Origin of the sequence: Glaciihabitans arcticus, assembly GCF_004310685.1 — a bacterium.
GTDB lineage: Bacteria > Actinomycetota > Actinomycetes > Actinomycetales > Microbacteriaceae > Conyzicola > Conyzicola arctica.
Genome location: NZ_SISG01000001.1, coordinates 1,918,597 through 2,026,768, shown reverse-complemented (window position 1 = coordinate 2,026,768; position 108,172 = coordinate 1,918,597). Strand labels below are relative to the sequence as shown.

The window sequence follows — 108,172 nt, the reverse complement described above, 5'->3', positions numbered from 1 at the left end:
CGAGCGTCGGGAAGTTGCCGAGGCCGCGACCACGGTGAGTCGTTGCCGTGAAGCCCTCGGGCTCGCGGTGCTCGACCATGCCGATGAAGACGCCGCGATAGCGGCCGATCCAGACGGCGGACTTGACCGCGTCAGTCTCGGTCCACTCGACGTCGGTGGTGGTGGGTGCGGTGATCGTGGTGCTCATGATGGGGTCCTTATCGCTTGTAGAAGGGCAGGTCAGGCGACGTTCGCGCCGCCCCGGCGGTAGGCCGGGCGCGTGATTCGGGAGATGAGGGAGAGGGGTCCGGACAGAACGCCGGTTCGGTTGTCGATCGGCGTTCCGGCCGCGAGCGCGAGCTTGGCGAGTGGGATGCTCGTGGCGGTTCCGACCGCGCGGCCGGTGGCGTCGGTCACGACGAAGCGCCCGTCGGCGAACTCGATCATGCCGGCGTAGTCACCTTGGGTTGAGGCGACCCAGAGTCCGGCATCGGGGCTCGACCACACGACGGCTTGCGAGCCTCGGGTGGGAGCTGCGGGGGTGATCATGCTGTCCTGTTCGTTAGCTGAACTATTAGTTAGTTTGTCTAGTATTAATGTACAGAAATTGTTTTTCCTCGCAATTGGTTGACTTTTTGCGAAGCCGGGATATAACCGTCAATTCGCCAAACAACTTGTTAGTTGAACTAGCATTGCGAAATGGCCGAACCGGAACAGCACGTCGAAACGCGCTACTGGTTTCCCGAGAACTCGGAAAAACAGCGCAGTGTCGCGGTTCTCGACGCGATGCGCACCTATCGTGCGGCCGAGACGGCCATGCAGCGTCGCACCCAGACCTCGATGGGCATGGGAGAGAACGACCTCCTCGCCCTCCGCTACGTGATCATGGCGCAGCGCGACGGCAGGTCGATCGGCCCGAAGGAACTGACGCGCTATCTTGGCATCTCCAGCGCTTCGACCACTGTGCTGCTCGACCGACTCGAGCGCAGCGGACAGATGCGTCGCGAGAACAGCCCCTTCGATCGTCGGGCTCTCATCCTCGTTCCCACCGCGACCACGGACGCCGAGGTGCAGGCCGCCCTCGGGGAGGTTCCCGAGCGCATGGTCGAGGTGGCGAATACGCTCAGCCACGAGCAGGCGCTGACCGTCATCCAGTTTCTCGAGAACATGCGTTCGGCGGTAGACGAAATCGACTCGCACGTCGTCACCGGGAGCAGTGCTCCGCAGGCGTGACGCCTTTTCGTGCGCTCACGGGTGATCCGGCGGACGTCATCCACGCTCTGCTGAACTACCGTGCAGCCGAGGAATCGATGCGCCTGCGCGCCGGCGTCGCCATGGGCATAGGCGCGACGGACCTGCGCGCGCTGCGATTCCTGCTCAGGGCGCAGAATGACGCCCGTTCTGTGTCGGGCCGCGAGCTCGGCGACCACCTCAGCATGAGCTCGGCCTCGGTCACCTCGCTGCTTGACCGGCTCACGAAGAGCGGACACGTGCTGCGCACCCAGGATCCCGCCGATCGTCGCAGCAACCTGGTCACCGCGACGGCCGACTCAGACGACGAGGTGCGCGGCACACTTGGTGCGATGCATGCGCGCATGATCGCGGTCGCCCGCAGCCTGAGTGACGAGGATGCCGCCCTCGTGACCGGCTTCCTCGCGTCGATGACCGCCGCGGTGGACGTCGTCGACCTCGCCGCCCCCGCGGTCTGAGCGCTGACGCGGATCGGCCCGCGCCGGGGGATAACGACAACACACACGGTGGGCCCCGCGGGGCTCGAACCCGCGACCCGCGGATTAAAAGTCCGATGCTCTACCAACTGAGCTAGAGGCCCGCGCATTAAATGTAGCGTGTACTGATGACCGATGAGTTCCATAAGCCGACGCAGTACTCCGGCGACAAGTTCGACACCTTCGAAGGTGGCGAGGATCCCGCGGTCATCATGCGCATCGCGCATGACTCCGCGCACGCGCTCGTCGACCGCGCGCGCGACACCGACGATCCCGCCGTCGTCGAGCGCCTGGTCGCCTACACCGACCAGCACGGCGTCGACGCGCTCGCCGAGCTGTGGGCACGGTCGAGCCCCAAGAGCCTCCCCGGCGCGCTCTGGCGCATCTACTTGATCCGTGTTCTCATTCGACAGGACCCGGATGCAACGAGCTACCTGTTCCAACGGGGCTCCGAGGTGCTCGCCACCATCGATGCCGCTGTTGCGGGTGCCCCGATGCCCACCGGACCCGAGGAGATCACGGCTCTCGCGGACCAGATCCTCAGGGGACTCTTCACGGGCGACTTCGCCGTGGCGCTCGATCGGGCCGCGGCGTTCAGCCGGGTGATGTCCGCCGGGGCCACGAGCATTGCGGATGACGCCGACGTCACCACACCGCAGCGTGGATCCGAGCTGACGACGAGGGCCCTGCGCTTCACCGAGATGGGCGAGGACCTCACGGCTGCCGCGCGGCTGCATCGGGCCGGGTCGCTCGAGTAGGGACATCCCGAACAATCAGCGCTCAGCGAACCTGAGGGTGCGGGCCGCACGGGTATGTAAAATAAACGAGCCGGGCCGCAGTAACCCCGGGCTCCACTAATAGCCGCTTCGAGCGGCCTTGCGCCGAGAGGCGTTCTGCGGCCCGGCATTTCTGCACCCGGGCGCGAATGAACAAGGCGCCGAATGTAACGGTTGCCAGAAAAGATTGCCGACTAGAGCAATCCTTAACGGGGAGTGCCCCGAACTACTGACATGCTTAAGCTCGTGACTCGCGAGACCGACAGCAACCCGGACATCTTCGAAGGTGCTGCAACGCCAGATCAACTTTTGGCGCGCGTGGCGACTGGTGACCAGGCTGCGTTCGGCCTGCTGTACGACCAGATGGCTCCGCGGGTACTGGGACTCGTGAAGCGGCTACTGCGTGACCATGCGCAGTCTGAGGAAGTGACGCAAGAGATCTTCCTCGAGATCTGGCAGTCGGCAACGCGATACGACTCGAGCAAGGGCGCCGCAGTCGGATGGATCATGACGATGGCGCACCGCAGGGCGGTCGACCGCGTGAGGGCTTCACAGTCCTCTCGTGATCGGGACGTCAAGATCGGTATCAGGGATTTCAATCCTGTCTATGACAACGTGTCGCAGACAGTCGAAACGCGCATCGAGCACGAGAGGGTGGAAAAAGCCATGTTGCGACTCACTGAATTACAACGCCAGGCGGTCTCCCTCGCGTACTACGGCGGATACAGCCACAGCGAGGTAGCCGAGCTGCTGAGCGTGCCCATCGGCACGGTCAAGACCCGCGTACGAGACGGCATGATCCGCCTGCGCGATGAACTGGGGGTGGCGTCATGAGCAAGCACTCGAACGACGACAACTTCACACCCGATGTCACTGACATCTCGGGTGCCTACGCACTCAATGCGGTCAACCCCGCTGAGCGTGACGCCTTCGAGGCGACCCTCCCGAACGCCCAGTCGACTCTCAATGAGGTCACCGAACTGAAGGACACCGCCGTGTTGCTCGGTCTCGCCGTTGATCCAGTGGTTCCGTCCGCTGGGCTCAAGCTCAACCTGATGGCCCAGATTGCCCAGACTCCGCAGCTGTCGCCCGTGGTTGCGCCCGTTGCATCCATTCGACCGGATGTCACGCGCTTCAGTACCCCGACCGAGACAAAGGCCCAGTCCCGCTGGTTCTCCCGCACGGTGCTCACGATGACGTCGGTGGCTGCAGCCGCAGCGCTGCTCATCGGGGGAGGCGTGCTCGTCAACTCGGTCGTCGTGCCGGCCCAGCAGCAGGCTGCGGCCGAGCAGGAGCTCAACGCCATCAAGGCGGCCGAGGACTCGCAGCAGGCTGTCGCCGAGGTCGCCGGTGGTGGCACCGCGACGCTCGTCTGGTCCAACCAGCAGGCATCCGCTGCGCTTATCGTGGACGGCCTCGCGCCGCTTCCCGACGACAAGGTCTACGAGCTCTGGTACATCGGCGAGAGCGGCCCGCGCGCTGCGGGAACGTTCACCGTCGACGAGTCGGGCGAGACCTGGCGTGTGCTCGAGGGCGACATGCAGGCCGGCGACCTCGTCGGTGTGACCATCGAACCCAAGGGCGGCTCCGAGCAGCCCACGACCGACCCGATCGTCGGTATCCAGGCGTAAGAGGTTCCCGGGCTGAGATCCTCAGCCAGACAGCAAAGAAGGCGCATCCGGGGGGATGCGCCTTCTTTGTGTATGTCTTGGTGCGGACTATCCGAACTTCCCCGAAACGTAATCCTCGGTCGCCTGGACGGAGGGCTTCGAGAACATGGTCGCAGTGTCGTCGTACTCGATGAGCTTGCCCGGCTTGCCGGTTCCCGCGATGTTGAAGAAGGCGGTGCGGTCGGAAACGCGCGAGGCCTGCTGCATGTTGTGGGTCACGATGACGATCGTGTAGTCCTTCTTGAGCTCCTCGATGAGGTCCTCGATGGCGAGCGTCGAGATCGGGTCGAGGGCCGAGCACGGCTCGTCCATGAGGATGACCTCGGGCGAGACCGCGATGGTGCGCGCGATGCAGAGACGCTGCTGCTGTCCACCGGAGAGTCCGGAGCCGGGCAGGTTCAGGCGGTCCTTCACCTCGTTCCACAGGTTTGCGCCCTGCAGCGACTGCTCAACCAGGTCATCGGCCTCGGTCTTGGTGATGCGCTTGTTGTTGAGGCGCACACCGGCGAGAACGTTCTCGCGGATCGACATCGTGGGGAACGGGTTGGGACGCTGGAATACCATCCCGACCTGGCGACGCACGAGCACGGGGTCGACGCCGGGTCCATAGAGGTCATTGCCGTCGATCAGAACCTCACCCTCGACGCGCGCGCCGGGGATGACCTCGTGCATACGGTTCAGCGTGCGGAGGAACGTCGACTTGCCGCAACCGCTGGGGCCGATGAAGGCCGTGACGGTGCGGGGCTCGATCGTGAGGGTGACCTCTTCCACAGCCTTGAACTTGCTGTAGTAGACGTTGAGGTCGTTGACTTCAATGCGCTTGGACACGGGTTTCCTTTACGTTGCAGGTCGCTTAGCGGCCGAGCTTGGGGGAGAAGATCTTGGCGATGAGTCGCGCGATGAGGTTGAGCGCCATCACGATGAGGATCAGTGTGAGTGCAGCCGCCCAGGAGCGCTCGATGTAGGGGGCGACGACCACACCGGGGTTCTGGAACTGCGTGTAGAGGAACACCGGCAGCGACATCATCTGATTCTTGAACAGGTCGTAGTTCATGCTGGCCGTGAAGCCGGCGATGATGAGCAGCGGGGCCGTTTCGCCGATGACGCGCGAGATGGCGAGCGTGACGCCCGTGGTGATTCCGGCAATCGAGGTCGGGATGACGATCTTCAGAATGGTCAGCCATTTGGGCACGCCGAGTGCGTACGACGCCTCGCGCAGCTCGTTGGGAACCAGCTTGAGCATCTCCTCGCTCGAGCGCACCACGACCGGGATCATGAGGAGCGACAACGCGACGGCGCCACCGAATCCGAAACGGATGGCCGGGTTGTCGAGAACCAGCGAGAAGAACGCGAAGGCGAACAGGCCGGCAACGATCGACGGGATGCCCGTCATCACGTCCACGAAGAAGGTGATTGCGCGGGCCAGGGCGCCGCGTCCGTACTCGACGAGGTAGATCGCGGTGAGGAGCCCGATGGGCACCGAGATCAGCGTCGCCATTCCCGTGATGAGCAGGGTTCCGGTGATGGCGTGCAGGCCACCGCCTCCCTCGCCGACGACGTTGCGCATGGACTCGGAGAAGAACTGGATGTCGAAGCGCGGCAGGCCGTTGATGACCACCGTGTAGAGCAGGGAGACGAGCGGCAGCAGGGCGACGATGAAGGCCGTGGCGACGAGCGAGGTGACCAGGCGGTTGGTGGCCTGTCGCGATCCCTCGACGAGGCGCGCTACGACGTAGAGGATCACGTCGAAGAAGATCGTTCCGACGAAGATGGCGAGCACCGGGTTGAACTCGCTGCCGTCGGCGGCGGCGACCATCGCGAAGATGATGCCGAACACGACCCAGCTCGCTCCGAGCAGGGCCCAGGGCACCCACTTGGGAAGGCGCCCCGTGGTGAGCGAGTTGACGATTCCGGTTTCGGCGACGGCGGTCATCAGTTAGCTCCCGAGAAAGCCTTGCGGCGGTTGATGACGAAGCGCGCTATCGAGTTGATGATGAGCGTGATCACAAAGAGGATCAAGCCCGTCGCGATGAGGGCGTTGACGCCGAGGCCGTGTGCCTCAGGGAAGTTGAGGGCGATGTTGCCCGCGATGGTGGGGGAGTTCTCGGGGCCGGTCAGCACGAAGGTGATGAGCACACCCGGTGAGAGCACCATGGCGACGACCATCGTCTCGCCGAGGGCTCGGCCGAGGCCGAGCATGGCGGCCGAGATGATGCCGGGGCGACCGAAGGGCAGCACGGCGATCTTGATCATCTCCCAGCGTGTGGCTCCGAGGGCCAGTGCGGCCTCTTCGTGCAGCACGGGGGTCTGCAGGAAGACCTCGCGGGTGACGGCGGTGATGATCGGCAGGATCATCACGGCGAGCACGATGGCCACGGTGAGGATGGTCTTGCCGGTGCCCGAGACGGGCGGAGCGAACAGCGGGAACCAGCCGACGTTCTCGACGAGCCACTGGTAGAGCGGTGTGATCGCGGGGGCCAGGACACCGATGCCCCAGAGGCCGAAGACGACCGAGGGAACGGCAGCCAGCAGGTCGATGATGTAGCCGAGGCCCTGGGCGATGCGGCGCGGCGCGTAGTGCGAGATGAAGAGCGCGATACCGAGGGCGACCGGGAGGGCCATCAGGAGGGCGAGGAACGCCGACCAGACGGTTCCGAAGGCGAGGGGACCGACGAATTCCCAGAAGCTGCTGGGCGAGCCCTTGAGATCGGCCGGGTCTGCCACGAGGGCGGGGATGCTCTGCGCGAGCAGGAAGATTGCAACGGCGGCCAGGGCGGCGAGAATGACGATCCCGGCCGTGAGGGTGCTGCCGGTGAAGATCCTGTCGCCAAGTCGGAGCTTGGCTCGCGGCGACGCTTGTGCAGTCGTCATTCCTGGTCCTGGGGCCCGTCTGTCAGGGGAGGGTGGGGGTGGAACTCAGTCTGTCGGGCCGCGAGCCGCTGTGCAATCACAGCGGCCGCGACCCGACAGGCCAGAGGGTGTTACTTGATGGCTTCGAGAGCCGTTGCAACCTTGGCCGAGTAGTCAGCCGAGAGCGGTGCAGCGCCGGCAGCGGACGCGGCGACTGCCTGGCCCTCTTCGCCGGTGATGTAGCTCAGGTACGCCTTGACCAGTTCGCCGGTTCCCTCTTCGGTGTACTCGCCGCACGCGATTGCGTAGGAGACGAGGACGAGCGGGTACTGGCTCGGGTCATCCGTGTTGCGGTCGAGCTTGATCGCGAGGTCGGTCGCGTCGCGGCCCTCGACGAGGGGCGAGCCCTCGACGACTGCGGCAGCGGCCTCAGCGGTGTAGGCGACGAACTCGTCGCCAACCTTGATCGATGCGACACCGAGGTCGCCGGCAGCCGAAGCGTCCGCGTAACCGATGGTGTTCACGCCGTTGGTGACTGCGGAGACGACTCCGGCGGTCTTGGCAGCAGCCTCGCCACCGTAGGGGAACGCGTCAGCGGCCTCTTCGGTCCAGACCTCGGGAGCAACCTTGCCGAGGTAGTCGGCGAAGTTCTTGGTGGTACCCGAGTCGTCCGAGCGGTGCACGGCGGTGATCGTGGCGGAGGGCAGTTCAGCGTCCTCGTTGAGCGCAACGATGGCTGCGTCATCCCACTTCGTGATGTCGCCCTTGAAGATCTTGGCGAGCGTCGCGGCGTCGAGGTTGAGGGTGTCGAGGCCCTCTACGTTGAAGATAACCGCGATGGGGGAGATGTAGACGGGGACCTCTACGTAGCCGGCCTCGGGAACGCAACCGGCGAAGCCGCCCGCGATCTCCTCGTCGCTGAGCGACGAGTCGGTGCCTGCGAAGCCGATGCCGCCGGCGATGAACGCCTCGCGGCCGGCGCCCGAACCCTCGGGTGCGTAGTTGATGGTGACGCCGGTGTTGGCGGTCTGGAAGCCCTGAGCCCAGGCCTCCTGTGCTGCGCCCTGCGACGATGCGCCGACGCCGTTGATGGTGCCGGTGAGGTCGGAGACGGGAGCCTCGGGGTCAGCGGTCTCGTTTGCTGCGCACGAGGAGAGGAGCATGGAGCCTGCAATGGCGAGGACAGCGATGCTGCCGAAACGCCCGAACTTCGATGAAGCCGTGTTCACGTTGGGGAACCCTTCGAATGTGATTTCAGGATGTGGGCCGGTGCCGACCCAGAAAGCACGCTACGTCCGCGGGTTAACCAGCGTCGTCCCGAAAGGTGAACGGCAGGTAAACGAGGCCCCAACTGCTGGGGTTTTGGCTACCCGTGGGTCTCGATTGCCACTATGCCGCTTGATGACGGGTTCTCCCGCGAGATGTGCAGCACCGTGTAGCCGCCGGTATCGAGCATCGTGGAGTGCTCGAGGTCGCGATCCCAGAGCGTATTGGTCTGTTTCGCGATTTCGGCGATGATCTCGGGAAGCACCGGTCCGTGACTGCAGAGCACCGTCGTCTTCTGCTTGCGGATGCGCTTTCCGACCACTGTGCCGACAGCAGACGTGCCGCTCTCGAAGGCGTCCTGGCTGATCTCATCGGTCGCAATGACGCCCAGCCCGGTATGGCCGGCGAGCGGGGCGATGGTGGACAGGCAGCGCACGGCTGTGCTGCTCACGAGCTTCTCGGGCGCGAACGCGGCGAGCCCCGTGGCCAGGGACTGCGCCTGCTCGGTGCCGCGCTGCAGCAGGGGGCGGGTGGCGTCCGGGCCATCCCAGCTCGACGGGGAGACCGTCTTGCCGTGGCGCAGCGCGACGATCGCGAAGGTGCGCGCGCGACCGGCCTTGAGGCGCTCGGCGAAACGATCGATCACGTCGATGTCGTGCGCGTAGGTCAGTTTCTTGCGCGCCTTGCCGAGGGTCGCCCACTCGAGTGCGGCGATCTCGCTGTTCGGGGTGAACTTCGCGAGCTGCAGGGCGTGATCGTCGACCTCGCACGACCAGTAGTAGACGATCTTCTCGCGACCGCTCGGCAGCGTGTACTCGACGGTTCCGAGCGGGGCGCCAAGACTCACGCCCAGGCCCGTTTCCTCGAGGATCTCGCGCACGGCGGTCTGCGGGAGTGTCTCGCCCGGGTCGAGTTTGCCCTTAGGCAGCGAGACGTCCGCGTGGCCCGCTCGATGCACGAGCAGAATTCTCGCCTTGCCGTCGACGAGTCGCCAGCACACGGCGCCGGCCGCGAGCACGGGCTGCGTGCCCAGAGTCACCGGTTGTTGCCCTGACGCTTTCGCTGCGAGATGCGCTTCATAAGCACATTCTGCATGTCCTGCAGCGGCTCGCCGGACTCCGCGACGGAGTGCCGTGTCCATTCACCCGATTCGTCGAGCCACCAGGAGGAGGTCTCGTCGGAGAGCGCGAGCTCGAACAGGCTGTCGATGTGCGCGAGCTGCTCGGGCGCGGTGAGCCGCACGAGGGCCTCGACGCGACGGTCGAGGTTGCGATGCATCATGTCGGCGCTGCCGATGAAGGTCTGCGGGTCGCCCGCGTTGACGAAGGAGAAGACGCGCGCGTGCTCGAGATAACGACCGAGGATCGACCGCACGCGGATGTTCTCGCTCAGGCCCGGCTGCCCCGGCTTGATGGCGCAGATGCCGCGCACCACGAGGTCGATCGGAACGCCCGCGTTGCTCGCCCGGTAGAGCGCGTCGATGATGGCCTCATCCACAATCGAGTTCAGTTTGATGCGGATGCCCGACTCGAGTCCGGCCCTCGCATTCTCCGTCTCCTGGTTGATGCGCTTGAGCAGTCCTTTGCGCAGGTGGAGGGGGGCGACCAGCAGCCGCTTGAACTTCTTCTCGATCGCGTAGCCCGAGAGCTCGTTGAACAGGCGGGTGAGGTCCTTGCCGACGGTGTCGCTCGCGGTGAGCAGCCCGAGGTCTTCGTAGATGCGGCTCGTCTTGGGGTTGTAGTTGCCGGTGCCGATGTGGCTGTAGTGCTTCAGTACACCGCGCTCCTGGCGCACCACGAGGGCGAGCTTGCAGTGCGTCTTGAGTCCGACGAGTCCGTAGACGACGTGCACGCCGGCCTTCTCGAGCTTGCGCGCCCAGGAGATGTTGGCGGTTTCGTCGAAGCGCGCCTTGATCTCGACGAGCGCGAGCACGGCCTTGCCAGCCTGTGCGGCGGCGATGAGGGCCTCGACAATGGGGCTGTCTCCGCTCGTGCGGTACAGGGTCTGCTTGATGGCGAGTACGTTCGGGTCGGCGGCGGCCTGCTCGAGGAAGGTCTGCACGCTCGTCGAGAACGATTCGTAAGGGTGGTGCAGCAGGATGTCCTGGCGCGAGATCGAGTCGAAGATGTTCGGCGGCGTGTTCGGCTCGACCGGCAGCAGGTTCACGCTCGTGGTGGGCACGTGCTTGGGGTAGCTGAGACCGGGGCGGTCGATGCGGGTGAGCTGGAACAGTCCACCCATGTCGAGCGGGGCGGGGAGGCGGTAGACCTCCTGCTCGGTGATGTCGAGTTCGCTCATGAGCAGCCCGAGGGTGACCTGGTCCATGTCGTCCGTGATCTCGAGGCGGATGGGCGGGCCGAACCGGCGGCTCAGCAGCTGCTTCTCGAGCGCCTGGATCAGGTTCTCCGACTCGTCCTCCTCGACGTCGAGGTCCTCGTTGCGGGTGACGCGGAACTCGTGGTGCTCGAGGATCTCCATCCCGGGAAAGAGCTCTTCGAGGTGGTTCGAGATCAGGTCTTCGATCGGGATGAACCGGAGTCGGCCCGATCCGTCATTCGGAAGCTGCACAAAACGAGGCAGCACGGTCGGCACCTTGAGGCGGGCGAACTCGACCTTGCTGGTCTTGGGATTACGCACCCGGATCGACAGGTTGAGCGAGAGTCCGGAGATGTAGGGGAACGGGTGCGCCGGGTCGACGGCGAGCGGCATGAGCACGGGGAAGATCTGGTTCGAGAAGATCTCGTCGACGCGCGAGCGGTCGCTCTCCTCGAGGTCTGCCCACGTCTCGATGTGGATATTCGCCTCGTCGAGATCGGGCTTCACGAGGTCGCGGAAGGCCGCGGCATGACGGTTCTGCAACTCGTGCGCCTTGGCGCTCACGAGGGCGAGCACCTCGCCGGGAGGAGTTCCGACGTTGGTCGGCACGGCGAGCCCGGTCTCGATGCGGCGCTTGAGGCCGGCGACGCGCACCATGAAGAACTCGTCGAGGTTGCTCGCGAAGATGGCGAGGAAGTTGGCACGTTCGAGCAGCGGCGTCGCGGGGTCCTCGGCCAGTTCGAGCACCCGCTGGTTGAAGGCGAGCCAGCTCAGCTCGCGGTCGAGGAAGCGGTCGAGGGGCAGCGTGCCGTCATCGATGCTCGACGACTCATCGAGGTCGTACTCGTCGAGGGTGTCCGTCGAGTCCGAGCCGCCGCCGAGAAGGTTGTCACTGTCCATTCGCCAATCCTGCCACCGATCGGTGAACGAGCGATTAACGCGGCAGGGTTTGGCGGATCAGCCCCGCGTCGCGCAGGTACAGCTCGGCATGCGCGGCCGCGTCTGCATTGTGCTCGGGATGTGCCAGCGTCCACGCGGCCAGATCCTCGAGGCGCAGCACGACCTGCGCGAGCAGGTGCTCCCGGTCGAACTCGGCCCCGTACTGCTCGAGGAGCCGGTCGAGTCGGGCGTCCGCTTCCGCTCGTGGCCCGCCCGGCTCGGAGCTGAGCGGCACAAGCCGGTAGGCCAGGTAGGCGAGGTCCCACGCGCGGGCGCCGGGGCTCGCCATGTCCCAGTCGATGACCCCGGTCATCCTCTCGCCCTCGAAAGCGAAGTTGTACGGCGCGAAGTCGTTGTGGCAGATGACCTCGGCGGGCTCGTGGCTCGGCTGGCGCCAGACGGCGTCGGTGCGGTCAAAGTCGACGGTGGCGTCGTGGAAGTTGCGGAGCATCCACGCGGAGGTGTCGAGGGTCTGCTCGGACCAGACGTGCTCGGGCAGCGGATAGTTCGGTACGTCCCCGGGGAGGAAGCCGAGAATCTCCTGTTCGCCCTCCGAGCCGCGCGGCTCGGGAACCCAGTCGATGCCGCGGTCGCGCACATGTTCGAGCAGTCGGTGGATCGTGGGCGTCCACGGGCCGGACCCGCGGAGGACGGTATCGCCACGCCGGGTCACCGGGGTGGAGTTGCCGCCGATGAGGGGCGTGTCAGGGAGCGCTGACGGGAGCGGGAAATCGCTCATTCTCGTCTTCGTACACGTTGAAGCGGTATCCGACGTTGCGCACCGTGCCGATGAGCGACTCGAGGTCGCCGAGCTTCGCGCGCAGGCGGCGCACGTGCACGTCGACCGTGCGGGTGCCGCCGAAGTAGTCGTAGCCCCAGACCTCGCTGAGCAGCTGTTCGCGGGTGAAGACGCGCGACGGGTGGGTGGCGAGGAAGCGCAGGAGCTCGAATTCCTTGAAGGTCAGGTCGAGCGGCTTGCCGTGAACCTTCGCCGAATAGCTGGCCTCGTCGATGACGACGCCCGAGGCGTGGATCTTGCTGCTGGACTTGTCCTGCGCCTGGCGGCCGATCGCGAGCCGGATGCGGGCGTCTGCTTCAGCGGGGCCGGCGTTCTCGAGGAGAACGTCATCCACACCCCAATCGGCACTGACAGCGGTCAGGCCGCCCTCGGTGAGTACCAGGATGATCGGCACGGTGACACCGGTGGTATGCAGGATCTTGCACAGCGACTTGGCGCTCGCGAGGTCGAATCGCGCGTCGACGAAGATGAGGTCGCACGCGGGCGCGGTGATGAGCGATGCCGGCTCGGCGGGAATCTGCCTCGTTTTATGGCTGAGTAGCCCCAATGCGGGAAGGACTTCGCTGTCACCCGCAGAGGTCAGGATGAGCAGCTGCGCCACGGGTCCTCCAAAGTGCGTTCTGACAGTCTACCGAGTGTCACGTACGCCCCCGGTAACATTGGCCCGTGACCCTCAAGCTCGCCAGCGTGATCCCGGTGTGGATCCTCGCCATCATCGGCGCCATTCTGGTGGCCACTCTCGCCGATCGCACCTCGCACGCGAACGGCTTCTTCGCGGGCGCCGGCGGGTATCTCGACTGGCTCGGGATCGTGTTCGCGATTCTCGTCATCCTCACCTTCGTGGTGCAGCTGCTCATCCAGCGCTCGGAGGGTTTCGTATCGCGGGTGGTTGCCAGCATCGTGGGCTCGCTGCTCATCCTCGCGGTCGCGACCGCGTTTCTCGTCTTTCTTCCCCACTGATTGCCCGGCGGCGAGCGGTTCGAGCGGTTAGGCTGGAGTCATGATTCTCGCCCTGGAACTCTTCTTCACCGGACTGCTCATCCTGGCGAGCCTGGCGATCGCGTACACGTCGGTCGTGGTGCTCTACAACCTCTTCCGCGGCCAGCGCTGAGCGCACCCCGGCGCAGCCGACAATGATTGATCTTCCCGCCCACCTGCCCTCTGAGCTGGTGCCCCTGTCCTGGCTCATCGGACTGTGGGAGGGAACCGGCGTCGTCCACTACAAGGTGGGGGATGAGATCGTCGAACGCGAGTTCGGCCACCGCCTGAGCTTTTCGCACGACGGTCTTCCGTACCTCAACTACACCTCGTACACGTGGTCGCTCGATGAAGAACTCACCCCGCATGCGACCGAGAGCGGCTACTGGCGTCTCGCCCGTCCCGCCGAGGACGGCGACCAGGGCCCCGGCATGTTGCCTGGCGTCGGCCCGCGGCCGTACAACACCGCCGAATCCGTCGAGACGCTGCGCAACGCGGCGGGCGGTTTCGACATCGAGGTCTCGATCGTCCACCCGCGCGGTGTCAGTGAGCTCTACCTCGGCCAGGTCAAGGGTCCGCGCATCGACCTCGCGACCGATGCGGTTATGCGCACCGCGACCGCCAAGGAGTACACGGCAGCCACCCGGCTGTACGGCCTCGTCGAGGGAAAGCTGCTCTGGGCCTGGGACATCGCGGCCCTCGGTCAGGACCTCCGCACCCACTCGTCAGGAACCCTCTCCCGTGTCGAATGAATTCGAGACCCTCCCCGGAGCCGTCGGTTCCCCGCCGCAGCATTACGGCAACCCGCTCGGCGAGCAGAAGGCTCTCGCTGCAGGCACCGCGGTCGTCGACCTGTCGCACCGCGCCGTCATCAGCCTCACCGGTCCCGACCGCCTGAGCTGGCTTGACTCGCTGACCTCGCAGTCGGTCGCACGCCTCGCGGCCGGTGAGTCGAGCGAGACCCTGCAGCTCGACCCGAACGGTCACGTCGAGTTCGCCGTGCGCCTGCTCGATGACGGGGATGCCGCGTGGCTCCTGGTCGACGCCGAAGAGGCCGAACCGTTGCTCACCTGGCTCACGCGCATGAGGTTCATGAAGCAGGTCGAGATCGCCGACCGGTCTGCGGAGTTCGCGACCATCGGATCACTCGGGACTCCGGCGCTAGCACCCGCCGTCTCGCACGGTGTGCCTCTCGTCTGGCGCGACCCGTGGGCGGCCGTCGTCGCCGGAGGGCACCAGTACGCCCTCACCGCCGCGCACCCTGCCGCCGACTGGACCTACAGTGAGATGCTCATCGAGCGTTCCCGTTTGGCCGAGGCCGCCGCGCTTCCCGTCGCCGGCCTGCTCGCCCTCGAAGCGCTGCGCATCGCCGCGTGGCGTCCGCGCTTCGCGACCGAGGTGGACGAGAAGACGATCCCGCACGAACTGGACTGGCTGCGCTCCGCTGTGCACCTGTCGAAGGGCTGCTACCGCGGCCAGGAGACGGTCGCCAAGGTGCACAACCTCGGTCACCCTCCGCGTCGGCTTGTACTGCTGCACCTCGACGGCTCCGACGGTGTGCTGCCCGTCGCGGGTGACATCGTCGCGACGCCCGAGAAGGACGTCGGGCACGTGACGAGTGCCGCCCTGCACTACGAGTTGGGGCCGATCGCGCTTGCCGTGGTGAAGCGCTCGGTCGACCCCGCCGCCCCGCTCGCCGTCTCCACGGACGGCATCCGCATCTCCGCGGCGCAGGAGACCATCGTTCCCACGGATGCCGGCGCCGAGGCCGACATTCCCCGCCTGCCCCGCCTCGGCGCAGTTCCCCGCACCCGCTGATCATGGCCGAGGGCACGCAGGCCGCGCGGCTGCGGAAACTCGAGCGCAACATCCGCCGCCGTCTCGATGCGCGGGTCGCGCTTCGCCGCGCCTGGGCTTCGGCTCCTGCCGCCCTGCAGATCGTCGTGGCCGCTACCGCCGCCTATGCCGTCGCCCACTACGGTCTGGGCCACGCGGTGCCGCTCGTTGCGGTGACGGTGACGATCTCGGCGCTGGGCTTTGCCCGGGATGCCCGTCCGCGCCGGGTGCTGGAGTCGGTGATCGGCATCCTCGTCGGCATCGCACTGGCCGAGGTGCTGCTGCTCGTCGTCGGCCAGGGCATCTGGCAGACCTCGCTCGTGCTGCTCGCGACCCTGCTCGTTGCGCGACTCGTGTCGCCGAGCAATGCGTTCGCTGTCGCCGCGGGCGTGCAGTCGATGCTCGTGATGCTGCTGCCGGCGCCCGACGGGGGCGTGTTCGTGCGCAGCCTCGACGGGCTGATCGGCGGGGTGATGGCGCTCGTGGTGACGGCGCTGATCCCGCGGGATCCCCGTCGCATCGCCCTCGCCGACAGCCGCACCCTGCACTCGATTCTGAATGAGTCGCTCGCCACGGTCGTGACGGCTCTCGAGCGGGCGGACGAACCGGCCGCCTCTCTGGCGCTGGAGCGCCTACGTCGCACCCAGGCGGTCATCGACGAGTCGGGGGCCTCGCTCGAGACGGCGATCGCCGTGAGTCGCATCTCCCCGTTCCTGCGACGGCACCTGCCCGCGCTGCGCCAGCAGGAGCGCGTGAACACGGGGCTCGACCTCGCCGCCCGCCATCTAAGGGTGATCACCCGACGCATCGATTTCCTGGTTCGGGATGGCGTTCCCCGCCCCGAGCTCGCGTCGCTGGTGCGCCGCGTCGGGGAGGGGCTCGCCGGGCTGCCGCACTCCCGGGATGTGCTCACCGATCTCGCCCGTGAGCTGGATCCCGACGTCTGCCTCCCCGGTGCGGACATGACGGACACGATCGTTGTACACCTGCTGCGGCCGCTTGTCGTGGATCTGCTGGTCGCCGCCGGACTCACGCTGGATGAGGCGCGGGCGATGCTGCCGCGGGTCTAACTCCAGGCGAACCCTCGCGGCGCGACCGCATCCCACGCGACGGTGAGCTCGCCGAGGCGCGAGCGAGCGCGGGAGGAGAGCACGGGCCATCCCGAAGCCTTCAGGGTCTCGACCGTGGCGATCCAGCGCTGCGACGGGCCGTAGACGCCGAGTGGCGCGTGCACCTGCCACGCCCGGTCGAGCGCGAGCATCAACTCGTGCACCGGTTCGCCGGGCACGTTGCGGTGGATGAGCACCTTCGGCAGCCGCTCCGCGACGATGGACGGCTTCTCCACGCTGGCGAGGTGCAGGGCGATGGTCAGGCTCGCGGGGCCGGCGGACGTGACATCCACCCAGCTGGCGACGCGGCCGACTTCGCTGCAGGTCCCCTCGACGAGCAGGCCGCCGGGCTGCAGGCGGTCGACCATGCGGTGCCAATTGTCGAGCACCTGCGACTCGTCGTACTGCCGCAGCACGTTCAGGGCCCGGATGACGGCTGCCTTCCGCCCGTTCGCCAACGGAACCTCGAACCCGCCCAGCCGAAAACTGACTCCCGGCTTGGCACTGCGTGAGGCGAGGGCGACACGCGCCGGGTCGATCTCGATACCCACCACTTCGACGTCGGGGCGCACCTTCGCGAGGCGGTCGAACAGTTCGAGGCTGGTGGTGGCGGATGCCCCGTAGCCGAGATCCACCACGAGCGGGTCGTCGGCTCGCCTGAGCGCGGGGGATGCCGCGATCCAGCGGTCGACGCGACGCAACCGGTTGGTGCCGGTGGTTCCACGGGTGATCTCGCCGATGGGCATGGATCAAGTATCGGTGATCGAGCGCAGTCGAGATCGGGCCGAGCGGAGCCGAGGCCTAAACTATTTGCATGACGTACACGCTGATCCTCCTCCGCCATGGCAACTCCGACTGGAACCAGAAGAACCTCTTCACCGGATGGGTGGACGTGCGTCTCAGCGACCAGGGCGTCACCGAGGCGAAGCGTGCGGGCGAGCTGCTCGCGGCGTCGGGCCTCAAGCCGACGATCCTCTATACGAGCGTGCTGACCCGCGCGATCCAGACCGCGAACCTCGCGCTCGAGACCGCCGACCGCCTGTGGATCCCGGTCAAGCGCTCCTGGCGCCTCAACGAGCGCCACTACGGCTCGCTGCAGGGCCTCGACAAGGCGGAGACCCTCGCCACCTACGGCGAGGAGAAGTTCATGACCTGGCGTCGCAGCTTCGACGTGCCGCCGCCCGAGCTCGAGGACGACGCCGAGTACAGCCAGGTGCACGACGAGCGCTACGCGGGCATCGACGGCGAGATCCCCCGCACCGAGAGCCTCAAGATCGTTATCGACCGCATGCTTCCCTATTGGGAGAGCGACATCATCCCGTCGCTGAAGAACGGCGACACCGTGCTCGTGACCGCGCACGGCAACTCGCTGCGCGCCCTCATCAAGCACCTTGACGGCATTTCGGATGACGCCATTGCTGAACTCAACGTCCCCACCGGAATCCCGCTCGTCTACGAGCTCGACGACAACTTCGTGCCGACCAAGCCGGCCGTGTACCTCGACCCCGAGGCTGCGGCAGCGGGCGCGGCTGCGGTCGCCGCGCAGGGTAAAAAGTAACCCCTAGGGAAGAGGGTTTAGCGCGTCGTACTCGCGGAACGAACGGTTCACGGCGACGATCAGCAGCACGAGGCTCATGATCACGAGCCCTCCGAGCAGCGAGGGCAGCCAGAGCAGGGTCGTCGCGGCGATGAGTCCGACCCAGGCGTCACCGACGCGCGGGCCGCCCGTGACGACGACGATAAAGACGCCCTGCATGCGTCCGCGCATCGCATCCGGAACAGCCGACTGCAGCATCGAGGTGCGGAATACCGCACTGATGTTGTCCGCACCGCCCGCGCCGGCGAGGGCGAGGGAAGCGAAGATCAACGCGGGCAGGTTCGCGGATGCGAAAGAGTCGGTGATCGATCCTGACGCGGAGGAGCCGAGCGGCAGCAGTACAAGACCGAACAGCGCCATGAACCCGCCGTAGGCGACGACCGCATTCCGGATGGCGCGTCCGTGCCAGCGCACCTGGCCGAGGCGCCCAGAGAAGACCGAGCTCAAAAACGCACCGACTGCGAACGACGCCGTCAGCACGGCTACCGTGATCGCGCCGCCGCCGATGACCAGGGCGCCGACCGCCGGGAAGATGACCCGGGGCATCCCGAACGTCATGGCGACGATGTCGATGAGGAACGACGACCGGATGTTCGGCGCGCGCCTCAGGAACGTGAAGCCCTGCAGCACGGCCGAGAAGCCGGGGCGCTGAGTGCCGCCCTCCGGAAGGATTGCGGGGAGGGTGATCAGCCCCACGAAGGCGGCGAGGAAGAGGACTGCGTCGACGGTGTACGTCCACTGCACGCCGACGGTGGAGACGAGCGCCCCCGCGAGGGCCGGGCCGAGGGCGATCGCGGCGCCGAATCCGATGCCGTTGAGTGCGGAAGCCGCGGGCAGCAGGCGCGCATCGATGAGTCGCGGCACGATCGCCGAACGGGTGGTGCCGACGATGGTCGTCGCGACGGCGTTGATCGTGGTGAGGGCGTAGTACATCCAAAGGGTGTCGACGTGCAGCCAGGCGAGCGTCGCGAGACCGATGACCGAGAGCCAGGCAGCGGTCTCGGCAATGAGTGCAACGATGCGTCGGTCGAAGCTGTCGGCCAGGAGGCCGCCATAGATGCCGGCGAGGATCATCGGCAGAAGTCCGACCACGCCGACGAGGGCCACGGCCGAGGTCGAGCTGGTGAGCTGGAACACGTGCAGACCGACCGCGACGACGGTCATCTGCCCGCCGATGTTGGCGATGTTCGTGCCGAGCCACAGTCGGAAGAATGCGGGACTCTCGCGGAACGGGGTCAGGTCGACGAAGTGGCTGCGGCGGGGGACGACGACGGGCTCGGTGGGTGGAGTACTCATGCGGTGATCCAGCCTACGCGCGCGGCGGTCAGGCTCGTACAGCTCCGCAGGAGATCTCGTCGGACGTCTTCCCGAAAATCCTGCGGAACTGCTCAGTCCGCCGCATCTCCCGCGGAGCGGCTGCGTTTCTCAGGAGATTGGAGCCGGGAGGGTCAGCTCACACCGGGGTCAACCGATCGCTCGACCCCACCCTCGGTGAGTTCATCGTTCGCCTCGACGGCCGACGCGCCGCCCAGTTCTTCAGGGACGGGGTCGACGGGCGTCGGAGCGTCCGGGGGAGTGGGGTCCTCGTGCGCCGGCGCTATCGAGGGGGCCTCGTCGGGGCTGGGGGTGAAACCGGGAGCCTGGGGATCGGACATGGGATTTCCTTTCGTCCCTGCCCAGCCAACGCCTGTATCGCTCCGAATTCAAGGCGGTTCAGCGAGTGTGGAGCTTAGGAGGGGGCGACTACCCAGTCACCGGTCGCGAGGTACTGCACCTTCTTGGCGATCGAGACCGCGTGGTCGGCGAAGCGCTCGTGGTAGCGCGAGGCGAGGGTCGAGTCGACGGTGTCGATCGCCGCACCCTTCCAGGTCTCGCCGAGCACCTTGTCGAAGACGCTGAGGTGCAGTTCGTCGATGCGGTCGTCGTCGTTGCGGATCTCCTCGGCGAGGCGCACGTCCTCCGTCTTGAGCAGTTCGACCAGCTTGTTGGCGATGGCGACGTCGAGCGCGCCCAGCTCCTGGAAGGTTCCGCGGAGGCTCTTCGGAACGACCTTGTCGGGGAAGCGGTAGCGCGCGAGCTGCGCGATGTGCTCCGACATGTCGCCCATGCGCTCGAGGGACGCGCTGATGCGCAGGGCCGAGACGACGATGCGCAGGTCGCGGGCGACCGGCTGCTGGCGGGCGAGGATGTTGATGGCGAGCTCGTCGAGCTCGAGGGCCGCGAGGTCGATCTTGTCGTCGTCGGCGATGACGGTCTCGGCGAGCGAGACGTTCGACTCGTTGAAGGCCTGGGTGGCGTTCTGGATGGATACAGCGACGAGAGTTGCAATCTCTACGAGGCGCTCCTGCACCTCGGCCAGTTCCTGCTGAAACACTTCGCGCATGTTCGAATCCTTATATTTTCTGCGGATCTGATTCCGCGTGGTTGCCTCTGCAGTCCGGGTTCACACTGCCCCGCCGAGGTTAACAAAGGGTGTTGGGCACCTGAACAGTCCGCAACGTGACGCGGCTGTTTACCCTCGGCAGTGAGGCCGTCTCTCAAGTTGAAACTAATCTAGTCGCTATGGACTCCACTTGGCTGGTGCCGCTGTCGCTGGCCTTTGGCCTCTTCGTCGGCGCCGGTACCGTCATCATTACCGTTGTGGCGGCTCGTCGTGGACAGCGTGCGGTGGATGTCGTCAGCTCGAGTGTCCCGGACGGAATCGACCAGGTGCTCGACGCCCTCGAGTCGGCGGGCGTGGTGCTCGACCCCTCGAACAACGTCATCAAGGCCAGCCCCGGAGCGCTCGCTTTCGGCCTTGTGTACAACGGATCGCTGGTTCATCCCGAACTCATCAAGCTCGTCGACAAGGTGCGCCGCAAGGGCAAGACCATCGTCGAGGAGCTGCACCTCGCGCGCGGTCCCTTCGGTGATGCCAACATCTACCTCTTTGTGCGGGTGGCCCGACTGGGCGCGCGGTACGTGCTCGTACTCGCCGAGGACCGCACCGAGTCGTATCGGCTCGACGAGGTGCGCCGCGACTTCGTCGCCAACATCAGCCACGAACTCAAGACCCCGATCGGCGCGGTGAGCCTGCTCGCCGAGGCAATGGCCGAGGCCTCCGATGACGCCGTGCAGGTGCGCAAATTCGCGAAGCGTCTCACCAAGGAGTCGGAGCGGCTTACCCGCATCACGCGCGAGATCATCGAGCTGTCGCGCCTGCAGGCAGCCGACGTGCTCACCAAGCCCGACCTCGTCGATATCGACCACGTCGTCGCGATAGCCATCGACCAGAACCGGGTTGCCGCCGATTCGCGCCGCGTCAACCTCGTGAGCGGCGGGGACGCGGGCGCCGAGGTCTACGGCGACGAACCGCTGCTCGCCGTCGCGCTGCACAACCTCGTCGCCAACGCGATCCAGTACTCGGCGAAGGGGTCACGCGTCGGCGTCGGCGTGAGCCACGAAGACGGCATCGTCGAGATCGCGGTCACCGACCAGGGGGTCGGCATCCCCGAAGAGGATCTGGACCGCGTCTTCGAGCGTTTCTATCGGATCGACCCCGCGCGCAGCCGCCACACCGGCGGTTCGGGGCTCGGCCTGAGCATCGTCAAGCACGTCGTGCAGAATCACGGCGGCGACGTTCGTGTTTGGTCGCAGCCGGGAAGCGGCTCGACGTTCACCATCCGCCTGCCGGAGGCCTCCTCCGCAAGCGCAGCCAGTCTGGGAGAAGAACAGTGACCCGCATTCTCATCGTCGAAGACGAGGCCTCGCTGAGCGAGCCTCTTGCCTACTTGCTCGGTCGGGAGGGCTACGAGACCACGATTGCCGCGGACGGCCTCACCGCCGTCGCTGAGTTCGACAAGAACGGTGCCGACCTGGTGCTGCTCGACCTCATGCTTCCCGGGCTGCCGGGCACCGAGGTGTGCCGTGAGATCCGCACGCGGTCGAGTGTGCCGATCATCATGCTGACGGCCAAGGACAGCGAAGTGGATGTCGTTGTGGGGCTCGAGCTCGGCGCCGACGACTACGTCACGAAGCCGTACTCGACCCGCGAGCTCCTCGCCCGCATCCGCGCCGTGCTGCGTCGTCGCTTCGAGCCGGAGGGCGACGACGAGTCGATCCTCGAGGCCGGAAGCGTGCGCATGGACGTCGAGAAGCACTCGGTCACCGTCGACGGTGAGATCACCGCGATGCCGCTCAAGGAGTTCGAGCTTCTCGAGTTCCTGCTGCGCAACGCGGGACGTGTGCTCACGCGCGGCCAGCTGATCGACCGCGTCTGGGGCTCCGACTACTTCGGCGACACCAAGACCCTCGACGTGCACATCAAGCGCATCCGCTCGCGTATCGAGTCGGTTCCGTCGGAGCCGACGATGCTCGTGACGGTGCGCGGCCTCGGCTACCGCTTCGAGGCGTAGGCGTAGGCGCTTCGAGCCGTAGGCGCTTCGGCGTCGGCCGGGCCTGACGGCGCTACGGCGCCGGCGTCTCGGTCGGGATCGGGGTGCCGGTCGGCTCGGGCGTCGGCATCTCGCCGGGCGCGAGGTCGCTGTACTCGAAGGTGGGCTCGAGGATCGGCACCTTGAGCGACAGGCCCTCTTCGCTGCCGTACTGCAGGTAGACGTCGTACAGGCCGCCGAGCGTGGTGTCCACGTCGCGCAGCACGAGCTGCTCGTCGCCGTCGCCACCGAGGTGAACCGTGGTGCCGGCCGCGATGCCGATGGTCACCGTGGTCTTCTTGCCGTCCGCCGTCGCGTACTGCAGCTTCACGTTGATGTTCTCGTCGCTGTTATTGACGAAGTTGCCAAGGAGGGACACCGACGTGCCGTCCTCGGAGATGCCGAGGAGGTTGAGCACCTTGACGTCGCCGACCGTTCCCTGCACGCCGTCGCTCGGGGCGTACTCGATCAGCGTCGCCTGCGTTGCGAAGAACGTGCATCCGCTCGTTCCGAGCATCAGGGCCGCGGCGATGGACAGGGCTGCTGCACGGCGTGCAATCACTGGAGCCTCCAGAAAGTAAGAGAACGGCCACGAATAGGCGGTCGAAACCGCTGGAGCCTGCTCCCGATTCTAGCCTGAGACGGCAGGACGGCTGGGCAGCCGACCCGGGCTGCCGTGAGGGCCCTGTGATAAACTGGGTTCCTTCGAAAGGACCCGCATTCATGTTGTTTGAGGTCGGCGAGACGGTCGTTTATCCCCACCACGGTGCAGCAACAATCACCGAAGTGAAGACGCGGATGATCAAGGGCGAAGAGAAGCTGTACCTCAAGCTCAACGTCACCCAGGGGGACCTCGTCATCGAAGTTCCCGCAGAGAATGTCGACCTCGTCGGTGTGCGCGACGTAATCGGACAGGACGGCCTGGACCGCGTCTTCGATGTGCTGCGCGCGCCGTTCACCGAAGAACCCACCAACTGGAGCCGCCGCTACAAGGCCAACCTCGAGAAGCTCGCTTCGGGAGACGTGATCAAGGTCTCCGAGGTGGTTCGCGATCTCTGGCGCCGCGACCAGGACCGCGGCCTGTCCGCCGGAGAGAAGCGCATGCTCGCCAAGGCCCGCCAGATCCTCACCTCAGAGCTCGCGCTCGCCGAGAAGACCGACGAGGAGAAGGCAGCCAGCCTCCTCGACGAAGTGCTCGCGTCCTAAGCGCACTCGGTGACACTCGGAAGCACAACCCCATCCCCGTCCGTCCTTTCGGTGGCGATCATCATCGTCGCCGCAGGCAGTGGAACCCGGCTCGGCGCGACGGAGCCCAAGGCCTTCGTCGACGTCGCGGGGCGCACGATCCTGGAGCGCGCGCTGCGCTCCGCCCTGTCCATCGCCGAGCCCGCGCAAATCGTCGTCGTGGCACCGGCCGAGCGACTCGAGCAGGCGAACACGATCGTCGCGCGGGCGGCGGGGGCGGCATCCTCTTCTCTCACCGTGGTGAGCGGCGGGGACACCCGGCAGCAGTCCGTGGCCGCGGGGCTCGCCGTGCTGGGCGACGGCATCGAGATCGTGCTCGTGCACGATTCGGCACGATCGCTCACGCCGCCGACTCTTATCGAGGCGGTCATCGCCGGGGTGCGGTCGAGTGGCAATGGCGTCATCCCGGGCCTGCCGGTGGCTGACACGATCAAACAGGTCGACTGGATGGGCTCGGTCGAACGCACCGTCGACCGTGCACCCCTGGTCGCCGTGCAGACGCCTCAGGGCTTTCCGCGTGCGGCACTGGTCGACGCCTACAAGACTGCGAGCGATGATTTCACGGATGACGCGGCGCTCGTCGCAGCGGCTGGACTCGCGGTGACCGTGATCGACGGCGACCCCCTCGCATTCAAGATCACCACCCCGTGGGACCTGGCGCGCGCGGAATCGCTTGTGGCAGCGTCACCGGCGGCGCCGAGCTGGCGCACGGGTGTCGGCATCGACGTGCACTCCTTCGACGCGGATGCCCCGCTCTGGCTGGGCGGCCTGCACTGGCCCGGGGAGCCCGGTCTCGCCGGACACAGCGACGGCGACGCCCTCGCGCACGCGGTCTGCGATTCGCTGCTCTCCGCTGCCGGGCTCGGCGACATCGGCGCAACGTTCGGCACCGACGACCCGCGCTTCGAGAACGCCCATGGCGACGTGTTCCTCACCGCAACGGTCGAGCTGGTGCGCGCCGCGGGATTCGAGATCGGCAACGTCTCGGTTCAGCTGGTCGGCAACCGCCCCAAGGTCGCCCCCCGTCGCGCCGAGATGGAGGCGCACCTCAGCGAGGTGCTCGGTGCTCCGGTGAGCGTGTCCGCGACCACCACCGATGGGCTCGGATTCACCGGGCGCGGTGAGGGTATCAGCGCCGTAGCGACAGCACTGGTGTATAAACCGTAAACTTGCCCGGTGACTGTTCGGCTCTATGACACCAGAACGCAGGCCATCGCCGACTTCGCACCCCTCGTGCCCGGCCAGGTGGGCCTGTACGTCTGTGGTCCCACGGTGCAGTCGAGCCCGCACATCGGGCACCTGCGCTCCGCTCTCGTCTACGACCTCTGGCGTCGCTGGTTGACCTACCGCGGGCTCACCGTGACCCTCGTGCGCAACGTCACCGACATCGACGACAAGATTCTGGCCAACGCTTCCGACTCGGAGGAGTGGTGGGCTCTCGCCTACCGCTATGAGCTCGAGTTCAGCGACAGTTACCGGCGCCTCGGCATCCTGCCGCCGACCTACGAGCCGCGCGCGACGGCGAGCGTGACCCAGATGCAGGACATCATCCAGCGCCTCATCGACCGCGGTCACGCGTACCAGGCCGAAGACGGTTCCGGCGACGTCTACTTCGACACGGCCTCCTGGCCCAGCTACGGCGAGCTCACCAACCAGAAGCCCGCCGACATGGTCGCAGCGGGAGACGCCGACCCGCGCGGCAAACGCGCCCCGCAGGACTTCGCGCTCTGGAAGGGTTACAAGTCGACCGAGCCGGTCTCGGCAAAGTGGGAATCCCCGTGGGGCGATGGGCGACCCGGCTGGCACATCGAGTGCTCGGCCATGAGCTCGCGCTACCTCGGCCCGCACTTCGACATCCACGGCGGCGGACTGGACCTGCGCTTCCCGCACCACGAGAACGAGCTCGCCCAGTCCAGTGCTGCGGGTGACGGTTTCGCCAACTACTGGGTGCACAACGGACTCGTGAACGTCAACGGCCAGAAGATGTCGAAGTCGCTCGGCAACTCCATCTACGCTGCCGAGTTCCTCGACCTCGCCCGCCCGCTCGTGGTGCGTTACTACCTGGGCTCCGCTCACTACCGCTCCACCATCGACTACCACGACGGCGCGCTGGTCGAGGCAGAGGCAGCACTGGAGCGCATCGAGACCTTCCTCGACCGGGCGGCCCGCCGCCTCGAGGGAACACGTTTCCTGGCCGAGGGTGCGCAGGTCATCCCGAACGAATTCGGCGAAGCGATGGATGACGACCTTGCCGTGCCGCAGGCGATCGCCGTGCTGCACGACCGGGTGCGCGCGGGCAACGCGGCGCTCGACAATGAAGATCTGGGAGCCGCGGCCAGCATCCGCGGTGAAGTGCTCGCCATGACCGAGATTCTCGGTATCAATCCGGATGCGCCCGAGTGGCGCCCTGCCGGCTCAGACTCGGCGGAACGCGCGCTCGGCGCGCTCGTCGAAAAACTCATCGAAGACCGGGCGACGGCGCGGGCGGAACGCGATTTCGCTGCAGCCGACCGAATTCGTGACGAACTAGCGGCCGCAGGCATTACGGTCGAAGACACCCCCACCGGGGCACATTGGAGTATCAACTCGTGAAGAATCCAGGCAACAAGCCACGCGCCGGCGCAGTGCGCAAGGGACGCAAAGGCCCGCAGGTAGGTTCCGGCGGCCAGGGTCGCCAGGCGCTCGAGGGCAAGAAGCCCACGCCGAAGGCCGTCGACCGCCCATACCACCCGGCAGGCAAGCGCAAGGCTGCGGCCGACCGTTTCGAGGCATCGGGCGGACGCCGCAAGGTCGGCCAGCCCGACGGCGCACCCCTGCCCCCGCGCCAGCAGCAGCGCAAGGCGAAGTCGAGCGACGAGGTCGAGGTCGTGACCGGCCGCAACTCGGTGCTCGAGGCCCTGCGCGCCAAGATCCCGGCGACCACCCTCTACGTGGCGACGCGCATCGAGTACGACGACCGCGTGAAGGAGGTCATGAAGCTCGCGACGAGCCGTGGCATCCCGATTCTCGAAGTGATGCGCCCCGAGCTCGACCGCCTCGCCGGATTCGACTCGGTGCACCAGGGCCTCGCTCTCAAGGTTCCGCCGTACGAGTACGCGCACCCGATGGAGCTGCTCGAGAAGGTCATCTCGCAGGGCAAGGTTCCGCTGCTGGTGGCCCTCGACGGCATCACCGACCCGCGCAACCTCGGTGCGATCATCCGCTCGGTCGCCGCGTTCGGTGGCCAGGGTGTCATCGTTCCGCAGCGTCGCTCGGTCGGACTCACCGCATCGGCGTGGAAGACCTCGGCCGGTGCCGCGGCCCGCACGCCCGTCGCCATGGCCTCGAACCTGAACCAGACGATCAAGGCCTACAAGGATGCCGGCGTCTTCGTGCTCGGCCTCGACGGCGGCGGGGACGTCTCGCTGCCCGAGATCCAGCTCGCGAAGCGCCCCGTGCTCATCGTCGTCGGCAGCGAGGGCAAGGGGCTGTCGCGCCTCGTCACCGAGAACTGCGACGCGATCGTGTCGATCCCGATCAACGCCTCGACGGAGTCGCTCAACGCTGGCATCGCCGCCTCGGTGACGCTGTACCAGATCGCGACACTGCGGGCCGCGAAGAAGTAGTTTTCACGTCTGAGCCGGTTTCGGCGGAATGAGCTCGCCATGGCGGACTCGAACCGCCGAAACCGGCTCTTTCTCGTTACGGCGCGACGAGCTCGCGTGCGTCGAGAGCCACCGGGCTGGCCGCCTCGAGGGCGTCGAGCAGGTCCTCGTAGAGGTCATCCACGTGCTCGAGCCCGATCGAGAGCCGCACGATGCCGGCACCGGGCCGCGCCGACGCCTCAACCGGCCGGTGGGTGAGCGACGCGGGGTGCTGCACGAGCGAGTCGATGCCGCCGAGCGAGACCGCGTGCGTGATGAGCGAGCATGCTTCGGTGAACCGGGCAGCGGCCTCGTATCCACCCAGGTCGAGGGCGATGAGCGAGCCCGCCCCCTCCGTCTGGCGTCCGATGAGCCCCGACGGATCCTGCCCGGGCAGCCCCGGGTAGAGCACGCGCGCGATCGCCGGGTGGCCGACAAGGCGTGAGGCGAGCAGCCCCGCCGTCGCCTGTTGCGCCCGAACCCGAAGTGGCAGGGTGCGCAGCCCGCGGTGCAGGAGATAGGCGGCCATGGGATGCAACAGCCCGCCGGTCAGCGCGCGCACCTGTCGAAGGCGCACCACCCATTCCGCGTTCGTCGCCACAACCCCGCCCATCACGTCACCGTGGCCTCCGAGGTACTTGGTCGCGCTGTGCAGCGAGATGGCCGCGCCCAGCTCGAGTGGGCGCTGCAGCACGGGAGTCGCGAAAGTGTTGTCGACCAGCACGGGCACGGAGCCCGCGGCATCCACCACAGCACGGATGTCGGTCAGTTCGAGCGTCGGGTTCGCGGGCGACTCGAGAATGACGAGCCCGGTGTCGTCTCGAATAGCGGATGCCACCTGTTCGGCCGTCACCCAGGTCACCGAGGTGCCCATGAGCCCCGTGGCGAGCACGTGGTCGGAACCGCCGTACAGCGGACGCAGCGCGACGACGTGCGGCTTGCCCGCCGTGACCGAGGCGAGCAGGCACGCGGTCAGCGCGGCCATGCCGGTGGAGAACGCGACGGACCCCTCTGAGCCCTCCAGCTCGGACATCGCGTCTTCGAACCGCGCAACGCCCGGCTGCCAGAGCCGCTGGTACACGGCGGAATCGCCGGGCACGAGGTCGCCGCCCATCGCCAGGTTCTCGTAGGAGTCGCCGCCCGACTCGACGCCACCGAGCGGACTCGTCGCCGAGAAGTCGATCGGCGGCACATGAAGCCCGGCTGCGCGCAGCCCCTTCATTCCGGCATGCACGGCTCGGGTTTCGATGCGGGCGTCGTTGATCATGGGGCTACCGAACCAGAATCCGCGACCGAGCTCAATTGATCTTCAAGAAAGTATCGAAATCAATGCTGAAATCGTAGAATCTGCGTATGGATGAGATTGATAAGGCTTTGCTCAAGGCGGTCGTCGCGAACGCCCGGATCTCGGGCTCCGCGCTCGCCGCCTCGATCGGGATCGCCGAGTCGACGGTCTCGCTGCGACTCAAACGCCTCACCGAGGCCGGCTACATCCGCGGCTACCACGCCGACCTCGACGTCGCCGCGATCGGCTCCACCATCCAGGCCCTCATCGCCGTGCGGCTCGGTCGGCTGGTGCGCGAGGACGCCGAGGCGTTCCGCCGCACAGCCGTGGGCTGGCCCGGAGTACTCGCGCTGTTCCACATGGGCGGTGCCGACGACTACCTACTGCACGTCGCGGCCCGCAACGCACCCGACCTGCGCGACTTCGTGCTGCGCTACCTGGCGGCGCATCCCGCCGTCGCGCACACCGAGACCAACATCATCTTCGAGCACGTGCCGGGGGAGGGCCTCGGCCACCTGCTGGCTTAGACCTTTGTGCGCCAGTCCTCTTCGTCGACGATCTCGTTCTGCGTGGTGATCGCACCGGTCGCCGGATCGATGACGGTTCGCTCGTCGCGGCGGTGGCGCAGCACGTTCTCGACGTAGCTGCTCACGGCCTCGGCGAGGGGCACATCCCGTTTCTCGTTCTGCGACATGTACCAGCGGTGGTCGAGCAACTGGTGGAACACCTCGGCCGGCTCGAGCTTGCCCTTCAGTTCGTTCGGGATGGCCCGGCTCACCGGCTCGAACACGCGGGCAACCCACTCGTGGGCCACCACCTCTTCATCGAGGCTCTTCTTGTCAAACGTGGCGATGTAGGAGTCGAGGTCGTTCAGCAGGCGGCGAGCCTGGTTCTCCTGCGCGTCGAGGCCGGTGAGGCGGAGCAGGCGACGCGAGTGGTGACCGGCATCCACCACCTTCGGTTGGATGCGCACCTTGGTGCCTGTTTCGTCGGTCTTGATGGCGAGTTCCTCGATGTCGAAGCCGAGCGAGTTGAGGCGCATGACCCGCTCGTTGATGCGCCAGCGCTCGCTCTGGTCGAACTGCTCGGAGCCGGTGAGCTCCTTCCAGAGCATGCGGTACTGGGCGACGATGCCGTCGGCGATGGCCACGGAGTCGACGTCTTCGGCGAAGCGCCCGCCGGACTGCAGGTCGAGCAGCTCGCCGGCGATGTTGACGCGGGCGATCTCGAGGTCGTTCTCGCGCTGTCCGTTCGAGAGGCCGTCGTAGAGCTGGCCGGTCTCCGCGTCGACGAGGTAGGCGGCGAAGGATCCCGCGTCGCGGCGGAACAGAGTGTTGGAGAGCGAGACGTCGCCCCAGAAGAAGCCGGCGATGTGCAGGCGCACGAGAAGCACGGCGAGGGCGTCGACGAGACGGGTCGCGGTGTCGGGGCGAAGGGCCTGGGAGAAGAGCGCGCGATACGGCAGGGAGAACTTGAGGTGACGCGTGACCAGCACGGACTCGAGCGCCTCGGCGTCATCGGCCGTCCTGTTCGTGATGACCGCGACCGGGTCGACGCAGGGGATGTCGAGCCGCTGAAGAGTGCGCAGGAGGTCGTACTCGCGCTTGGCGAGCTCGGCGGAGGTCTCCTTGATGGCGACGACATAGCCGCTGAGGTTCACGAAGCGCACGAGGTGGCGCGAGATGCCCTTGGGCAGCGCCGCGATGACCTCGTCGGGCCAGACCTCGAGGGGCAGGTTCCACGGCAGGTCGAGAAGGTTGGGGTCGACCGTCGCCGCCGTGATGTTCAGTGAGCCGCTCATGCAATCATTCTTTCGTTAACGCGAGAGTGGGCGGCGCGAAATGCGCCGCCCACTCCGGTACAGCGTGAATTAGGCGGAGATGGCCTTCTTGGTCAGGCGCAGGCCCGACTCGGTGTCGAACACGTGCACGTGGTTCGGCTCCGGGAGGATGAAGACCTTGTCGCCGGCGTTCGGGTGCGCGCGGCCGTCGACGCGGGCGACGATGTCGACGCGGTTGCCGTCGATGTCGGTGTGGCCGTAGAGGTAACCGTCGGCGCCGAGTTCTTCGACGAGGTCGACGTCGACGGGGAGGCCCTCGCCGGTGGTCGAGACCTTGACGTCTTCGGGGCGGATTCCGATGGTGACCTTGCTGCTCGATGCGCCGCCGAGGGTCTCGCGGTCGACGGCCGCGGTGGCGGTGCCGAACTTGAGGCCACCGTCGACGACGTCAGCGTCGAACAGGTTCATGGCCGGGCTGCCGATGAAGCCGGCGACGAACACGTTCTGCGGTGCCTCGTACAGGTCGCGGGGCGTTCCGACCTGCTGCAGCACGCCATCCTTGAGCACGGCGATGCGGTCACCCATGGTGAGCGCCTCGGTCTGGTCGTGGGTGACGTAGACGGTGGTGACACCGAGACGACGCTGCAGCGATGCGATCTGCGTACGCGTCTGCACGCGCAGCTTGGCGTCGAGGTTGGAGAGCGGCTCGTCCATGAGGAAGACCTGGGGCTGGCGAACGATCGCGCGACCCATGGCAACGCGCTGGCGCTGGCCACCGGAGAGCGCCTTCGGCTTGCGGCCGAGGTAAGGCTCCAGGTCGAGCAGCTTGGCAGCCTCGAGCACGCGGGTGGCGCGCTCGTCCTTGTTGATGCCGGCGATCTTGAGCGCGAAGCCCATGTTCTCGGCGACCGTCATGTGCGGGTACAGCGCGTAGTTCTGGAAGACCATGGCGATGTCACGGTCCTTCGGGGGAACGTCGGTGACGTTGCGGTCGCCGATCAGGATGTTGCCCTCGTTGACCTCTTCGAGGCCGGCGAGCATACGCAGGGAGGTGGACTTGCCACAACCGGAGGGGCCGACGAGGACGAGGAATTCGCCGTCTGCGACCTGCAGGTCGAGGGCGTCGACTGCGGGGCGGGTGGAACCCGGGTAGAGACGGGTTGCCTTGTCAAAAGTGACTGATGCCATGACTATTAATGCTCCTTCACCGGCAGGTACGTGCCGGACGATCCGTAGTGAATGGAATGGCGGCGGTAAACCGCCACGGTCATTATGTCACCTAGTCTTGTTCAGCGGCAGTGTAGGAGTCTCCCAGACTGCCCTCGTACTCTTACTGAGGCGCTGTCTCGATTCGCGCCGACACCCGAAACGACTTTCCAGTGAGGTTCCATGACCTACGGCATTCCAGGCCGTGACAGCCTGAGCAAGAACGAGCGCCGCGAGGCCGCACGCGAAAAGGCGAAGGCACTGCGCGACTCACAGCGCAAGAAGGACAAGCGCACCCGGCTGTTCATCCAGGGCGGCGTTCTCATCGCTCTGGTCGCCGTCGTCGCAGCGGTCGCCATCGTGCTCATGGTCACGATCAACAAGCCCGCGAGCCCCGGTCCCCGAAACATGCTGAGCGATGGGATCCTCATCGGCGAGGACTTCGTCGCCAAGCCGACCGCAGGTCTGCAGCCCGGACAGACCCCCGAGCCGAACGAGCGGGACGAGACATCCGAAGTCATCTCCATCCAGCTCTACATCGATTACTTCTGCCCCGTCTGCGGTGCGTTCGAGAAGGCCAACGGCGAGCAGATCTCGGCCTGGGTCGAGTCGGGTGCTGCCACCGTCGAGATCTTCCCGTACGCGATCACCGACAGCGTCTCGCAGGGCACCAAGTACGCCACACGCTCGGCGAACGCCGCGGCCTGTGTTGCCGACGAATCGCCCGACCAGTACTTCGCCTTCCACCAGGTGTTGTACGACGACCGCCCCGATGAGGGAACCCCCGGCCTGACCGACGAGCAACTGATCAAGCTGACGAAGGATGCCGGGGTCAAGAACGAGAAGAAGGTCGCCAGCTGCATCCAGGGCCAGACCTTCTCGAGCTGGGTCGCCGACGCGCGCACGCGCCACCGCAACGGCCCGATCCCCGGGGCGAACATCGACTTCATCGAGGGCACCCCGACGGCGATCGTGAACGGTGTTAAATACACCGGACCCCTGAATGACGCCGAGGCGTTCTCCGCGTTCGTGCTGCAGATGGCGAACACGAGCTTCAACGAGAACTCGACGTCGACGCCGACCCCGACCCCCACGCCGACCGTCAAGGAGTAGGCTACGGCAGATCCACGGTCGCGCCGAGGGCGCCTGTTCGGTCGTCAACCCTCAGGTTCGGCCGCGCGGCACGAGGCAGGATAGAACCATGCGAGCAACCCTGATCTACGGCGCCGGAGACGTGCGCATCGAGAATGTCCCTGACTCCGTCATCCAGCAGCCGACCGACGCCGTGGTGCGTGTGTTGGCCGCCTGCATCTGCGGCAGCGACCTGCACCCGTACCACTCGATGAAGCCCACCGAGAAGGGCCGCACGATCGGTCACGAGTTCGTCGGAGTCATCGAGGATGTCGGCGCGGATGTCACGACTCTCGCCAGGGGCGACGTCGTGATCGCGCCCTTCGCGTGGTCAGACGGGACCTGCGTGTTCTGCCAGGAGGGACTGCAGACCTCGTGCCTGCACGGCGGATTCTGGAATGCGAACGGCGTCGGGGGAGGACAGGCCGAGGCGGTGCGGGTTCCGCAGGCCGACGGCACCCTCGTCAAGGTGGATGTGCCCGAGGACTCCCCGCTGCTGCCCTCGCTCCTCACCCTCTCCGATGTATACGGCACCGGGTATCACGCGGCGCTCAAGGCCGAAGTTGGTCCCGGCTCGATCGTGACAGTCATCGGCGATGGTGCGGTCGGCCTGATGGCTGTGCTCTCCGCGCGTCGCCTGGGGGCGGAGCAGGTCATCCTCATGGGACGCCACACGGTGCGCACCGACCTCGGGATCGATTTCGGGGCGACCCACGTCGTCGCCGAGCGCGGCGAAGAGGGCATCGCCCTCGTGCGCGAACTCACCGGCGGGCTCGGCAGCCACGCCGTGCTCGAGGCGGTCGGCTACCGCGAGGCCTACGACCAGGCGCTTGGCGTTGTGCGGCCGGGCGGCGTCATCTCCCGTGTCGGCATGCCGCAGTACACCGACGCACCCATCGGCATGGCGAGCCTGTTCGGCCGCAACATCCGCCTCGCGGGGGGCCCGGCGCCGGTGCGCGCCTACATCGAGGAGCTGCTGCCCGACGTGCTCGACGGCACCGTCGATCCCGGTCGCGTCTTCGACAGCACGATCGGGCTCGACGAGGTCCCCGATGGCTACCGCGCGATGGACGAACGGCGCGCCCTCAAGGTGCTGGTGAAGCCATAGCGATCGTCAGCTGGATGGCGCGCACCCTCCAGCCCGCAGATCGGGCCGAGGCATTGGCCGCGCTCAGCGCACACGAGCAGGGACGGCTCGACGCCACTCCTCGCCATAAGCAGGACGACTTCCTTGCCGGGCGACTGCTGTTGCGCCGCCTGGTCACTGAGCTGACTGGTGATGCAGACGTCGAGATCGTGGCCAAGTGTCCCGATTGCGGCGGTCCACACGGTCAGCCCACAGTGCCGGATTCGACGGTGTGGCTCAGCCTCTCGCACGGCGTTGACGCGGTGGTGGCAGCGGCGAGTCTGGAGGGAAGGGTAGGTGTGGATGTCGAACGCCTGGACCAGCCCGAGGCGCTTGAGGCTATCCGTTCGCTCACCGGCGAGGCGACGACGCAGCGCTGGACGCGCGTTGAGGCGATCCTCAAGGCCGACGGACGCGGTCTGCGCGTCGACCCGTCGCAGGTGGTCATCGAGGGCGACACAGGATGGGTGCGCGGCGAGGCGACCCGTTACGCCCTCGAGGAGCGCGAGCTGGCCCCAGGCCTCCGAGCCAGCCTCGCCGCAGAGTTCTAGAGCCGCGGCAGCGCCGTGCCGACCAGCCAGGCGTCGAACAGCGCATCGAGCGGGGTCGCGCTAAACGTGGCCGCCAGGGTGCGGAAGTCGACGGTCGTGGCCGTCGCGAGGTGGTGCTGCGCCGTCCAGGTTCGCAGCAGGTCGAAGAACGACTCGTCGCCGAGCGACAGGCGCAGCGCGTGCAGGGTGAGGGCGCCGCGCTTGTAGACACGGTCGTCGAACATGTCCTTGGGGCCGGGATCGCCGAGCACGAGATCCACCGGCCGCGCGGCCAGCACCCGACGGAACTGCCGCGCGAGGGTATCGGCACTCGGCCCGCCCTTGCGCTCCGACCAGAGCCACTCCGAGTAGCAGGCGAAGCCCTCATTGAGCCAGATGTCCCGCCATTCGGTGAGCCCGACGCTGTTGCCGAACCACTGGTGCGCGAGTTCGTGCGCGACGAGGCGTTCGGCCCCACCGTTGCCGTCCGCGTGGTTCGCCCCAAAGGTCGCGAGTCCCTGGGATTCGAGCGGAATCTCGAGGTCATCCGCCGTCACCACGATCGTGTAGCTGCCGAACGGATACGGCCCGAACAGCTCCTCGAAGGTGGTCATCATCGCGCCGACGGGGGAGAAGTCGGCGAGCACGCGCGCCTGTATCGCGGGCGGGTAGGCGAGCACACCGGGCACCGAGCCGAACTGGGTGGGGGTGCGCTCATAGCGTCCGAGCTGCAGGGTCGCGAGATAGGTGGCGGTCGGCTCGACCTGCACGTAGCGCCAGTGGCCGCGGCCGGCGGCGACGCGGTGGTCTTCGAGCAGGCCGTTGCAGACGACGGTGTAGGCCTGCTCCGTTGCGACCCGGATGTCATAGCTCGCCTTGTCCGCGACGTCATCGTTGCACGGGAACCAGGAGGGCGCGCCCGTGGGCTGAGCCGCGACCAGAACGCCATCCTCGAGTTCTTCCCAACCGACCGGACCCCACGGGCTGGGACGAGGAATCGGGGCACCGGCGTAGTCGATCGTGAGCACAAACGTCGTGTCGGCGGCGATCGGTGCCGCTGGCGTGATGGTCAGCTTGTTGGCGGTCTGCGTGAATCGCACGCTGCGGGACCCCTGCAGCTTCACCTTGCTCACCTGCAGCCGGGAGAGGTCGAGGGTGAGCTTCGACAGCTGCGTGGTGGACGTTGCGGTCACGATCGCTGTGCCGTCGAGGCGGTTGGTGGCGACCTTGTAGCGCAGATCGAGCGCGTACGAGTCGACGCCGTAGCCGATGTTGGGCGGGCCGGGAACGTAGCGGTCGCCGGCGGGCTTCGACGACGTCAAGAGTTCTTCGCGTGGTAGTCCGCGAACGTCACCTCACGCCACGGACCGATCGGGTTGCCGCTCCAGCGGCTGCCGACCGGCACCAGTTCCCCGCGCATGACCAGCGAGGCCGGACCGACCGTGCCGTGCTCGCCGATGCGTGCTGCGGGCAGGATGACGCTGTGCGGCCCGAGTGTTGCGCCTGCATCGAGCGTCACGGTGTCCATGCTCATGATTCGATCATGGAACAGGTGTGTTTGTACAACGCAGCCGCGATTGACTGTGGATCCGTCGCCAAGTCGCGCGAGGTCGGCTTCGGGCAGCCAGTAGGTGTCGCACCACACTCCGCGGCCGATGGATGCGCCGAGGCTGCGCAGCCACACGTTCAGCGCGGGGGTGCCCAGGGCGGCCTGCGCGAACCATGGGGCCGCGACCATCTCGACGAAGGTGTCGGCCACCTCGCTGCGCCAGACGAACGAAGACCAGAGCGGGTGCTCGGCCACGCGGATGCGTCCGACGATGATCCACTTGGCGGCTGTGCTGATGGCTGCGGCGACGGCTCCAGCGCCGAGCATGACCAGTCCGCTGAGCAGGGCCGCGACGATCGCCCCGAAGGTGACGGTCAGCACCCCGAGCGTGAACAGCACGCCGAGTCCGATCGCGCAGGTGACGATGACCGGGATGACGCGCCCCAGCTCCCAGAAAATCCGGGCCGCGCGGAGCCCTGCGTGCGGGCGGAAGGTGCGCCCCTCATCCGCGACGGCGACCGTGCGGCGCAGGCGTACGGCGGGGGAGCCGAGCCACGACGACCCGGCCTTCGACTTCGCGGGTGCCGCCGAGAGCACGGCCACGAGGCCGTCCTTCGGCACGGCGTGACCGCCCGCGGCCATGCCCGAGTTGCCGAGGAAGGCGCGCTTGCCGATGTCGGATCTTCCCAGCCGCAGCCAGCCGCCGCCGAGTTCGTAGCCGCCGATCATGGTGTCGTCGGCGAGAAACGCGCCATCGCGGATGGTGGTGAGGGAGGGGATGAGCAGCACGGTCGAGGCCTCGACGTCACGGCCGACCTTCGCACCGAGCATCCGCAGCCAGACCGGGGTGAACAGGCTCGCGTAGAGCGGGAACAGCACGGTTCGCGAGAGGTCGAGCACACGCTCGGTGCTCCAGACCTGCCAGCCGATGCGGCTGCGCACGGGATACGTTCCCTCGCGCAGGCCGATGCTGAGCAGACGCACGGCGACCACCACGAGTCCGGCAAGCACCACGCCTGCGAGCACCGTGCCGGGAACCAGCGCGCCGAGGGCGCGCCAGAGCACGTCGGAGGCCGTGACCGAATCGCGGATTGCCGCGACTACAACGATGCCGCCGCTCAGCAGCGCGACGACGGGCAGCAGCGAGAGTCCGACCGACGACGCGGCGAACGCGGCGAGCCAGCGGCGACCGCGCGGTGGGCGCTGCTCGGGCCACCAGCCTGTGCTGCGGCCCTGGCGCTGGGCGGGGGAGCCGGCCCAGAGCTGGCCGGCGGGCACGCGCCCGAACACCGCGGAGCCGGGCGCGATCTCGGCATGCTTGCCGACCCGGGTGCCGGGCAGCAGGGTGCTGCGCGCCCCGATCGAGGAGTGCGCGCCGATGCGGATCGCGCCGATGCGGAGGATGTCGCCGTCGATCCAGTAGCCCGAGAGGTCGACCTCGGGTTCGATGGAGGCGCCGTAGCCGACCGTGAGCATGCCGGTGATCGGCGGCAGGGTGTGCAGGTCCACCTCGTGGTCGATCTTCGCGCCGAGCGCGCGGGCGTAGTACGTAATCCATGGCGCACCGGCCAGGCTGACCGCCCCGACCAGTTGGGCCGCCTGCTCGGCCAGCCACAGGCGCAGGTGCACGCTGCCACCGCGCGGGTAGTCGCCCGCGCGCAGTCCGACGAGCAGCACCCGCGCGCAGGCGACCGCGATGGCCATGCGTCCGAGCGGCGTCGCGAACAGCACGAAGCTCGGGATGAGCACCCAGAGGAACACGGTCGGCAGCACGTCGAACCCGCCGAGCGGCACAAGGACCGCGCCCGCGACGAGCAGGTAGACGAGCCAGCGCACACCGCTCAGCACGTAGAGCGGCACACCGAGAATCGTCTGTAGCCACTGCATGCGTCGCGGGGTCGGCGTGACGTGATGGAACTCGCGCGGCTCGGCGTCCTCGGGGCGGATGCGGGCGGCAAGGGCATCCACCATGGCGCCGAGGCGGGGGTGGGTGTAGATCTCGGCGACGGTGAACTCGGGATCGAGTTCGCGGATGCGGGCGACGAGCTGCGCGGCCGCGAGCGAGCTGCCGCCGAGGTCGAAGAAGTTGGCCGAAAGGTCGGTGACCGGGATACCGAGCACCGCCTGCCACTGTTGGGCGAGGCGCTCCGCTGCGGGTTCGAGACCGGATGCCGCGGCCTCGACGCCCTCGAGCGGCCACGGCAGGGCGGCGCGGTCCACCTTGCCCGAGGTGCGCACGGGGAGTTCGTCGATCACGGCGAGCAGGGGAACGAGCGCCGCGGGCAGCTGCTCGCGCAGCTCGACGATCGCGGCCGCCCGGTTGAAGGCGTCCGTCACGGCGAGATAGCCGACGAGCACCTGGTTGCCGGCCTCGGTGGTGCGCACTGCCGCCGCGGCGCCGGAGACGCCGGGGAGGTCCTGCAGTGCGGCCTCGATCTCGCCGAGCTCGATGCGACGCCCACCGACCTTGACCTGGTCGTCGGCGCGGCCCTGGAAGACGAGTCCCTCGGAGTCGAAACGCACGAGGTCGCCGCTACGGTAGGCGCGCGCCCAGCCGAGCTGCTCGTGGGGTGCGTACTTCTCGGCGTCTTTCGCGGGGTCGAGGTAGCGTGCGAGACCGACGCCGCCGATGATCAGCTCGCCTACCTCGCCCTCGGTGACAGGGTTGCCCTCGGCGTCGACGACGGCGAGATCCCAGCCGTCGAGGGGAAGGCCGATGCGCACGGGAGCGGAGCCATCCATCAGGGCGGCACAGGCGACGACGGTAGCTTCGGTCGGGCCGTAGGTGTTCCAGACCTCGCGGCCGTCGACGGCCAGGCGCTCGGCGAGCTCGGGCGGGCAGGCCTCGCCGCCGAAGATGAGCAGGCGCACGTTCTCGAGCGACTCGGCCGGCCAGAGTGATGCGAGGGTCGGCACGGTCGAGACGACCGTGATGCCGCGGGCGGTGAGCCAGGGGCCGAGGTCCATGCCGCTGCGCACGAGGGAACGCGGTGCGGGAACGAGGCACGCCCCGTTGCGCCAGGCCAGCCACATCTCCTCGCAGGAGGCGTCGAAGGCGACCGAGAGGCCGGCGAGCACGCGGTCGGTCGGGCCGAGGGGCTCGGTGGCGAGGAAGAGGCGGGCCTCGGCGTCGACGAAGGCGGCCGCCGAACGGTGGCTCACGGCGACACCCTTGGGGGTACCGGTGGATCCGGAGGTGAAGATGACCCAGGCGTCATCCTCGGGGCGCGGCGGCTGCACGATCGAGTTGGAGGCTGTGCTCGGGTGCGGGGGAGCGCCCGCGAACAGGCCGGAGTCGTCGACGTCGCTGAACACCACGCTGAGGTCCTGGGTGGAGAGGCGGAAGGCGCCGTCGCCCGTGATGACGCCCCGCACGGCCGCCTCGCCGAAAACGAGGTCCGCGCGCTCCTCGGGGTCGTCCGCGTCGACCGGCACGTAGGCGGCGCCCGCGGCCATGATGCCAAGGATCGAGATGTAGAGGTCGCGGGAGCCGGAGGGCATCCGGATGCCCACCCGGTCGCCTCGGCGCACCCCCGCCGCATTCAGGCGAGCGGCGGTGCGGATGACGCGTGCCATGAGTTCGCGGTAGCTCAGGGCACCCGAACCGTCATCCAGCGCCGACGCGTCGGGATGCCGTGCCGTGCTCTCGCGCAGTACGTCGAGCAGGGTGCGGGGCTCGGGCGCTCGGTCGAACGCGCTCAGGATTCCGGTCACGGCAGAAGAATCATCGAGGCAAGCACGACCCCATCATGAGGCGCGCAATCAAACGGGAGGTAAACGCCGATCAGGCTTTGTTCTTGGCGAGCTTCTTGAGGCGCTTCTTCGCGGCCCGCTCGGTGAGGATGGAGAGGTAGTCGCGAACGGGTCGTCCGGCGAGTGCGGTGAACTCCTCGCGCACCACCTCGTCGATCAGTTCGCGCGGGATGTCCTCGTTCTTCTCGACCAGGCGATCCACAACCTGGTGCATGACATCTTCATCGTTCATCTCGGTCGTCATGGTCTGAGCCTGTCCCGGTCATGTGTCTTGCGTCGAAAAACTCGTCGAACTCCCAGTTAGCGCAGTGCCGCCAGCAGCTGTGCCTTGGTCATGCGGGAGTAACCGGTGACTCCGGTTTCGCGAGCGCGGGTGCGGAGAGCGACGACTGTCCACTTGTCGGTGGGTGTGCCGAGCGTGGCGAGGGAGGGGGATTTCGCCGGAGCGGCCTTGGGGGCAGCCTGTGCAGGAGCCTTGGCGGCGGCGGTCTTCGGCGCGACCGGTTTGATGGGAGCCGCGACCTCGGCCTTTTCGGCGGGTGTGGCTGCACGTTCCGGCTGCACCTTTGCAGCCTTCTTCGCCTTCTTGTCCTTGCGCGCCTGCTTCTCGGCGTCCTTCTTGGCCTTCTCCTTGGCGGCCGCGGCATCCTTCTTCGCGCGCTTCTTCGCCTTCTCGGCGGCGGCCTTGGCGGCTTCCTTCGCCTTCTTGACCTCGGCCTTCGCCGCCTTCCTGGCCTTCTCGGCGATCTTGGCGGTCTTCTTCGCGAGCTTGTCGTCCGCGGTCGAATCGCTCTTGCTGCTCTTCTTCGCCTTGCTGGATGCCATGATCTGCCCTTTCGAAGCCATGCCGGTTCGCTAGGGCGATCCTAGCGAGGCCGCCTTCGGCGTTGGTGACTGCGGGATGACGCCCGAGTGAACGCGTGCGCACGATTCGCGCGCAATTGGTGCGTTTCACCACCCCAGTTCACTCCGTGTTCGCCTCGATCCGCGACCATGGGCCCCATGCTGGCGATGACGGGGACACTGAGGATCGATGCGTCGACCTTCGACCGTCGCCTGCGCCGCTATCGGTCGATACCACTCAGCGCCTCGCAGCGCGTGGTGCTCATCCCGCCGATCGGGTCATTCCTCATCGACTGGGACCTCTCCGCAATCCGTCTGCACGTGCGCGCCGGCAGCCAGTGGGAAGCCAACGAGGTCATCGAGCAGCTCAACGAGGAACTGAAGCGGCGTCTGGCCGGTTTGCCCTGCCTCGAGTGGGAGCAATCGGCCTAGCTCACGCCGTGAGGATCTTCACGCGCGTCAGCGCGTAGGCACCATACGCGAACAGGATCGTGATGGCCGCGATCGCGAGCGCGTACAACGCCACCGTGCCGTAGCCGTTCGCCGGATCGAGGAACGGGTACGGCACCCAGCCGTCGGTCGCGCCGCGGATGACCACAACGACGAGCCACACGACCGGGTAGATGAGCATGAGCCACAGCTTCGCGAAAGGCAGCTTCGGTTTGTCGCCGAACAGGATCCAGTCGAGTCCGGCATAGATCGGGATGATGATGTGCAGGATGTCGTTCGACCATTGCAGGTTGAACGAACCCGCGAGGTCCTGGCCGGCGAGAAGCGTGTTGTAGACGATGCCCACGATGACCATTACGACGGCGGCGAGGGCGCGCAGGTAGATGACCCACTGCGGCTGCGTGATGCCCCGCAGGAGGAAATACGCCGAGGCGAGGAACGCGATCGCGGCGATGATGTTGCTCTGGATCGTGAAGAACCCGAAGAAGTTGAACGGGTTGATCGTGGTGAGCGACGACGACTTCAGAAACTGGCCGACGATCGCGACCACGATCGCCCCTCCGGCGAGGATGCGCAGTGCGGCGAACAGGTTCTTCATGGTGGCTCCTCCGACCGGAACCCCAGCAGCCCCGTGCTCGGAAGCCTAGCGGTCAGCCTTCGACGACGAGCCCGAAGTGGTCGGCGAACAAAGGCGCGAGCTCTGCAAGCTGGTCGTGGCTGACCGTCGCACCCTTGAGGCCCGGCAGCCCGACGATGCGCGAGATCTCGGCTCCGCGCAGGTCCACATGAGTCAGGGTGCTGTTGGTGAGATCGAGAGTGCCGATCGTTGTGCCGCCGAACGCCATGCGGGTGATCTTCGAGCCGGAGACATCCAGTTCATCGATGGTGCAGGCGGTGAACAGCACGTCGGCGAGTATCGAGGTGCGCAGGTTCACGAAGCCGAGCTTGCTTCCGGCGACGCTCACCGAGCTGAAGTTCGACTCGTAGAGCTCGGCGGATCCGATGCGGGAGCCGTCGATAGTCACGTCGCGCAGGCTCAGGCGGGCCGCGATGAGAACCGGCGCGTTCAGGCGGGCAATCGCCGTGTCGGTGAGGGTGGCCGCGCGCAGCATCGTCTCGTTGGCCTGCAGCCCGTCGAAGACGCAGCTCTCGAGGGTTATGCCGGTGAGATCGCGTCCCTCGAGGTCTGCTGCCGTGAAGCGCATAGCGTCGAAGCTGTAGTGCGCGCGAAGGACGTCGGTGTCGCCCTCGGGCAGCACGCCGTGATTCAGGGTCGCGATGCGGGGCGGGAGCGTGCTGCTGGGGGAAGGCATCCGTCAATCGTAGGCGCGCGCATGGGCGGTTATCAGCTGCTGCTTTACAGTCTGATCTGGACACATTGTTCAGTGCTGACTGTATAGTCAGCGCATGCTGACCATTGATGCGCGACTCGACGTGATGAACCGACTCGGCCGTGCCCTGGCCGATCCGACACGCAGCCGGATCCTGCTGAGCCTCCTCGAGCAGCCCGGTTACCCCGCCGAACTCGCCCGCGATCTCGAGCTGACCCGCAGCAACGTGTCCAACCATCTCGCGTGCCTCCGGGGATGCGGGATCGTTGCGGCCGTGCCCGAGGGTCGCCAGACGCGGTACGAGATCGCCGACGCGCATCTCGCCCGGTCGTTGGGCGCCTTGGTCGACGTCGTGCTTGCGGTGGACGAGGGCGAAGAGTGCTCGATCGTGGACTGCGAGTGCTGCGCGTGACCCCCGCGCGCAAGCTCGTTCTGCAGAACCGGATCCGCTGGGTGGTTGCGGCGACCATCGCCTACAACGTGATCGAGGCGGTCATCGCGCTGGTCGCGGGTACGGTGGCGTCATCCAGTGCCCTGATCGCCTTTGGCCTTGATTCGATCGTCGAGGTGCTTTCGGCGGCGGCCGTGGCCTGGCAGTTCTCGGCGAGGGATCCGGAGAGTCGCGAGAAGACCGCGCTCAGGGTGATCGCTTTCTCCTTCTTCGCGCTCGCTGCCTACGTTCTCGTCGACACCGCGCTGTCGTTGTTCGGCGGCATCGAGGCCGAGCCCAGCCCGGTGGGCATCGTGCTTGCGGCGGTCAGCCTTGTGATCATGCCGGTGCTCAGCTGGTTCGAGCGTCGTACGGGTCGCGAGTTGGGATCCGCGTCTGCGGTCGCGGACTCGAAGCAGACGCTGCTCTGCGCCTACCTCTCGGCAGCGCTGCTCATCGGGCTGCTGCTGAACTCGCTGCTCGGCTGGGCATGGGCCGATGGAGTCGCAGCCGTCATCATCGCGGGGTGGGCGATCAAGGAGGGCATCGAGGCCTGGCGCGGTGACGCGTGCGCCGTGCCGATCACGGCGCTCACCGGCGAGCGAGAGATCGAGCACGACCACCACCACTAGCGACGGTAGAAAGCCTCCTGGGCGGCCTCGAGCGTCTCGAAGTTTCCGAGACCGCGGCCGAGACGGGTGGTGGCGGTATAGCCCTCGAGGTCGCGCTCCTCGATCATGCCGACGAAGGTGCCTTGGTAGCGGCCGATCCAGACGGCCGGAGCCACAACATCGGTGACGATCCAGTCGAGCTCCTGGCGGTGCGCGGAGGGGGTGGTTGCGGACTCGGGCGTATCCAGCAGGTCAGTCATTTTCTCTCCGAAAGGTGATAGGTGGGCGACGGCAAAATTACCGGAAAGCCGCCGATCCGCCGCATTTGGGAGGGGGGTTGCGGAGTGCATTGCGGCATGACAATATGCCTGCCGTTTTCGATGCGTTTGTATCGCTCTCTAGGCGAACTGCCGCACGGCACGCCAGCCGGGATCGAGCTCGTGCGCCTTCTTCGCAGCGTCGCCGGCGCGGAACCTGTCAATCAGGTCGCGCGAATTCTGGTCTTCGGAATCCGAGTAGAGATGGAAGGTGCGGGCGCCCCGGGTCGACACCATGGCGACGAGAACCGCGCGGCCACCGAGGGTGGCGACGAGCTCATCCTCGTAGCTGCCCACCTCCTCGAGTCCTTCAGGGGTCGGGAGTCCGTCGCTCTGCGCCGCATAGGGCAGGCGGATCTCCGAGTGCAGGTCGAGCAGCGGTCGGTCGATCCATCGCAGGGGCCGGATGACCGACACCAGCACCGGCTTTCCGCGGCGGTCGGTGGCACCCATCACCACCCACTCGCCCTCCGTCTGCCGGGACTCGAGATCGGTGACGATGTCGAGCAGTTCGCCGAGCGGCCTGCTGCCCTCGGGTTCGGTGTCAGTCGGCTCGATGACGCCGAGCCAGCGGGTCACGTCATCCTCACCCAGCAACCAGTCGAGAAAGAGGAACGTGACCTGCGCGCCGCCCTGCCTGCGCATTGCCGGGAACTGCGGGTGGAACACCGTCACGTCGATCTTCTGCGAGTCCTCGTCGACCACCGCGACGACGCGCGCCTCGGCGAAGTCCAGCTGCGCGCCGTCGATGTTGATCGCGGCGTCGAGCACCGACGCGTCACGCCGTCTGGCCGCGGCGAACTCCCACGTCGGATTTGCGGCCGGCGCTCCCCGAAGCCATCGCTCGGCGAGCGGACGAAGTTCGGCGATGCCGCCCGACGTCACGATCAGTGCGTGTTCGGCAACTCGACCTTTGGCGGTCTCCCACTGCAGGCCCGGATCGATCGCCGAGACCATCGCCGCGATGTCGGTAATGAGCTCGCCGTACTCGCCCGTGGGGATGGCCTTGGTGAATCGGCTTTGTCCTTTGGCGTTCCACCACTCCCAGAAGTCGGAGATCGGGTGCGTCGTGGCAGGTTTCTCGCGCTTGCTGAAGAGGCCCATCGCAGAAGTGTGGCACGCGCCACGTGGCCGCGCGAGAATTCTCCTCAGTCGAGCGAGCCGCCCACGAGCGTGAGGTCGACCTCGGTCGCGAGGGTTGCCCGCACGATCGCCGTGACGGCCGCGACCATGTCGGCGATCTCCATCGAGGGGCGGTCGGTTCCCACGGCCTGGTCGGTGCAAAAGGGCACGTGCACAAACCCACCACGCGCTTCGGGATGCCCCGCCTCAAGCTCGTGCATCAACAGGTAGAACAGGTGATTGCAGGTGTAGGTGCCGGCCGTCTGGGAGACCACGGCAGGGATGCCGAGTGCGGATACGGCTGCAACCGCCGCCTTGATGGGCAGCGAGCTGAAGTAGGCGGCCGGGCCGCCGGCGACGATCGGCTCATCGATCGGCTGGAACCCGCTGTTGTCGGGGATGCGCGCGTCATCCACGTTGATCGCCACCCGCTCCACCTGGATGGTCTCGGCGCCGCCCGCCTGCCCGACGCAGATGATCACGTCCGGGCGCGTCTCGCGGATCGCGTTCCGTAGCGCGTCGCCGACCACATCGAAGGCGACGGGCAGTTCGCGGGTGTGGATCACGGCGTCGCCCATCCAGTGCTCGCGCACTTTCTGCACGGTCGTCCATGACGGGTTGGTGGTCTCCCCGCCGAAGGGCTCGAAGCCGGTGAGCAGAACCGAGGTCATGCGGCAACGCTACGCGATGGCTTCGCTCAGCACCGCGAAATCCGCGTCGCTGAATGCGATGAGGGTGACCGCTTCGAGCGGCGATTCGGGATGCGCCTCGAGCCACGCGCGGATCGTGCGCACCGCGACAGCCGAGGCCTCCGCGATCGGGTACCCGTACACGCCGGTCGAGATCGCGGGGAAGGCGATGGACGTGTACCCGGTAGCCAGGTCGAGGCTGTTGCGGTAGCAGGCTGCGAGGAGGTCGGCATCTGTCAGGGCACCCGAGTAGACCGGCCCGACCGCGTGGACGATCTTCTTCGCGCTCGTGATGCCATAGGCGTCGGTCATCTTCGCCTCGCCCGTGTTGGCTCCGCCGAGGGTGCGGCATTCGGCGAGGAGCTCCGGTCCGGCTGCGCGGTGGATCGCACCGTCGACACCGCCGCCGCCGAGAAGGCTCGAGTTGGCGGCGTTGACGATGACGTCGCTCGGGTAGCGGGTGATGTCGCCCTGGTGGGCGATGAGTTGGGTCACGTGGAAACCCCTAACGAGGCAAGCAGCGCGAGTTTCTCCTCCGAGGAACTGCCTGCGTCGGGGTGATAGATGACGAGCATCATGCTGTCGGTGCCGCTCACGAGCAGCTTCTCGCGATTGAGCTGCAGTGCTCCGACGACCGGGTGCTCGAATCGCATCGCGGCGCTCGCGCGGGGTGCCACGTCGTGCCGCGCCCAGAGCTGGCTGAACTGTGGACTGGCGATCGATAGTTCACCGACGAGTTCGATGAATCGCGGGTCGTCGGTGTTGGTGCCGACCGACTGGCGGAATCCGGCGACCAGGTAGCGGATGGCCTGCTCCCAGTCGGGAAAGAAGTCACGCTCCGCCGGGTCGAGGAAGAAGTCGCGAAGTCGGTTGTGGCCGACACCGAAGCGCGGGGAGAGCGCGGTGGCCAGCGGATTGGCGGCGAGTACATCCAGATAACGGCCCTCGACGAAGGCGGGGAAGGGGAGACCGGCGATCAGCGCGACGGTACTCGCGGGTGCGGTCTCCGTGCGGGGACGTCGCACTCGCCGCGGCTTGTCGCTGGCGAGGTCGAGCAGATAGCCGGTGGTGAGCTCGTCGAGCTGCAGCACCCGGGCGATGGACTCGAGAACCTGCGCCGAGGGGTTGCGGTCGCGGCCCTGCTCGAGGCGCAGGTAGTAGTCGGCACTTATCCCGGAAAGCATCGCCACCTCTTCGCGACGCAGCCCGGCCACCCGTCGTACGCCGAGCACCGGAATGCCGGCCCGCTCGGGCGAAACGAGTTCGCGGCGGGCGCGCAGGAATGCACCCAGCGGGTTCGACTCGTCACTCATGTCCTTCACACTAAACCGCCGCGGGCACCACTCCCATGGTCCTGCCACTCCTAGGGTCGACGGGACGCTGGCTCCTCTCTTCACCAGGCGCGAGGGTGGACCCATGACCACACACAACGTTCTTGTCACCGGCGGCTCCGGCTTCATCGCGGGCCACGTCATTCTGCAACTGCTCGAACAGGGCCACGGGGTGCGGGCCACGCTCCGTTCGCGCACGAAGGAGGCGAGCGTGCGCGCCATCCTGGCCGAGTCCGGGATGACGCAGGGCGACAACCTGTCCTTCGTCGAGGCCGACCTGCTGGCGGACGACGGTTGGGCTGCTGCCGTCGAGGGAGTCGACTATGTGCTTCACGTCGCGAGTCCCGTGCTGCCGGGGCGCGTCGAGAACGAGGATGACGTCATCCGCCCCGCCCGCGAGGGAACCCTGCGCGTTCTGCGTGCAGCCCGCGCCGCCGGCGTGAAGCGCCTCGTGCTCACCTCGGCCTTCCACGCGGTGAGCTGGGGGCACGCGCACTCCGACCACATCTTCACCGAGGCCGACTGGACGGTGCTCGACGGCCCCGGCGTCGACGCGTACGGTCGTGCAAAGACTCTTGCCGAGCGTGCCGCCTGGGACCTGGTTGAGGCGGCGGGCGGCATCGAACTCACGACGATGCTGCCGGTCGCGGTTATGGGGCCGGTCATGGGCGCCGACGTCTCAGGCGCCAACCACATCGTGCAGCGGATGCTGAACGGCGGGCTGCCCGCGTTCCCCGACCTGTACATTCCGATCGTCGATGTTCGGGATGTCGCTGCGGCTCACATTGCCGCCATGACGGCGCCCGGGGCCGCGGGCCAGCGCTTCCTCATCTCCAACGGACCGGCCCTCGCGATGAAGCAGATCGGGGCGGGGATCCGTGCCGCCGTCGGGGATGCGGCCGCCAAAGTACCGACGCGTGCCATGCCCTCGCTCGTGATCCGCATCGGCGCGCTGTTCAACCAGGAGTTCCGCGGTACCGTGCCCGACCTCGGCTACTCGAAGAAGACGTCGAACGAGAGGGCGCGCACTGAGCTGGGCTGGACGCCGCGTCCCGCCGAGCAGGCGATCGCGGCCGCCGCACAGAGCATGATCACGAAAGGTCTGGCGGGCTGAGGCGCGGTGCCCCTCCGCAGGAGTTTTCGCCGGACGGCATCCCGAATCGCCTGCTGAGGTGCTCGTCGGCCGAAATCTCCTGCGGAGTCGCAGTGCCTGCGCGGCCGTCGACGAGCCGAGGCGTTAGGTACCCGTCCGATGCGACAGCCGATCGTGCGCAGTCCTGCTTCCAGGCGGGTATCACGGTCCCGCGCGACTAATGCCGCTGGCCCCCGAATCCGCACTCGCCGTTGCCACGCCTCCGCACAGGTCAGACGGTGCGGCCGGCATCCACCCGCGCGGTGAAATCAAGCAGTGCCGCCGCGAGAGCTTCGGGTGCCTCCTGCGCGACGAGGTGGCCCATTCCCTCCAGTCGGACCGCCGTGACCTCGCCCGCGCTCACCGCGCGGAAGGTCTGCTCGGTGAAGGGATAGCTCATGGCGTCGATCGTGAGCACCGGGACATCCAGAGGCTGCTTCTCGGCGAGAGCCTTCACGGCACCGTTGTCTGCGAACAGGGACTGGTAGAGCCCCGCCGTTCCGCGCCATCCATTCGGGCGAGCGTAGACGCGGGCGAACTCGTCGAGGTCCGCGTCACTGATCGCACCTTCGGTCGCGGACATCATCGGGATGGCCCAGCCGGCGAGCAGGTCGCGTTCGTGCCCGGCGAGCAACAGCTCCGGGATGCCCGGCGCTCCAAGGAACCCGACGTGCCAGGATCCGCCGTGGTTGACGTCGGCCAGCGACTCGAGCCCGAAGCCGGGCAGGGTTGATTCGATGGCGGTGAGGCTGAGGACGTCATCCCGATGTGTGGCAGCGAAACGGAAGCCGACCCCGCCGCTGATGTCCTGCGTCAGCAGGTGTACGGCACCCAGCCCGAGGTGGCTGACGAGGTGCGCGAGATCCTCGGCCGAGGTGGCCTCATCGTAGCTGCCGTCTCCGCTGCCGGAATCGCCGAATCCGCGAAGGTCGACGGCGATCACCCGATGCGTCGCGGCCAGCATCGGGATGAGCGAGCGGAACGCCCACCAGCTTTCGGGCCAGCCGTGCACAAGAAGGATGGGTGAACCGGAATCGCCGGCGGTCACGTAGTGCAGCTGGGTGTCGTTGATCTCGACGCGATGGTGGATGACGCCGGAGATGGTGGCGCCGAGGGGGCTGACGATGGTCATAAAGCTCCTTTATTGGACAACTAGGTTGTCCAGTAACAATAGACAACACGGTTGTCTAAGTCAAGGAGCGGCCTACACTTGACCCATGTCTCGATCCGGCGCCGATCTCGCCCTGCTGATGCTCTCCGGCTTCCGTACGATGGCGGATCGAGCGACCGTCGAGTTGGCGAATCGCGGCTACGAAGATGTGCGAACGGTGCACGATTTCGCGCTAAGCGCGATCATGACCGGCGCCGACAGCGCATCAGAACTCGGGCGCCGCATGGCCGTGAGCAAGCAGGCCGCGGCCAAGACCATTGCGGCACTCGAGGAGCGGGGGTACGTCTCTCGCGAACCCGACGATTCCGATAGGCGCCGCGTGCGAATTCAGGTCACCGCGCGTGGGTTGGCGATGCGCGCTGAGGGGGAGGCGATCTTCGATGAGATGCGTGCGCAGTGGGAAACCCAGGTCGGCGTGAAGGCTCTCGCTGATCTCGAGACAACCCTGCGCCAGCTCGTGGGAGACGCAGCCATCAGGCTCGACGAGCCCGGTTCGGACGCGCGCGACGCCGAGTGACTTGCCATTCCGGCAACACCGCTGGTGGTTCGGGATGCCCCTGCCGCAAGCTGGCCGCATGACTCACGCCCACGACCCCTTCGACCGCGCCTACTGGGAAGAACGCTACGGCGCCCCCGGCCTCACGTGGACCGGTAAGCCCAACGCCGTGCTCGTTGATGAGGCGACCTCCCTGAAGCCCGGACGAGCCCTCGACATCGGAAGCGGCGAGGGCGGCGACGCCCTCTGGCTCGCCGGCCTCGGTTGGGCGGTCACGGGCGTCGACATCTCCCAGAACGCACTCGACAAGGCACGAGGCCGGGCAGAGGAAGTCGGCCTCGCCGTGACCTGGGAGCAGCACGATCTCACGGAGTGGACTCCCGAGCCGCAGACCTTCGACCTGGTGACCGCGCACTTTATGCACCTCGCGGATCCAGCTCGGAGCGTGCTGTTCCGGGCGCTCGCCGCGGCTGTTGCGCCGGGCGGCACCCTGCTCATCGTCGGGCACGATGTGACCGGGCACGATGAGCACCGCGACCACATGGCCCACCTGATGTTCGGCGTCGACGACGTGCTCGCAGCGATCGATGGCGAGGGGTTGCGGGTCCACGTCGCCGAATCGCGAGCCCGCCGTGAGGGCGAGTTGCGCGACATCGTTGTGCGGGCGACCCGCTGACGCTTGACAGGCAAGCACACACTTGCCTATTGTGAACGCCATGGGTGATGTCTTCAAGGCGCTCGCCGATTCGACCCGGCGCACGATTCTCGATGAACTCGCCGAGAAAGACGGCCAGTCGCTGTTCGAGATCTGCACGCGCCTGGTCATGCGTCACAACAGCACCCTGACCCGGCAGGCGATCTCGCAGCACCTGGCTGTGCTCGAAGACGCCGACCTGGTGCGGAGCGAACGTCAGGGCCGCACAAAGATCCACCATCTGAATACCGAACCGCTGCGTTCGATCGCCGAGCGCTGGCCCAGCTAGGAGAAGATCATGATCAGAATCAATGTCACCAGCGTGTGGGTCGACGACCAGTCGAAGGCGCTGGCGTTCTACACCGAGAAGCTCGGCTTCGTCGTCAAGAACGACATCCCGCTGGGCACCCACCGCTGGCTCACGGTCGTCGGTGCGGGTGAGCCGGACGGCGTCGAGCTGCTGCTCGAGCCTGACGAGCATCCCGCATCGAAAGCTGCGAAGAAGGCGTTCGTCGAGGACGGCGTGCCCTTCACGTCCTTTGCTGTGGATGACGTCACCGTCGCCCACAAGGACCTCGTCGCCAAGGGCGTGCGGTTCACTCAGCCGCCCACCAACATGGGCCCGGTCACCACAGCCGTGCTTGACGACACCTGTGGCAACCTGATCCAGTTGGCGAGCATGAACTAGCGGACCGATCTGCGCTCGTAGAGCACCATCGACCAGACGTAGCCGGCGATAGTCAGTAACACGGCCCAGCCGACCGCGAACAGGACGCTCGAGCCGAGGTCCGTGCCGAGCAGCAGCCCGCGCACGCTCTCGATGAACGGCGTGAAGGGCTGGTACTCGGCGAACCACTGCAGGCCACCCGGCATCGAAGCCGTCGGCACAAAGCCGCTGCCGAGCAGGGGCAGGATCGTGAGGATCAGCGGCAGGTTGCTCGCCGTCTCAACGGTCTTCGCCTGCATGCCCATGGCGACGCCGATCCAGCTGACCGCGAACGAGATCAGAGCGAGCACGCCGAGCGCTGCCAGCCAGTCGATCGGTGACGCCGTGGGCCGGAAGCCGATCAGCAGCCCGACGCCCAGCACGAGGGCGACCGCGATGATCGCCTGGATGGTGTTGCCGAGCACGTGCCCGGCCAGCACCGACGCGCGCGAGATTGCCATGGTGCGGAACCGCGCCGTGATCCCCTCCGTCATGTCCATGGCGACGGTGATGGCCGCGCCGGCAGCGGTGCCCGCGATGGTGATCATCAGGATGCCGGGCATCACGTAGGCGAGGTAGGCATCCCGACCGCCGGCCGGGTCGACGCCGGGCAGCCCGGCGCCGAGGGTGCCGCCGAACACGAAGACGGTCAGCAGCAGCACCACGACCGGTCCGAGAATGGTGAACAGCGACAGCCCGGGATACCGGATCACGTGCAGCAGGTTGCGGTTCAGCATCGTGACGGCGTCGGCGATCACGTGCGAGCGGGTGGGTAGGGCGATGGTGGTCATGAGTTCGTTCCCTTCGTGTCAGATCCGGTCAGGGCGAAGAAGACGTCGTCCAGGTCGGGGGTGTGGATGCTCAGGTCGTCGACATCCAAACGGGCGGCAGCGAGGCGGTCCAGTACGGAACGCAGCGCCTCCACCCCGCCGTCGCTCGGCACGCTGAGCGTGAGTGACGCGTCATCACGGGTCGAGCCGTCGAGCAGGTCGGCTGCGGTGGCGAGGGCCGCGGCATCCGCGAATTGCAGCTGGATGTGCCCACCGGGCACAAGGCGCTTGAGTTCTGCGGGTGTGCCCTCGGCGACGATGCGGCCGCCGTCGAGCACGGCGATGCGGTCGGCGAGCTGGTCGGCCTCCTCGAGTTGCTGCGTGGTGAGGAGCACGGTTGTGCCGTCGGCGACGAGGCCGCGCACGATGTCCCACATGGTGTGCCGGCTGCGCGGGTCGAGGCCCGTCGTCGGCTCATCGAGGAAGATCACGCTGGGCGTGGATACCAGGGTCATGGCGAGGTCGAGGCGCCGCTGCATCCCGCCGGAATAGGTGGCGAGAGGTTTGCGGGCGGCTTCGACCAGGTCGAATTGTTCGAGCAGCTCGGCGACCCGCGCCTTCGAGCCTTTCGCGCCGAGGTGGCGCAGCCGGGCCATGAGCAACAGGTTCTCTTCGCCGGTGAGCAGGGTGTCGACCGCAGAGAACTGGCCGGTGAGGCCGATCGCGGCGCGAACGGCGCCCGGTTCACGCACGACGTCGAAGCCGTTGACGCGCGCGGTGCCGTCGTCTGGTCGTACGAGCGTGCTGAGGATGTTGACGGTGGTCGTCTTGCCTGCGCCGTTCGGGCCGAGCAGGGCGGTGACCGTACCGGCTCGCACCGTGAGGTCGACGCCGTCAAGCACGGTCTTCGTGCCGTAGGACTTGCGGAGGCTCTGTACCTCGATCATGAGTTCTTCCTTTCCAGGGTCGTTGAGCGCGTGACGGTGATGTCGCCGAACTCCGTGCGCGCTCGCACAGAGACGGCTTCCTCCGAGTCGCCGGGTGCGGCGTCACCGGAGAGCTCATTGCGCACCCGGCCTTCCTTGGAGGAGAGGTCGAGCCAGGTGGGGACGCCTTCGAGCACCCCGATGGTGATGGCGCCGAATCCGCTCTCGAGCTGCAGGGAGCCGGCCGAGGCCTCGCGCACCTGGATGCTGCCGAACGCGGTTTTCGCGGCGACGCCCGCATGGGCGGTTCCGATCTCGAGGTCGCCGTACGAGAGCTTCGCCTCGACGTCACCGCCGGACTCGCCGATCGAGATCGAGCCGTGCGAGGCCTTGAGCACCGCGTCGCCGCTGACCGAGCGGATGCGGATCGCTCCGTGGTCGGCGGTCACCTCGGCGCTGCCGTTGGCCGTTCCAATGTCGGCCGTGCCGTGGCCGGCGCGCACCCAGAGGTCGCCGGTGCTCTCGAGATCGACAGCGCCGGTTGACGCCTTGATGCGGGTCGCGCCGAGACGGCCGCGGGAGCGCACCCAGCCGACCGCGATCTCCGCGGTCAGGCGGGAGTCGAACGGCAACTCGATGGTGAGATCGATCGACTCGGTGGGGCCGATCCAGCTGAGGCGAGGCTTGGGGCCGTGCACGGTGAGGCGCTCGCCGTCGAACTCGATACGCGTCTCGTTCGCCCCGCGCACGTCGACCGGCTTGTCCGGGTTGGTCGGTGTAGCGATGACGACGGTATCGGTGCGGTCGCTGGCGGTGACGGTGATCGCCCCGACCGGCAGGTTGATGGCGAGGTCGATGGGGGTTGGTGTTTCGAATCTGGGCATGGCGAAGCATTCCTTTCTATGAACGTGAGTTGTGGAGGAGGGGAGGGGTTGAGCGTGTTACCTGGCCCAGCCGGCGAAGTTGTCGCCGGTGCGGAGAGTCTTCTGTGTCGAACGTCGTTGCTTCGGGTGCACGGCCGCCGCGACCGCGCGTACCAGCCAGGTGTTGACGGAGAGGCCGTCGGCGGCCGCTGCGTCATCCACCTGCGCCTTCAACGCGTCGGGCAGGCGAAGTGTGGTTCGGGATGTGCTCGCGTCGTCGAGGTTCACCGTCGGGGGGGCGTCCACCTCGGGTATCGCCTGGAGGACGACGAACTCGACCTCGCGGCCTCGGATGCGCATATCGACGGATCCGGGTGCCAGGTCTCGTGTGATCTCCCCGGCCGCGGCCGAAAGTGCCTCGAGCAGCACGAGTCGCGTGGCGGCATCAAGGCCGGCCGCGAGGCGCTCGGCGACGACACGCGTCTCGTCGGTGCCGTTCTCGGCGGAGCTCACGAGCTGCCGCTGCAGCTCACTGACGTACGTTCCCAGTTCCATGACTCCATAGTGACACCACAGTGGTGTCATGTCAAGCACAAGTGGTGTCAGGCCGTTGAGACCGTGCCGCGACCGGACTACCGTCGAAGCAGACAAGCCGAGGAGGACACGATGACGTCGACCCCACCCGTTGTGGACATGGACACCTGGAGGGCCACACGCGCCGAGCTGCTCTCGCGCGAGAAGGCCCACACGCACGAGGGTGATGCCATCGCGGCGGCCCGGCGGCGTATGCCGATGGTCGAGTTCGACGGAACGACCGAGGTGGTCGGGCCGGATGGCCCCATCCCGTTCATCGATCTGTTCGAAGGGCGCGACGAGCTCATTGTCTACAAGCACATGTGGCATGACGGCGCGCCCCACCAGGGGCAGTGCGAGGGCTGCACGACCACGGCCTGGTCGCTGCAGGACGCCGCCTATCTGAACGCGCGCGGCGTCTCCTTCGCGATCGTGACGCCGGGTACGTGGGATGAGGTCGCGCCCTACATTGAGTTCATGGGCTACAAGCAGCCTTGGTATTCGGTGCGGGGTCTGGATGCGCCCATCGGCCACAACATGGGCACCATGACGAGTTACCTGCGCGACGGCGACCGGGTGTTCATGACCTACGGGATCACGGGCCGCGGCAACGAGGTCTTCAACCCCTCGATGGCGCTGCTCGACATGACCGTCTACGGTCGTCGCGAAGCCTGGCAGGACAACCCCGTGGGCTGGCCGGAGGGAAACCACGCCTGCTGGTACTGGCGCACCGACGCGGCCGGCAATCCGGCGGGGGAAACGAGCCGGCCGGTGCCGCAATGGACCCGACCCGGCGCGACGCCTGTGGAGACGCTCGGGCGCACCGGGCACATGCCCGAGTGAACCGACAGGACAACCATGCCGATTGAGCTGTTCCGTGCGACCGTCGCCGAGCTGACCGAGGTGCTCGACGCGCTGCGCGGCTGGCAGCGGGACCGCTTGCCGATGCAGCTGCACCCCGGTGACCTCGGCTGGCAGTGGAGATTCGGCGCGGAGAACGTCTCGGAGGCCGTGCGTGTCTGGCGGGGCGATAGCATTCGCGCGGTCGGGTTCCTTGACGGCCCGGGCCTCGTGCGGCTGGCAATCGCGCCGGAGGCTCAGGGTGATGAACTCCTCATCGCGCGGATCGTCGACGACCTCGCGGTGATCCTGCCGGAGGGCGATGCGTCGGTCGAAGCGCGCTGCGGAGCGCCGTTGGCCGACACGCTCACCGCCGCAGGCTGGACGCTCGACGAGCCGTGGACCCCGCTCGAGCGTGACCTGGCGAACCCCGTGCCGGCCTCCGGCCTACGCATCGAAGTGGTCGGTACGGAGTTGGCGGAACTGAGAGCCGCCGTTCACCGGTCGGCGTTCGAGGGCTCGGTCTTCACCGCTGAGCGCTGGCAGATACTGGCAACCGGGCCCGCCTACGCCGACGCCCGCTGCGTCCTGGCATTCGACGAGCAGGGCGCCGCGGTCGCCGCCGCCACGGTCTGGTCGGCCGGCGTTGGGCGTCCCGGCCTGCTCGAACCGGTCGGCGTGCACGCCGACCACCGGGGCAGAGGCCACGGCACGGCGATCACCCTCGCCGCGGCCGCAGCGCTCCGGGAGATGGGTGCCTCAAGCGCCGTCGTCTGCACCCCGAGCGCCAACGTCGGGGCCGTGGCGACCTATGTTGCGGCCGGCTTCGAGCGTTCTACCGAGGTGCGTGACTTCCGTCGCCCGGCCTGAGCGAGTAGACCTGAAGGCAAGCAGACGGGAGAACCATGAGCGAGATCATTGTGCAGACCTTCCTCACCCTCGACGGCGTAGCGCAGGCGCCGGGCGAGCCGGATGAGGATCGCGAGGGCGGCTTCGAGCACGGCGGCTGGCAGGGCGCGAGTGGCATCGACGATCTCATCGCCGAGTGGGAGTCGAGGACCGAGGCGCTGCTGCTCGGACGCAAGACCTACGACATCTGGTCGAAGGCCTGGGCGGTCTGGCCCGAGGACGCGCCCGGCCAGATGGGCGAGCTGACCCGCACCTACAACCGCGTGCCCAAGTATGTGGCTACCCGCACGCTCACCGAGCTCGCCTGGAAGAATTCGCGAATTGTGGATGACGTTCCCTCCACCGTGGCCGCACTGCGTGCCGAGCCGGGCGGCGAGATCCGCGTCTGGGGGAGTCTCGACCTGATCCGCACCCTCGCCGAGCACGACCTCGTGGACGAGTACCGGCTGGTGCGCTACCCGCTGGTGCTGGGTTCGGGCAAGAAGCTGTTCGGTGACGGATTCCCGTCCACGAACCTGTCGCTCACGGAGAGCTTCACCGCGGAGTCCGGCGTCGTTGTGAGCATCTACCGGAGAGCGACCTGACTTCGTGCGACCCTAGCTCCATGGACATCGAGGTGACGCCGGCGCTGACGATCCCCGACCCCGAACTGCAGTGGAAGTTCTCGCGCTCTTCCGGGCCGGGCGGCCAGCACGTCAATACTTCATCCAGTCGCGTGCAATTGAGCTGGAGCATCGTCGACTCGACTGTGCTGACAGACGAGCAGCGCGACTTGCTGCTCACCAAGCTCGGCCGTCGCATGGTCGCCGGCGCGATCACGGTCACCGTGCAGGAGCAGCGCTCGCAATTGCGCAATCGTGAGACTGCTCTCGACACGCTCGCCGCGATCGTTCGGGATGCGCTTGCGCCTCCCGGACCCATCCGTCGCGCGACGCGACCCACCCGGGGATCCGCCCGCCGCCACGCGGCCGCGAAACAAGCCCGTTCTGCGACGAAGCAACAGCGGCAGCGGCCCCGGGATGACTAACGCAGCGAGTCGGCGAGCGTGCGTTCGACGAGGGTGCGGAGCCATCGATGCGCGTCGTCGTTGTCGTGGCGTCGATGCCAGCTGACCGAAGCTTCGGACGAGGGGAGCGTGAACGGCAGCGGTCGGATGCGGACGGTGCTGGGTAGTGGGTCTCGCAAACGGGCCGGCAGGATCGTCACGGAGTCGGTCGCGGCGACCACGGCGAGGGCGGCGGCCACGGTGGCCACGGTCGCCTGCACTGTTCGGGTGAGTCCGTGCGCAGCGAGCTGGTCGTCGACAGGTCCAAGCGCGCGGCCGCGGCGGGACACGGCGATGTGGGTTGCCGCCGCGACGGCAGTCAGGCTCGGCTTCGGCACGTCGAGGGTACTGCCACGCCTGACCACAAGAACCATTTCGTCAGCGCCGATCACACGAGTGATCACCGCTGGCGACTCCTGAGGCGGGCTGCCTACGTCGAGGTCGATCTCGCGCAGGCCGGTGTGCCTGTCGACCGTTGGATTCTCGCTCACCAATCGCAGGCTTGCGAGAGGTGCTTTCGCGCCGAACTCCGCCAGGAGCTTTGGCGCAAGGGACGTGAGCAGGGCGTCGTGACAGCGCACCACGAAGGTGCGACGCAAGGACGCGAGTTCCACGACGGCTTGTGGCTCGAGCACGGCGTGGGCGCGGGCGACGAGCTCGCGAACTTCATCGCGCATGGCCAGGGCGCGCTCCGTGGGCACCATTTCGCGCCCGTCGCGTACCAGGAGGGGATCGCCGGTGACCGATCTCAGTCGCCCGAGGATACGACTCACGGCGGGAGGAGTGAGGTGCAGGTGCGCCGCGGCATCCTGCACGCTGCGATGTTCGAGCAAAGCGTCGAGGCCTGTGAGCAAATTCAAATCCACATGACTCAGGGTAATGCTTCTGCTTACAAAAGTGCACTGGACTCATGTTGCCGCGAAATCTAACGTGGATGACATCCCACCAAAAAGGAGTGCACCATGGAGATCAACGACCAAACCGTCGCGGCCGTAGCGGCGATCGCAAAGAACGCAGGCCAGCGCCTGCTCGACGTCTTCTCGCCAGACGCCCGGCCCGTCGACAGGGACGAGCTTCAGCGCGTCGCTGCGCGCAACGAGCAGGTTTCAGCAGACGGACTGCGGGATGCCCTGCATGAACTGCGTCCCGACGCGAGGTTCATCGACGGAGACCTGGAGACGACGGCGTTGCCCGATAGCGGCGAGTGGTGGGCGATCGACAACGCCGAGGGGAGCGTGAATCATGTGCACGGCCTGGCCGAATGGGGCGTGAGCATCGCCCTGATCGTCGACCGTCGAGTGGAGTTGGCTGTCTTCCGCCAACCCATCGGCGACCTCACCTATACGGCTCGGCGCGGGTTTGGCTCGTGGCTCAACGGCAGCCGCCTGACAGTTGCCCAGAAGAACGACCTGGACATCGCGATCGTTGGGACCGGTCAGGCCGAGGCCCGCCAGGTCGCCACTTATGCGCACATCGGTCGCTCCATCGAAACGATGCTGGAGCACGCTTTCCTCGTGCGCGCCACTGTGCCCTCCACGTTCCCGATGCTTCTGATCGCGGCCGGCAACATGGATGCTTTCTGGCAGTACGAGCCGGTGCTGCCGGGGGTAGCTGCTGGATCTCTGCTTATCTCCGAGGCCGGGGGATTGGTGACGACTATCGACGGTGGCCCATGGGCACCCGGCGCGAGCACCATCGCCGTCGGGTCTCCCGCTGTGCACGCAGCCCTGATCTCGGTGCTCGCGGTGGGCGCATGACCGTCGTGGTGCTGGGCGCGAGCGGCGGTACCGGTCGCGAACTCGTCGCGCAGGCTCTCGCTCGCGGTCTGCAGGTTCGCGCGCTGGTGCGCAATCCCGAAGCGGCGGCCTTCGCAGCGCATCCGCTCCTCGACGTGGTGAGAGCCGATGTGCACAGGGCTGAGCAGATCGCCGACTCTGTCGGGCCGGGCGATGTGCTGGTCTCGGGCCTCGGTGTCGCACGTCGATCCGAGGCGGGCACACTCACGGCCGGGGCGACGGCGGTCGTGAATGCTCACCCCGCCCGTATTGTCTGGCTCGGCGCGATGGGCACAGGCGCATCGCAGCCTGCGGTCAGCGCGCCCATCGGGTGGATGCTCCGCACAGGTTTCGGGCCCGAGTACGGCGACAAGGTCGCGGCCGATGAAGCGGTACTGGCCGCAGGTGGTGTCGTCGTGCACTCCGGTCCGCTGAGCGACAAGCCCGACGACCAGGCGGTCGCTCTTGCGCCGCTGTCGACCATGCCTCGCCAGTTCTTCCCGGCTGGGGCGTCTCGAGCGGGCATCGCCCGTCTGATGCTCGACATCGCAACGGGGACGCTGTTCGAGCCCGGACTTCTCGCGGTCAGACCCCGCTGATCCGGGATGCCGTAGTCGTCATGGTCAGTTCGCGGGCGCCATCCACGTCGACCAGTTCAAGCACGACCGTGACCGCGGCGAGCTCGTCGAGGTTATGCAGGTGTGTTCCGCCACAGGGGATGTTGGTGGTGCCCGCGCTCAGCTCGCACACCCAGGTGCGGCGGGCGGAGAGCTCAGGGGCATCCCGAGCGATATGGATCGTGCCACCGGCACTTCGCCACTGCTCGAGCAGGTCGTTGGCTCGCTGCTGGACAGCGGGCAGGTCGTCGAGCGCGGCCGGGGTGAAGCCCTTGCGACGCAGCGACTTACCGATGCGATAGACGTCGATTGAGGAGTTCGGGTGAATGCGCGAGGTCTCGATTGCCAGCGCGTCGAAGCCGGGGTTGCCCAGCGCGTCTTTCTGCACGGGCTTGGTCCAGGCGTCGGCGAGGGCGGCATCCAGGGCGAGGGATGCGAGGTGGCACGCGGTGTGCCCGGCCGAGAGGGCGGTGCGGCGCTCGGCGTCGACGCGGGTCTCGACGACTGCGCCGACCGCCGGAGCCGGCCCGTCGATGATGTGGGCGACTACGAAAATCCAGCCCTCGGTGCCGCCGCGAACGGGCAGGTCGCGGCCGAGGTAGAGCACACCCTCGTTGATACCGCCGGTGACCGCGTCGGCGAGCGGGTACACGTCATCCCCGTTGACAAGGTCGCCGAAGTCGGCGGGCTGGTCCGGCCACGCCGTGTCGACGGGATGCACCGCTGTCGCGTCGAGCAGAACCGCCGCCCGTCCGTCCGCGAGTTCCTCGACGTGCACAACGGTGCCGGTCGAGGTGGTCGCGCCGTCGGGGTAGCTGACGATCGTGTCGGAGGTGGGGAAGGGCATTCGGCTGGTCCGTTCAACGTGAGGAGTGCCTCGAGCCTAACTGTCCCTTTTCACCGACCAGCCCGATGTGTACAGTGTTCACATAACCGAGAGGATGTGCCGTGACCAAGTACCTGATTTCGTTCCCGAGTGGCGTGATGGAGGTCGCCGACGGCGACTGGGACAACATCGTGCGTGAGTCGCACGAGGTCATTGAGGAGGCGAAGGCCGCCGGCGCCTACGTCTTCGGCGGCGGCATCAACGAAGACGTCGACGCCGTGTTGGTGAGCGCCGACGGTTCACTCTCGACCGACACCTACCCGCGCACCAAGACCCTCCATGGCGGGATGACGGTGCTCGAACTCCCGAACCGCGAGGCCGCCGAGCGCTGGGCCGCGAAGATCGCGAAGGCCTGCCGTTGCCCGCAGGAACTGATCGAATTCATGTACGACCCCGCTTCGTAGCTATCGGGCGGCTCGAGCCTCGGCATCGGTTTCGAGCGCGTCGAGCACTTCGTTCAACTCGGGCAGCAGGTCGGTCACGTTTTCGGGCTCTCCGAACGCGGCGAGCTGCAGCTCGGAGAGCGCTACATACGCCTGCTCCTCGACTGCGGGCGAAAGATCGGCCTCTTCCACCTCGTCGATGAACACGGGAAGGCCCTTGATGAACTCGGCAGCGAGTTCGGGCGTCTCGGTGGTCAAGCCACGCGCCCACTCGATTCCGCTGGGCAGGTCTTCCATGTACGAGAAAGAGAACCCGTAATCAATCGAGGGGTCATTGAGCGGTCTGGGTTCCAGGCTGCAACCCGTGAGCGCAACGAGGGCGACAACGCCGATTGCTAAAAGCCTCTTCATGGCGCCGAGCCTAGCGACGCACGCTTCGCTCGGCCACACCCCCATTGGGTGGGTACGCCATGTTTGCATTCCCGCTCCGCCTCGTGGTTGCACCAGCTCTCGAACTCATCGATGACAGCGATCGGGCTGAAGGCGAGGTTGAAGTAGCTCATGGGTTCACGTTAGGGGTCGACTAGTTCACCCGTTAGGAGTCGTGCCCATCTATCGGCCGGAGCGCGAGACTCGACTACACGACGCAACTAGAGCCTTGCGGTCGAAGCCGCCGCGGCCTCACTGGTCGACACGCGCTTGCGAACCTCTCTGAGCACAATCTGCTCAGGGCACACGGTCGACAGGAAGTCGCCAACAGAGAGTGCCAGACGTTCGCTCACCAGCGAGTACAGAATGCGGTTGGCGTCGCGACGCTCGGTCACCAGACCTGCCTGTCGAAGCACACCGAGGTGTCGAGAGATGGTTGGGCCTGACGTTTTGAAGCGCCCGGCGATCTCGCCAGCCGCGAGTTCGCCGTCCTTGAGGTCCTGAAGGATCTGGCGCCGGGTGGGATGCGCCAGCGCGGCAAAGATGTCACTCGCTGTATCTGCCATATTTGCAATATAGCACCATTGCTATATAGAGTCTCCGTAAATAGCCATTTAGCGAAATAGGCAAGGAGCGAATAATGCGTGTCGCAATCACCGGAGGAACCGGCTTCGTCGGCGGGCACCTCGCCGCGCGACTCGACCAGTCGCAGACGGTCGTCATCTCTCGCCGAACGGGCATCGACGTCGAGAACGAGGTTGCACTCGCCGCAGCCTTCGCGGGATGCGACGTCGTCGTGCATGCCGCCGGGATCAACCGTGAGATTGGGGACCAAACATTCCAGCGGGTTCACGTTGACGGAACGCGCTCGATGATTGCTGCGGCACAGCGAGCGGGCATCAAGCGGATCGTGATGGTGAGCTTTCTGCGTGCTCGTCCGGACTGCGGGTCGGGATACCACGAGACAAAGTGGGCAGCTGAAGAATTGATCCGTGAGTCCGGCATCGATCACACGATCCTGAAGGCGTCCATGATGTACGGGCACGGTGATCACATGGTCGACCACGTCAGCCGAGCGGTGAAGACCTGGCCGGTGTTTGCCACGGTTGGATACCGCGAACGCATGGTGCGACCGATTCCCATCGAGGACTTCGTCGATGTGCTTGTGGCTGCTACTGAAGGGCGAATCGCAGAACCAACTGTGGCCGTCATGGGAGCCGAAGAGTTGCCGCTGGGTGACGCGGTCCGGCGCATCGCTCGCATCGTCGGGCGGAAGCCGCTCTTCGTGGCCGTGCCAGTCTGGTCGATCAGAATCCTCGCCCAGCTAACGGAATGGGCGATGGTCGTGCCATTGGTCGCCAAGGCGCAGGCGCAGATGCTTGCGGAAGGTGTCAATAAGCCGGCGCCGTGGGCTCCTGAACTTCCAGAGGACATTCGGCCGTCGCACCTTTTCACTGACGAGAGCATCCGGGCGGCGCTACCCGCCGAAGGACGATTCGGGTGGAGTGATCTCCGCGTCGCGATCTGGTTCCGAAGGTGGCGGGGATTTCGCGCCGCCTGACACCGCAGCAGCTATGCGCGTCGGAACAGGCGACGAATGAAGAACTTGATGTCCGTGTCGATGCTGAGCGTGAGGGAGGCCGGTCGAACCCGGTCATCTTTCGGGCGGGCCCAATTTCAGACGCCAACTAGTTGGCTTCTGAACCTGAGCCCCCTGTCGGATTCGAACCGACGACCCCCGCTTTACAAGAGCGGTGCTCTGGCCAACTGAGCTAAGGGGGCGAGATCGTGCGATCCAATAATAGTCAGTCGTGCGAGACGGCCAGCGCAACGCCGAAACCGACCAGGGCCGAACCGGTGACACCGTCGATCGAGCGCTGCACCACCGGGCGGTCCAGCCAGCGTCGCACCGCATGCGCCCCGAAAATGATCAGCGCGAACCACGCCGCCGTCTCCACGCCGTGCACCCCCGCCAGCAGCACGCCCATCAGAAGCTCGTTGACCGATTCGGGCAGGAACTGCGGCAGCACCGCCACATAGAACGCTCCCACCTTCGGGTTCAGCAGGTTTGTCAGCAGTCCCTTGCCGAACGACCCCCACCAGTGGCGGGGGAGCGATCCGACAGAAGAGTCAGCGGCGGCACGCGGACGAATGACGCGAGTCCACAGCATCCTCAACCCCAGAAAAATCATGTAGCCGGCACCCACGATCTTGAGAACCGAGAACGCGACTTCGGATGCGCGCAGCAACGCCGCCAAACCGACGGCCGCAGCGACGCCCCATACAAAAGCTCCGCTGATGATTCCGAGGGAGGTTGCGATGGCGAGGCGACGACCCTGCACGAGTGCGGACCGCAGCACGAGTGCGCTGTCGAGGCCCGGCGTGATCGTGAGCAGCGCGGCGACGACCGCGAAAGAGAGCAGCGCGCTGGTCATGGTCATGCGTGTCCTCCGGTTCGCCTAGCGTTGTACCGATGTCATCTTCCCTTACCGATCACCACATTCCGACGCGCGGCGCCGTCGCCCTCGGCGTGGCGCTCGCCGTCGTGTTCGGCGCGGGCGTCGCCACCCAGTCCCGCATCAACGGCGAGCTCGGACGCCAGCTCGGCGACGGCTACCTCGCAGCGGTGATTTCGTTCGGCGGGGGACTCGTCATCCTCTTCATCGCGATGCTGTTCATGCCGACCGGGCGAGCGGGATTCCGCACCATCACCGGTCTGCTGCGCCGCCGCGAAGTGCCCTGGTACTACGTCGCCGGTGGAGCGGCCGGCGCGTTCCTCGTGCTGTCGCAGGGGCTCGCCGCCGCCATCCTCGGGGTTGCCCTCTTCACCGTCGCCATCGTGTCCGGCCAGACCCTCAGCGGCCTCATCATTGACCGCCGCGGGCTCGGCACCATGCGCCCCAAAGCGCTCACCGCCACGCGCGTCGTCGGGTCAGTGCTCACGCTGATCGCGGTCGGCATCGCGGTGTCGGCGCAGGTCGTCGGCGACATCCCGCTCTGGATGCTCGTGATGCCCTTCATCGCCGGCATCGGCATCGGCTGGCAGCAGGCCGTCAACGGGCAGGTGCGGGTGCACTCCGGATCCGCGCTCACCGCCACGTTCAACAATTTCGTCGTCGGCTTCACCGTGCTCGTCATTGCGGCGCTGATCCACGCGAGCATCGCGGGCTGGCCGACCGAAGCACCGACCGACTGGTGGCTCTACCTCGGCGGACCCATCGGCGTCATCTTCATCGCCGGCGCCGCCATCGTCGTGCGCACCACCGGCGTGCTGCTGCTCGGACTCGGCACCATCGCCGGCCAGCTCGTCACCAGCCTGTTGCTCGACGTCATCGTGCCGCCGGAGGGCCACGAGGTCGTCGCGACCACCGTGCTCGGCACGCTGCTCACCCTCGTCGCCGTCGCGATCGCGGCGCTGCCCAGCAGAAGAGTTACAGCGGCGAAATAGCCCGCGACGGGTTGAACTTGTCCTTCTTCTCCGGCTTGCGCTTCTCCGGCTTGCCGCCGACATAGAGCCAGCCGAGCAGCTTCTCGTTGTGCGCCAGCCCGTGCATCTTGGCAACCGGCTTCGAGCGCGTGTGGATGCCGGTGCGCCAGAACACGCCCCAGCCCGCGTCATCCAGCAGCAGTGAGAGCGTGTGAGCGACTCCGGATGCCACTGCCTCCTGCTCCCACTCCGGCACCTTGAACGACGGCTTGTAGACGCCGACGACCGCAATAAGAAGGGATGCGCGCAGCGGCTTCTCGCCGAGCTTCGCGGCCTCCTTGCCGTCGACCCCGGCAGAGGCAGCGAGTGCCGCTCCGAGAGCCAGACGATCGTCACCGCGCAGCTCAATAAGACGCCACGGACGCATCGACCCGTGATCGGCAACGGAAGCGGCGGCGGCCACGAGGGGCAGCAGCTCCTCGTGGGTCGGCGCGACCTCGGTGACCTTGGAGTACGACTGGCGGTTACGAACGGCGTCGAGAATCGACAATCAGTTTTCCTTGAAGTCGAGGGAGAGCGAGTTCATGCAGTAGCGGTCACCGGTCGGGGTGCCGAAGCCATCGGGGAACACGTGGCCGAGGTGCGAACCGCACGTGGCACAACGCACCTCGGTGCGCTCCATGCCGAGCGAGTTGTCGACGATGAGCTCGACAGCGTCAGGGTTCACCGACTCGTAGAAGCTGGGCCAGCCGCATCCCGAATCGAATTTGGTGCCGCTCTTGAAGAGTTCGGCGTTGCAGGCCGCACACGTGTAGGTGCCGGCGCGGCTCTCGTCGAGCAGCTCGCCGGTCCAGGCGCGCTCGGTGCCGGCCTCGCGAAGAACCGCGTACTGCTCGGGGCCGAGCTCGGCACGCCACTCATCTTCAGTCTTCTCGACCTTGTACGTCATCGGTTTCTCCTTCGCGCGAAGCACATCTCGTAACAGCTTAAACTCGTGCGCATGCCCGAATGTTCCGTATCCCGCAAGATGTGGGCTGATCTCAGCCTGACCGAGCTCTACTCGATTCTCAAACTGCGAACGGATGTGTTCTTCGTCGAGCAGAAGATCGATGAGGAGGAACTCGACTGGCGCGACGCCGAGCCGACCACCGAGCACTGGTGGATCGCCGGGGAGGGCAACGCCACGGCGTCCTACCTGCGCACGATCGTCGACGCCGAGCCGGAGCACCTCGACGCCGTGCGTCTCATCGGGCGCGTCGTCACCGATCCCGCGAGCCGGGGCCAGGGTCTCTCGAGCGTCCTATTGAAGGCGGTCATCGAGACGTACGGCCACGAGCCGATGCTGCTGCATGCCCAGGAGTACATCGCGCCGCTCTACGCGAAGTTCGGCTTCGAAGCGTTCGGTGACGTGTTCGTCGAGGCGGGCATCCCGCACATCTCCATGTACCGAGCCGCGACTTCTTAGGCTGCCCTAAGCAATATTTTGACAGGACAGGGCTGTCACCTCTAGGGTCAAAAGTAAGCTTAGCCTTAGCTAACGCAGCCCTCTTCTCTGGAGCACAATCACCCGTGAGCACCCTCTCTGCCCTGTCGTCGCGCGCGCGCACCGTCGTCGCCTCGCTGATCACCGCCCTGCTCGTCGTCGGAGGCATCTCTCTTGCCCCTACTGCAGCCATCGCTGCTGACGCTCCCACGATCTCGGTGTCGAAGTCGACGGGCCTCAACCCGCTCGGCGACACCATCACGGTCACGGGCACGGGGTTCCTTCCCAGCACGGACACCAACGGCGCGCGCCCGCCGCTCGCGGGCAAGTTCTCCGGCGCGTACGTCGTTTTCGGCAAGTACCCGGACAACTGGAAGCCGAGCGCGGGTGTCTCATCGAGCCTGCGTAAGAATGGCGCGACCAAGTGGGCCGTGCTCGCTGAAGACGTCGAGACCATCGGTGGTGCTGCGGGCGGCGCCGTCACGCTCAACGCCGACGGATCCTTCACTGCCGAGATCACCGTGGCGAAAGGCTTCACGGGCGAGCCCGCGACCGGAAACTACGGCATCTACACCTACGGCGGATCCGGTGCTGTCGTCCCCGCCTTCGAGACCTTCACGCCGATCAGCTTCCAGGCGCCGCCCGCCGTCACCGTTTCCAAGACCAGCAACATCAGCCCCGCCGGTGAGACGATCACCGTGACGGGCACCGGTTTCGTGCCCGGTGTGAGCACCTCCGGCACGCGCCCACCGCTCGCGGGCAAGTTCTCCGGCGCGTACGCCGTCTTCGGCAAATACCCGGACGCCTGGAAGCCCAGTGCGGGAGTCTCGAGCACGCTGCGCAAGAACGGCGCCACCAAGTGGGCCGTGCCCGCCGAGGACCTCGCGACGATCGGCGGCGCCGGAGCCGGTGCGGTCACCCTGAACGCCGACGGCTCGTTCACCGCTGAACTGCTCGTCAAGCCAGGCTTCACCGGGGAGCCCGCAACGGGCAACTACGGCATCTACACCTACGGCGGATCCGGTGCGACCGCTCCCGCCTTCGAGACGTTCACCCCGATCAGCTTCTCGGCCGCTCCCACCATCGTCGTTTCGAAGACGACCGGCCTCGAGGCGCTCGGGGAGACGATCACCGTTACCGGCTACAACTTCCTGCCCGACGGGACCGTTTCCAACGGAACTCGCCCGCCCCTGCTGAACACTTTCTCCGGCGCATATGCCGTCTACGGCAAGTACCCGGACGCCTGGAAGCCGAGCGCGGGAGTCTCCTCCGCGCTGCGCAAGAACGGTGCCACCAAGTGGGCCGTGCCCGCCGCTGACGTCGAGACGATCGGCGGGGCCGCGGGCGGCGCCGTAACCCTGAACCCCGACGGATCCTTTACCGCCGAGATCACCGTCGCCAAGGGATTCACGGGCGAGCCCGCGACCGGCACCTACGGCATCTACACCTACGGCGGATCCGGGGCGGTGGTCCCCGCGTTCGAGACCTTCACCCCGATCGCGTTCAAGGCACCGCCGGCTGTCACCGTTTCCAAGACGAGCAACATCAGTCCCGCCGGTGAGACGATCACCGTGACCGGCACCGGGTTCGTTCCCGGTGTGAACACCACGGGGACCCGTCCGCCGCTGCTGAACACGTTCTCGGGTGCCTACGCCGTGTTCGCGAAGTACCCGGACGCCTGGAAGCCCAGCGCCGGCGTGGCGAGCTCACTGCGCAAGAACGGCTCCGCCAAGTGGGCCGTCCTCGCGGAAGACGTGACCCCGATCGGTGGGGCTGCGGCCGGTGCCGTCATCCTGAACCCGGATGGCACGTTCACCGCCGAGCTCACGGTCAAGAAGGGTTATGCGAACGAGCCCCTCATCGGCAACTACGGCATCTACACCTACGGGGGGTCGGGTGCCCTGGCTCCCGCCTTCGAGACCTTCACGCCGATCAGCTTCTCGACGGCGCCGACACTTGGCGTCTCGAAGACGACCGGCCTCAACCCCGAGGGCGAGACGGTCACCGTCACCGGCTACAACTTCCTGCCCGACGGCACGGTCACCAACGGCACGCGCCCGCCGCTCGCGGGCAGCTTCGCCGGTGCGTATGCGGTCTTCGCGAAGTACCCGGAGAACTGGAAGCCCAGCGCCGGTGTGGCGAGCGCACTGCGCAAGAACGGTTCTGCCAAGTGGGCCGTGCCCGCCGAGTCGTTCGACGCGGTCGGGGGTGCCAACGCTGGCGCGGTGACACTCGACCCCGACGGCAGCTTCACCGCCGAAGTCCTGGTCAAGCCCGGCTACACGGGCGAGCCCGCCATCGGTAACTACGGCATCTACTCCTACGGAGGATCCGGCGCGACAGTCGCCGCGTTCGAGACCTACACGCCGATCTCATTCGCGGCAGCCGTCAGCACCGCCACGACAATCACCGTCACGCCGAGCACCCTCGTCGAGGGCGGCACCGCGACACTCAGCGCGCAGGTCTCCCCGGTCGCCGCGGGTTCGGTTGTCTTCACGAGCGGCGCATCCACCCTCGCCACAGTGCCGACCAACCTCTCCGGCGTCGCGACCTTCGATGTCGCCCCGCTGCCGGTCGGTGACGTCAGCTACACCGCGACGTTCGTGCCGAACAGCGTGCTGCTGTTCTCCGGCTCCGCCGACACGGAGGCCGTGACCATCGCGCCGAAGACCGTCGGCGCGGGTTCCCTCAGCTGGGGCATCAAGCAGTCGTTCCGGGATTACGTCACCGGCACAATCGCCAAGGGATCCATCCTCACCACCGGGGTCACCTCGACCGGCGGCTCATTCGGCTTCGGCCAGACGACCGGCGGAACGTGGACCGAGCTCACCGGCCTCGGCAGCTCGAACTACTCCGGATCCGTGCGCTTCATCGGCCACAACGGCCTGCTCGACGTGAGCATCGCGAACCCCACCGTGCGCATCGAGAGCGCGTCGAGCGCAACGCTACTGGTGAGCGTCAACGGTGGGCAGCCCATCGAGTTCGCGACGATGGACCTGAGTGCGGGCATCCGCTCGACACCGAACAACGCGGTGCGCTACGCCGAGGTTCCCGCCGTGCTGACCGCCGCCGGTGCCGCCGTCTTCGCCTACAACGGCCAGGCCTTCTACCCGGCCGGCACGGCGATCGACCCGCTCAGCTTCACGATCGGCACCGCGGGCACCACACCCGTGCCGCCGACCGCCGTCACCCCGAAGATCACGCTGGCCACCTCTCCCGCCTCGAGCGTCTTCGTGGGCAAGCCCGTCACGCTTCGCGCCTCGGTTGCGCCGACCGCGGCCGGAATCGTGTACTTCCGCAACGGCTCCACCGCCCTCGGCTCGGCCGCGGTCAACGCGTCCGGCCTCGCGACTCTCACGCTGCCGTCGCTTGCGGCAGGCAGCTACAGCTTCACCGCCGCGTTCGCCCCAACCGATGTCGAGCGATTTACGACCGCCAGCTCTTCGGCTATCGGTTTCACGGTCAACAAGCTCGTCGTGTCCCAGCCGGGTTCGCTCACCTGGGGCGTCAAGGCGAGCCTGCGCGACTACGTGCTGGGCGGCGGCTCGATCGCCACCTCGGCGGGCGCCGGGACATCCGGTGGCGCATTCATCTTCCCGCAGGCGGGTGGCACGTTCGATCACGCGACAGCGACCGGTTCGGCCGGCTACTCCGGTCGCGTCACCTTCGACTACCCCGCGCACAAGTTCTCGATCGGCCTGTCGAACCCGCGCGTTGCGATCACCTCGGCTTCCAACGGACTTCTGATTGCGGATGTCACGTTCAACGGTTCCACGACGAGCGGCGTCACGTTCGCCAACCTCCGTTTCGGCGCCGCCAACCACACGACCGTCGGCGCGACCACCACGTTCAGCAACGTGACCGCGTCGCTGACCGCGGCGGGTGCCGCGACCTTCGCCGGCTTCTACCAGGCTGGTGACGCCCTCGACCCGATGAGCTTCGTGATCGGAAAGGCGTCCTCAGGGTTTTCCGGTTCGTCGCAGGACTCTGAGGAAGAGGAGTGGGTCGCCCCGCTCACGCCGCCCGCCACGACCGGCATCGAGTCCGCCTCCTCGGAATACGAAGTCGGCGCAACCTTCACCGGCCGCGCCTCCGGGTTCCAGCCCAACGAGGAGGACATCCGGGTCGTTCTGTACTCGACGCCGGTGATCCTGGCCGAGGGCATCGTTGCGGATCCCGCGGGTGTGGTGCGTTGGTCCGGCACGCTTCCGGCAGGCCTTGAGGGTGAGCATACGGTGACGTTCCAGGGGTCGGTGAGCCGGGGCATCCCGATCACCATCACGGCACCCGAGGTCACCACGCTCGAGGGTTGCGACGTGCAGGATGCCGCAATCACCTGGGGCTTCAAGGAGTCGTTCCGCTCGTACATCAGCGGCTCGATCGCGAACGGCGAGTGGACTGTCGCCGATGGCGCCACGTACGCCGTGCCCAACTTCGGCTTCGCGGACGGCACCGGCATCTACAACGCGGGCTCCGGCGGGGGGCTCGTCACCTTCGAGGGGTCGATCCGCTTCACCGGTCACGACGGCCTGCTCGACACCACGGTGAGCAACCCGCAGTTCAAACTGATCTCCGCTTCGTCGGCGGTCCTGTTGCTCGACATCTCCGGCGAGACGCAGGATGGCGCGACCGTCGATGCCGCCGGCGTCGAGTTCGTCACGCTCGACCTGGCTGCCGCAACGGTCACGAACGAGAACGGGATCGTGACCATCACGGACGCACCCACCGAGCTCACCACCGCCGGATCCGACGCGTTCGGCACCTACGACGCCGGGGAGCCGTTCGACGCGCTGACCGTGTCGTTCTCGACTCCGGCCGACTGTGCAGTGGCTGCTCCCGCCGAGCCGAGCACTGTGGAGGACGGCCCGATCACGGACGATGCCCCGAACTTGTCCTGGCTGCTGTGGCTGATCGTCCCGTTCGTGCTGATCGGCGGGATCGTGGTGCCGATGGTTGTGTGGCGTCGTCGCCAGCTGAAGCAGAGGTGATCTCGCTGGTTGAGTAGGCCGCCCGCGGCCGTATCGAAACCCGGTTGCGCTCAACTCGATTTCGATACGGCTGCTCCTTCGTCGCGGCCTACTCAATCGACGACTGCCAGAATGGCCACATGTCCGAGACCGCCGACTGGTACACGCGCTTCGCGACTCTTGAGGCGCACGGCCAGTCGGCGATCTACGAGGAGTGGGCGCACGGCGTCGCTGCCGACCCCGCCCTGCTGGAGCTGATCGAGCAGCTGCCGCGCCTGCGCCGCCAGCCCAACCTCATCTTCGGCGTCTCGCGTTTCCTGGGCGCCCCGGTCGGCCCCTACGGGCCGTGGCGGGACTGGACGGTCGCCCACTGGACGTCTGTGTACAACGATGCCCTGGTGCGGCTGACCCAGACCAATGAGGCCCGGCGCTGTGCGGTGCTGCTCGCGGCGCTGGCGCGCATCCCCGGTCCGCTTGCGCTGCTAGAGGTCGGCGCCTCGGCCGGTCTCTGCCTCTTCCCGGACCGCTACAGCTATCGGTTCGGTGATGGCGAGCTGTTGCATCCTCTCGACGGACCAAGCGCGGTGCTGCTCGAGTGCGACAGCTCCGGTCCGATCATCGAGCGGATGCCGCGAGTCGCGTGGCGCGCGGGCATCGACCTGAACCCGCTCGACGTCAACAGCGCCGAGGACTCCCGCTGGCTCGAGACCCTGGTCTGGCCGGAGCAGGCGGAACGTCGGGCGCGCCTTCTGGCCGCGATGGATATCGTGCGCGCCGACCCGCCTCTGCTCGTCCGCGGCGATGCGACCGACGCGCTCGCGGAGCTCGCGGCGCAGGCTCCCGCGGATGCCACCCTCGTCGTCATGACCAGCGGCACCCTCGTGTACCTGGTGCGGGCGGAGCGCGACCGGTTCGCCTCAGCCGTCGGGGCTCTGGGCGCGCGCTGGGTCTCGCTCGAGGCGGCGGGGCTCTTCCCGGCGCTGGCGGATCAGGTCGTTGCCGCGCGCGGGCCGCAGCTCGACGGAAAGTTCGCGCTCTCCCTCGACGACGATGTTCTCGCCCTCGCCGGCCCCCACGGCCAGTTCCTCGACTGGCTCTAGGGCCTCAGTCGGCGACCGGCGGTGCGTAGATGGCGCGGGCGAGGGCGTCGAGCACGTCCGCGGTGCGCGGTCCGAACGACAGGATCTCCCCGTCCGCCATGTCCACGATCCGCTTCTTCTGCCCGGCCGCGGTGAGGGCGATCGCAGGCTTATCGGCGAGCAGGCCGTCCACGCCGCCGACGCTCGACAGGCCGTCAGTCATCACGAGGATGAGGTCGGGATCCGCGGAGACGAGCGCTTCATCCGTGATCGGACGCATGCCCGTCCAGCCCATCTCGCCCGCCACGTCGCGACCGCCGAGGGACGTGATCAGTTCGTCCGCACCCGACTCAGAGCCGAACAGGTAGTAGATGCCGGCCGAGCCGCGCAGGTAGAGGAACACCATCCGAAGGGGGGCGGGCGGAGAAACCGCGGCGATCTCGGCCACCTTCGCGTCCAGCCCGGCGGCCAACGACTCGGCGAGCGACTCCCCGGCAGCGGGAGCACCCAGCGCGGACGCGACGTCGCGCGCCAGTTCCCCGACGCCGTCGAGGCTCGGCGTCCGCGATACGAACACCACGGGAATACCCGCGTCGCGCAACTGCAGGATCACGTCGATCGGGCCGATCGTGCCATCCGTGATCACCACTGTCGGCTCGAGAGCGAGCACCGCTTCACTGTTGATCGAATGCCCGCCATTCGTCACCACGGGCAGGTCCGCCGCCTGCGGGAACGTGCTCGACGTGTCACGGCCGACCACTGAATCGCCGAATCCCAGCCCGAAGACCGTCGCCGCGATCGACCCGGCGATATCCAGTGCGAGGATGCGCTCCGTCGACGACACGGTCACCTTCACATCGCCGTCCAGGTCGTGCGAGGTGACCGACACCGGCAACTGCTGCTGGGGAGGAGAGGAGGGGGCGTTGACGTCGGTCGCGGCCAGCACCGCCGTGGACGGTCCCTCGAACGAGAGCGGGTCGGCGAGCAGGTCCAGCTCGGCAAGCGGCAGATCGTAGTTCGCGGGCAGCTCCGGACCCTCGGGCGCGGTCGACGGCGCAGTGCTGCAACCCGCGAGGAGAAGTATCACCGCAGCAACGGACAGTGCGGAACGGAAGCGCATGGGGAGAGGGCCTAACAATCTGGGTAAGGCTATCCTAAATTATCCAGTCGAGTATCGCGACCTACGCGTTGCTATCGGGGGTCACGCAGTATCCCGGGCCTAGTATTGCCGGGACATAAGGGGGAGATAGTGGCAGCACAGCCCGACGCGCAGCACGCGATCGAGTCGCCCCTGCCCGGTCTCTCCGAGCGCGACGCGGCCATCCTCGACTTCGAGCGCGACTGGTGGCGGCACGCCGGCGCCAAGGAGGAGGCGATCCGTGAAGCCTTCGGACTCTCCGCCGCCCGGTATTATCAAGTGCTGAACGCCATAATCGACGTACCCGCCGCCGTGCGCCACGACCCCATGCTGGTCGGTCGCCTGCACAGGGCGCGCGAGGCCCGCACCACGGCCCGAGCAGCACGAGCGTTCACGAACCCCCGTACCGGAGATGGCGACGTCGCCTCCCACCCGTCCGAAACGACTGAGTAAGAGCTATGGCCACCTTCCCGAAAGACCAGTTCGACACGCTGCCCGAAGACCTCGCGCGCCAGGGCGCCCACCGTGCCCCCAAGAAGAAGGGCGGCGGCTGGGTTGGCTTCGCCTGGGCGGCACTCGCCACCGGTGTTCTCGTCGTCGGCGGTCTATACGGGCTCTCCCTCATCGACAGCACCATTCGCTTCGAAGTTCCCGGCATCACTGCGGGAGAAGAGGAAGTGACAACGCCCTCCGAGTCGGCGACCCCCGAGGTCCCCGCACTCACCGATCCCACGACGATCGACAAGGCCCGCAAGATCTCCATCACCGTGCTCAACGGCACCGAGACCGCAGGGCTGCAGACGGTTGCCGGCGACGCACTGAAGGCCCTCAAGTGGCCGATCGGTACTCGCACCACAGCATCACTGACCGACGTCGAGAAGACCTTCGTCTACTACAGCAACCCGGCCGATGAGGACATCGCCCGCGGACTCGTGCTGGCCCTCGGCATCGGAGAGATCCGCGAGAGTGCCGCCTTCATCGGAGCGCCCCTCACCATCGTGCTCGGCGACGACTACGCGGCGACGCAGTAGCCCATGACACGTCGCCGGAGCACCGCAGCCATCGCGGTCGTGGTGCTCGGCGCACTCATCCTCACCGGCTGCACGGAGGCCGGCCCGATGCCGGTGCCGACCCCCGAGTTCACCTCGACCTACGCACCCCCCGAAGCGATCACCATCGCGCCGCTCAGTGGTCGCCCGATTGCGGCGGGCACCGCAGTCAACCCGTCGATCGCGGCGAAGATCGACAACCACCCGGCTGCGCGCCCGCAGGTCGGTCTCGAGACGACCGACATCGTCTTCGAGGAACTCGTCGAGGGCGGCCTCACGCGCTACGTCGCGATCTGGCAGTCGAAGATCCCGGCGGAGCTCGGGCCGGTGCGCTCCATCCGCCCCATGGATCCCGACATCGTCTCCTCCTTCGGCGGCATCATCGCCTACTCGGGCGGGCAGTACCGTTTCGTCGAGCTGATGAAGGCCGCCCCCGTCTACAACGCGATCCACGGGCAGCGCGACACCGCCGACACGTTCTACCGCACGCCGACGAAGCGCGCTCCGCACAACGTGCTGGTCAAGGCGTCCGTCGTGGTCAAGCAGCACAGCGACCTGAAGCCTCCCGTGCAGCAGTTCGGGTACGCGGTCGACACCGCCACCTCGACGGCGGCGAAGGACGGCAAGCCGACCGCCCGCATCACGTTGAAGTTCGGCCAGGCGTCGACCCCGGTCTGGGCCTGGGATGCCAAGAGTTCCAACTGGCTGCGCTTCCAGACCGGGGGAGCGGTCGACACTGCCACCACCGGCAAGCAGCTTTCCGCCACAAACGTCGTCGTGCTGCGCGTGACCGTCGACAGCGGGCTCGGCGTTCCCAAGACGCAGCTCATCGGCAAGGGCGAGGGGTGGGTGTCGACGGGCGGGGCCACGGTGCACGCGTCATGGTCGAAGCGGTCACCGACGGCGCGCATCCGCCTCGTCGACGACAATGGCGCAGTCATTCGCCTGGCGCCCGGCAACACCTGGATCGAGATGGTGCCGTCCAGCGGCTCCGTGTCGTTTGCGCCACCCGCGAACTGAGCCGGCTCGCCTTGCACTCGCATAGGGCGAGTGCTAATTTTGTCTCTGGCACTCGTACACCCCGAGTGCTAAAGAATTCACGTTGTACGACGTCCGGGAGGGACGAGAAACACACATGGCAAAGATCATTGCTTTCAACGAAGAGGCCCGTCGCGGCCTCGAGCGCGGCCTGAACATCCTGGCCGACGCCGTCAAGGTCACCCTCGGCCCGCGCGGTCGCAACGTCGTTCTCGAGAAGAAGTGGGGCGCACCCACCATCACGAACGACGGTGTGTCCATCGCCAAGGAGATCGAACTCGACGACCCGTACGAGAAGATCGGTGCCGAGCTCGTCAAAGAGGTAGCGAAGAAGACGGATGACGTTGCCGGAGACGGCACGACCACGTCTGTCGTTCTCGCCCAGGCCCTCGTTCGCGAAGGACTCCGCAACGTCGCCGCAGGCGCCGACCCGATCAGCCTCAAGCGCGGTATCGAGAAGGCCACCGCTGCGGTCATCGAGGCGCTCATTGCCTCCGCCAAGGAGATCGAGACCAAGGAAGAGATCGCCGCAACTGCGTCCATCTCCGCCGGTGACCCCGAGATCGGCGCTCTCATCGCAGAGGCCATCGATAAGGTCGGCAAGGAAGGCGTCGTCACCGTCGAGGAGTCGAACACCTTCGGCACCGAGCTCGAGCTGACCGAGGGCATGCGCTTCGACAAGGGTTACCTGTCGGCATACTTCGTCACCGACCCCGAGCGCCAGGAAGCGGTCTTCGAAGACCCCTACATCCTGATCGTCAACGGCAAGATCTCGAACATCAAGGACCTGCTCCCCATCGTGGACAAGGTCATCCAGTCGGGCAAGCAGCTCCTCATCATCGCCGAGGACGTCGACGGAGAGGCTCTCGCGACCCTCGTCGTCAACAAGATCCGTGGCATCTTCAAGTCGGTCGCCGTCAAGGCTCCCGGCTTCGGTGACCGTCGCAAGGCGCAGCTGCAGGACATCGCCATCCTCACCGGTGGCCAGGTCATCTCCGAGGAGGTCGGACTCAAGCTTGAGAACGCCACCCTCGACCTGCTGGGACGCGCCCGCAAGGTCGTCATCACCAAGGACGAGACCACGATCATCGAGGGCACCGGCGACGCCGACGCCATCGCCGGTCGCGTCAAGCAGATCCGTGCCGAGATCGAGAACACCGATTCCGACTACGACCGCGAGAAGCTGCAGGAGCGCCTGGCCAAGCTGGCCGGTGGCGTTGCAGTCATCAAGGCCGGAGCCGCGACCGAGGTCGAGCTCAAGGAGCGCAAGCACCGCATCGAGGATGCAGTGCGTAACGCCAAGGCAGCAGTCGAAGAGGGCATCGTCGCCGGTGGTGGCGTTGCGCTCATCCAGGCCGGCAAGATCGCCTTCGAGTCGGACGCCGTCAAGAACCTCGTCGGCGACGAGGCCACAGGCGCGAACATCGTTCGCGTTGCCATCGATGCACCGCTCAAGCAGATCGCGCTCAACGCCGGTCTCGAGCCCGGTGTCGTCGCTGACAAGGTGCGTCACCTTCCCGTCGGCCAGGGCCTCAACGCCGCGACCGGTGAGTACGTCGACATGCTCGCAGCAGGCATCAATGACCCGGTGAAGGTAACGCGTTCCGCGCTGCTCAACGCCGCGTCGATCGCCGGCCTCTTCCTCACCACCGAGGCAGTCGTCGCCGAGAAGCCCGAGAAGAACCCCGCTCCGATGGGTGACCCGTCGGGTGGCATGGACTTCTAAGTCTGAGTAACGGAACGGGCGTCCTCCTTCGGGAGGGCGCCCGTTCTGCGTTTAACCATCGTGAGTTGCCGCAAGTCGCCCGTCGCGAGCGACCCGCATGGGCCGCTCGAGGTAACTCACCGCCCGAACAGCCGCGCGTTCGTCGCCTCGACGTCGGCGTAGCCCTGGCCGGCGTGGCCGAGGGCGGATCCGATGGCGCCGAGGTTCTCCTCCACGCGCTGCTGGGTGCCCCGCCACTCGGCGACCCCGGCCTGGAACGCGGCTGCCGCCGGACCGTTCCACTGCTGCTCGAGGGCGGTGAGCTGCCCGGTGAGTCCCGCAACCTCGGCGCGGATCCGCCCGATGGCGGCGTGCACCGATGACGAGCTGGTGAGTACTGCTTCGCTGTCTACCTGATACCTGGTCATGCGGCTGACGGTAGCCGGGACATCCCGCGCCCGGGCTGTTAGATGGGTGAGCTGGTGACAGCCGGCAGTTCCTGGCCGGGTTGAAGGAGAGGAAGCAGCACGCGGAATGTGGCTCCTCCGCCGGGCGTCTCCACGATCTGTACCTCGCCGTGGTGGGCCGCGACGATGCCCGCGACGATTGCAAGGCCGAGGCCGGAGCCGCCGGTGTCGCGGTTGCGCGAGGAGTCGGCACGCCAGAAGCGCTGGAAGATCTTGTCGCGAATCTGCGGCGGGATGCCCTCGCCGTGGTCGATGACCGAGAGGATTCCGAGGCTCGCGTTCTCGTCCACCTCCACGCCGATCTCGATCGGGCCGCCGGCGGGGGAGAAGCGAATCGCGTTGCCGATCAGGTTGGTGAGCACCTGGCGCAGCTTGTTCTCTTCGGCGAGCACGAGCACGTGCGCGCGTTCGACCAGCTCGGGAACCTCGACGGAGGCGTCGACCGGCTTGACCGGTCGGGCACGCAGCGACCGCAGGCGGGCGATGGTGGCCCCGGCGAATGCGATGGGGCTGGTGGCGCGACTGACCTGCCGCCCGGGCGTGCGAGGCGAGGATGCAGCGGACTCCGGCTCCACCACAGGCTCGGCCTCCGGCGGCTCGGGCTCCGGGTCGGGCTGCAGCGAGATGACGACGGTGACGGGTCGATCGGGTGCCGCGGCCATCGCGTCGAGGGAGGCGTCCCTGGCGATCGGCACGAGGTCCACCGCCGCGAGTTGCAGGGGCTTCGCCTCATCGATGCGCGCGAGCTCGAGCAGGTCGGCGACGAGCTCACCCATGCGGATCGCCTCCTTCTCGATGCGTTCCATGGCCTGGCCGACGTCTTCGGGTGTGGTGAGGGCCCCCATGCGGTACAGCTCGGCGTATCCGCGAACGGACACGAGGGGCGTGCGCAGTTCGTGGGAGGCGTCGCCGACGAAGCGCCGCATCTGGTCGATGGTCTTGGAGCGGTCGGCGAAGGCCCGGTCGATGCGGTTGAGCATCACGTTGAGGGAGCGGTTGAGGCGCCCGACCTCGGTGTTGGGCGTGGCGCCGGAGAGGCGCTGGCTGAAGTCCCCGGCCGCGAACCGGGCAGCCGTTGTCTCGACTTCCCGCAGGGGCGTGAACGTGGAGGTGACAAGGAGCCGCGTGAGGGCTGCGCCGACGACCACCACGGTGAGGCCGAAGAACAGGAAGATGGCGGCGAACCGGGCGATCGCGGCATCCGTCTCACCGAGGGAGAGGCCGACGGCGATGTTCGCGTACTGGCCGGATTGCACCATGGTGATCGGCCAGGTCTTGACCCGCCACTGAGCGGTGGTGGCGTCGCCCTTGACGGTGAAGATCTCGTCGTTGGAGGTCTTGAAGTTCTTGGAGACGTCGCTGTCGTTGGGTCGCGCGTTGGGCGAGCTGCGGTTGCTGCAGAGCACGTGGCCGGTCGAGTCGAGCACGGCCACGTAGTACGCGATCGGCAGCGAGGTGACGACGCACGAGACGCCCTCGGGGGAGTCGTCGAAGTCGATGACCGAGGCGTTGATGTTCGGGTAGAAGGCCTTGATCTTGACGTCGACCTCGTCGGTCAAATAGGTGCGCAGCACGTACATCGATCCGAGCCCGGCGGCCAGGAGCCCGAGGGTCAGCAGCAGCACGCTGACGCCCGTCATCTTGGTACGCAGAGAGATGGCGTTCCACCGTCGTTCCACGCGCTCGTGCATCAGCACGGCGACTCACACCTCACGAAATTAGACCCGTGCAGCCTTGAGCATGTATCCGAAGCCGCGCTTGGTCTGGATGACCGGCTCCTCGGAGAACTGGTCGAGCTTGCGACGAAGGTAGGAGATGTAGCTCTCAACGATTCCGGCGTCACCGTTGAAATCGTACTCCCACACGTGGTCGAGAATCTGTGCCTTCGACAGCACCCGGTTCGGGTTGAGCATGAGGTAGCGGAGAAGCTTGAATTCGGTGGGGCTGAGCTCGACCTGCTCGGTGCCGATGGTCACCTCGTGGGTGTCCTGGTCCATGGTGAGTTCGCCAGCACGGATGATCGCCTCTTCGTCATCCTGCATGGTGCGACGCAGGATGGCCTTGATGCGAGCCACGATCTCGTCGAGGCTGAACGGCTTGGTGACGTAGTCGTCGCCACCGACGGTGAGGCCGGTGATCTTGTCTTCGGTGTCGTCCTTGGCGGTGAGGAAGAGGATGGGGGCGGTGTAGCCGCTCGCCCGCAGTCGCTTCGTCACACCGAACCCGTTGATGTCGGGCAGCATCACGTCGAGGATGATGAGATCCGGCTCCTCCTCGAGCACTGCCGAGATGGCCTGCGCACCGTTCCCGACCGCACGAACCGCGAAACCCGCAAAGCGAAGGCTCGTGGTCAGAAGGTCGCGAATGTTCGGTTCGTCGTCAACGATCAGAATCTTGGGTCCGTCACTCATGCAGTAAGTATCTGCGTGTTGGCTGGACGTAATCTGTGAGCCGCAGCGGGGCGCTTTAGACCGCTGCGGCGTCCAGCGATTCGGCGTCGAGGATCGTGTAGCTGTAGCCCTGTTCGGCGAGGAAACGCTGGCGGTTCTGCGCGAAATCCTGGTCCACCGTGTCGCGCGCGACGAGTGTGTAGAAGTTGGCCTGCAGGCCGCTCTCCTTGGGGCGCAGCAGTCGACCTAGGCGCTGGGCCTCCTCCTGGCGGGAGCCGAACGAGCCGCTGACCTGGATTGCGACCGAGGCCTCGGGCAGGTCGATGGAGAAGTTGGCGACCTTCGACACCACAAGAACCTTGGTCTCGCCGGTGCGGAATGCCTCGTAGAGACGCTCGCGCTCGGCGATCGGGGTGGCTCCGGTGAGCGACGGGGCGCCCAGCGCATCCGCCAGCTGCTCGATCTGGTCCAGATACTGGCCGATCACGAGAATGCGCTCACCGGCGTGCTTGTCGACCAGCCGACGCACGACCGCGAGCTTGGCCGGGGCCGTCGCGGCGAGGCGGTAGCGCTCGTCGTCGGCGGAGGCCGCGTACTCGAGGCGCTCCATCTCGGGCAGGTCCACGCGCACCTCGAAGCACGAGGCGGGGGAGATGAAGCCCTGGGCTTCGATCTCCTTCCACGGGGCGTCGAAGCGCTTGGGGCCGATGAGGCTGAACACGTCGCCCTCACGACCGTCCTCGCGCACGAGGGTCGCGGTGAGGCCGAGGCGGCGGCGGGCCTGCAGTTCGGCGGTGAGCTTGAAGACGGGGGCCGGCAGCAGGTGCACCTCGTCGTAGATTACGAGTCCCCAGTCGAGCGCGTCCAGCAGGGCGAGGTGCGCGTACTCGCCTTTCCGCTTCGCGGTGAGGATCTGGTACGTCGCAATCGTGACCGGCTTCACCTCTTTGACCTGTCCGGAGTACTCGCCGATCTCGTCTTCGGTCAGCGACGTGCGCTTGAGCAGTTCGGCCCGCCACTGGCGCGCAGACACGGTGTTCGTGACGAGGATGAGAGTGGTCGTCTTTCCGACGGCCATCGCCCCGGCGCCGACGAGCGTCTTACCTGCGCCACAGGGCAGCACGACGACGCCCGAACCGTTGTCGAAGAAACTCGCCACGGCCTTGTTCTGATAGTCGCGAAGAGCCCAGCCGCCCGCGTTGTTGAGCGTGATGTCGTGCGGGGTGCCGGGGGTGTAGCCGGCGAGGTCCTCGGCTGGCCAGCCGAGCTTCAGCAGCTCCTGCTTGAGCTGGCCGCGAGCCCACGGCTGCATGACGAACGTGTTGGGGCCGCGCTTCTCGAAGAGCAGCGACGCGACCTTGCGCGCGCGGGAGATCTCCGAGAGCACTGCGGCGTCGGTGGCGGTGAGCGTCAGGACGCCATCCTCATCACGCTCGATGACCAGGCGACCGTAGCGGCCGACCGTCTCGGTGATGTCGACCGAGACACTCTGCGGGATCGCAAAGCGCGAGTACTTGGTCAGCGTCGCGAGCATGTCCTCGGCGGTGTGGCCGGCGGCGCGTGCGTTCCACAGTCCCAGTCGCGTGATGCGATAGGTGTGGATGTGCTCGGGCGCCCGCTCCAGCTCCGCGAAGACGGAAAGGTCGTGCCGGGCGTCGTCAGCGTCGGGGTGCGCCACCTCGAGGAGCACAGTCCTGTCGCTCTGCACGATCAGAGGACCATTGGGTGCTTCCGTCGAATTCACCTCGACAGTTTAGTCGGGGCGCATGTGCGAGTGCTGGCTGTGGTCGCTAGTCGGGGCTGCCGACCGCGGTGATGCGGGTGAGGGGGAGCGTGCGCTCGATGTCGGCGATGCGGTCGAGGGCGCGCAGTCGGCCGCCCGCGACGCTCGTCGGCTGCACCGTGTACGTGACGGTGGAGCCGTCCTGTACGGTGACCGCGACGGTCACGGTCAGCTTCGCCCGGATAGCCACATCCAGCTGGTGCGCGAGCCAGTCCGTGCCGGACTCGCCGGGCTGGTCCCGGGTGAGCAGGCGCAGCCTCTCCACCAGCACGAGGGCTGCGTCGGGGGCTGTCGGCCTGAGCTGCCTCGCTGTGCGGCCGCGTTCGAGCGCGATGATCGTGGCATCCTCGTTCTCAGCGGCGACCGGGTAACGGGCGTCGTTCAGCGCCCAGAAGACCGTTGCGGGATCGAACCGGCTGGTGAGCCGGCCCGACGCGTCGGCCTGCAGGCCCAGACCGGCCAGCGCGTGGTCGACCTTCACGGTGCGCAGCAGCGTCTCATCAGGCGAGCGGATGTAACTGCGCGCAACACGCCCATTGGTGTCCTCGGCCTCGCTCACAACCCCTACCCGCAGCAGCCCGTAGCGCGTCGCGCTCTCGGCCACGAGGTAGGCGAGCGGCTGCGGGATTCCGGTCAGGGCGAGCGTCTCGAAGAACGCCGTGATGCTCTCGGCTGTCTCGCCGGCCGCGAGCGCCCGGTTGAGGCTCGCGGGAGAAACCCGGTAACTGGTGGCGAGGGCGCGGCTCTCGACCGTTGCCATGGTGCGCAGGTGCGCGTCGAGGCGCGGCTCGAGGGGGCCGGGGGAGACGATGGAGAGGTCGTGCTGCAGGTAGACCTGGCTGACCTCGCGCGGGAACAGCGGCGTCATGGCTTTCGCGGCAGCTTCGGCGCCGGCCGCGAGCAGGGCGGAGCCTGGGGTGCTCGGCACCTGGCCGGCCACGATGCCGAGCAGGGTCGCGGCGTTGGTGTGGGTAATGACACGGTCGCGCATCCAGTCGCCGCCGGCCGGGTAGAGCCAGTCGAGGTAATCCTCGAAGTGCTCGCCCCAGAGCGCGTGGGCGCGCCCGCCGAGCAGGCCGCGGATGTCGCTGGGCAGCCGCTCGAGCCAGGCGCCGGCGAGGCGGGCCCAACGGTCGGCGGTGGGCTGCAGCATCCAGTCGGCGGCGGCGACGGTCGGCAGCCAGAGCCCGCCTTCCAGCCCGATGAGTCCGGCGCGCTCGGCGATCGACTGCAGGGCCGGCACGTCTTCGAGTGCGACGGACGCGGCCTCCGCGAGGCGACGGGAGTCGGGCAGGGCGATTCCGCCGCGAGCGAGTTCGCGCGCCGGCTCGGTCTCGACGGCGGCGATGAGTTCGGCGATGGCGGTGGTTGTGCCGAAGGCCTTGTCGGCCGCGGCGGTGTCGGTGATCGCGGCATCCGTTCGGCTGACCGGTTCGAGGGCGGTGGGGGCAGGCTCGGCGAGCTCGTCGAGGGTGGGCAGCCCCTGTGCGGGCCAGGCGTCGAGGGCAACGGTGACCGCGTCGTAGAGGTACCAGGCACCGTCGACGTTGTCGATGAGGCCCTCGGCGTGCGCGTTGGCGAGGGTGGTTTCGGCGTCGGCGAGGCCGAGCTCGGCGGCGGTGGGACGCTCGGGTGCGCGCTGGGCGACGGCGGCTATGGCTGCGAGCGTGGGCCGGTCGAGGCGGGAGAGTGCGGTCTGTACCGACACTGGGTCGAGAAGCTTTTCGGCGAGGTCGAAGAAGTCCCGGATGCCTGCGTCCTTGACCTGCCGTGAGCGCAGCAGGTCCGCAAGCCCCTCGTCGCTCTCCAGGCGCAGCCGAGCTGCCAGCGCGAGGGCGGAGATGCTAGTTGCTGACATCCTTAGCCGCGCGTCCCCGTTTGATGACGCTCATAATGAGGAGCACAACGACAAGAGCGAAGCCGAGCGGGAGCCCGATTGCGGGGAGGGCGACGATGGTGGGGAAGACTCCCTCGGTGAGGTCGACTCCGGCAGCGGTCAACCCCAGCGTTGCGAAAATTGCCACAACGGACAGCAGAATAATGCCCGCGATCATAAAGGCGAGCACACGTTGGCTACGATTGATTTCTACTGGGGAGTTTTTTGCCACAGTGCAAGGATAGGGCCAACACGTTGGCGCCTGTTCTCCAGTGCACCATCCATGAGGGAGTAACCAAGATGCCTACCGGCAAGGTCAAGTTCTACGACGAGGAGAAGGGCTTCGGCTTCATCAGTTCTGATGACGGCCAGGAGGTCTTCCTGCACGCGTCCGCCCTGCCCGCAGGCACCACCGGCGTCAAGGCCGGAACGAAGCTCGAGTTCGGCATCGCCGACGGCAAGAAGGGTGCGCAGGCACTCTCTGTTCGTGTGCTCGAGGCTCCTCCGTCGCTCGCAAAGCTGAACCGGCGCTCCGCCGATGACATGGCGATCCACGTCGAGGATCTCGTGAAGGTGCTCGACGGCATCGGCTCGAACCTGAAGCGCGGACGCTACCCCGACAAGGCGCATGGCGCCAAGATCGCGCAGTTGCTGCGCAAGTTTGCAGATGAACTGGATGCCTAAGCCCCTGTCCGACGTCGCCCGCGACATGCTCCTCGAGATCACACCGGCGGACACGATCGGTGACTTCGTCTCCGAGGTCACCGAGGCTGAGGGCTCTGTCACTATCCAGTTCGAGTCGGCGCTCGCTGGATACCCCGGCTGGAAGTGGACGGTTTCGCTTGCCGTGCTGCCCGACACTGAGCCGACGGTGCTCGAGACCGAGCTGATCCCCGGCGACGGCGCCCTGCTCGCACCCGACTGGGTGCCGTGGAGCGATCGTCTCGCCGACTACAAGGCCGCGCAGGACGCTGCAGCTGTTTCCTCCGAGGATTCCGATTCTGATTCCGACGATTCCGACGACGATGAGGATGACGACGAGGACGACGACGACCTCAGCAGCGACGTCCTCCACGGCGGCGACCTCGATGGTGTCGACATCGACGCGCTCGCCTCCGAGGATGAAGATTCAGAGGATGAGGACGATTCCGACGCGTCGGATGACGATGACTCGGACGAGCTCGACGACGACTCCGACGACGACGACTCGGACGAGGACGACGATTCGGATGACTCCGACGATGACGACTCGGACGAGGACGACGATTCGGATGACTCCGACGACGACGATCCCGACGAGGGTTTCGCGGCCGAGCGCTAGCTAATTGTGGCCGCGGCGGTGTCTGCGGCCCGTGTAGGCCAGTCCGACGAGGCCGAGCGCGACTCCTGCGACGCAGGTCCACGCGACGATGGCGTTCCCGCCGGCGAACGGGTTGGACACAACCAATACGACGACACCCGCAACGACCCAGGCGATGAGTCCGACGGCGACGGCGAGACGGTCATCCGTCTTCGCCGGTATCGGATCATCCCGCCGCTCGGAATCCTTGAGCCACAATCTCATGCCCCGATCGTACCGGCACCCCCTGCCCGAAGGTGCCTGTGTCGCCGACCGCTACCTGGAATTGCGGCTATTCGGCGATTCTGGGTGCGCCACGCCCCAATTGCCGCACATTCAGCGGGGTCGGTGGTCGAGCGCAGTCGAGGCCGAAGGAGGGCTAGAGCCCCCCGACGACGTAGTCGATGGAGGAGATGAGGGCGCGAACGTCATCCGGATCAATGGCGGTGAAGGTGGCGACGCGCAGCTGGTTGCGTCCGAGCTTGCGGTACGGGTCGGTGTCCACGATGCCGTTCTCGCGCAGCGTCGAGGCGACGAGAGCCGCGTCGACGGAAGAGTCGAAGTCGATCGTCACCACGACCTGCGACCGGTGATCCACGTTCTCGACGAACGGCGTTGCGAACGACGACGCGGTGGCCCAGTCGTAGAGCAGTCCCGAGCTCTGGCGGGTGCGCGCGTCTGCCCAGGCGAGGCCGCCGGAGGCGTGGATCCAGTCGAGCTGGTTCTCGAGCAGCAGCAGCGTCGAGATCGCCGGGGTGTTCAGCGTCTGGTTGAGGCGCGAGTTGTCGACGGCATTCTTGAGCGAGAGGAACTCGGGAATGTAGCGACCCGAGGCTGCGATCTCCTCCACGCGGGCGAGAGCTGCGGGGGAGAAGAGGGCGAACCACAGGCCGCCATCCGAAGCAAAGTTCTTCTGGGGTGCGAAGTAGTAGACATCCGCCTCAGACGCATCGATGAGGATGCCACCGGCGGCCGACGTCGCGTCGATCACGGTCAGTGCGTCAGCCGAGACCCGGGTCACCGGCGCCTGCACGCCCGTGGAGGTCTCGTTCTGCGGCCAGGCGTACACGTCGATGCCGTCGAGAATCTCGACCTCGGCGCGCGAGCCGGCCGGCGCGTTGATCACGTGCGGCGCAGTGAGGAAGGGGGCCGAGGCGGCGCCCGCAAACTTGGAGCCGAACTCGCCGAAGGTCAGGTTCTCGCTGCGGTTCAGGATGAGTCCGAAGGCGGCGGCATCCCAGAAGGCGGTCGAGCCGCCGTTGCCGAGGATCACCTCGTAGCCGTCGGGGATCGTGAAGAGCGAGGCGAGCGAGGAACGTACGCGGCCGACCAGGTCCTTGACCGGCGCCTGCCGGTGGGAGGTGCCGAACAGCGAGGCCCCCGCACCCGCGAGGTAGGCGAGCTGTTCGGGGCGAACCTTGGAGGGGCCGCAGCCGAACCGTCCGTCGATGGGCAGGAGGTCGGAGGGGATGGTTATGGTCGCCATGGGGCAATTCTATTGTTTGCCCACCCGGTACCGAGCCGTCGGCGAGGGGCAGGGGTGAACAAGTAGTCTTGTTACGAAACGCGCCAGCTGGAGGGCCTCCCATGACCGATCTCGTTGACACCACCGAGATGTACCTGCGTACGATCCTCGACCTCGAGGAGGAGCACATTGTTCCCCTGCGCGCACGCATCTCGGAGCGCCTCGGCCACTCCGGCCCGACCGTAAGCCAGACCATCGGCCGCATGGAGCGCGACGGTCTCGTCGTCGTCGAAGGCGACCGCCACCTCGAACTCACAACCGCCGGCCGCAGCAAGGCCGTGCACGTTCTGCGCAAGCACCGTCTCGCCGAGCGCCTCCTGCACGACGTGATCGGCCTCGACTGGGCCTACGTACACGACGAGGCTTGCCGCTGGGAGCACGTCATGAGCGAGCAGGTCGAGCGCCGAGTGCTCGAGATGCTCGACCACCCCAAGGAGTCGCCGTACGGCAACCCGATCCCCGGGCTCGAGGAGCTCGGCGACGAAGCCGCCCCCGCCTTCATGGACGGGGTCGTCAATCTTGTGGAGCGGGTCGGTGGATCGTCGGAGCCGGTGAGCGCGGTCATCCGGCGCCTGGGCGAACCGGTGCAGTTCGAACCGGAGCTTCTGCAGCAGTTGCGAACAGCGGGCGTGATGCCGGGTGCGGATGCCAGGGTTTCGGCCGCGGGCTCGTACGTCTTCGTCGAGGTCGACGGCTACGGCGAAGGACTCGAGCTGCCCAACGAGGTAGCTGTTCACATTTTCGTCAGCGTGCCGTCAACCGTCTAGCCAGCACGGCGCCCCATCGTGGGCTAATCTGTAGCTCTTGGAGTTCACCGAAGTTCAGGGAGAGCCGAATGCAGAGCACGCGCGACGTCCAAACCACGGACGCGCACGCGCGCTTTTACATACGGCACAGTGGGATCCGCAGCGCGGCCATACGGTCACGTCGCAACTAGCAAGGCATCGTCATTCCGACGGTGCCTTTTTTGTTTCCCTCTCGCTCCCGGCTCGATGAAGTCTCGGAACCCGCAAGTCGAATGCCTGCAAGCCGTGCAGGCGCTTTCGGAAGGATGACGATGCGCACGCTCGTGTTGAACGCCGGGTACGAACCCCTGGCAGTGGTGTCTTTCAAGCGAGCACTCGTGCTCGTGATGAACGAGAAGGCGACGGTGATCGCCGCGGATACGGGGCACCCCGTCTGGGGCAGCCACGGGGTCTGGGATCGCCCGTCGGTCATCATCCTGCGTCGCTACGTGCGCATCCCGAGCGGGCGCAGCATCCCGGTCTCCCGTCGCGGCGTTCTGCGTCGCGACAACAGCCGCTGCGGCTACTGCTCCGGCTCCGCCTCGACGATCGACCACATCCTGCCCCGCTCGCGCGGCGGCAAGGACAGCTGGGAGAACCTCGTCGCGTGCTGCCTCAAGTGCAACAACCTGAAGGGTGATCGCACGCCCCAGGAGATGAACTGGTCGTTGAGGATGACACCGCGCCCGCCGCACGGAAGCACCTGGATGGTGCGCGGAGTCGAGCGTTCCGAGCCCGATTGGGAAGAGTTTCTCGCTCCCGCCGCGTAAATCTCCGTTACCAACTTGTGATTACCGGGTTGTCTCACGTAGGGTCGAAGAATCCCCTTTTGATTCATCCGCATGAGTATTGCCTTGCCCGAAAGGTCAGTTTTGGTTTCATCACGCAGCGCCTCCGGCGTCGACGGGCTCTCTGAGCTCTTCGGATCCGTGACCGGCGAAGCGGTTGAACCGGCTGTCTCGGCTGAATCGGCACCTCTTACTCGTCGCGAGTTGCGCGGGCGTGCTGCGCCCGTCGCCCAGCCTGTTGAGGCGCACGTTCCCGACGCCCTCGCCTGGCTCGAGACCCCGGTCGCCACCGAGGCTCCCGTCGTCACCACCCCCGTCGTTCAGGCTCCCGCCGCACCCCTGACCCGTCGCGCCGCTCGTGCCGCCGAGGCTCAGGCTGCGGCCCTGACGGTCGCCTCGGTCGACGTGCCCGTTGACGCAGTGGTTGCCGCCGTCACCGCCACCCCCACGCTCTCCATCCCGATCGTCACGACCGAGCAGATTGCACAGCACCGGCCCACGTCGGCTCGTCCGCTCACCCAACCTCAGGTCCCCGCACCTGAGGTTTTGTCGTTCCAGCCGTCGTACGCGGCGCAGGTCTCAGCGGTTCCGGTGAAGGCTCGTCGGGCGGCACCGCCAGCTCCGCGCAAGCCCCTGCGTAAGAAGCTGTCGTCCTTCGTGACGATCTTCGCCGTGACGGGACTCTTCGCTTCGGTCTGCCTGCCGGCCTACGCGCTGCTGCCGACAGCTGATGCGGATGCTGTCGTTGCGAGCGCGGCATCCTCAAAGGTGGCGGATGTCTCGCTGTCTGTCGCGGCCGACGCCGGCGGCCTGTCGGCGGAGCGCGACTCGTTCGAGGCGACCACGGCGGCGGAGCTGGCCGATGCCCGCTCCAACTCGCTCAAGATCGCGAACTTCGAGGCCTACGAGGCGTCGGGCGCGCGCGAGCTGGGCGACGACTACCCCTGGTTCTCGGAGCTCTCGAACAATCAGGGCGGCGGGATGTCTCCGCTCAACTACTACTACCGCGAGTGTGTCGACTACGTGGCTTGGAAGCTCAACGTCGACGCCGGCTCAACCAAGGCCCCGTTCAAGTACACGTGGTTCGACCTGACCCCTTCCGGCGGCAATGCCTACCAGTGGAAGTACGCCTGGGAGGCGCACGGATGGGCCACCGGCACCACACCCAAGGCTGGCGCCGTCGCATGGTTCGGCTATCACGTCGGCTACGTGAAGCAGGTCAACTCCGATGGGACCGTGCTCATCGAGGAGTACAACCACCAGAGCGACCACCTCTACGGCCAGCGCACGATCCCGGCCTCCGAGGTCACGCTCTACCTCTACGCGCCGCCGCGCTAGGAGCGCTCCGCGCGCCTTTCGCTCCGCGATTGAGCGCTGCGCTCACTGCTTTATTTCCCCGTCGCTGATTGAGTAGGCCGCCCGCGGCCGTATCGAAATCTGAGTTGAGCGGATCGCGAGCCTTCCGAAACCGCGCTCACGCTAAACTCTTCAAGCCAGCCTCTGTAGCTCAATGGAAGAGCAATTCCGTCCTAAGGAACAGGTTGGGGGTTCGAGTCCCTCCAGGGGCACCCTCGATCCATACCAAACTTCCCAGCAAATAGGCGGAAGTTGGCCCCTCAGATCTCTTGATCCGAACCTTTCGACTGCGTTTTGACTGCGCTTGACATACGTCTTGCGTCATTGAGTGCTACTGCAACGGCGTCCACATCATCGTCGAAGAGGTCGGCGTAGGTGTCCAATATCATTGCTGCGGAGGCGTGGCCGAGCATCCGCTGGACCGCTTTGACCTTCGCGCCAGCGGGAGGTTTTGATCGGTGCCGTCGAGGTCGAGACTGACTAGGCGCTCAAGCGGGTACTCGCCTCGCACAAGAGCTTCAGGAGTTTGAACGTCACAAGAGCAGAGGACGACGCGAAGGAAAGCCCCCCGTTCGCGTGAGGGGTTCTCATGGCGTTTGCACCTAGAATCATAAACGTGGCGACATCGTGGTACGAAGAGAGCTCACTACCCAAATTCGAGAACCCTCCTGTAGCAGAGACTGCAATGGGCGTGGAATTTTCGCCTGTCGAGGGACTTGGATTCATTGGCCTGACGCGCCTTCAGGAACGATGGGCACAGCGCTTCCCAATCCTCACGGAAATGGGTGGGATGCCGCCCACCTATGACAGCGCTCCGCCATTCGAATTCGTACAGGGAACGCCGCCCGTGCGAGTCTGGGCTGAGGGAATCGAAGACGGACTTCTTGTTCAGACTCAAGCGGACCGACTCATCCTCAATTGGCGGCACAACTTCACTCCCGCACCATACCCCGGCTATCACATGCTTCGCGCAGAGTACGAGGCGCTGTGGAATCAGTTCCTTGAGTTTCTCGGAGAATTCAACTTGCGCGCTCCGGCACCCATCGCTGCGGAGTACACCTACGTCAATAACGTGCAACTCAACCAGGGCGAAACCTACGCGGACGTAATCAGCGTGATCGCTCACCCAGAGCGTGAGCTACCCGGCGACGACATGGGGACGCGATTCCAGTTCACACGAGGCGTCGCGCCCTCGGAAGAGAATCCATATCCAGCTCAAATTTGGGTGGCAGGCGAACCTTTCCAGGGTGACCCATCCGTGCTGCTCCTGAACGTCACGACCAAGGTGCTTTTTGCTGCAGGGGGTGAACCTCTGCACGCAATTGACATCGCGCACGCCCTCAGCTCTCACACGTTTGCGAACATCACTTCAGAGTCGAAGCACGCAGATTGGAGTCGAGAGGCATGACACTCGTAGCCACGCGCACGCCCAGTAGCTCAGTCACAAAGAACAGTGGCGGGGGGACGTATCGAAATAATGTTTCCGGAAACTTCGTCGCTCCCAAGGCGCACGAGCCTGCCTCTGTCGATGACGCCCTCACGGAGAAACTGTCGCGTGAGCTGCTCGATCACATCTACCGAACCAACTTGACCGTCGCTGGTTTGCCGAGCGTCTTCGCGGCTAAAGAACGCGCTCCCCTCCCTGAAGCGAGCACGCAACAGCCAAGCGCTGAACACCCAAGAACCATCTTCGTTGCGGACATCTCCGATTCGATTCGCACGACACGTGTGGAGCACGCTGTGCGGATCTCCAACTTGCTTAATCACCGGATCTCGAGCTACCTGCCGAAGTTGTGGAGTCCCGGCTTGGACTTCAACGCGCTTGTTCCAGACATCCACCCTCTGATCCCGGACATCACCTCGCTGATGCCCGACCTTCATGCACTCATTCCAGATCTGCAAGTTCCTGCGGTTCCCGCAACGTGGCTTCCGAGCATCTTCGGTCGGAGCGAAGCCCTCACCGCTTGGCTGCCCATCGTTGGGGAGCTTGGTCTGGGTGGAGGCATCCTTACCCCTTGGTTCGTCGGCTCGAACAAGCGGGGAGTCACCCTCACTCATCGGCCTATGTCAGCCGATCTCCGGCTGTCTCGATTCGCTTTGCTAGAGAAGGCCGCGAAACAACTCACGCGACTGATCGCGGCTGGCGAGGCACAACCCACCGACGAGGCTCGGGCGTCCCTCCGCACCTTCATGAATTCGTTCGTGGTGGATGGTGGACCCACACCACAAATTGCTGCATCGCCCGACGGTTCAATCGAGGTCGCTTGGGTCACAGACTCGGCGGTCGGCGCGGTGTTCGCAGACGATGGTTCCTACTCCGTGTGGGGTCAGGATGAGCACGGGGTAGATCTCTTCGACTTCGATGTCGAAGAAGACATGCCGACGACTCGCCACGATCAGATCGCGGGGCTGCTGGCGGATATGGCTAGCCGGATTCGCTATCCCCTCCCCATCGAATAAGCACGATGGCAAAGGGTGACTCTGTAGACAAACAGCACTTGCTACTCCGCCGTTACAACCCGGATGACCAGCAGCACTTCTGGTTCGATCAAGGCACCAGCGGTGTGATGCGGGTGAAATCCGGTGCGCTCAGTTACGGAGATGACGGGTTCTCCTTCTACGACGATGCTGTGCTCATCGAGAACGACCTCCAACGTAAAGTGGTTCTTGAGATTGATACTTGGCGAATCGTATCTGCCACGGCTCTCGAAGTGCGCGCGGTCGAGCGCGAAACTGCAGAGGGCGAAAAGGTGAAACTACTCGGCGTCATCGAAGACGCCTACCCTGACGGGACGGAGGATGCGCCCGACCGTGATGTCGCGCACACGCTCGTAACCCTGCCCGCCGATGTTTCCAAGAAGCAGATCTCGCGTTGGCGAACGGCTCTTGCGCGCATTCTCCGGGAGACTCCGCTATCACGAGACTCGACCCCTGAGCTGTCCGAAATCGACGCGGTGGAGGACACTCCCGAATCGGTCGAAGTTGAAGCCGTAGAGGACGCCGTCGGGGCTTGATGAGCACGGGCGACGGACTTATTCGAGTTGACGTTGTGGGATCAGCACGGCTCGCGGCGCTAATTCTCGATTCTCAAATGGGGGAATTGATTTACGCCGTCTAGTCGAGGTACTCAACCACCACCGTGGTCTGGCCCGACACGTGAAGGCTGTAATGCATACCGTGGCCGGTGCCGAACTCGATCCAGCCACCCCCCTCGGCAATTTTCTTCGAGATCATTGACTCGATGGCGGACACGTCACCAGAGATGACATTGATCTCGGAGCCGTTGACGAAGATTCTGTTGCGGGGAACGTCCTCGGTCATGGTTAGGCCACCGGCAGTTCGGAATCTGGCGTGATGAAGAACCCCTCGATGGTGAGAGACGAGATCCAGAGCCAGCCGTTGGCTCCGTTAGGCAGCCAATACTTGCCGCTGTCGTTCGCGTTCGTGCTGCGGGCGTAGTAGTTATCAAGCGCCGCAACGTCCTTTGCGTTTTCTTTGAACCATTTCTGGAGGGACGAAACGTCAAGCCCGTGCTTGTCAGCCCTCTCCAAAATCGTCTCGACGAGACGCTCGGCCTCTGCGAGACGAAGAACATCGATCACCGAGGCATCAGGGTCGAGAGCGGCGAGGGAGTTGATCGCGTATGTGAGCATGGCAACAGTGGACTTGGAAAAGGTCATACCCCGAGGGTAGCCCCAGAAGAAGAACTTCACTCGTCTATGTCTCTGACAGCTGACTCCGTGCCCACTTCGTGCCCACTTTCTGACGTGCCGCTGTAGATTGCTCGCAGCGAAAAGCAGAATTAGTAGAGAGCCCCGAGCTACTGAAAGGCAGACAAAACGGCCTGACGCCGTTCTGTGGGGATGCGCTCATTGCGAGCTTGTCACGATTGCAGGTTTGGCGGCCTAGGAGCCGAACTCTTTGCGAAGCACCGGGAGAACCACCCCATACATGTCATGGAGATTGTTGCGTGAAAGCTGCGCGGCTTCCACCCGCCCACAGTGACGCCAACCAGTGCAGCAGACTCTGTCACAAAAGCTGGACGTTGTCTTGATAGTCGAAAGCCAATGAGTTGCTGCCTCCTGAACAAACTCTTGCCAAGCGCTTGAGTAGTGCGCTTGGCAGGGGGAGGGGCAGGCGACGGTAACTGCGCTGAAGGGAAGTCCGCCGTCACCTCACAGAGAGGCGGCGCGACCACCCGAAAGGTAGGCCTACACGAGCGACTTCGAGCGGCGTATTCTGGCCGCGTGCCACTGTCGCCGGAGGAGTATCGGGCGCCGCTCGGGCGAGCGGCGCAGCACGCGCATGACTGGCTGGACTCGCTTCCAGACAGGCCGGTGAAGCCGCGCGACGGCATCGAGCAGATGGAAGCGGCCTTCGAGCGAGACCTCCCCGAGGGAGGGACCGACCCGACCGAAGTCATCGATGAGCTCGCTCGCCTGGCCGAGCCCGGACTGATGGCGATCGGATCCGGACGGTTCTTCGGCTGGGTGATGGGCGGCACGCTGCCGGCGGCACTCGCATCCGACTGGATGGTCAGCGCCTGGGACCAGAACAACGGCCTGCGCTACGCGACCCCCGCGGCGGCCGCCATCGAGGAGCGGGCGGGGGCGTGGATCGTCGATCTGCTGGGACTTCCGCAAGGCAGCGCCGTCGGCTTCACCACCGGCGGGACCATGGCCAACTTCGTCGGGCTCGCCGCCGGTCGGGGCGCCGTGCTCGAAGCGGCCGGGTGGAACGTCAACCGCGACGGACTCACCGGCGCACCGCGCGTAACCGTCTTAGCCGGCGCCGAGGTGCATAGCTCCGTCGAGCTCGCGCTGCGCTACCTCGGGCTCGGAGAGCCGACGAAGATCGCAGCCGACAGGCAGGGCCGCATCCAGAGCAGTGCATTGATCGAGGCGCTCGACCAGACGACCGGCCCCGTCATCGTCGCGCTGCAGGCCGGCAACCTGCACTCCGGCGCGTTCGACCCGATGCGCGAGACCATCGAAGCGGCCCATAAGAGGGGAGCGTGGGTGCACGTCGATGGCGCCTTCGGGCTATGGGCCGCGGCCAGCCCGCGCTGGGGTGACGCGCTCGACGGCGTCGACACCGCCGACTCGTGGGCGACCGACGCGCACAAGACCCTCAATGTTCCCTACGACTGTGGCGTCGCGATCGTCGCGCGCCCCGGTGCCGTGCAGGCCGCCTTCACCGCCCACACCAGCTATTTCATTCGGGATGACGCAGGCATCGCCGACCCGATGGACCGGGTTCCCGAGCTCTCGCGCCGCGCCCGTGGCATCCCGGTCTGGGCGGCACTGCGGTCCCTCGGACGAAGCGGAACGATAGCTCTCGTCGAGCGCCTCGCCGAGAACGCGCGCATGCTCGCCGACGGCTTGTCGAAGCTGCCCGGCGTGGAGGTGCTCAACGATGTGGTCTTCACCCAGATCTCGGTGGCGTTCGGCAGCGACGAGCGCACCCGCGCGGTGACCCAGGCGCTCATCGCCGACGGCGCGGTCTGGATGTCGGGCTCCACGTGGGCGGGCCGCGACGTGCTGCGCATCTCCGTGAGCAACTGGTCGACGGATGCCGAGGAGGTCGCCGTCTCGGTGAACGCGGTCGCTCGCGCGATGGACGCGGTGGGCTGAGCGCATCGCCTATCGTGGATGAGCCATGCTCTCCACGTTTATCGCCGACAACTACGCCCTCGTGCGCGTGCTCCTCATCGTCGGCGTTCTCGCCCTGATCGCGCTGGCGATCGTGCTGGCGCGAGCCGGTGACCGAGGCCGCCGGATCTCGGGGTTTCTCGGGGGAGCTGCGCTGCTGGTCGTCATCCTCTTGACGCTCACACCGCACGGCAAGCAGCTACCTCCGGCGGAGTGTTACCTGGTGGTGGATGACCCGCTGCGGGACATCTTCAATGTCGGGCTCTTCCTGCTGCCGGCCCTCTTCTTCGTGGTGGCAACGCGCAAGCCGATCTGGGTGTTCGTCGCAGGGGTCGCCTTGTCCGCCCTCATCGAGATCGTGCAGCAGCTGCTGCACGGTCTGCTGTCGCGCGCGTGTGACATCAACGACTGGATTGCCAACTCGACCGGGGCGGCAGCGGGTGTGCTGATCGGGTTCGTGATCGTCGCGCTCGTCAAGCGTCGCAAGGCCTAGGTCAGCGTTCGCTGGGACCCCTATCGCGACCCGCACCTGCGGGCGATGATCGGACGATGAGCGAATTCATCAAGGGCGACAAGGTCAGCTGGAACACCTCGCAGGGTCCGACCCACGGCACGGTGCAGGAGAAGCGGGTCAAGGACTTTGAGTTCGATGGGCAGAAGTTCACCGCGTCCTCCGATGAGCCCGCCTACATCGTGCAGTCGGACAAGACCGATGCGAAGGCAGCGCACAAGGGGTCGGCGCTGACTAGTCGCTAGCTCGTAGGTTGTAGCCACCGTCGTAGTTGGCGTGGTAGCCGCCGATCAGCCAGCGTTCCTGCGCCTCGTCGAAGAGCATCGTGTACTGCACGGTGCCCGACTCGTCCCAGCGGTTTTCACCCTCGCCATCGGCAACCTCGGGAACCAGTGCGGCCATGACCTCCTCGAGGGTTCCCTCGGGGCTGGCCGCCACGACCGCGGCGATGACCGCCTCGTCGGTGGCGCGATAGTTGATCAGGGTCTGGAAAGTGAAGCTGAGGTAGTTGCCCTCGGCGTCGGCCGAACCCCCTGTCACCTCGGTGAGCGTGACGGTGGTGGTGTCATCCATTCGAGGTTTGCCGTCGTGGATGAAGTCGGGAGACGCGTTGTTGTCCTGTCGGAAGACGAGGTTGGACTCGTCGGCGAAAAGCTCTCCCGTCTGGCTGGCCAGCACATCATCAGTCGCCGTGTCCGTCCACTCGGCGAAAGTGGAGGTGTCGTCGGCGGCCGTGCTGTCAAGGCCGAACTCGACGACCAGCCGCGCGGCGGTTTTCTGGGCCTCGAGGATCTGGTCTTCGGTGAAGCCGGTGTCGGTGGCGGCGGGAAGCACCAGCTCGGCGTTGTAGACCATCGCGTCCGCCTCAGGGTCGATTGTCATGTGCTGGTAGTCGCCGCGGTCAGTTGACTGAGTTTCCAGCACGACGAGGTCTCCGTGGGCCTCAGCCTCGGCCGGTGCGAGGAACGGCCCGCTTCCAAAAGTGGGTAGCGAGCACCCGCTCAGGATGACGGCCAGCACCGCAACCGAGCCAACAGATACAGCCACACGTGAATGAGACATCTGAGATTTCCTCCCCAAGGAATCGTTGCTCGAAGGCTACTGGACATCCGCCGGTCAGGCCGACGATGCAGCCCAACTGCACCCGCGCCATACCCCCGAACGCGGGTAGAGAGTTCGTTCCCTCGCGCCACTACCATGGAGGAAAATTCGCATTTCTCCGGTCAGGGTTGACGGAAGTGCACCTATCTCTTGGGAGCGTCCGTGAACGGGCCTGCACTTCTTCGCAGCATCAAACTGTCTGTAACCGCGACCATTCTGGGCGCACTCCTCGCCGCCGGTCTGGCGCTTCCCGCGCAGGCCGCCGAGACGAACAACCTCACGGTGACCGTGCGCAACGTCACGGGCACGCCACTCGTCGGCATGTCGATCATCGCGCTGTCCGTCGCCGACGGCGAGGAGATCGAGGGCGACCTCGTGGCCGGCGACTATCCCAAGGCGAAGCCGGTCACCGGCAAGCCCGGCGTCTACGTCTTCACGGGTCTGAGCGCGATCGACCACACCCTTTACTTCGGCACCGCGACGTCCACGACGTTCACACAGCTGCTCGGCGGTGCATCCGAAATCTCGCGCGCCCAGGTCATCCCGGCGGGCCAGACGAGCCTCTCCGTGAGCCTCGCTTCCAACGCCGTCATCACCGGCATCGTGAAGACCCCGGCCAAGAAGATCCTGCCGAAGGCCCTGGTCACCGCCTACCTCTATACAGGCAGCGACTGGATTACGTACGCCTCCGCTCGAGCCGACGCCAAGGGTCGTTACACGATCCGCGATCTGGATCCGGGCAGCTACCGCCTCAAGTTCAGTGGACCCGCCGGCGACTACTCGCCGCTGTACTCGGGTGGGGCCGCAACCTTCGACGAGGCATCCGGAATCGTCGTCGGGGTTGGAGCGACGGCCACGGCCAACGCGACGTTCCCGACCGGGTTGGGCGCGATCACCGGTACGTCGTGGGCAGAGTACTCGGACGACGACTTCTACGGGTTCATGCCGCTCGCCAACGCTCGCGCAATCGCGATCCCCGTCACCCAGGACGCCTCCTACCCCTACCCGGTGGTGCTCGACACCGAACGCAGCGTGACCAGCGCAGCCGCCAACAAGAAGGGCGCCTGGACGATCAAGAACCTGCGTCCCGGCAAGTACGTGGTCAAGATCTCGCCCTGGTACTACAACCAGGCCGCCACCTTCATCGGCGGCGGACGGCTGGAGTACGCACAGGTGTTCACGGTCGGCGCAGGCAAGGTGGTGAAGGCCGGGCGGCATGACACTTACATGAACCGGCAGGGCGGTTCCGTCACCGTTGTGGTTCGCAACCCCGGAGGCGGCGCGGTGCCGGGTGCCGACGTTCTCCTGCAGAGCGACGCCGACCCCGACTACTACTACCGTGGCACCACCAACGGGTCCAGCATCGTGACCTTCGGCAAGTCGGGCAAGAATCACACGATCCAGCCGGGTGCGTTCACGCTGTCAGTGCTGACCAACGGCTCGTGGGCGCCCGCCGTGCAGGACGCCTACATCTCGTCCGGCGCGCAGACCATCGACGTGAACGTGCAGTGGCCCTCCGCGCCCGACGGCTTCGTCACCGCTCCGTCCATCGCCGAGACCGCGCTCGTCGTCGGCACGCGCTACGAGGTCGCCGCGCAGGCGCACCGTGCCGCCGCCACCCTGACCTACCAGTGGCTGCGTGACGGCCACCCTGTTTTCGGTGCGGATGAAGCGGCCTACACGTCCCGCGCAGGTGACATCGGTGCCCAGCTCTCCGTGCGAGTCGCGTCACACCAGTTTGGATACCCGACTACAACCGCCAAGGCATCGGTCGCCGGTCTGGTGGTCTCCGATGTCACGGTTCCGACCAACGTGACAGCGCCGTCGATCACCCCCGCCACGGGTGCCCACGTCGGCACCACCCTGCGGGTCCTTCCCGGCAGCTGGAGCGTTAAGGGACTCGACTACGGCTACGAGTGGCTGCGCAACGGCATCCCGTTCGACAACGCCGGCAGCTCGTATGTCGTGAAGCTCGCGGATCTGGATGCCGAGTTCACCGCCGTCGTCACGGCAACCAAGTCCGGGTACGCCGACGCCACAGCCGCGACCCCGACCGGTGTGACACCCGTCTTCGCGGACGCCGCCCAGCTGAAGTCCGGCCTGGCCGTAACCGCCGCCGTGGTGAAGAAGCCGAAGGGCACCAAGAAGTACACCGTGAAGCCCGGCGTCTGGACGGCCCTCGCGCCGACCTTCAGCTACGAGTGGCTGCGCGGCGGAATCGTCGTGGGCACGGGCCCGACCCTCACCGAGAAGCCCAGCGCGGCCTTGCTCGCCCAGACGCTCGAGGTGCGGGCCACCGCGAACGCTCCCGGATTCGGTCCGGGCACTGCAACTGTTCTTGCGCGCAAGTCGTCCAAGGCCGTCGTGATGGCGGGCACGCCCTCTGTGACGTTGGGCGACGAACCCGTGGCCGCCAGCACCCCGGTGGCCGTGGGGCAGGAGCTCGTGGCATCCGGAAGCACCTGGGAAGTCGACGACCCGAGCGACTCGGTCAGCTACGGCTACCAGTGGCTGCGCAAGGTCGGCAAGGCGAAGGCGGTGACGATCAAGGGTGCGACGCTCGCGAGCTACAAGCCCACCGCGGCAGATGTCGGCTCCCTGCTCAGCGTCACCGTCACCGCGCGTTCGGTTCGTACCGGCAACGCCGTGAAGACGGTTGCCGCGGGCACGGTCGTGACGCGCACTGGCCTCGCCGAGCTGACGCCGACCATCACCCTCGAGGGATCCACGGTCGTCGGCACGCGGCTCTATCCGTCGTACGACTTCGCCTGGCAGAGCTTCGGTGCCAAGGTGAGCTACCAGTGGTACGGATGCGCGCTGCCGAAGTGCACGGCGTCGACGCCGGCGGCCTCCTTCGCGAAGATCCCCGGAGCGACGCTCGCCTATTACGCAACCCCTGCCGCGTACGCCAAGGGACGCATCTACGTCGTCGAAACGGCAACCAAGGCCGGGTACACGGCAGCGCGCGCGGTGTCCGACATCGTGACGATCGTGCCGAAGAACGTCATCCCGGTGCTCAGTCGGCCGACCGTGGTCACCGAGACAGGTTCGGTGATGATGGGCGGGATCGCGCTCGGCACGCAGGCTTCATTCGGCGTCGAGATCGAGGCGATCAACAGGTACTGGGAACTCTGTGTCCTGGACTGCACGAGCCCGACCGCGGTGTGGGGCAACCCACACGGCTACACCGACTACTACCAGACGTCCTACTACCCTTCGACAGTCGACTGGGCGGGCGGCGAAAGCTACCTGCGCTTCACGACGGTCGGGCAGCGACCCGGCTACCCGAGTGTCACTACGAGTTCGCTCCCCGTTCGGCTTGTCGAAGGCGATTTCAGCGCTCGCGTCCATAGTGCTGTGACCGCGGGACCGTCGAACATCGGCAAGGTCTCGGTCTTCAGCAGCGATCTGCCCAACTGGGCGATCCGGAGCAACCCGCGCTGGTTCGTGGAGGACACCGAGCGTGCAAGCGGGAGCTTCTACACGATGCAGCCCGAAGACCAGGGCAAGGCCATCTATGCCGTGGTCACGGTGAGCGCGCCCGGTTATGCAGACGTCGAGGTTGTCGCCGTCGCGCAGAGGCGGTCGACCTCTCTCGTGGCAACCCCCACGACGATCGTGGGTACCAAACTAGGCGAGACACTGTCGCTGGCCGATCCGGAGCCCTTCCACGACCTTCCGCAGACCCCGCACTCCGACTGGAAATACAGCTATCGCTGGAACTACGGGCACGTCGGTTCCGGAGACCAGGCAACCTTCGATCCCATCGCCTCGCATGTCGGCCAACAGATTCAGGTCGAGATTTACGTGACCTCGCCCGTATACGGCTGGTACAGCACAACCGTCTACAGCGCGGCCCCGCTCCTCGAGGGTGACCCCCTCACCGTCGAGGAGGATGCAGCCCTGTTCTGGGACGGCGACCTGCTGCCCGGCGCCCTCGTCTCCGCATCGGAGCTGCATTTCAGTGAGCCCGAGGTGGAGACCAGCTATCTCTGGCAGACGAGTATCGACGACACGACCTGGGTCGACACCAACGAGACCTCCGGCATCTACGAGATCGACCTCCACGACTCGAACCTGCTGCTGCGCGTGGTTGCGACGGGAACCAAGCCCGGTCACGACAGCGTTGTGTCGACGAGCGCACCCGCGCAGGTGCTCGAGGGCGACGTCATCCGGCTCCTCGGGGCGCCCGCCCTCAGCGGAAACGTTCGGGTGGGCAGCACGCTGACCACGACGGCCGGTGCGTGGTCTGAGGGGGCCGTGCCGAGCATCCAGTGGCTGCTCAATGGGCGCGCCATTCCCGGCGCGACGGGCCCCACCTACGTGCCGCTCGCGACGCACGCCGGCGACGAGATCTCGGTTCGTGTGACTGCTCGCCAAGCCGGCAAGCTCGATGTGTCGGCGGAAACGGCGGCGCTCACGATCGCAACCGGGCTCGCGCCGGTCGCGACCAAGGCGCCGGTCATCACCGGCACCACGACGCTCACCGCGACGCCCGGCGTCTGGAACACCAGCGGGCTGACCTACACGTTCGAGTGGACCCGCGTCGGCTCCGAGCCGGTGCTGGGGGAGACCCTCGTGCTGCCGGCCGGACACCTTCGCGCGGAGTACACGCTGACGGTACGGGCGGAGCGCTTCGGGTACGAACCGGGAGTTGTCACGGCGCACTAGCGACTTCTCGCATCGCCGCTCTCTGGCGCCTCAAAACCGGCGGGTCTATCCTGTGGCTGAGCCCGCTTCGACGAGCTCACACCCCCAACGAAGCACTCGACGTAGAGAAGGCCTAGTCATGAAGAAGCTCATCAATTCCCCCGAAGCCGTGCTCGCTGATTCCCTCGTGGGGGTTGCGGCGGCACATCCCGAACTGAATGTCGACCACACCAACCGCATCATCTACCGCGGATCCCCGACGAAGCCCGGAAAGGTCGCCCTGATCTCGGGCGGTGGCTCCGGGCACGAACCCCTGCACGGCGGTTTTGTGGGCTTCGGGATGCTTGACGCCGCCTGTGCAGGAGAGGTCTTCACCTCCCCAACGCCCGACCAGATGCAAGAGGCCACAAAAGTGGCGGACTCCGGCGCCGGCGTGCTGCATATCGTCAAGAATTACACCGGCGACGTCATGAACTTCGAGATGGCGGCCGAGATGGCCGAGGCCGAGTCGGGAGTCAAGGTCGCCGCAGTGGTGGTCAACGACGACGTGGCAGTGGAGGACTCGACATGGACGGCAGGGCGACGTGGCGTGGGCGTCACGGTGCTGCTCGAGAAGATCGTCGGCGCGGCAGCGGAAGAGGGGCGCGACCTCGCCGCGATCACCGAGCTCGCGCAGCGGGTGAACGACACGGGCCGCTCGATGGGTATGGCGTTGACGAGTTGTACCGTGCCGTCTGCGGGCAAGCCCACCTTCGACATCCCCGACGACATGATGGAGATGGGCGTGGGAATTCACGGCGAGCCCGGGCGTCACCGCGTGCCGCTTGCGCCCGCGTCATCCATCGCCCAGCAGCTGGTCGAGCCGGTGCTCGCCGACCTCGACTTCACGAAGGGGCCGGTGATCGCGATGCTCAACGGCATGGGCGGCTCGCCGCTCATCGAGCTCTACCTCATGTACGGCGAGGTCGCGAAGCTGCTCGAGAGGGCCGGCGTGCAGGTCGCGCGCAACCTCGTCGGCAACTACATCACGAGCCTCGACATGGCCGGCTGCTCGATCACCCTGCTGCAGGCGGATGACGACCTGCTGAAGCTGTGGGACGCACCGGTCAACACCCCCGGTCTGCGCTGGGGCGTCTAGTGGCCGACGTCACACTCGCGCAGCTCGTCGACTGGCTGGGCCGCTTTCGCGACCTGGTCACCGAGAAGCAGAGCTACCTGACCGAGCTCGACTCGGCGATCGGCGATGCCGACCACGGGTCGAACATGGCGCGCGGCATGGGCACCGTGATGGAGAAGCTGGGCACGCCGGCGACCATCGACGAGCTGTTCAAGACCGTCGGCATGACTTTGGTCACCTCCGTCGGGGGAGCGAGCGGGCCGCTCTACGGCACGTTCTTCCTGCGCATCGGCACCACCGCCGGAGCCGTCTCGGGGTTGACCTATGCGGAGTTCTCGGCCGCGCTGCGTGCCGGGCTCGCGGGTGTGATCGCCCGTGGCAAGGCCGAAGTCGGCGACAAGACGATGCTCGACGCGCTGGTTCCGGCGCTCGACGCGTGGGACGCCGCTGCGTCCGCTCCGTGGGACGCCGCGTTTGCCGCGGCGTCGTCGGGTAGGGATGCGACCGAGCCGCTCGTCGCCCGCAAGGGTCGCGCGAGCTACCTGGGCGACCGCAGCGCGGGTCACCTGGATCCGGGTGCGACGTCGACGGCCCTGCTGTTCGAGGCGCTCGCGGGCGCCCTCGCGTGATCGGCATCGTTGTCGTCTCGCACAGCCCCGCGCTGGCGAAGGCGGCTGTCGATCTGGCCTTGCAGATGGTCGGCTCGTCGCCGCCTCCCATCGCGCTCGCGGCCGGAGCCGGTGACGACGTGATCGGCACGGATGCGACGCGGGTCGCATCCGCGATCGACGAGGTCGCCTCCGACGACGGCGTGCTGGTCTTCATGGACCTCGGGTCGGCCGTGATGTCCGCCGAGATGGGGCTGGAGTTCCGGTCGTCCGACTGCGAGGTGCGACTGAGCGATGGGCCATTCGTTGAGGGGCTGGTCGCCGCCGTTGTGTTGGCTGCCGCCGGTTCGTCTCTGGATGACGTAGCCCGCGAGGCAAGCCGCGCGATGGAGCCCAAGCAGGGGGCGGTGGGTCCTGCCCCTGCTGCCCAGCCTTCAGCTGCTCAGCCACCCACTGAGCCCGACGCCGTCACTGCCGAGGTCACCCTCGTAAACCCGGCGGGGCTGCACGCGCGCCCGGTCTCGATGCTGGTGAAAACCGTGTCGGAGTTCGACGCCGCCGTGAAGCTCGAGGATCTCACCTCGGGCAAGGGTCCGGTGTCCGCCGCGAGCCTGATCGCGGTGCTGACGCTCGGGTCGGCGCAGGGCAACGTCATCCGGATCTCGGCAACAGGACCGCAGGCGGCCGACGCCGTCGAGGCCGTGCGAGCCATGGCCGCGGACGGGTTCGGAGAGGAATAGCGCGCAACACTTGACTGTGTTCCTGGGCCATGGTTTTGACTCGTCGACATGGGTAGATCACCTGTCGTTCGAGAGAGCGTCGATACGGGAACGGTAGGCTCCCCAAGCATGTCCCGTCGCATGCCAAGAACCGACCTGTTCCGAGTCACGGTGAGTTCCGTGGTGTCCGCGCTCTTCGCGACGGGTGTGATGTTCTTCCTCGCCGGTGTGGTGGGTGTCGAGTATGAAGACCCGACGCTGTTCCTCGTGACGGCGTACCTCGTGCTGTGGCCGGTATACACCGCCATCTACGCAACCTGGAGCACCTTCGTGTACTCCCGCCTCGACGGCGAGCTGCTGAAACGGGTGACCGTCGCGGACGAGAGCGCCGAGCGCAGCCCGATCCAGCGGTTCCTCGGGGTGACCGGTGCCACGAACACCACCATCTCGGCTGCGGTGGCTGCCGTCGCCATCACGATCGTGGTTGCGCAGCAGCCGGAGTTCCGCAGTGATGCGATCTACGTCGGGCTCGCGCTGCTCACCGTCGCGAGTTCGTGGGTGCTGATGGTGTTCTCTTTCGCGCAGAGCTACCTGCGCCTCGGCGCCGGCGTGCACGACGAGCCCCACCTGAAGTTCCACTTTCCGGAAGCGGCCCGCTTCAGCGACTACCTGACCCTGGCCGTGCTGCTCTCCACCATGGCCGCAACAGTGCCCGCCGATATCTCATCCCGAACAGCCTGGCGGGTTGTGCGCAGCAACGTCATCATCGCCTTCGTTTTCAACTCGGTCATCATCGCCATGATGGTCTCGCTGCTCTTCGGTCGGCTTCTCGCCGGCTGACGGAAAGGAACCCCATGCTCAAGACAGCAATTGTCATCACCGCCCTCGGCCTGCTCAGTGCGCTGGCCGGCTGGCTCATGCTCGTGCTCATGGATACCCCCGACGCGAACATCGGCGCTGGCGCCCTCTGGGTGATCGGTTGGTGGGTGGCCGGCATCGGCGCAGTGCTCACCGTGATCGCGCTGCTGCTTCGGGTGGCTCGCAGATCGCGCGCGTAGCTCGGCGCGTGCCCTGGTGACGGGTGCGGGGGCGCGGAACCTGCCACGTGTTCAGCGCGTGCCCTGGCGACGAGCGCGGGAGTCCGGACTCCCGCGCCGGTCGCCAACCCACGCGCTGAGCGTCGAAACGATCTGAAAGACTGGGCCCGTAGCCGGACATAACACCGTGTGGGGACCGTGAACAGAGACGATGACTTCGAGCGCGTGATGCGCGCCGTCGTCGAACCCGTGCGCCGCTACCTCGCCCGACGCACCGACCCGGCCACCGAAGACGATGTCACCAGCGAGACTCTGCTGGTTCTCTGGCGACGACTGGATGACGTTCCCGCCGACGCGATCCCCTGGGCGATCGGCGTCGCGCGGCTGCAGCTCGCCAATGCCGAGCGCTCGCAGCGCAGGCAGCGGCGCCTGTTCACCCGGATCGCCACCGTCGACCCGCCCCAGGACGTGCGGGATCATGCGGAGGGGGACGCCGGCTATATCCTCGACGCGGTCGCGCGACTCCGCGGCAAGGACGCCGAGATCGTGAAGCTCTGGGCATGGGACGACCTCGACCTCAGCCAGATCGCGACGGTGCTCGACATCAGCGTGAATGCGGCCACGATCCGCCTGCACCGGGCGCGCGCAAAACTTCGTGAGGAAATCGGAAAGGATGCCCCCGTGCTGGGACATACAGGAGTGAAGGAAGGAGAAACCGCATGAACAACGATGACGAGCTGAAGAGCGTTCTCAGGAGCGCAGACCCGGCGGCATCACTCTCCCCACTCGATCCCAGCCAGTTCCATTCCCTGAAGGGTGCCATCATGACCGACACAACAACTTCTGCTCCCGTCTCCCGCAAGCGTGCTCCACTCATCTGGGGCCTCGTCGGCGGTGTCGCTGCGCTCGCTATAGTCGGCGCGTTCGTCATCCCGAGCCTGACTGCGGGACCGGAGCCGGTCACCGTGTTCTCCGCCCCGGTCGTCGACCCGATGGCCACCTCGCTCAAGTGCGCGGAGCCGACCGTCGAGATCATGCAGACCGCGACGATCGCGTTCGAGGCGACCGCGACCTCCGTCGAGGGCGGCGACGTCAACCTCGACGTGTCGAACGTCTTCAAGGGCGAGATCAACGACAAGGTGCAGGTGCTGCAGGGCAACCCCGAGATCTCCGACGGCGGCGGCGTGATGTACGAGGCGGGAACGACCTACCTGCTCGCCTCCGACGGCGAGAACATCTGGAGCTGCGGGCTGAGCGGCCCCAAGACCCCCGAGCTCGAGGCGCTGTACACCTCGTCGTACTGAGTCCCCACGAAGGAGCCGGTTTCGGACGAATGACGTCTCGCGAAGAGTGTCATCCGTCCGGAACCGGCTCTTTTGCGTACAGAGCTCCACGGGCTACCCTGAACCCCATGACCCCTGAGCGCATGGAGATGCTGACGCTGCTGCGTCGCGCCCGTGACCTCATCGACCGCGAGTACGCGCGTCCGCTTGACGTGCCGACCATCGCGGCGAAGGCGCTCATGTCGCCGGCGCATTTCTCGCGCCAGTTCCGCGCCGCGTACGGCGAGACGCCCTATGGCTACCTCATGACGCGTCGCATCGAGCGCGCCATGTCGCTGCTGCGAGGCGGGATGACGGTCACCGACGCCTGCATGGCCGTCGGCTCGACGTCCCTCGGCTCGTTCAGCTCGCGCTTCACCGAGATCGTCGGTCTGAGTCCGAGTGCGTACCGCGCGCGGGAGCACGAGGGTGTGACATCCCTGCCCAATTGCACGTCGAAAGTCGTGATGCGACCCCGCAGATCGAGCAGATTTCGAGAAGCGGATAACGTCACCGCTGCCTAGAGTGGCCCCATGACGATTCAACTCCGATACGCACACGTGACCGTCACCGATGTGGAGGAGTCGCTCGGGTTCTACCGCGACGGCCTCGGACTCGAGATCCAGAACGACGTCTCCTACGGCGGTTTCCGCTGGGCGACGCTCGGCAGCTCCGACCAGGAGGGCCTCGGCGTTGTGCTGTCCACGCCCTACGCCGGCCGCTCGCAGGAGGACGGCGACGCGCTGCAGGAGCTGCTCACGAAGGGCGTGCTCTCGGCCGTCGCATTCCGGGTCGACAGCGTGGACGCCGTCTTCGAGAAGCTGCTCGCCTCGGGCGCCGAGGTGATGCAGGAGCCGTCCGACCAGGACTGGGGTCCGCGCGACTGCGCCTTCCGCGACCCCTCGGGCAACACCGTGCGTATCGAGCAGGGCTAGTGATCGAACGCGGGCTCTACCGCCACTACAAGGGCAACGACTACGAGGTGCTGGGTCTCGCGACCCACTCCGAGACCGAGGAGTCGCTCGTCGTCTACCGCGCGCTCTACGGCGAGTTCGGGCTGTGGGTGCGCCCCGCGGCGATGTTCGAGGAGACCGTGGAGGTCGACGGCGAGAAGGTGCCGCGCTTCGCGAAGGCGTAGAGGGCGAGGAACGTCATCCCGATCACGACGGTGATGATTTCGAGAACGGATCTCGTCTCGAACGTGCTGTAGGTCCACATCCGCACGGCGGCGGACGCACTGAGAAGCAGTGTCGCGCCGGCGGCGACCAACGCTGACGCTTGGGGAGTCGCGCGGCGGATGCTGCGACCGACAAGCCCGAGCACCGGACCGCCGACCAGAGATGCGGCCAGCCACAGCGCCAGACTGCGCAGCAGCACCCCGAGCCCCACGGCGGGGTCGGGCATGTCGCTGAAGGCTTCCGAGAACTGGGTCTGCCAGCGTCCGCTCGCGAACGACAGGGCGTAGTAGATGAGTGAAGCAGCCGCGAGACCCGTCGCGGCGCCGATGGCCGCGCGCTTGCGGGATGTCGCGACGAACCCGATCACCACGGCGAACAGTCCCCACGACCCGACGGAGGAGACGAGGCCGGCGAGCTCCCACATGAAGGGCGGGGGCAGCAGGTCGAGCGAGCGGGCGGCGACGCCGAGCGCGAGTCCCGCTGCGGCGACGGTCACACCCCAGCGGATCATGCACCCACGCTAGGGCAGGGCTCGTGCCGCCTCGCGGATTTCGGACCAACTCGCGTGCCGAAACTCGCGGGTTGATCCGAAAGCCGCGAGCGGGAGCCGGTTTTGGCGGTTCGAACCCGCCGTGGCGAGCTCACTCCGCCGAAAGGTCTCGAACGCGTTAGGCGAGCGCCTCCCGAAGCGCGCGAGCCTGCTCGCGCCAGAACTCACGCGATACCGGCTTCGTGCGGAACAGCGCGTCGAACCCGTGAAACGCCCCCGGCACGATGAACGTGTCGCACGGCACACCCGCATCCAGCAGGCGACGCGCGTACGCGACATCCTCATCGAAGAAAAGGTCGAGGGTGCCGACGCCGATCCAGGCGGGTGGGAGGCCACGGAGGTCATTGCGGCGAGCGGGAGCGGCGTACTCGCTGGCAGTGGGAAGTCCCGGTTCGTGACCGAGGTAAGACGTCCAGCCGAAGCGGTTGCTGCCGGGCGTCCAGACGCGCACGCCCCGGGTGTCGTGGTCGGTGCGCGTGACCGTGCGGTCGTCGAGCATCGGGTAGACGAGCAATTGGAACACCGGGGTGACCTCACCTCTGTCGTGCGCGTAGAGGGCGAGCCCCGCAGCGAGCCCCGCACCCGCGCTCGCCCCGCCGATCGCGACGCGAGTGGGATCGATGTCCTCGTGCGCGAATGTCCAGAGCAGGCCGGCGTAGGCATCCTCGATCGCGGGCCGGGGAGGGATGCTCGGGGGAGAGGCGGTAGCGCA

The 108,172-nt window shown here is 66.6% G+C and carries 121 protein-coding genes, 3 tRNA genes and 1 pseudogene (2 of these 125 running past the window's edge); 67 read left to right on the top strand and 58 right to left on the bottom strand.

Annotated features, from left to right (window positions below; genetic code table 11):
- A protein-coding gene (locus EYE40_RS09910; RefSeq protein ID WP_130981787.1) for a hypothetical protein crosses the window boundary here: on the bottom strand, positions 1-187 show its 5' portion. Its footprint begins 32 nt before the window's first position; the window shows 187 of its 219 coding nt (coding positions 1-187); the start codon lies at positions 185-187; the stop codon falls past the left edge of the window.
- A gap of 32 nt (positions 188-219) precedes the next feature.
- Complete coding sequence (locus EYE40_RS09905; protein WP_130981786.1) at positions 220-528, bottom strand: hypothetical protein; 309 nt, start codon at positions 526-528, stop codon at positions 220-222.
- 150 nt (positions 529-678) lie between these two features.
- Here EYE40_RS09905 and EYE40_RS09900 point away from each other — a divergent pair, with 150 nt between their 5' ends.
- Together EYE40_RS09900 and EYE40_RS09895 are read left to right on the top strand one after the other, a co-directional pair.
- A complete protein-coding gene (locus tag EYE40_RS09900) occupies positions 679-1,212 on the top strand; it encodes a MarR family winged helix-turn-helix transcriptional regulator (RefSeq protein WP_130981785.1) in 534 nt (177 codons plus the stop codon).
- Positions 1,209-1,688: a MarR family winged helix-turn-helix transcriptional regulator gene (locus EYE40_RS09895; protein ID WP_240034781.1), complete on the top strand. Its 480-nt coding sequence runs from the start codon at positions 1,209-1,211 to the stop codon at positions 1,686-1,688. The genes EYE40_RS09900 and EYE40_RS09895 overlap by 4 nt, the downstream gene beginning before the upstream one ends.
- 49 nt (positions 1,689-1,737) lie before the next feature.
- Here EYE40_RS09895 and EYE40_RS09890 read toward each other — a convergent pair.
- Positions 1,738-1,810: transfer RNA gene (locus EYE40_RS09890), tRNA-Lys, on the bottom strand.
- Between the two features lie 24 nt (positions 1,811-1,834).
- On the opposite strand from EYE40_RS09890, the gene EYE40_RS09885 reads away from it, so the two are divergent.
- The 3 genes from EYE40_RS09885 (at position 1,835) to EYE40_RS09875 (ending at position 4,113) form a co-directional block, all read left to right on the top strand.
- Positions 1,835-2,464, top strand: a complete 630-nt coding sequence (locus EYE40_RS09885) for a DNA-directed RNA polymerase subunit beta (RefSeq protein ID WP_130981784.1) — start codon at positions 1,835-1,837, stop codon at positions 2,462-2,464.
- A gap of 252 nt (positions 2,465-2,716) precedes the next feature.
- The gene (locus tag EYE40_RS09880) at positions 2,717-3,316 is read left to right on the top strand and encodes a sigma-70 family RNA polymerase sigma factor (protein WP_130981783.1); all 600 of its coding nucleotides are present in this window, start codon (positions 2,717-2,719) and stop codon (positions 3,314-3,316) included.
- Positions 3,313-4,113 (top strand): anti-sigma factor, encoded by an 801-nt coding sequence (locus EYE40_RS09875; RefSeq protein ID WP_130981782.1) that lies wholly within the window; start codon positions 3,313-3,315, stop codon positions 4,111-4,113. The genes EYE40_RS09880 and EYE40_RS09875 overlap by 4 nt, the downstream gene beginning before the upstream one ends.
- An 87-nt stretch (positions 4,114-4,200) precedes the next feature.
- On the opposite strand, the gene pstB is transcribed toward EYE40_RS09875, so the two are convergent.
- From pstB to EYE40_RS09835, 8 genes are all read right to left on the bottom strand, one after another.
- A complete protein-coding gene (gene pstB, locus EYE40_RS09870) occupies positions 4,201-4,980 on the bottom strand; it encodes a phosphate ABC transporter ATP-binding protein PstB (RefSeq protein ID WP_130981781.1) in 780 nt (259 codons plus the stop codon).
- A gap of 25 nt (positions 4,981-5,005) precedes the next feature.
- Positions 5,006-6,085 (bottom strand): phosphate ABC transporter permease PstA, encoded by a 1,080-nt coding sequence (gene pstA / locus EYE40_RS09865; RefSeq protein WP_130981780.1) that lies wholly within the window; start codon positions 6,083-6,085, stop codon positions 5,006-5,008.
- Positions 6,085-7,023, bottom strand: coding sequence for a phosphate ABC transporter permease subunit PstC (gene pstC, locus EYE40_RS09860; protein ID WP_130981779.1), 939 nt, complete (start codon positions 7,021-7,023; stop codon positions 6,085-6,087). The genes pstA and pstC overlap by 1 nt, the downstream gene beginning before the upstream one ends.
- Before the next feature lie 110 nt (positions 7,024-7,133).
- The gene (locus EYE40_RS09855) at positions 7,134-8,165 is read right to left on the bottom strand and encodes a phosphate ABC transporter substrate-binding protein PstS (protein ID WP_130982880.1); all 1,032 of its coding nucleotides are present in this window, start codon (positions 8,163-8,165) and stop codon (positions 7,134-7,136) included.
- Between the two features lie 203 nt (positions 8,166-8,368).
- The gene (locus EYE40_RS09850; RefSeq protein WP_130981778.1) at positions 8,369-9,307 is read right to left on the bottom strand and encodes an NUDIX hydrolase; all 939 of its coding nucleotides are present in this window, start codon (positions 9,305-9,307) and stop codon (positions 8,369-8,371) included.
- Positions 9,304-11,484 (bottom strand): RNA degradosome polyphosphate kinase, encoded by a 2,181-nt coding sequence (locus tag EYE40_RS09845; RefSeq protein ID WP_130981777.1) that lies wholly within the window; start codon positions 11,482-11,484, stop codon positions 9,304-9,306. The genes EYE40_RS09850 and EYE40_RS09845 overlap by 4 nt, the downstream gene beginning before the upstream one ends.
- Before the next feature lie 34 nt (positions 11,485-11,518).
- Positions 11,519-12,262 (bottom strand): phosphotransferase, encoded by a 744-nt coding sequence (locus EYE40_RS09840; RefSeq protein ID WP_130981776.1) that lies wholly within the window; start codon positions 12,260-12,262, stop codon positions 11,519-11,521.
- Entirely contained in the window at positions 12,228-12,923 is a 696-nt protein-coding gene (locus EYE40_RS09835; RefSeq protein ID WP_130981775.1) for a response regulator transcription factor, read from the bottom strand. Before EYE40_RS09835 ends, EYE40_RS09840 begins: the two co-directional genes overlap by 35 nt.
- A gap of 65 nt (positions 12,924-12,988) precedes the next feature.
- Here EYE40_RS09835 and EYE40_RS09830 point away from each other — a divergent pair, with 65 nt between their 5' ends.
- The 4 genes from EYE40_RS09830 to EYE40_RS09815 all read left to right on the top strand — a co-directional run bounded on the left by EYE40_RS09830 (position 12,989) and on the right by EYE40_RS09815 (position 16,206).
- A complete protein-coding gene (locus EYE40_RS09830; protein ID WP_130981774.1) occupies positions 12,989-13,282 on the top strand; it encodes a hypothetical protein in 294 nt (97 codons plus the stop codon).
- A 173-nt stretch (positions 13,283-13,455) separates the two neighbouring features.
- Positions 13,456-14,052, top strand: coding sequence for a heme-binding beta-barrel domain-containing protein (locus tag EYE40_RS09825; protein WP_130981773.1), 597 nt, complete (start codon positions 13,456-13,458; stop codon positions 14,050-14,052).
- Complete coding sequence (ygfZ, locus tag EYE40_RS09820; RefSeq protein WP_130981772.1) at positions 14,042-15,118, top strand: CAF17-like 4Fe-4S cluster assembly/insertion protein YgfZ; 1,077 nt, start codon at positions 14,042-14,044, stop codon at positions 15,116-15,118. Before EYE40_RS09825 ends, ygfZ begins: the two co-directional genes overlap by 11 nt.
- Before the next feature lie 2 nt (positions 15,119-15,120).
- Positions 15,121-16,206 carry an FUSC family protein gene (locus tag EYE40_RS09815; protein WP_130981771.1) on the top strand — a complete coding sequence of 362 codons (1,086 nt, stop codon included), beginning with the start codon at positions 15,121-15,123 and terminating at the stop codon, positions 16,204-16,206.
- Here EYE40_RS09815 and EYE40_RS09810 read toward each other — a convergent pair.
- On the bottom strand, positions 16,203-16,991 hold the full coding sequence (locus tag EYE40_RS09810; protein ID WP_130981770.1) for a methyltransferase domain-containing protein: 789 nt from the start codon (positions 16,989-16,991) through the stop codon (positions 16,203-16,205). The two genes, EYE40_RS09815 and EYE40_RS09810, sit on opposite strands and share 4 nt — an antisense overlap.
- 68 nt (positions 16,992-17,059) lie before the next feature.
- Here EYE40_RS09810 and EYE40_RS09805 point away from each other — a divergent pair, with 68 nt between their 5' ends.
- The gene (locus EYE40_RS09805) at positions 17,060-17,803 is read left to right on the top strand and encodes a phosphoglyceromutase (RefSeq protein ID WP_130981769.1); all 744 of its coding nucleotides are present in this window, start codon (positions 17,060-17,062) and stop codon (positions 17,801-17,803) included.
- Positions 17,804-17,806: 3 nt separating this feature from the next.
- Here the strand turns inward: EYE40_RS09805 and EYE40_RS09800 are convergent, their stop codons facing one another.
- From EYE40_RS09800 to phoU, 3 genes are all read right to left on the bottom strand, one after another.
- Positions 17,807-19,138: an MFS transporter gene (locus EYE40_RS09800; protein ID WP_130981768.1), complete on the bottom strand. Its 1,332-nt coding sequence runs from the start codon at positions 19,136-19,138 to the stop codon at positions 17,807-17,809.
- A gap of 152 nt (positions 19,139-19,290) precedes the next feature.
- Positions 19,291-19,497, bottom strand: a complete 207-nt coding sequence (locus EYE40_RS09795; protein ID WP_130981767.1) for a hypothetical protein — start codon at positions 19,495-19,497, stop codon at positions 19,291-19,293.
- Between the two features lie 74 nt (positions 19,498-19,571).
- On the bottom strand, positions 19,572-20,225 hold the full coding sequence (phoU, locus tag EYE40_RS09790) for a phosphate signaling complex protein PhoU (RefSeq protein WP_130981766.1): 654 nt from the start codon (positions 20,223-20,225) through the stop codon (positions 19,572-19,574).
- A gap of 179 nt (positions 20,226-20,404) precedes the next feature.
- Between phoU and EYE40_RS09785 the strand changes: the two genes are divergently transcribed.
- Together EYE40_RS09785 and EYE40_RS09780 are read left to right on the top strand one after the other, a co-directional pair.
- Positions 20,405-21,559: a sensor histidine kinase gene (locus EYE40_RS09785; protein WP_130981765.1), complete on the top strand. Its 1,155-nt coding sequence runs from the start codon at positions 20,405-20,407 to the stop codon at positions 21,557-21,559.
- Positions 21,556-22,236 carry a response regulator transcription factor gene (locus EYE40_RS09780; protein WP_130981764.1) on the top strand — a complete coding sequence of 227 codons (681 nt, stop codon included), beginning with the start codon at positions 21,556-21,558 and terminating at the stop codon, positions 22,234-22,236. The genes EYE40_RS09785 and EYE40_RS09780 overlap by 4 nt, the downstream gene beginning before the upstream one ends.
- Positions 22,237-22,288: 52 nt before the next feature.
- Here the strand turns inward: EYE40_RS09780 and EYE40_RS09775 are convergent, their stop codons facing one another.
- Positions 22,289-22,816, bottom strand: a complete 528-nt coding sequence (locus tag EYE40_RS09775; protein WP_130981763.1) for a hypothetical protein — start codon at positions 22,814-22,816, stop codon at positions 22,289-22,291.
- A 161-nt stretch (positions 22,817-22,977) separates the two neighbouring features.
- Between EYE40_RS09775 and EYE40_RS09770 the strand changes: the two genes are divergently transcribed.
- The 4 genes from EYE40_RS09770 to rlmB are packed head-to-tail and all read left to right on the top strand — an operon-like array spanning position 22,978 to position 27,104.
- Complete coding sequence (locus EYE40_RS09770; protein WP_130981762.1) at positions 22,978-23,460, top strand: CarD family transcriptional regulator; 483 nt, start codon at positions 22,978-22,980, stop codon at positions 23,458-23,460.
- A gap of 9 nt (positions 23,461-23,469) precedes the next feature.
- Complete coding sequence (gene ispD, locus EYE40_RS09765) at positions 23,470-24,666, top strand: 2-C-methyl-D-erythritol 4-phosphate cytidylyltransferase (RefSeq protein WP_193554501.1); 1,197 nt, start codon at positions 23,470-23,472, stop codon at positions 24,664-24,666.
- Between the two features lie 9 nt (positions 24,667-24,675).
- Positions 24,676-26,091 (top strand): cysteine--tRNA ligase, encoded by a 1,416-nt coding sequence (cysS, locus tag EYE40_RS09760; protein WP_130981760.1) that lies wholly within the window; start codon positions 24,676-24,678, stop codon positions 26,089-26,091.
- Positions 26,088-27,104, top strand: a complete 1,017-nt coding sequence (rlmB, locus tag EYE40_RS09755; RefSeq protein ID WP_130981759.1) for a 23S rRNA (guanosine(2251)-2'-O)-methyltransferase RlmB — start codon at positions 26,088-26,090, stop codon at positions 27,102-27,104. Before cysS ends, rlmB begins: the two co-directional genes overlap by 4 nt.
- Before the next feature lie 76 nt (positions 27,105-27,180).
- On the opposite strand, the gene EYE40_RS09750 is transcribed toward rlmB, so the two are convergent.
- A complete protein-coding gene (locus tag EYE40_RS09750; RefSeq protein ID WP_130981758.1) occupies positions 27,181-28,389 on the bottom strand; it encodes a trans-sulfuration enzyme family protein in 1,209 nt (402 codons plus the stop codon).
- An 86-nt stretch (positions 28,390-28,475) separates the two neighbouring features.
- On the opposite strand from EYE40_RS09750, the gene EYE40_RS09745 reads away from it, so the two are divergent.
- Positions 28,476-28,934, top strand: a complete 459-nt coding sequence (locus EYE40_RS09745; RefSeq protein WP_130981757.1) for an Lrp/AsnC family transcriptional regulator — start codon at positions 28,476-28,478, stop codon at positions 28,932-28,934.
- Here the strand turns inward: EYE40_RS09745 and EYE40_RS09740 are convergent.
- Positions 28,931-30,208, bottom strand: coding sequence for a DUF4032 domain-containing protein (locus EYE40_RS09740; RefSeq protein ID WP_130981756.1), 1,278 nt, complete (start codon positions 30,206-30,208; stop codon positions 28,931-28,933). The two genes, EYE40_RS09745 and EYE40_RS09740, sit on opposite strands and share 4 nt — an antisense overlap.
- Positions 30,209-30,277: 69 nt before the next feature.
- A complete protein-coding gene (locus EYE40_RS09735) occupies positions 30,278-31,375 on the bottom strand; it encodes an ABC transporter ATP-binding protein (protein WP_130981755.1) in 1,098 nt (365 codons plus the stop codon).
- 201 nt (positions 31,376-31,576) lie between these two features.
- Here EYE40_RS09735 and EYE40_RS09730 point away from each other — a divergent pair, with 201 nt between their 5' ends.
- The 3 genes from EYE40_RS09730 (at position 31,577) to EYE40_RS09720 (ending at position 34,201) form a co-directional block, all read left to right on the top strand.
- The gene (locus EYE40_RS09730) at positions 31,577-32,506 is read left to right on the top strand and encodes a DsbA family protein (RefSeq protein WP_130981754.1); all 930 of its coding nucleotides are present in this window, start codon (positions 31,577-31,579) and stop codon (positions 32,504-32,506) included.
- 88 nt (positions 32,507-32,594) lie between these two features.
- The gene (locus tag EYE40_RS09725) at positions 32,595-33,632 is read left to right on the top strand and encodes an alcohol dehydrogenase catalytic domain-containing protein (RefSeq protein WP_130981753.1); all 1,038 of its coding nucleotides are present in this window, start codon (positions 32,595-32,597) and stop codon (positions 33,630-33,632) included.
- Positions 33,633-33,646: 14 nt separating this feature from the next.
- A complete protein-coding gene (locus EYE40_RS09720) occupies positions 33,647-34,201 on the top strand; it encodes a 4'-phosphopantetheinyl transferase family protein (protein ID WP_130981752.1) in 555 nt (184 codons plus the stop codon).
- Here EYE40_RS09720 and EYE40_RS09715 read toward each other — a convergent pair.
- The 4 genes from EYE40_RS09715 to EYE40_RS09700 form a co-directional block, all read right to left on the bottom strand.
- Positions 34,198-35,502: a M1 family metallopeptidase gene (locus tag EYE40_RS09715; protein WP_130981751.1), complete on the bottom strand. Its 1,305-nt coding sequence runs from the start codon at positions 35,500-35,502 to the stop codon at positions 34,198-34,200. The two genes, EYE40_RS09720 and EYE40_RS09715, sit on opposite strands and share 4 nt — an antisense overlap.
- Entirely contained in the window at positions 35,499-39,443 is a 3,945-nt protein-coding gene (locus EYE40_RS09710) for a Pls/PosA family non-ribosomal peptide synthetase (protein ID WP_130981750.1), read from the bottom strand. Before EYE40_RS09710 ends, EYE40_RS09715 begins: the two co-directional genes overlap by 4 nt.
- A 70-nt stretch (positions 39,444-39,513) precedes the next feature.
- Positions 39,514-39,726: a three-helix bundle dimerization domain-containing protein gene (locus EYE40_RS09705; protein WP_130981749.1), complete on the bottom strand. Its 213-nt coding sequence runs from the start codon at positions 39,724-39,726 to the stop codon at positions 39,514-39,516.
- 56 nt (positions 39,727-39,782) lie between these two features.
- Positions 39,783-40,328 (bottom strand): hypothetical protein, encoded by a 546-nt coding sequence (locus EYE40_RS09700; RefSeq protein WP_193554500.1) that lies wholly within the window; start codon positions 40,326-40,328, stop codon positions 39,783-39,785.
- Between the two features lie 156 nt (positions 40,329-40,484).
- On the opposite strand from EYE40_RS09700, the gene EYE40_RS09695 reads away from it, so the two are divergent.
- Positions 40,485-40,757, top strand: a complete 273-nt coding sequence (locus EYE40_RS09695) for a hypothetical protein (RefSeq protein WP_130981748.1) — start codon at positions 40,485-40,487, stop codon at positions 40,755-40,757.
- Between the two features lies 1 nt (position 40,758).
- Here EYE40_RS09695 and EYE40_RS09690 read toward each other — a convergent pair whose 3' ends face one another.
- The gene (locus EYE40_RS09690) at positions 40,759-41,373 is read right to left on the bottom strand and encodes a Pr6Pr family membrane protein (protein ID WP_130981747.1); all 615 of its coding nucleotides are present in this window, start codon (positions 41,371-41,373) and stop codon (positions 40,759-40,761) included.
- A gap of 52 nt (positions 41,374-41,425) precedes the next feature.
- Complete coding sequence (locus EYE40_RS09685; protein WP_130981746.1) at positions 41,426-42,088, bottom strand: pentapeptide repeat-containing protein; 663 nt, start codon at positions 42,086-42,088, stop codon at positions 41,426-41,428.
- Positions 42,089-42,182: 94 nt separating this feature from the next.
- Between EYE40_RS09685 and cmtR the strand changes: the two genes are divergently transcribed.
- A complete protein-coding gene (cmtR, locus tag EYE40_RS09680) occupies positions 42,183-42,518 on the top strand; it encodes a Cd(II)/Pb(II)-sensing metalloregulatory transcriptional regulator CmtR (protein WP_130981745.1) in 336 nt (111 codons plus the stop codon).
- A complete protein-coding gene (locus tag EYE40_RS09675; protein ID WP_240034780.1) occupies positions 42,485-43,168 on the top strand; it encodes a cation diffusion facilitator family transporter in 684 nt (227 codons plus the stop codon). Before cmtR ends, EYE40_RS09675 begins: the two co-directional genes overlap by 34 nt.
- Here EYE40_RS09675 and EYE40_RS09670 read toward each other — a convergent pair.
- From EYE40_RS09670 to EYE40_RS09650, 5 genes are all read right to left on the bottom strand, one after another.
- Positions 43,165-43,407 (bottom strand): hypothetical protein, encoded by a 243-nt coding sequence (locus EYE40_RS09670; RefSeq protein ID WP_130981744.1) that lies wholly within the window; start codon positions 43,405-43,407, stop codon positions 43,165-43,167. The genes EYE40_RS09675 and EYE40_RS09670 overlap by 4 nt on opposite strands.
- A 138-nt stretch (positions 43,408-43,545) precedes the next feature.
- Positions 43,546-44,568, bottom strand: coding sequence for a DUF695 domain-containing protein (locus tag EYE40_RS09665; RefSeq protein ID WP_130981743.1), 1,023 nt, complete (start codon positions 44,566-44,568; stop codon positions 43,546-43,548).
- A gap of 44 nt (positions 44,569-44,612) precedes the next feature.
- Positions 44,613-45,257: a pyroglutamyl-peptidase I gene (gene pcp, locus EYE40_RS09660; RefSeq protein WP_130981742.1), complete on the bottom strand. Its 645-nt coding sequence runs from the start codon at positions 45,255-45,257 to the stop codon at positions 44,613-44,615.
- 9 nt (positions 45,258-45,266) lie between these two features.
- Positions 45,267-45,770 (bottom strand): macro domain-containing protein, encoded by a 504-nt coding sequence (locus EYE40_RS09655; protein ID WP_130981741.1) that lies wholly within the window; start codon positions 45,768-45,770, stop codon positions 45,267-45,269.
- Positions 45,767-46,588, bottom strand: a complete 822-nt coding sequence (locus tag EYE40_RS09650; protein WP_130981740.1) for a helix-turn-helix domain-containing protein — start codon at positions 46,586-46,588, stop codon at positions 45,767-45,769. The genes EYE40_RS09655 and EYE40_RS09650 overlap by 4 nt, the downstream gene beginning before the upstream one ends.
- A gap of 103 nt (positions 46,589-46,691) precedes the next feature.
- Between EYE40_RS09650 and EYE40_RS09645 the strand changes: the two genes are divergently transcribed.
- A complete protein-coding gene (locus EYE40_RS09645; protein WP_130981739.1) occupies positions 46,692-47,720 on the top strand; it encodes an SDR family oxidoreductase in 1,029 nt (342 codons plus the stop codon).
- 250 nt (positions 47,721-47,970) lie between these two features.
- Here the strand turns inward: EYE40_RS09645 and EYE40_RS09640 are convergent, their stop codons facing one another.
- On the bottom strand, positions 47,971-48,870 hold the full coding sequence (locus tag EYE40_RS09640; RefSeq protein ID WP_130981738.1) for an alpha/beta fold hydrolase: 900 nt from the start codon (positions 48,868-48,870) through the stop codon (positions 47,971-47,973).
- Between the two features lie 85 nt (positions 48,871-48,955).
- On the opposite strand from EYE40_RS09640, the gene EYE40_RS09635 reads away from it, so the two are divergent.
- From EYE40_RS09635 to EYE40_RS09620, 4 genes are read left to right on the top strand one after another with little or no spacing between them, the layout of a single operon-like run.
- The gene (locus EYE40_RS09635; RefSeq protein ID WP_130981737.1) at positions 48,956-49,426 is read left to right on the top strand and encodes a MarR family winged helix-turn-helix transcriptional regulator; all 471 of its coding nucleotides are present in this window, start codon (positions 48,956-48,958) and stop codon (positions 49,424-49,426) included.
- Between the two features lie 58 nt (positions 49,427-49,484).
- Positions 49,485-50,081, top strand: coding sequence for a class I SAM-dependent methyltransferase (locus EYE40_RS09630; protein WP_161972374.1), 597 nt, complete (start codon positions 49,485-49,487; stop codon positions 50,079-50,081).
- 40 nt (positions 50,082-50,121) lie between these two features.
- Positions 50,122-50,388, top strand: coding sequence for an ArsR/SmtB family transcription factor (locus EYE40_RS09625; protein ID WP_130981735.1), 267 nt, complete (start codon positions 50,122-50,124; stop codon positions 50,386-50,388).
- Positions 50,389-50,397: 9 nt separating this feature from the next.
- Positions 50,398-50,787, top strand: a complete 390-nt coding sequence (locus tag EYE40_RS09620) for a VOC family protein (protein WP_161972373.1) — start codon at positions 50,398-50,400, stop codon at positions 50,785-50,787.
- Here the strand turns inward: EYE40_RS09620 and EYE40_RS09615 are convergent.
- From EYE40_RS09615 to EYE40_RS09600, 4 genes are read right to left on the bottom strand one after another with little or no spacing between them, the layout of a single operon-like run.
- On the bottom strand, positions 50,784-51,596 hold the full coding sequence (locus tag EYE40_RS09615; RefSeq protein ID WP_130981734.1) for an ABC transporter permease: 813 nt from the start codon (positions 51,594-51,596) through the stop codon (positions 50,784-50,786). The genes EYE40_RS09620 and EYE40_RS09615 overlap by 4 nt on opposite strands.
- Complete coding sequence (locus EYE40_RS09610; protein ID WP_130981733.1) at positions 51,593-52,522, bottom strand: ATP-binding cassette domain-containing protein; 930 nt, start codon at positions 52,520-52,522, stop codon at positions 51,593-51,595. Before EYE40_RS09610 ends, EYE40_RS09615 begins: the two co-directional genes overlap by 4 nt.
- Positions 52,519-53,385: a DUF4097 family beta strand repeat-containing protein gene (locus EYE40_RS09605; protein ID WP_130981732.1), complete on the bottom strand. Its 867-nt coding sequence runs from the start codon at positions 53,383-53,385 to the stop codon at positions 52,519-52,521. Before EYE40_RS09605 ends, EYE40_RS09610 begins: the two co-directional genes overlap by 4 nt.
- A gap of 57 nt (positions 53,386-53,442) precedes the next feature.
- The gene (locus EYE40_RS09600) at positions 53,443-53,919 is read right to left on the bottom strand and encodes a histidine kinase (RefSeq protein WP_130981731.1); all 477 of its coding nucleotides are present in this window, start codon (positions 53,917-53,919) and stop codon (positions 53,443-53,445) included.
- A gap of 111 nt (positions 53,920-54,030) precedes the next feature.
- Between EYE40_RS09600 and EYE40_RS09595 the strand changes: the two genes are divergently transcribed.
- The 4 genes from EYE40_RS09595 to arfB are packed head-to-tail and all read left to right on the top strand — an operon-like array spanning position 54,031 to position 56,713.
- On the top strand, positions 54,031-54,780 hold the full coding sequence (locus tag EYE40_RS09595; RefSeq protein ID WP_130981730.1) for a DUF899 family protein: 750 nt from the start codon (positions 54,031-54,033) through the stop codon (positions 54,778-54,780).
- A gap of 15 nt (positions 54,781-54,795) precedes the next feature.
- Positions 54,796-55,647 carry a GNAT family N-acetyltransferase gene (locus tag EYE40_RS09590; protein ID WP_130981729.1) on the top strand — a complete coding sequence of 284 codons (852 nt, stop codon included), beginning with the start codon at positions 54,796-54,798 and terminating at the stop codon, positions 55,645-55,647.
- Positions 55,648-55,682: 35 nt separating this feature from the next.
- The gene (locus tag EYE40_RS09585; protein ID WP_130981728.1) at positions 55,683-56,270 is read left to right on the top strand and encodes a dihydrofolate reductase family protein; all 588 of its coding nucleotides are present in this window, start codon (positions 55,683-55,685) and stop codon (positions 56,268-56,270) included.
- Positions 56,271-56,290: 20 nt separating this feature from the next.
- Positions 56,291-56,713, top strand: a complete 423-nt coding sequence (arfB, locus tag EYE40_RS09580) for an alternative ribosome rescue aminoacyl-tRNA hydrolase ArfB (RefSeq protein WP_130981727.1) — start codon at positions 56,291-56,293, stop codon at positions 56,711-56,713.
- Here arfB and EYE40_RS09575 read toward each other — a convergent pair.
- Complete coding sequence (locus tag EYE40_RS09575; protein WP_130981726.1) at positions 56,710-57,597, bottom strand: LysR family transcriptional regulator; 888 nt, start codon at positions 57,595-57,597, stop codon at positions 56,710-56,712. The two genes, arfB and EYE40_RS09575, sit on opposite strands and share 4 nt — an antisense overlap.
- 96 nt (positions 57,598-57,693) lie before the next feature.
- On the opposite strand from EYE40_RS09575, the gene EYE40_RS09570 reads away from it, so the two are divergent.
- Positions 57,694-58,488 carry an inositol monophosphatase family protein gene (locus EYE40_RS09570; RefSeq protein ID WP_130981725.1) on the top strand — a complete coding sequence of 265 codons (795 nt, stop codon included), beginning with the start codon at positions 57,694-57,696 and terminating at the stop codon, positions 58,486-58,488.
- Positions 58,485-59,105 carry an NAD(P)-dependent oxidoreductase gene (locus EYE40_RS09565; RefSeq protein WP_161972372.1) on the top strand — a complete coding sequence of 207 codons (621 nt, stop codon included), beginning with the start codon at positions 58,485-58,487 and terminating at the stop codon, positions 59,103-59,105. Before EYE40_RS09570 ends, EYE40_RS09565 begins: the two co-directional genes overlap by 4 nt.
- Here EYE40_RS09565 and EYE40_RS09560 read toward each other — a convergent pair.
- Complete coding sequence (locus EYE40_RS09560; protein ID WP_130981723.1) at positions 59,092-59,970, bottom strand: alanyl-tRNA editing protein; 879 nt, start codon at positions 59,968-59,970, stop codon at positions 59,092-59,094. The genes EYE40_RS09565 and EYE40_RS09560 overlap by 14 nt on opposite strands.
- Before the next feature lie 101 nt (positions 59,971-60,071).
- Here EYE40_RS09560 and EYE40_RS09555 point away from each other — a divergent pair, with 101 nt between their 5' ends.
- Positions 60,072-60,413: a YciI family protein gene (locus tag EYE40_RS09555; protein ID WP_130981722.1), complete on the top strand. Its 342-nt coding sequence runs from the start codon at positions 60,072-60,074 to the stop codon at positions 60,411-60,413.
- Here the strand turns inward: EYE40_RS09555 and EYE40_RS09550 are convergent, their stop codons facing one another.
- Positions 60,414-60,803, bottom strand: a complete 390-nt coding sequence (locus EYE40_RS09550; RefSeq protein ID WP_130981721.1) for a hypothetical protein — start codon at positions 60,801-60,803, stop codon at positions 60,414-60,416.
- Between the two features lie 239 nt (positions 60,804-61,042).
- Positions 61,043-61,387, bottom strand: a complete 345-nt coding sequence (locus EYE40_RS09545; RefSeq protein WP_130981720.1) for a metalloregulator ArsR/SmtB family transcription factor — start codon at positions 61,385-61,387, stop codon at positions 61,043-61,045.
- A gap of 74 nt (positions 61,388-61,461) precedes the next feature.
- Here EYE40_RS09545 and EYE40_RS09540 point away from each other — a divergent pair, with 74 nt between their 5' ends.
- Positions 61,462-62,382: an NAD(P)H-binding protein gene (locus EYE40_RS09540; protein ID WP_130981719.1), complete on the top strand. Its 921-nt coding sequence runs from the start codon at positions 61,462-61,464 to the stop codon at positions 62,380-62,382.
- A 147-nt stretch (positions 62,383-62,529) separates the two neighbouring features.
- On the opposite strand, the gene EYE40_RS09535 is transcribed toward EYE40_RS09540, so the two are convergent.
- Together EYE40_RS09535 and EYE40_RS09530 are read right to left on the bottom strand one after the other, a co-directional pair.
- Positions 62,530-62,603: transfer RNA gene (locus tag EYE40_RS09535), tRNA-Thr, on the bottom strand.
- A 23-nt stretch (positions 62,604-62,626) separates the two neighbouring features.
- Entirely contained in the window at positions 62,627-63,262 is a 636-nt protein-coding gene (locus EYE40_RS09530; protein ID WP_130981718.1) for a LysE family translocator, read from the bottom strand.
- 32 nt (positions 63,263-63,294) lie between these two features.
- On the opposite strand from EYE40_RS09530, the gene EYE40_RS09525 reads away from it, so the two are divergent.
- Positions 63,295-64,269, top strand: a complete 975-nt coding sequence (locus tag EYE40_RS09525) for a DMT family transporter (RefSeq protein ID WP_130981717.1) — start codon at positions 63,295-63,297, stop codon at positions 64,267-64,269.
- On the opposite strand, the gene EYE40_RS09520 is transcribed toward EYE40_RS09525, so the two are convergent.
- Together EYE40_RS09520 and msrB are read right to left on the bottom strand one after the other, a co-directional pair.
- Positions 64,253-64,798: a nitroreductase family protein gene (locus EYE40_RS09520; protein ID WP_130981716.1), complete on the bottom strand. Its 546-nt coding sequence runs from the start codon at positions 64,796-64,798 to the stop codon at positions 64,253-64,255. The genes EYE40_RS09525 and EYE40_RS09520 overlap by 17 nt on opposite strands.
- The gene (gene msrB / locus EYE40_RS09515; protein WP_130981715.1) at positions 64,799-65,197 is read right to left on the bottom strand and encodes a peptide-methionine (R)-S-oxide reductase MsrB; all 399 of its coding nucleotides are present in this window, start codon (positions 65,195-65,197) and stop codon (positions 64,799-64,801) included.
- Between the two features lie 51 nt (positions 65,198-65,248).
- Between msrB and EYE40_RS09510 the strand changes: the two genes are divergently transcribed.
- The 3 genes from EYE40_RS09510 to EYE40_RS09500 all read left to right on the top strand — a co-directional run bounded on the left by EYE40_RS09510 (position 65,249) and on the right by EYE40_RS09500 (position 71,798).
- Positions 65,249-65,713, top strand: coding sequence for a GNAT family N-acetyltransferase (locus tag EYE40_RS09510; RefSeq protein ID WP_130981714.1), 465 nt, complete (start codon positions 65,249-65,251; stop codon positions 65,711-65,713).
- Positions 65,714-65,817: 104 nt separating this feature from the next.
- Complete coding sequence (locus tag EYE40_RS09505; RefSeq protein WP_130981713.1) at positions 65,818-70,719, top strand: HtaA domain-containing protein; 4,902 nt, start codon at positions 65,818-65,820, stop codon at positions 70,717-70,719.
- Positions 70,720-70,838: 119 nt separating this feature from the next.
- The gene (locus tag EYE40_RS09500) at positions 70,839-71,798 is read left to right on the top strand and encodes a DUF2332 domain-containing protein (protein ID WP_130981712.1); all 960 of its coding nucleotides are present in this window, start codon (positions 70,839-70,841) and stop codon (positions 71,796-71,798) included.
- Positions 71,799-71,802: 4 nt separating this feature from the next.
- Here the strand turns inward: EYE40_RS09500 and EYE40_RS09495 are convergent, their stop codons facing one another.
- Entirely contained in the window at positions 71,803-72,897 is a 1,095-nt protein-coding gene (locus EYE40_RS09495; protein WP_130981711.1) for a heme/hemin ABC transporter substrate-binding protein, read from the bottom strand.
- Positions 72,898-73,026: 129 nt separating this feature from the next.
- On the opposite strand from EYE40_RS09495, the gene EYE40_RS09490 reads away from it, so the two are divergent.
- From EYE40_RS09490 to groL, 4 genes are all read left to right on the top strand, one after another.
- On the top strand, positions 73,027-73,368 hold the full coding sequence (locus EYE40_RS09490) for a DUF3263 domain-containing protein (RefSeq protein ID WP_240034779.1): 342 nt from the start codon (positions 73,027-73,029) through the stop codon (positions 73,366-73,368).
- Positions 73,369-73,373: 5 nt separating this feature from the next.
- On the top strand, positions 73,374-73,946 hold the full coding sequence (locus tag EYE40_RS09485) for a LytR C-terminal domain-containing protein (protein ID WP_130981710.1): 573 nt from the start codon (positions 73,374-73,376) through the stop codon (positions 73,944-73,946).
- A 3-nt stretch (positions 73,947-73,949) separates the two neighbouring features.
- Positions 73,950-74,984, top strand: coding sequence for a DUF3048 domain-containing protein (locus EYE40_RS09480; protein ID WP_130981709.1), 1,035 nt, complete (start codon positions 73,950-73,952; stop codon positions 74,982-74,984).
- A gap of 115 nt (positions 74,985-75,099) precedes the next feature.
- Complete coding sequence (groL, locus tag EYE40_RS09475; RefSeq protein WP_130981708.1) at positions 75,100-76,728, top strand: chaperonin GroEL; 1,629 nt, start codon at positions 75,100-75,102, stop codon at positions 76,726-76,728.
- Positions 76,729-76,844: 116 nt separating this feature from the next.
- Here groL and EYE40_RS09470 read toward each other — a convergent pair whose 3' ends face one another.
- Genes EYE40_RS09470 through EYE40_RS09445 form a run of 6 tightly spaced genes read right to left on the bottom strand, consistent with a single transcriptional unit; the run spans position 76,845 to position 83,401 of the window.
- Entirely contained in the window at positions 76,845-77,135 is a 291-nt protein-coding gene (locus EYE40_RS09470; protein ID WP_130981707.1) for a WXG100 family type VII secretion target, read from the bottom strand.
- A gap of 38 nt (positions 77,136-77,173) precedes the next feature.
- Positions 77,174-78,853 (bottom strand): sensor histidine kinase, encoded by a 1,680-nt coding sequence (locus tag EYE40_RS09465; protein WP_338029028.1) that lies wholly within the window; start codon positions 78,851-78,853, stop codon positions 77,174-77,176.
- 39 nt (positions 78,854-78,892) lie between these two features.
- Positions 78,893-79,585, bottom strand: coding sequence for a response regulator transcription factor (locus tag EYE40_RS09460; RefSeq protein ID WP_130981706.1), 693 nt, complete (start codon positions 79,583-79,585; stop codon positions 78,893-78,895).
- A gap of 55 nt (positions 79,586-79,640) precedes the next feature.
- Positions 79,641-81,308 carry a DNA repair helicase XPB gene (locus EYE40_RS09455; RefSeq protein ID WP_130981705.1) on the bottom strand — a complete coding sequence of 556 codons (1,668 nt, stop codon included), beginning with the start codon at positions 81,306-81,308 and terminating at the stop codon, positions 79,641-79,643.
- A gap of 46 nt (positions 81,309-81,354) precedes the next feature.
- Positions 81,355-83,205, bottom strand: coding sequence for a helicase-associated domain-containing protein (locus EYE40_RS09450; protein WP_130981704.1), 1,851 nt, complete (start codon positions 83,203-83,205; stop codon positions 81,355-81,357).
- Positions 83,192-83,401 carry a multidrug ABC transporter ATPase gene (locus EYE40_RS09445; protein ID WP_154071857.1) on the bottom strand — a complete coding sequence of 70 codons (210 nt, stop codon included), beginning with the start codon at positions 83,399-83,401 and terminating at the stop codon, positions 83,192-83,194. The genes EYE40_RS09450 and EYE40_RS09445 overlap by 14 nt, the downstream gene beginning before the upstream one ends.
- A 122-nt stretch (positions 83,402-83,523) precedes the next feature.
- Between EYE40_RS09445 and EYE40_RS09440 the strand changes: the two genes are divergently transcribed.
- Both EYE40_RS09440 and EYE40_RS09435 read left to right on the top strand, forming a co-directional pair.
- Positions 83,524-83,907 (top strand): cold-shock protein, encoded by a 384-nt coding sequence (locus tag EYE40_RS09440; protein ID WP_130981702.1) that lies wholly within the window; start codon positions 83,524-83,526, stop codon positions 83,905-83,907.
- Positions 83,900-84,544: a DUF3027 domain-containing protein gene (locus EYE40_RS09435; RefSeq protein WP_130981701.1), complete on the top strand. Its 645-nt coding sequence runs from the start codon at positions 83,900-83,902 to the stop codon at positions 84,542-84,544. Before EYE40_RS09440 ends, EYE40_RS09435 begins: the two co-directional genes overlap by 8 nt.
- Here EYE40_RS09435 and EYE40_RS09430 read toward each other — a convergent pair whose 3' ends face one another.
- Together EYE40_RS09430 and serC are read right to left on the bottom strand one after the other, a co-directional pair.
- Complete coding sequence (locus EYE40_RS09430) at positions 84,545-84,787, bottom strand: DUF2530 domain-containing protein (RefSeq protein WP_130981700.1); 243 nt, start codon at positions 84,785-84,787, stop codon at positions 84,545-84,547.
- A 154-nt stretch (positions 84,788-84,941) separates the two neighbouring features.
- Positions 84,942-86,048 (bottom strand): phosphoserine transaminase, encoded by a 1,107-nt coding sequence (gene serC / locus EYE40_RS09425; RefSeq protein WP_130981699.1) that lies wholly within the window; start codon positions 86,046-86,048, stop codon positions 84,942-84,944.
- Between the two features lie 101 nt (positions 86,049-86,149).
- On the opposite strand from serC, the gene EYE40_RS09420 reads away from it, so the two are divergent.
- The 4 genes from EYE40_RS09420 to EYE40_RS09405 all read left to right on the top strand — a co-directional run bounded on the left by EYE40_RS09420 (position 86,150) and on the right by EYE40_RS09405 (position 89,228).
- Positions 86,150-86,854, top strand: coding sequence for an iron-dependent transcriptional repressor DtxR (locus tag EYE40_RS09420; protein WP_130981698.1), 705 nt, complete (start codon positions 86,150-86,152; stop codon positions 86,852-86,854).
- A 290-nt stretch (positions 86,855-87,144) separates the two neighbouring features.
- Entirely contained in the window at positions 87,145-87,642 is a 498-nt protein-coding gene (locus EYE40_RS09415; RefSeq protein WP_130982875.1) for an HNH endonuclease, read from the top strand.
- Positions 87,643-87,744: 102 nt separating this feature from the next.
- On the top strand, positions 87,745-88,998 hold the full coding sequence (locus EYE40_RS09410; RefSeq protein ID WP_161972371.1) for a CHAP domain-containing protein: 1,254 nt from the start codon (positions 87,745-87,747) through the stop codon (positions 88,996-88,998).
- Positions 88,999-89,156: 158 nt separating this feature from the next.
- Positions 89,157-89,228, top strand: a tRNA-Arg gene (locus tag EYE40_RS09405).
- Positions 89,229-89,276: 48 nt separating this feature from the next.
- On the opposite strand, the pseudogene EYE40_RS15625 reads toward EYE40_RS09405, so the two are convergent.
- Positions 89,277-89,459, bottom strand: a pseudogene (locus EYE40_RS15625) (site-specific integrase); the annotation flags it as partial.
- A gap of 173 nt (positions 89,460-89,632) precedes the next feature.
- Between EYE40_RS15625 and EYE40_RS09395 the strand changes: the two are divergent.
- Genes EYE40_RS09395 through EYE40_RS09385 form a run of 3 tightly spaced genes read left to right on the top strand, consistent with a single transcriptional unit; the run spans position 89,633 to position 92,030 of the window.
- On the top strand, positions 89,633-90,424 hold the full coding sequence (locus tag EYE40_RS09395) for a TIGR04255 family protein (protein ID WP_161972370.1): 792 nt from the start codon (positions 89,633-89,635) through the stop codon (positions 90,422-90,424).
- The gene (locus EYE40_RS09390) at positions 90,421-91,476 is read left to right on the top strand and encodes a hypothetical protein (RefSeq protein WP_130981695.1); all 1,056 of its coding nucleotides are present in this window, start codon (positions 90,421-90,423) and stop codon (positions 91,474-91,476) included. The genes EYE40_RS09395 and EYE40_RS09390 overlap by 4 nt, the downstream gene beginning before the upstream one ends.
- A 5-nt stretch (positions 91,477-91,481) precedes the next feature.
- Positions 91,482-92,030, top strand: coding sequence for a hypothetical protein (locus tag EYE40_RS09385; protein ID WP_130981694.1), 549 nt, complete (start codon positions 91,482-91,484; stop codon positions 92,028-92,030).
- A 100-nt stretch (positions 92,031-92,130) separates the two neighbouring features.
- On the opposite strand, the gene EYE40_RS09380 is transcribed toward EYE40_RS09385, so the two are convergent.
- Positions 92,131-92,337 (bottom strand): hypothetical protein, encoded by a 207-nt coding sequence (locus EYE40_RS09380; RefSeq protein WP_130981693.1) that lies wholly within the window; start codon positions 92,335-92,337, stop codon positions 92,131-92,133.
- Between the two features lie 2 nt (positions 92,338-92,339).
- Positions 92,340-92,696, bottom strand: coding sequence for a hypothetical protein (locus EYE40_RS09375; protein ID WP_130981692.1), 357 nt, complete (start codon positions 92,694-92,696; stop codon positions 92,340-92,342).
- Between the two features lie 567 nt (positions 92,697-93,263).
- Between EYE40_RS09375 and EYE40_RS09370 the strand changes: the two genes are divergently transcribed.
- The 3 genes from EYE40_RS09370 to EYE40_RS09360 are packed head-to-tail and all read left to right on the top strand — an operon-like array spanning position 93,264 to position 95,423.
- Positions 93,264-94,649: a pyridoxal phosphate-dependent decarboxylase family protein gene (locus tag EYE40_RS09370; protein WP_130981691.1), complete on the top strand. Its 1,386-nt coding sequence runs from the start codon at positions 93,264-93,266 to the stop codon at positions 94,647-94,649.
- A gap of 25 nt (positions 94,650-94,674) precedes the next feature.
- The gene (locus tag EYE40_RS09365; RefSeq protein ID WP_130981690.1) at positions 94,675-95,160 is read left to right on the top strand and encodes a VanZ family protein; all 486 of its coding nucleotides are present in this window, start codon (positions 94,675-94,677) and stop codon (positions 95,158-95,160) included.
- A gap of 56 nt (positions 95,161-95,216) precedes the next feature.
- Entirely contained in the window at positions 95,217-95,423 is a 207-nt protein-coding gene (locus EYE40_RS09360; RefSeq protein WP_130981689.1) for a hypervirulence associated TUDOR domain-containing protein, read from the top strand.
- Here the strand turns inward: EYE40_RS09360 and EYE40_RS09355 are convergent.
- A complete protein-coding gene (locus EYE40_RS09355) occupies positions 95,413-96,060 on the bottom strand; it encodes a hypothetical protein (protein ID WP_130981688.1) in 648 nt (215 codons plus the stop codon). The two genes, EYE40_RS09360 and EYE40_RS09355, sit on opposite strands and share 11 nt — an antisense overlap.
- A gap of 381 nt (positions 96,061-96,441) precedes the next feature.
- Between EYE40_RS09355 and EYE40_RS09350 the strand changes: the two genes are divergently transcribed.
- The 11 genes from EYE40_RS09350 (at position 96,442) to EYE40_RS09300 (ending at position 106,870) form a co-directional block, all read left to right on the top strand.
- Positions 96,442-100,950, top strand: a complete 4,509-nt coding sequence (locus EYE40_RS09350; RefSeq protein ID WP_130981687.1) for a carboxypeptidase-like regulatory domain-containing protein — start codon at positions 96,442-96,444, stop codon at positions 100,948-100,950.
- A 118-nt stretch (positions 100,951-101,068) separates the two neighbouring features.
- Positions 101,069-102,067, top strand: coding sequence for a dihydroxyacetone kinase subunit DhaK (dhaK, locus tag EYE40_RS09345; RefSeq protein ID WP_130981686.1), 999 nt, complete (start codon positions 101,069-101,071; stop codon positions 102,065-102,067).
- On the top strand, positions 102,067-102,675 hold the full coding sequence (gene dhaL / locus EYE40_RS09340) for a dihydroxyacetone kinase subunit DhaL (protein WP_204742235.1): 609 nt from the start codon (positions 102,067-102,069) through the stop codon (positions 102,673-102,675). Before dhaK ends, dhaL begins: the two co-directional genes overlap by 1 nt.
- Positions 102,672-103,394, top strand: coding sequence for a dihydroxyacetone kinase phosphoryl donor subunit DhaM (dhaM, locus tag EYE40_RS09335; RefSeq protein ID WP_130981684.1), 723 nt, complete (start codon positions 102,672-102,674; stop codon positions 103,392-103,394). The genes dhaL and dhaM overlap by 4 nt, the downstream gene beginning before the upstream one ends.
- Positions 103,395-103,514: 120 nt before the next feature.
- Entirely contained in the window at positions 103,515-104,213 is a 699-nt protein-coding gene (locus tag EYE40_RS09330) for a DUF1345 domain-containing protein (protein WP_161972369.1), read from the top strand.
- A gap of 14 nt (positions 104,214-104,227) precedes the next feature.
- On the top strand, positions 104,228-104,431 hold the full coding sequence (locus tag EYE40_RS09325) for a hypothetical protein (protein WP_130981682.1): 204 nt from the start codon (positions 104,228-104,230) through the stop codon (positions 104,429-104,431).
- A 177-nt stretch (positions 104,432-104,608) separates the two neighbouring features.
- The gene (locus EYE40_RS09320) at positions 104,609-105,133 is read left to right on the top strand and encodes an RNA polymerase sigma factor (RefSeq protein ID WP_204742234.1); all 525 of its coding nucleotides are present in this window, start codon (positions 104,609-104,611) and stop codon (positions 105,131-105,133) included.
- Positions 105,130-105,714, top strand: a complete 585-nt coding sequence (locus EYE40_RS09315) for a hypothetical protein (RefSeq protein WP_130981681.1) — start codon at positions 105,130-105,132, stop codon at positions 105,712-105,714. The genes EYE40_RS09320 and EYE40_RS09315 overlap by 4 nt, the downstream gene beginning before the upstream one ends.
- A gap of 107 nt (positions 105,715-105,821) precedes the next feature.
- Positions 105,822-106,256: a helix-turn-helix domain-containing protein gene (locus EYE40_RS09310; RefSeq protein ID WP_130981680.1), complete on the top strand. Its 435-nt coding sequence runs from the start codon at positions 105,822-105,824 to the stop codon at positions 106,254-106,256.
- 9 nt (positions 106,257-106,265) lie between these two features.
- Positions 106,266-106,667: a VOC family protein gene (locus EYE40_RS09305; RefSeq protein ID WP_130981679.1), complete on the top strand. Its 402-nt coding sequence runs from the start codon at positions 106,266-106,268 to the stop codon at positions 106,665-106,667.
- Complete coding sequence (locus EYE40_RS09300; RefSeq protein WP_240034778.1) at positions 106,667-106,870, top strand: DUF1653 domain-containing protein; 204 nt, start codon at positions 106,667-106,669, stop codon at positions 106,868-106,870. Before EYE40_RS09305 ends, EYE40_RS09300 begins: the two co-directional genes overlap by 1 nt.
- Here the strand turns inward: EYE40_RS09300 and EYE40_RS09295 are convergent.
- Entirely contained in the window at positions 106,774-107,421 is a 648-nt protein-coding gene (locus tag EYE40_RS09295) for a DUF6518 family protein (RefSeq protein ID WP_130981678.1), read from the bottom strand. The two genes, EYE40_RS09300 and EYE40_RS09295, sit on opposite strands and share 97 nt — an antisense overlap.
- Positions 107,422-107,578: 157 nt before the next feature.
- On the bottom strand, positions 107,579-108,172 hold the 3' portion of the coding sequence (locus tag EYE40_RS09290; RefSeq protein ID WP_240034859.1) for an alpha/beta hydrolase fold domain-containing protein. It continues 9 nt past the right edge of the window; the window shows 594 of its 603 coding nt (coding positions 10-603); its start codon lies beyond the right edge, outside the window; it ends in the stop codon at positions 107,579-107,581.

What these genes read in the sequence shown, in the direction of transcription:
- EYE40_RS09670 (WP_130981744.1), bottom strand. Translation starts at nt 43,407, where the DNA reads ATGACTGACCTGCTGGATACGCCCGAGTCCGCAACCACCCCCTCCGCG.
- EYE40_RS09635 (WP_130981737.1), top strand. Translation starts at nt 48,956, where the DNA reads ATGTCTCGATCCGGCGCCGATCTCGCCCTGCTGATGCTCTCCGGCTTC.
- groL (WP_130981708.1), top strand. Translation starts at nt 75,100, where the DNA reads ATGGCAAAGATCATTGCTTTCAACGAAGAGGCCCGTCGCGGCCTCGAG.
- EYE40_RS09845 (WP_130981777.1), bottom strand. Translation starts at nt 11,484, where the DNA reads ATGGACAGTGACAACCTTCTCGGCGGCGGCTCGGACTCGACGGACACC.
- EYE40_RS09770 (WP_130981762.1), top strand. Translation starts at nt 22,978, where the DNA reads ATGTTGTTTGAGGTCGGCGAGACGGTCGTTTATCCCCACCACGGTGCA.
- EYE40_RS09445 (WP_154071857.1), bottom strand. Translation starts at nt 83,401, where the DNA reads ATGATCGCGGGCATTATTCTGCTGTCCGTTGTGGCAATTTTCGCAACG.
- EYE40_RS09875 (WP_130981782.1), top strand. Translation starts at nt 3,313, where the DNA reads ATGAGCAAGCACTCGAACGACGACAACTTCACACCCGATGTCACTGAC.
- EYE40_RS09665 (WP_130981743.1), bottom strand. Translation starts at nt 44,568, where the DNA reads ATGGGCCTCTTCAGCAAGCGCGAGAAACCTGCCACGACGCACCCGATC.
- EYE40_RS09590 (WP_130981729.1), top strand. Translation starts at nt 54,796, where the DNA reads ATGCCGATTGAGCTGTTCCGTGCGACCGTCGCCGAGCTGACCGAGGTG.
- EYE40_RS09480 (WP_130981709.1), top strand. Translation starts at nt 73,950, where the DNA reads ATGACACGTCGCCGGAGCACCGCAGCCATCGCGGTCGTGGTGCTCGGC.
- EYE40_RS09785 (WP_130981765.1), top strand. Translation starts at nt 20,405, where the DNA reads ATGGACTCCACTTGGCTGGTGCCGCTGTCGCTGGCCTTTGGCCTCTTC.
- EYE40_RS09745 (WP_130981757.1), top strand. Translation starts at nt 28,476, where the DNA reads ATGGATGAGATTGATAAGGCTTTGCTCAAGGCGGTCGTCGCGAACGCC.
- EYE40_RS09795 (WP_130981767.1), bottom strand. Translation starts at nt 19,497, where the DNA reads ATGTCCGATCCCCAGGCTCCCGGTTTCACCCCCAGCCCCGACGAGGCC.
- EYE40_RS09495 (WP_130981711.1), bottom strand. Translation starts at nt 72,897, where the DNA reads ATGCGCTTCCGTTCCGCACTGTCCGTTGCTGCGGTGATACTTCTCCTC.
- EYE40_RS09905 (WP_130981786.1), bottom strand. Translation starts at nt 528, where the DNA reads ATGATCACCCCCGCAGCTCCCACCCGAGGCTCGCAAGCCGTCGTGTGG.
- EYE40_RS09375 (WP_130981692.1), bottom strand. Translation starts at nt 92,696, where the DNA reads ATGACCTTTTCCAAGTCCACTGTTGCCATGCTCACATACGCGATCAAC.
- EYE40_RS09825 (WP_130981773.1), top strand. Translation starts at nt 13,456, where the DNA reads ATGATTGATCTTCCCGCCCACCTGCCCTCTGAGCTGGTGCCCCTGTCC.
- EYE40_RS09380 (WP_130981693.1), bottom strand. Translation starts at nt 92,337, where the DNA reads ATGACCGAGGACGTTCCCCGCAACAGAATCTTCGTCAACGGCTCCGAG.
- EYE40_RS09610 (WP_130981733.1), bottom strand. Translation starts at nt 52,522, where the DNA reads ATGATCGAGGTACAGAGCCTCCGCAAGTCCTACGGCACGAAGACCGTG.
- EYE40_RS09310 (WP_130981680.1), top strand. Translation starts at nt 105,822, where the DNA reads ATGACCCCTGAGCGCATGGAGATGCTGACGCTGCTGCGTCGCGCCCGT.
- EYE40_RS09510 (WP_130981714.1), top strand. Translation starts at nt 65,249, where the DNA reads ATGCCCGAATGTTCCGTATCCCGCAAGATGTGGGCTGATCTCAGCCTG.
- EYE40_RS09440 (WP_130981702.1), top strand. Translation starts at nt 83,524, where the DNA reads ATGCCTACCGGCAAGGTCAAGTTCTACGACGAGGAGAAGGGCTTCGGC.
- msrB (WP_130981715.1), bottom strand. Translation starts at nt 65,197, where the DNA reads ATGACGTACAAGGTCGAGAAGACTGAAGATGAGTGGCGTGCCGAGCTC.
- EYE40_RS09355 (WP_130981688.1), bottom strand. Translation starts at nt 96,060, where the DNA reads ATGACAATCGACCCTGAGGCGGACGCGATGGTCTACAACGCCGAGCTG.
- EYE40_RS09415 (WP_130982875.1), top strand. Translation starts at nt 87,145, where the DNA reads ATGCGCACGCTCGTGTTGAACGCCGGGTACGAACCCCTGGCAGTGGTG.
- EYE40_RS09470 (WP_130981707.1), bottom strand. Translation starts at nt 77,135, where the DNA reads ATGACCAGGTATCAGGTAGACAGCGAAGCAGTACTCACCAGCTCGTCA.
- EYE40_RS09315 (WP_130981681.1), top strand. Translation starts at nt 105,130, where the DNA reads ATGAACAACGATGACGAGCTGAAGAGCGTTCTCAGGAGCGCAGACCCG.
- EYE40_RS09720 (WP_130981752.1), top strand. Translation starts at nt 33,647, where the DNA reads ATGGCGCGCACCCTCCAGCCCGCAGATCGGGCCGAGGCATTGGCCGCG.
- EYE40_RS09325 (WP_130981682.1), top strand. Translation starts at nt 104,228, where the DNA reads ATGCTCAAGACAGCAATTGTCATCACCGCCCTCGGCCTGCTCAGTGCG.
- cmtR (WP_130981745.1), top strand. Translation starts at nt 42,183, where the DNA reads ATGCTGACCATTGATGCGCGACTCGACGTGATGAACCGACTCGGCCGT.
- EYE40_RS09460 (WP_130981706.1), bottom strand. Translation starts at nt 79,585, where the DNA reads ATGAGTGACGGACCCAAGATTCTGATCGTTGACGACGAACCGAACATT.
- EYE40_RS09570 (WP_130981725.1), top strand. Translation starts at nt 57,694, where the DNA reads ATGGAGATCAACGACCAAACCGTCGCGGCCGTAGCGGCGATCGCAAAG.
- EYE40_RS09810 (WP_130981770.1), bottom strand. Translation starts at nt 16,991, where the DNA reads ATGCCCATCGGCGAGATCACCCGTGGAACCACCGGCACCAACCGGTTG.
- EYE40_RS09630 (WP_161972374.1), top strand. Translation starts at nt 49,485, where the DNA reads ATGACTCACGCCCACGACCCCTTCGACCGCGCCTACTGGGAAGAACGC.
- pstC (WP_130981779.1), bottom strand. Translation starts at nt 7,023, where the DNA reads ATGACGACTGCACAAGCGTCGCCGCGAGCCAAGCTCCGACTTGGCGAC.
- EYE40_RS09565 (WP_161972372.1), top strand. Translation starts at nt 58,485, where the DNA reads ATGACCGTCGTGGTGCTGGGCGCGAGCGGCGGTACCGGTCGCGAACTC.
- EYE40_RS09530 (WP_130981718.1), bottom strand. Translation starts at nt 63,262, where the DNA reads ATGACCATGACCAGCGCGCTGCTCTCTTTCGCGGTCGTCGCCGCGCTG.
- EYE40_RS09595 (WP_130981730.1), top strand. Translation starts at nt 54,031, where the DNA reads ATGACGTCGACCCCACCCGTTGTGGACATGGACACCTGGAGGGCCACA.
- EYE40_RS09560 (WP_130981723.1), bottom strand. Translation starts at nt 59,970, where the DNA reads ATGCCCTTCCCCACCTCCGACACGATCGTCAGCTACCCCGACGGCGCG.
- pstA (WP_130981780.1), bottom strand. Translation starts at nt 6,085, where the DNA reads ATGACCGCCGTCGCCGAAACCGGAATCGTCAACTCGCTCACCACGGGG.
- EYE40_RS09605 (WP_130981732.1), bottom strand. Translation starts at nt 53,385, where the DNA reads ATGCCCAGATTCGAAACACCAACCCCCATCGACCTCGCCATCAACCTG.
- EYE40_RS09550 (WP_130981721.1), bottom strand. Translation starts at nt 60,803, where the DNA reads ATGAAGAGGCTTTTAGCAATCGGCGTTGTCGCCCTCGTTGCGCTCACG.
- arfB (WP_130981727.1), top strand. Translation starts at nt 56,291, where the DNA reads ATGGACATCGAGGTGACGCCGGCGCTGACGATCCCCGACCCCGAACTG.
- EYE40_RS09750 (WP_130981758.1), bottom strand. Translation starts at nt 28,389, where the DNA reads ATGATCAACGACGCCCGCATCGAAACCCGAGCCGTGCATGCCGGAATG.
- EYE40_RS09695 (WP_130981748.1), top strand. Translation starts at nt 40,485, where the DNA reads ATGCTGGCGATGACGGGGACACTGAGGATCGATGCGTCGACCTTCGAC.
- EYE40_RS09805 (WP_130981769.1), top strand. Translation starts at nt 17,060, where the DNA reads ATGACGTACACGCTGATCCTCCTCCGCCATGGCAACTCCGACTGGAAC.
- EYE40_RS09730 (WP_130981754.1), top strand. Translation starts at nt 31,577, where the DNA reads ATGACCTACGGCATTCCAGGCCGTGACAGCCTGAGCAAGAACGAGCGC.
- EYE40_RS09540 (WP_130981719.1), top strand. Translation starts at nt 61,462, where the DNA reads ATGCGTGTCGCAATCACCGGAGGAACCGGCTTCGTCGGCGGGCACCTC.
- EYE40_RS09740 (WP_130981756.1), bottom strand. Translation starts at nt 30,208, where the DNA reads ATGAGCGGCTCACTGAACATCACGGCGGCGACGGTCGACCCCAACCTT.
- EYE40_RS09485 (WP_130981710.1), top strand. Translation starts at nt 73,374, where the DNA reads ATGGCCACCTTCCCGAAAGACCAGTTCGACACGCTGCCCGAAGACCTC.
- EYE40_RS09840 (WP_130981776.1), bottom strand. Translation starts at nt 12,262, where the DNA reads ATGAGCGATTTCCCGCTCCCGTCAGCGCTCCCTGACACGCCCCTCATC.
- EYE40_RS09525 (WP_130981717.1), top strand. Translation starts at nt 63,295, where the DNA reads ATGTCATCTTCCCTTACCGATCACCACATTCCGACGCGCGGCGCCGTC.
- EYE40_RS09390 (WP_130981695.1), top strand. Translation starts at nt 90,421, where the DNA reads ATGACACTCGTAGCCACGCGCACGCCCAGTAGCTCAGTCACAAAGAAC.
- EYE40_RS09305 (WP_130981679.1), top strand. Translation starts at nt 106,266, where the DNA reads ATGACGATTCAACTCCGATACGCACACGTGACCGTCACCGATGTGGAG.
- EYE40_RS09385 (WP_130981694.1), top strand. Translation starts at nt 91,482, where the DNA reads ATGGCAAAGGGTGACTCTGTAGACAAACAGCACTTGCTACTCCGCCGT.
- EYE40_RS09365 (WP_130981690.1), top strand. Translation starts at nt 94,675, where the DNA reads ATGCTCTCCACGTTTATCGCCGACAACTACGCCCTCGTGCGCGTGCTC.
- EYE40_RS09800 (WP_130981768.1), bottom strand. Translation starts at nt 19,138, where the DNA reads ATGAGTACTCCACCCACCGAGCCCGTCGTCGTCCCCCGCCGCAGCCAC.
- EYE40_RS09420 (WP_130981698.1), top strand. Translation starts at nt 86,150, where the DNA reads ATGACCGATCTCGTTGACACCACCGAGATGTACCTGCGTACGATCCTC.
- EYE40_RS09360 (WP_130981689.1), top strand. Translation starts at nt 95,217, where the DNA reads ATGAGCGAATTCATCAAGGGCGACAAGGTCAGCTGGAACACCTCGCAG.
- EYE40_RS09500 (WP_130981712.1), top strand. Translation starts at nt 70,839, where the DNA reads ATGTCCGAGACCGCCGACTGGTACACGCGCTTCGCGACTCTTGAGGCG.
- EYE40_RS09880 (WP_130981783.1), top strand. Translation starts at nt 2,717, where the DNA reads ATGCTTAAGCTCGTGACTCGCGAGACCGACAGCAACCCGGACATCTTC.
- EYE40_RS09600 (WP_130981731.1), bottom strand. Translation starts at nt 53,919, where the DNA reads ATGGAACTGGGAACGTACGTCAGTGAGCTGCAGCGGCAGCTCGTGAGC.
- EYE40_RS09625 (WP_130981735.1), top strand. Translation starts at nt 50,122, where the DNA reads ATGGGTGATGTCTTCAAGGCGCTCGCCGATTCGACCCGGCGCACGATT.
- EYE40_RS09815 (WP_130981771.1), top strand. Translation starts at nt 15,121, where the DNA reads ATGGCCGAGGGCACGCAGGCCGCGCGGCTGCGGAAACTCGAGCGCAAC.
- EYE40_RS09295 (WP_130981678.1), bottom strand. Translation starts at nt 107,421, where the DNA reads ATGATCCGCTGGGGTGTGACCGTCGCCGCAGCGGGACTCGCGCTCGGC.
- EYE40_RS09435 (WP_130981701.1), top strand. Translation starts at nt 83,900, where the DNA reads ATGCCTAAGCCCCTGTCCGACGTCGCCCGCGACATGCTCCTCGAGATC.
- EYE40_RS09640 (WP_130981738.1), bottom strand. Translation starts at nt 48,870, where the DNA reads ATGACCATCGTCAGCCCCCTCGGCGCCACCATCTCCGGCGTCATCCAC.
- EYE40_RS09855 (WP_130982880.1), bottom strand. Translation starts at nt 8,165, where the DNA reads ATGCTCCTCTCCTCGTGCGCAGCAAACGAGACCGCTGACCCCGAGGCT.
- pcp (WP_130981742.1), bottom strand. Translation starts at nt 45,257, where the DNA reads ATGACCTCGGTTCTGCTCACCGGCTTCGAGCCCTTCGGCGGGGAGACC.
- EYE40_RS09615 (WP_130981734.1), bottom strand. Translation starts at nt 51,596, where the DNA reads ATGACCACCATCGCCCTACCCACCCGCTCGCACGTGATCGCCGACGCC.
- EYE40_RS09450 (WP_130981704.1), bottom strand. Translation starts at nt 83,205, where the DNA reads ATGTCAGCAACTAGCATCTCCGCCCTCGCGCTGGCAGCTCGGCTGCGC.
- EYE40_RS09645 (WP_130981739.1), top strand. Translation starts at nt 46,692, where the DNA reads ATGACCACACACAACGTTCTTGTCACCGGCGGCTCCGGCTTCATCGCG.
- EYE40_RS09545 (WP_130981720.1), bottom strand. Translation starts at nt 61,387, where the DNA reads ATGGCAGATACAGCGAGTGACATCTTTGCCGCGCTGGCGCATCCCACC.
- EYE40_RS09685 (WP_130981746.1), bottom strand. Translation starts at nt 42,088, where the DNA reads ATGCCTTCCCCCAGCAGCACGCTCCCGCCCCGCATCGCGACCCTGAAT.
- EYE40_RS09900 (WP_130981785.1), top strand. Translation starts at nt 679, where the DNA reads ATGGCCGAACCGGAACAGCACGTCGAAACGCGCTACTGGTTTCCCGAG.
- EYE40_RS09330 (WP_161972369.1), top strand. Translation starts at nt 103,515, where the DNA reads ATGCCAAGAACCGACCTGTTCCGAGTCACGGTGAGTTCCGTGGTGTCC.
- serC (WP_130981699.1), bottom strand. Translation starts at nt 86,048, where the DNA reads ATGGCGACCATAACCATCCCCTCCGACCTCCTGCCCATCGACGGACGG.
- EYE40_RS09430 (WP_130981700.1), bottom strand. Translation starts at nt 84,787, where the DNA reads ATGAGATTGTGGCTCAAGGATTCCGAGCGGCGGGATGATCCGATACCG.
- EYE40_RS09885 (WP_130981784.1), top strand. Translation starts at nt 1,835, where the DNA reads ATGACCGATGAGTTCCATAAGCCGACGCAGTACTCCGGCGACAAGTTC.
- EYE40_RS09705 (WP_130981749.1), bottom strand. Translation starts at nt 39,726, where the DNA reads ATGACGACCGAGATGAACGATGAAGATGTCATGCACCAGGTTGTGGAT.
- EYE40_RS09725 (WP_130981753.1), top strand. Translation starts at nt 32,595, where the DNA reads ATGCGAGCAACCCTGATCTACGGCGCCGGAGACGTGCGCATCGAGAAT.
- EYE40_RS09620 (WP_161972373.1), top strand. Translation starts at nt 50,398, where the DNA reads ATGATCAGAATCAATGTCACCAGCGTGTGGGTCGACGACCAGTCGAAG.
- dhaK (WP_130981686.1), top strand. Translation starts at nt 101,069, where the DNA reads ATGAAGAAGCTCATCAATTCCCCCGAAGCCGTGCTCGCTGATTCCCTC.
- EYE40_RS09700 (WP_193554500.1), bottom strand. Translation starts at nt 40,328, where the DNA reads ATGGCTTCGAAAGGGCAGATCATGGCATCCAGCAAGGCGAAGAAGAGC.
- EYE40_RS09585 (WP_130981728.1), top strand. Translation starts at nt 55,683, where the DNA reads ATGAGCGAGATCATTGTGCAGACCTTCCTCACCCTCGACGGCGTAGCG.
- phoU (WP_130981766.1), bottom strand. Translation starts at nt 20,225, where the DNA reads ATGCGCGAAGTGTTTCAGCAGGAACTGGCCGAGGTGCAGGAGCGCCTC.
- EYE40_RS09690 (WP_130981747.1), bottom strand. Translation starts at nt 41,373, where the DNA reads ATGAAGAACCTGTTCGCCGCACTGCGCATCCTCGCCGGAGGGGCGATC.
- EYE40_RS09735 (WP_130981755.1), bottom strand. Translation starts at nt 31,375, where the DNA reads ATGGCATCAGTCACTTTTGACAAGGCAACCCGTCTCTACCCGGGTTCC.
- EYE40_RS09650 (WP_130981740.1), bottom strand. Translation starts at nt 46,588, where the DNA reads ATGAGTGACGAGTCGAACCCGCTGGGTGCATTCCTGCGCGCCCGCCGC.